This window comes from Kribbella sp. NPDC049174, from assembly GCF_043197365.1.
Classification (GTDB): Bacteria; Actinomycetota; Actinomycetes; order Propionibacteriales; family Kribbellaceae; genus Kribbella.
On the sequence record NZ_JBICSZ010000006.1, the window covers coordinates 1 to 115,343 of the forward strand.

Annotated in this window: 96 protein-coding genes and 1 pseudogene (1 of these 97 running past the window's edge); 58 read left to right on the forward strand and 39 right to left on the reverse strand. The window is 69.0% G+C overall.

All coding sequences use genetic code 11. From position 1 onward, the window contains the following. Positions 1 to 50: 50 nt before the first annotated feature. The gene (locus ACGFIF_RS27560; RefSeq protein WP_393158385.1) at positions 51 to 1,130 is read right to left on the reverse strand and encodes an RNA-guided endonuclease InsQ/TnpB family protein; all 1,080 of its coding nucleotides are present in this window, start codon (positions 1,128 to 1,130) and stop codon (positions 51 to 53) included. 104 nt (positions 1,131 to 1,234) lie between these two features. Between ACGFIF_RS27560 and ACGFIF_RS27565 the strand changes: the two genes are divergently transcribed. Together ACGFIF_RS27565 and ACGFIF_RS27570 are read left to right on the forward strand one after the other, a co-directional pair. Further along, positions 1,235 to 1,990 (forward strand): amidohydrolase family protein, encoded by a 756-nt coding sequence (locus ACGFIF_RS27565; protein WP_393158386.1) that lies wholly within the window; start codon positions 1,235 to 1,237, stop codon positions 1,988 to 1,990. Further along, positions 1,987 to 3,135 carry a DegT/DnrJ/EryC1/StrS family aminotransferase gene (locus ACGFIF_RS27570; protein ID WP_393158387.1) on the forward strand — a complete coding sequence of 383 codons (1,149 nt, stop codon included), beginning with the start codon at positions 1,987 to 1,989 and terminating at the stop codon, positions 3,133 to 3,135. The genes ACGFIF_RS27565 and ACGFIF_RS27570 overlap by 4 nt, the downstream gene beginning before the upstream one ends. On the opposite strand, the gene ACGFIF_RS27575 is transcribed toward ACGFIF_RS27570, so the two are convergent. Both ACGFIF_RS27575 and ACGFIF_RS27580 read right to left on the reverse strand, forming a co-directional pair. Beyond that, on the reverse strand, positions 3,104 to 4,681 hold the full coding sequence (locus ACGFIF_RS27575) for an FAD-dependent monooxygenase (RefSeq protein ID WP_393158388.1): 1,578 nt from the start codon (positions 4,679 to 4,681) through the stop codon (positions 3,104 to 3,106). The genes ACGFIF_RS27570 and ACGFIF_RS27575 overlap by 32 nt on opposite strands. Beyond that, a complete protein-coding gene (locus ACGFIF_RS27580) occupies positions 4,650 to 5,603 on the reverse strand; it encodes an MBL fold metallo-hydrolase (protein WP_393158389.1) in 954 nt (317 codons plus the stop codon). Before ACGFIF_RS27580 ends, ACGFIF_RS27575 begins: the two co-directional genes overlap by 32 nt. A 70-nt stretch (positions 5,604 to 5,673) precedes the next feature. Here ACGFIF_RS27580 and ACGFIF_RS27585 point away from each other — a divergent pair, with 70 nt between their 5' ends. Beyond that, positions 5,674 to 7,017 carry a sulfatase-like hydrolase/transferase gene (locus ACGFIF_RS27585; protein WP_393158390.1) on the forward strand — a complete coding sequence of 448 codons (1,344 nt, stop codon included), beginning with the start codon at positions 5,674 to 5,676 and terminating at the stop codon, positions 7,015 to 7,017. Here ACGFIF_RS27585 and ACGFIF_RS27590 read toward each other — a convergent pair. Beyond that, positions 7,014 to 8,171, reverse strand: coding sequence for a pyridoxal phosphate-dependent aminotransferase (locus ACGFIF_RS27590; protein WP_393158391.1), 1,158 nt, complete (start codon positions 8,169 to 8,171; stop codon positions 7,014 to 7,016). The genes ACGFIF_RS27585 and ACGFIF_RS27590 overlap by 4 nt on opposite strands. 91 nt (positions 8,172 to 8,262) lie before the next feature. Here ACGFIF_RS27590 and ACGFIF_RS27595 point away from each other — a divergent pair, with 91 nt between their 5' ends. Next, entirely contained in the window at positions 8,263 to 9,111 is an 849-nt protein-coding gene (locus tag ACGFIF_RS27595; protein ID WP_393158392.1) for an NAD-dependent epimerase/dehydratase family protein, read from the forward strand. Here the strand turns inward: ACGFIF_RS27595 and ACGFIF_RS27600 are convergent. Together ACGFIF_RS27600 and ACGFIF_RS27605 are read right to left on the reverse strand one after the other, a co-directional pair. Further along, a complete protein-coding gene (locus tag ACGFIF_RS27600) occupies positions 9,108 to 10,463 on the reverse strand; it encodes an FAD-binding oxidoreductase (protein ID WP_393158393.1) in 1,356 nt (451 codons plus the stop codon). The genes ACGFIF_RS27595 and ACGFIF_RS27600 overlap by 4 nt on opposite strands. 43 nt (positions 10,464 to 10,506) lie before the next feature. After that, positions 10,507 to 11,235, reverse strand: a complete 729-nt coding sequence (locus ACGFIF_RS27605; protein WP_393158394.1) for an alanyl-tRNA editing protein — start codon at positions 11,233 to 11,235, stop codon at positions 10,507 to 10,509. A gap of 72 nt (positions 11,236 to 11,307) precedes the next feature. Here ACGFIF_RS27605 and ACGFIF_RS27610 point away from each other — a divergent pair, with 72 nt between their 5' ends. The 6 genes from ACGFIF_RS27610 (at position 11,308) to ACGFIF_RS27635 (ending at position 21,787) form a co-directional block, all read left to right on the forward strand. Next, entirely contained in the window at positions 11,308 to 11,979 is a 672-nt protein-coding gene (locus tag ACGFIF_RS27610; RefSeq protein ID WP_393158395.1) for a hypothetical protein, read from the forward strand. A gap of 8 nt (positions 11,980 to 11,987) precedes the next feature. Next, the gene (locus ACGFIF_RS27615) at positions 11,988 to 12,539 is read left to right on the forward strand and encodes a DUF6529 family protein (RefSeq protein WP_393158396.1); all 552 of its coding nucleotides are present in this window, start codon (positions 11,988 to 11,990) and stop codon (positions 12,537 to 12,539) included. An 11-nt stretch (positions 12,540 to 12,550) separates the two neighbouring features. Next, entirely contained in the window at positions 12,551 to 12,955 is a 405-nt protein-coding gene (locus tag ACGFIF_RS27620) for a Rieske (2Fe-2S) protein (RefSeq protein ID WP_393158397.1), read from the forward strand. A 33-nt stretch (positions 12,956 to 12,988) separates the two neighbouring features. Next, positions 12,989 to 13,870 (forward strand): LLM class flavin-dependent oxidoreductase, encoded by an 882-nt coding sequence (locus ACGFIF_RS27625; protein WP_393158398.1) that lies wholly within the window; start codon positions 12,989 to 12,991, stop codon positions 13,868 to 13,870. 123 nt (positions 13,871 to 13,993) lie between these two features. Beyond that, positions 13,994 to 19,495, forward strand: a complete 5,502-nt coding sequence (locus ACGFIF_RS27630) for a carboxyl transferase domain-containing protein (protein WP_393158399.1) — start codon at positions 13,994 to 13,996, stop codon at positions 19,493 to 19,495. 21 nt (positions 19,496 to 19,516) lie between these two features. Beyond that, on the forward strand, positions 19,517 to 21,787 hold the full coding sequence (locus tag ACGFIF_RS27635; protein WP_393158400.1) for a transglycosylase domain-containing protein: 2,271 nt from the start codon (positions 19,517 to 19,519) through the stop codon (positions 21,785 to 21,787). 9 nt (positions 21,788 to 21,796) lie between these two features. Here ACGFIF_RS27635 and ACGFIF_RS27640 read toward each other — a convergent pair. Then, positions 21,797 to 23,713 (reverse strand): annotated as a pseudogene (locus ACGFIF_RS27640) (primary-amine oxidase); the annotation flags it as partial. A gap of 71 nt (positions 23,714 to 23,784) precedes the next feature. On the opposite strand from ACGFIF_RS27640, the gene ACGFIF_RS27645 reads away from it, so the two are divergent. After that, positions 23,785 to 25,230 (forward strand): gamma-aminobutyraldehyde dehydrogenase, encoded by a 1,446-nt coding sequence (locus ACGFIF_RS27645; protein WP_393158402.1) that lies wholly within the window; start codon positions 23,785 to 23,787, stop codon positions 25,228 to 25,230. Here ACGFIF_RS27645 and lysA read toward each other — a convergent pair whose 3' ends face one another. The 6 genes from lysA to ACGFIF_RS27675 all read right to left on the reverse strand — a co-directional run bounded on the left by lysA (position 25,231) and on the right by ACGFIF_RS27675 (position 32,608). Then, positions 25,231 to 26,490 (reverse strand): diaminopimelate decarboxylase, encoded by a 1,260-nt coding sequence (gene lysA / locus ACGFIF_RS27650; RefSeq protein WP_393158403.1) that lies wholly within the window; start codon positions 26,488 to 26,490, stop codon positions 25,231 to 25,233. Continuing rightward, entirely contained in the window at positions 26,487 to 27,842 is a 1,356-nt protein-coding gene (locus tag ACGFIF_RS27655; protein ID WP_393158405.1) for a pyridoxal phosphate-dependent decarboxylase family protein, read from the reverse strand. Before ACGFIF_RS27655 ends, lysA begins: the two co-directional genes overlap by 4 nt. A gap of 22 nt (positions 27,843 to 27,864) precedes the next feature. Next, the gene (locus ACGFIF_RS27660; protein ID WP_393158406.1) at positions 27,865 to 28,785 is read right to left on the reverse strand and encodes a universal stress protein; all 921 of its coding nucleotides are present in this window, start codon (positions 28,783 to 28,785) and stop codon (positions 27,865 to 27,867) included. Next, positions 28,785 to 30,236: an amino acid permease gene (locus ACGFIF_RS27665; RefSeq protein WP_393158408.1), complete on the reverse strand. Its 1,452-nt coding sequence runs from the start codon at positions 30,234 to 30,236 to the stop codon at positions 28,785 to 28,787. The genes ACGFIF_RS27660 and ACGFIF_RS27665 overlap by 1 nt, the downstream gene beginning before the upstream one ends. Before the next feature lie 95 nt (positions 30,237 to 30,331). Next, the gene (speB, locus tag ACGFIF_RS27670; protein ID WP_393158410.1) at positions 30,332 to 31,372 is read right to left on the reverse strand and encodes an agmatinase; all 1,041 of its coding nucleotides are present in this window, start codon (positions 31,370 to 31,372) and stop codon (positions 30,332 to 30,334) included. Between the two features lie 30 nt (positions 31,373 to 31,402). Beyond that, positions 31,403 to 32,608 carry a serine hydrolase domain-containing protein gene (locus ACGFIF_RS27675; protein ID WP_393158411.1) on the reverse strand — a complete coding sequence of 402 codons (1,206 nt, stop codon included), beginning with the start codon at positions 32,606 to 32,608 and terminating at the stop codon, positions 31,403 to 31,405. 32 nt (positions 32,609 to 32,640) lie between these two features. Here ACGFIF_RS27675 and ACGFIF_RS27680 point away from each other — a divergent pair, with 32 nt between their 5' ends. Together ACGFIF_RS27680 and ACGFIF_RS27685 are read left to right on the forward strand one after the other, a co-directional pair. Further along, on the forward strand, positions 32,641 to 33,735 hold the full coding sequence (locus ACGFIF_RS27680) for a serine hydrolase domain-containing protein (protein WP_393158412.1): 1,095 nt from the start codon (positions 32,641 to 32,643) through the stop codon (positions 33,733 to 33,735). 51 nt (positions 33,736 to 33,786) lie between these two features. Continuing rightward, positions 33,787 to 35,226, forward strand: a complete 1,440-nt coding sequence (locus ACGFIF_RS27685) for a biotin carboxylase (protein ID WP_393158413.1) — start codon at positions 33,787 to 33,789, stop codon at positions 35,224 to 35,226. Positions 35,227 to 35,310: 84 nt separating this feature from the next. Here the strand turns inward: ACGFIF_RS27685 and ACGFIF_RS27690 are convergent, their stop codons facing one another. Beyond that, positions 35,311 to 35,646, reverse strand: a complete 336-nt coding sequence (locus tag ACGFIF_RS27690; RefSeq protein ID WP_132209225.1) for a hypothetical protein — start codon at positions 35,644 to 35,646, stop codon at positions 35,311 to 35,313. Positions 35,647 to 35,710: 64 nt separating this feature from the next. On the opposite strand from ACGFIF_RS27690, the gene ACGFIF_RS27695 reads away from it, so the two are divergent. Together ACGFIF_RS27695 and ACGFIF_RS27700 are read left to right on the forward strand one after the other, a co-directional pair. After that, positions 35,711 to 39,136: an error-prone DNA polymerase gene (locus ACGFIF_RS27695; RefSeq protein WP_393158415.1), complete on the forward strand. Its 3,426-nt coding sequence runs from the start codon at positions 35,711 to 35,713 to the stop codon at positions 39,134 to 39,136. Between the two features lie 75 nt (positions 39,137 to 39,211). Continuing rightward, on the forward strand, positions 39,212 to 40,141 hold the full coding sequence (locus ACGFIF_RS27700) for a hypothetical protein (RefSeq protein ID WP_393158416.1): 930 nt from the start codon (positions 39,212 to 39,214) through the stop codon (positions 40,139 to 40,141). A 270-nt stretch (positions 40,142 to 40,411) separates the two neighbouring features. Here ACGFIF_RS27700 and ACGFIF_RS27705 read toward each other — a convergent pair whose 3' ends face one another. From ACGFIF_RS27705 to ACGFIF_RS27715, 3 genes are read right to left on the reverse strand one after another with little or no spacing between them, the layout of a single operon-like run. Further along, positions 40,412 to 41,632 (reverse strand): HEAT repeat domain-containing protein, encoded by a 1,221-nt coding sequence (locus ACGFIF_RS27705; RefSeq protein WP_393158417.1) that lies wholly within the window; start codon positions 41,630 to 41,632, stop codon positions 40,412 to 40,414. A gap of 46 nt (positions 41,633 to 41,678) precedes the next feature. Continuing rightward, positions 41,679 to 42,074 (reverse strand): hypothetical protein, encoded by a 396-nt coding sequence (locus tag ACGFIF_RS27710; RefSeq protein ID WP_393158419.1) that lies wholly within the window; start codon positions 42,072 to 42,074, stop codon positions 41,679 to 41,681. 46 nt (positions 42,075 to 42,120) lie between these two features. After that, positions 42,121 to 42,894, reverse strand: coding sequence for an inositol monophosphatase family protein (locus tag ACGFIF_RS27715; protein ID WP_393158421.1), 774 nt, complete (start codon positions 42,892 to 42,894; stop codon positions 42,121 to 42,123). An 88-nt stretch (positions 42,895 to 42,982) separates the two neighbouring features. Between ACGFIF_RS27715 and ACGFIF_RS27720 the strand changes: the two genes are divergently transcribed. From ACGFIF_RS27720 to ACGFIF_RS27730, 3 genes are all read left to right on the forward strand, one after another. Beyond that, complete coding sequence (locus ACGFIF_RS27720; RefSeq protein ID WP_393158423.1) at positions 42,983 to 43,882, forward strand: TIGR03619 family F420-dependent LLM class oxidoreductase; 900 nt, start codon at positions 42,983 to 42,985, stop codon at positions 43,880 to 43,882. A 75-nt stretch (positions 43,883 to 43,957) separates the two neighbouring features. Next, complete coding sequence (locus tag ACGFIF_RS27725; RefSeq protein ID WP_393158425.1) at positions 43,958 to 44,962, forward strand: DUF2278 family protein; 1,005 nt, start codon at positions 43,958 to 43,960, stop codon at positions 44,960 to 44,962. Between the two features lie 71 nt (positions 44,963 to 45,033). Next, a complete protein-coding gene (locus ACGFIF_RS27730; protein ID WP_393158427.1) occupies positions 45,034 to 45,738 on the forward strand; it encodes a DUF4386 domain-containing protein in 705 nt (234 codons plus the stop codon). Here ACGFIF_RS27730 and ACGFIF_RS27735 read toward each other — a convergent pair. Next, the gene (locus ACGFIF_RS27735; protein WP_393158428.1) at positions 45,662 to 46,486 is read right to left on the reverse strand and encodes an IclR family transcriptional regulator C-terminal domain-containing protein; all 825 of its coding nucleotides are present in this window, start codon (positions 46,484 to 46,486) and stop codon (positions 45,662 to 45,664) included. The two genes, ACGFIF_RS27730 and ACGFIF_RS27735, sit on opposite strands and share 77 nt — an antisense overlap. A gap of 61 nt (positions 46,487 to 46,547) precedes the next feature. After that, complete coding sequence (locus ACGFIF_RS27740; protein WP_393158430.1) at positions 46,548 to 48,020, reverse strand: amidohydrolase family protein; 1,473 nt, start codon at positions 48,018 to 48,020, stop codon at positions 46,548 to 46,550. Positions 48,021 to 48,202: 182 nt separating this feature from the next. Between ACGFIF_RS27740 and ACGFIF_RS27745 the strand changes: the two genes are divergently transcribed. The 6 genes from ACGFIF_RS27745 (at position 48,203) to ACGFIF_RS27770 (ending at position 53,604) form a co-directional block, all read left to right on the forward strand. Further along, on the forward strand, positions 48,203 to 49,369 hold the full coding sequence (locus ACGFIF_RS27745) for a CaiB/BaiF CoA transferase family protein (RefSeq protein WP_393158432.1): 1,167 nt from the start codon (positions 48,203 to 48,205) through the stop codon (positions 49,367 to 49,369). Between the two features lie 76 nt (positions 49,370 to 49,445). Then, the gene (locus ACGFIF_RS27750) at positions 49,446 to 50,225 is read left to right on the forward strand and encodes a citryl-CoA lyase (RefSeq protein ID WP_393158434.1); all 780 of its coding nucleotides are present in this window, start codon (positions 49,446 to 49,448) and stop codon (positions 50,223 to 50,225) included. 23 nt (positions 50,226 to 50,248) lie between these two features. Next, the gene (locus ACGFIF_RS27755; protein ID WP_393158436.1) at positions 50,249 to 51,112 is read left to right on the forward strand and encodes a hypothetical protein; all 864 of its coding nucleotides are present in this window, start codon (positions 50,249 to 50,251) and stop codon (positions 51,110 to 51,112) included. After that, positions 51,109 to 51,468, forward strand: a complete 360-nt coding sequence (locus ACGFIF_RS27760; protein WP_393158437.1) for a hypothetical protein — start codon at positions 51,109 to 51,111, stop codon at positions 51,466 to 51,468. Before ACGFIF_RS27755 ends, ACGFIF_RS27760 begins: the two co-directional genes overlap by 4 nt. A gap of 8 nt (positions 51,469 to 51,476) precedes the next feature. Then, positions 51,477 to 52,442 (forward strand): zinc-binding alcohol dehydrogenase family protein, encoded by a 966-nt coding sequence (locus ACGFIF_RS27765; protein WP_393158439.1) that lies wholly within the window; start codon positions 51,477 to 51,479, stop codon positions 52,440 to 52,442. Positions 52,443 to 52,470: 28 nt separating this feature from the next. Next, positions 52,471 to 53,604, forward strand: a complete 1,134-nt coding sequence (locus tag ACGFIF_RS27770) for an MFS transporter (protein ID WP_393158441.1) — start codon at positions 52,471 to 52,473, stop codon at positions 53,602 to 53,604. Here the strand turns inward: ACGFIF_RS27770 and ACGFIF_RS27775 are convergent. Continuing rightward, positions 53,573 to 54,154: a TetR/AcrR family transcriptional regulator gene (locus ACGFIF_RS27775; protein WP_393158443.1), complete on the reverse strand. Its 582-nt coding sequence runs from the start codon at positions 54,152 to 54,154 to the stop codon at positions 53,573 to 53,575. The two genes, ACGFIF_RS27770 and ACGFIF_RS27775, sit on opposite strands and share 32 nt — an antisense overlap. 81 nt (positions 54,155 to 54,235) lie before the next feature. Here ACGFIF_RS27775 and ACGFIF_RS27780 point away from each other — a divergent pair, with 81 nt between their 5' ends. Next, a complete protein-coding gene (locus ACGFIF_RS27780) occupies positions 54,236 to 55,324 on the forward strand; it encodes a serine hydrolase domain-containing protein (RefSeq protein ID WP_393158444.1) in 1,089 nt (362 codons plus the stop codon). A gap of 57 nt (positions 55,325 to 55,381) precedes the next feature. After that, positions 55,382 to 56,674: a BNR-4 repeat-containing protein gene (locus tag ACGFIF_RS27785; protein WP_393158445.1), complete on the forward strand. Its 1,293-nt coding sequence runs from the start codon at positions 55,382 to 55,384 to the stop codon at positions 56,672 to 56,674. A 3-nt stretch (positions 56,675 to 56,677) separates the two neighbouring features. Here the strand turns inward: ACGFIF_RS27785 and ACGFIF_RS27790 are convergent, their stop codons facing one another. The 3 genes from ACGFIF_RS27790 to ACGFIF_RS27800 form a co-directional block, all read right to left on the reverse strand. After that, complete coding sequence (locus ACGFIF_RS27790; protein WP_393158446.1) at positions 56,678 to 57,454, reverse strand: ABC transporter permease; 777 nt, start codon at positions 57,452 to 57,454, stop codon at positions 56,678 to 56,680. Further along, a complete protein-coding gene (locus tag ACGFIF_RS27795) occupies positions 57,451 to 58,422 on the reverse strand; it encodes an ATP-binding cassette domain-containing protein (protein WP_393158447.1) in 972 nt (323 codons plus the stop codon). Before ACGFIF_RS27795 ends, ACGFIF_RS27790 begins: the two co-directional genes overlap by 4 nt. Before the next feature lie 65 nt (positions 58,423 to 58,487). Next, the gene (locus ACGFIF_RS27800; protein ID WP_393158449.1) at positions 58,488 to 60,143 is read right to left on the reverse strand and encodes a phosphoenolpyruvate--protein phosphotransferase; all 1,656 of its coding nucleotides are present in this window, start codon (positions 60,141 to 60,143) and stop codon (positions 58,488 to 58,490) included. 128 nt (positions 60,144 to 60,271) lie between these two features. Here ACGFIF_RS27800 and ACGFIF_RS27805 point away from each other — a divergent pair, with 128 nt between their 5' ends. The 4 genes from ACGFIF_RS27805 to ACGFIF_RS27820 are packed head-to-tail and all read left to right on the forward strand — an operon-like array spanning position 60,272 to position 64,339. Continuing rightward, positions 60,272 to 61,039, forward strand: coding sequence for a DeoR/GlpR family DNA-binding transcription regulator (locus ACGFIF_RS27805; RefSeq protein WP_393158451.1), 768 nt, complete (start codon positions 60,272 to 60,274; stop codon positions 61,037 to 61,039). Beyond that, the gene (locus ACGFIF_RS27810; RefSeq protein WP_393158452.1) at positions 61,036 to 62,004 is read left to right on the forward strand and encodes a 1-phosphofructokinase family hexose kinase; all 969 of its coding nucleotides are present in this window, start codon (positions 61,036 to 61,038) and stop codon (positions 62,002 to 62,004) included. Before ACGFIF_RS27805 ends, ACGFIF_RS27810 begins: the two co-directional genes overlap by 4 nt. 22 nt (positions 62,005 to 62,026) lie before the next feature. Then, a complete protein-coding gene (locus ACGFIF_RS27815; protein ID WP_393158454.1) occupies positions 62,027 to 64,069 on the forward strand; it encodes a fructose-specific PTS transporter subunit EIIC in 2,043 nt (680 codons plus the stop codon). Positions 64,070 to 64,081: 12 nt separating this feature from the next. After that, positions 64,082 to 64,339, forward strand: a complete 258-nt coding sequence (locus ACGFIF_RS27820) for an HPr family phosphocarrier protein (RefSeq protein WP_393158455.1) — start codon at positions 64,082 to 64,084, stop codon at positions 64,337 to 64,339. Between the two features lie 15 nt (positions 64,340 to 64,354). Here ACGFIF_RS27820 and ACGFIF_RS27825 read toward each other — a convergent pair whose 3' ends face one another. Continuing rightward, positions 64,355 to 65,869 (reverse strand): hypothetical protein, encoded by a 1,515-nt coding sequence (locus ACGFIF_RS27825; protein WP_393158456.1) that lies wholly within the window; start codon positions 65,867 to 65,869, stop codon positions 64,355 to 64,357. A 134-nt stretch (positions 65,870 to 66,003) separates the two neighbouring features. Here ACGFIF_RS27825 and ACGFIF_RS27830 point away from each other — a divergent pair, with 134 nt between their 5' ends. Next, positions 66,004 to 66,351, forward strand: a complete 348-nt coding sequence (locus ACGFIF_RS27830; protein ID WP_393158458.1) for a hypothetical protein — start codon at positions 66,004 to 66,006, stop codon at positions 66,349 to 66,351. A gap of 13 nt (positions 66,352 to 66,364) precedes the next feature. Next, positions 66,365 to 67,459: a mandelate racemase/muconate lactonizing enzyme family protein gene (locus ACGFIF_RS27835; protein WP_393158459.1), complete on the forward strand. Its 1,095-nt coding sequence runs from the start codon at positions 66,365 to 66,367 to the stop codon at positions 67,457 to 67,459. Here the strand turns inward: ACGFIF_RS27835 and ACGFIF_RS27840 are convergent. Together ACGFIF_RS27840 and ACGFIF_RS27845 are read right to left on the reverse strand one after the other, a co-directional pair. After that, positions 67,434 to 68,309: a hypothetical protein gene (locus ACGFIF_RS27840; RefSeq protein ID WP_393158461.1), complete on the reverse strand. Its 876-nt coding sequence runs from the start codon at positions 68,307 to 68,309 to the stop codon at positions 67,434 to 67,436. The genes ACGFIF_RS27835 and ACGFIF_RS27840 overlap by 26 nt on opposite strands. Then, entirely contained in the window at positions 68,306 to 68,914 is a 609-nt protein-coding gene (locus ACGFIF_RS27845; RefSeq protein WP_393158462.1) for an RNA polymerase sigma factor, read from the reverse strand. The genes ACGFIF_RS27840 and ACGFIF_RS27845 overlap by 4 nt, the downstream gene beginning before the upstream one ends. A 134-nt stretch (positions 68,915 to 69,048) precedes the next feature. On the opposite strand from ACGFIF_RS27845, the gene ACGFIF_RS27850 reads away from it, so the two are divergent. Continuing rightward, positions 69,049 to 69,708, forward strand: a complete 660-nt coding sequence (locus ACGFIF_RS27850) for a lysoplasmalogenase family protein (RefSeq protein ID WP_393158463.1) — start codon at positions 69,049 to 69,051, stop codon at positions 69,706 to 69,708. Here ACGFIF_RS27850 and ACGFIF_RS27855 read toward each other — a convergent pair. After that, positions 69,696 to 71,135, reverse strand: coding sequence for an alkaline phosphatase PhoX (locus tag ACGFIF_RS27855; RefSeq protein ID WP_393158464.1), 1,440 nt, complete (start codon positions 71,133 to 71,135; stop codon positions 69,696 to 69,698). The genes ACGFIF_RS27850 and ACGFIF_RS27855 overlap by 13 nt on opposite strands. A gap of 230 nt (positions 71,136 to 71,365) precedes the next feature. Here ACGFIF_RS27855 and ACGFIF_RS27860 point away from each other — a divergent pair, with 230 nt between their 5' ends. Further along, positions 71,366 to 71,656, forward strand: coding sequence for a hypothetical protein (locus ACGFIF_RS27860; protein ID WP_393158466.1), 291 nt, complete (start codon positions 71,366 to 71,368; stop codon positions 71,654 to 71,656). Position 71,657: 1 nt separating this feature from the next. On the opposite strand, the gene ACGFIF_RS27865 is transcribed toward ACGFIF_RS27860, so the two are convergent. The 3 genes from ACGFIF_RS27865 to ACGFIF_RS27875 all read right to left on the reverse strand — a co-directional run bounded on the left by ACGFIF_RS27865 (position 71,658) and on the right by ACGFIF_RS27875 (position 76,531). Then, a complete protein-coding gene (locus tag ACGFIF_RS27865; protein ID WP_393158468.1) occupies positions 71,658 to 72,995 on the reverse strand; it encodes an NAD(P)/FAD-dependent oxidoreductase in 1,338 nt (445 codons plus the stop codon). Positions 72,996 to 73,061: 66 nt separating this feature from the next. After that, positions 73,062 to 75,800 carry an AAA family ATPase gene (locus tag ACGFIF_RS27870; protein WP_393158469.1) on the reverse strand — a complete coding sequence of 913 codons (2,739 nt, stop codon included), beginning with the start codon at positions 75,798 to 75,800 and terminating at the stop codon, positions 73,062 to 73,064. A gap of 110 nt (positions 75,801 to 75,910) precedes the next feature. Next, a complete protein-coding gene (locus ACGFIF_RS27875) occupies positions 75,911 to 76,531 on the reverse strand; it encodes a sigma-70 family RNA polymerase sigma factor (RefSeq protein WP_393158471.1) in 621 nt (206 codons plus the stop codon). 176 nt (positions 76,532 to 76,707) lie between these two features. Here ACGFIF_RS27875 and ACGFIF_RS27880 point away from each other — a divergent pair, with 176 nt between their 5' ends. The 3 genes from ACGFIF_RS27880 to ACGFIF_RS27890 all read left to right on the forward strand — a co-directional run bounded on the left by ACGFIF_RS27880 (position 76,708) and on the right by ACGFIF_RS27890 (position 81,609). Beyond that, positions 76,708 to 77,265, forward strand: coding sequence for a GNAT family N-acetyltransferase (locus tag ACGFIF_RS27880; protein ID WP_393158472.1), 558 nt, complete (start codon positions 76,708 to 76,710; stop codon positions 77,263 to 77,265). Between the two features lie 94 nt (positions 77,266 to 77,359). Next, the gene (locus ACGFIF_RS27885) at positions 77,360 to 79,093 is read left to right on the forward strand and encodes an L-aspartate oxidase (RefSeq protein WP_393158474.1); all 1,734 of its coding nucleotides are present in this window, start codon (positions 77,360 to 77,362) and stop codon (positions 79,091 to 79,093) included. A gap of 98 nt (positions 79,094 to 79,191) precedes the next feature. Further along, on the forward strand, positions 79,192 to 81,609 hold the full coding sequence (locus tag ACGFIF_RS27890) for a glycosyl hydrolase (RefSeq protein ID WP_393158475.1): 2,418 nt from the start codon (positions 79,192 to 79,194) through the stop codon (positions 81,607 to 81,609). On the opposite strand, the gene ACGFIF_RS27895 is transcribed toward ACGFIF_RS27890, so the two are convergent. The 3 genes from ACGFIF_RS27895 to ACGFIF_RS27905 are packed head-to-tail and all read right to left on the reverse strand — an operon-like array spanning position 81,585 to position 85,330. After that, positions 81,585 to 82,235, reverse strand: coding sequence for a hypothetical protein (locus tag ACGFIF_RS27895; RefSeq protein ID WP_393158476.1), 651 nt, complete (start codon positions 82,233 to 82,235; stop codon positions 81,585 to 81,587). The two genes, ACGFIF_RS27890 and ACGFIF_RS27895, sit on opposite strands and share 25 nt — an antisense overlap. A 39-nt stretch (positions 82,236 to 82,274) precedes the next feature. Next, the gene (locus tag ACGFIF_RS27900; RefSeq protein WP_393158477.1) at positions 82,275 to 83,576 is read right to left on the reverse strand and encodes a hypothetical protein; all 1,302 of its coding nucleotides are present in this window, start codon (positions 83,574 to 83,576) and stop codon (positions 82,275 to 82,277) included. Continuing rightward, positions 83,576 to 85,330: a hypothetical protein gene (locus tag ACGFIF_RS27905; RefSeq protein WP_393158478.1), complete on the reverse strand. Its 1,755-nt coding sequence runs from the start codon at positions 85,328 to 85,330 to the stop codon at positions 83,576 to 83,578. The genes ACGFIF_RS27900 and ACGFIF_RS27905 overlap by 1 nt, the downstream gene beginning before the upstream one ends. Positions 85,331 to 85,680: 350 nt before the next feature. Between ACGFIF_RS27905 and ACGFIF_RS27910 the strand changes: the two genes are divergently transcribed. The 5 genes from ACGFIF_RS27910 (at position 85,681) to ACGFIF_RS27930 (ending at position 89,957) form a co-directional block, all read left to right on the forward strand. After that, the gene (locus ACGFIF_RS27910) at positions 85,681 to 86,601 is read left to right on the forward strand and encodes an ABC transporter ATP-binding protein (protein ID WP_393158479.1); all 921 of its coding nucleotides are present in this window, start codon (positions 85,681 to 85,683) and stop codon (positions 86,599 to 86,601) included. Then, positions 86,598 to 87,365, forward strand: coding sequence for a hypothetical protein (locus tag ACGFIF_RS27915; RefSeq protein ID WP_393158481.1), 768 nt, complete (start codon positions 86,598 to 86,600; stop codon positions 87,363 to 87,365). The genes ACGFIF_RS27910 and ACGFIF_RS27915 overlap by 4 nt, the downstream gene beginning before the upstream one ends. Next, entirely contained in the window at positions 87,362 to 88,468 is a 1,107-nt protein-coding gene (locus ACGFIF_RS27920; protein WP_393158482.1) for an NAD(P)/FAD-dependent oxidoreductase, read from the forward strand. Before ACGFIF_RS27915 ends, ACGFIF_RS27920 begins: the two co-directional genes overlap by 4 nt. A gap of 76 nt (positions 88,469 to 88,544) precedes the next feature. Next, positions 88,545 to 89,519 (forward strand): DNA glycosylase AlkZ-like family protein, encoded by a 975-nt coding sequence (locus ACGFIF_RS27925; RefSeq protein ID WP_393158483.1) that lies wholly within the window; start codon positions 88,545 to 88,547, stop codon positions 89,517 to 89,519. Positions 89,520 to 89,528: 9 nt separating this feature from the next. Further along, complete coding sequence (locus tag ACGFIF_RS27930) at positions 89,529 to 89,957, forward strand: hypothetical protein (RefSeq protein ID WP_393158485.1); 429 nt, start codon at positions 89,529 to 89,531, stop codon at positions 89,955 to 89,957. Positions 89,958 to 90,018: 61 nt separating this feature from the next. Here the strand turns inward: ACGFIF_RS27930 and ACGFIF_RS27935 are convergent, their stop codons facing one another. The 3 genes from ACGFIF_RS27935 to ACGFIF_RS27945 all read right to left on the reverse strand — a co-directional run bounded on the left by ACGFIF_RS27935 (position 90,019) and on the right by ACGFIF_RS27945 (position 94,251). Next, positions 90,019 to 90,180 carry a hypothetical protein gene (locus ACGFIF_RS27935; protein ID WP_393158486.1) on the reverse strand — a complete coding sequence of 54 codons (162 nt, stop codon included), beginning with the start codon at positions 90,178 to 90,180 and terminating at the stop codon, positions 90,019 to 90,021. A 43-nt stretch (positions 90,181 to 90,223) separates the two neighbouring features. Beyond that, positions 90,224 to 92,182 (reverse strand): heparinase II/III family protein, encoded by a 1,959-nt coding sequence (locus tag ACGFIF_RS27940; RefSeq protein WP_393158488.1) that lies wholly within the window; start codon positions 92,180 to 92,182, stop codon positions 90,224 to 90,226. Positions 92,183 to 92,286: 104 nt separating this feature from the next. After that, entirely contained in the window at positions 92,287 to 94,251 is a 1,965-nt protein-coding gene (locus ACGFIF_RS27945) for a LamG-like jellyroll fold domain-containing protein (protein WP_393158490.1), read from the reverse strand. A 91-nt stretch (positions 94,252 to 94,342) separates the two neighbouring features. On the opposite strand from ACGFIF_RS27945, the gene ACGFIF_RS27950 reads away from it, so the two are divergent. Then, on the forward strand, positions 94,343 to 94,744 hold the full coding sequence (locus ACGFIF_RS27950; protein ID WP_393158492.1) for an HNH endonuclease: 402 nt from the start codon (positions 94,343 to 94,345) through the stop codon (positions 94,742 to 94,744). On the opposite strand, the gene ACGFIF_RS27955 is transcribed toward ACGFIF_RS27950, so the two are convergent. Beyond that, positions 94,662 to 95,054, reverse strand: coding sequence for a hypothetical protein (locus ACGFIF_RS27955; RefSeq protein WP_393158494.1), 393 nt, complete (start codon positions 95,052 to 95,054; stop codon positions 94,662 to 94,664). The genes ACGFIF_RS27950 and ACGFIF_RS27955 overlap by 83 nt on opposite strands. Positions 95,055 to 95,237: 183 nt before the next feature. Here ACGFIF_RS27955 and ACGFIF_RS27960 point away from each other — a divergent pair, with 183 nt between their 5' ends. Further along, the gene (locus tag ACGFIF_RS27960) at positions 95,238 to 97,193 is read left to right on the forward strand and encodes an acyl-CoA dehydrogenase family protein (protein WP_393158495.1); all 1,956 of its coding nucleotides are present in this window, start codon (positions 95,238 to 95,240) and stop codon (positions 97,191 to 97,193) included. A 36-nt stretch (positions 97,194 to 97,229) separates the two neighbouring features. Here ACGFIF_RS27960 and ACGFIF_RS27965 read toward each other — a convergent pair whose 3' ends face one another. Beyond that, positions 97,230 to 98,918, reverse strand: a complete 1,689-nt coding sequence (locus ACGFIF_RS27965) for a sigma-54-dependent Fis family transcriptional regulator (protein ID WP_393158497.1) — start codon at positions 98,916 to 98,918, stop codon at positions 97,230 to 97,232. Between the two features lie 187 nt (positions 98,919 to 99,105). Here ACGFIF_RS27965 and ACGFIF_RS27970 point away from each other — a divergent pair, with 187 nt between their 5' ends. From ACGFIF_RS27970 to groL, 8 genes are all read left to right on the forward strand, one after another. Next, positions 99,106 to 100,752 (forward strand): hypothetical protein, encoded by a 1,647-nt coding sequence (locus tag ACGFIF_RS27970; protein WP_393158499.1) that lies wholly within the window; start codon positions 99,106 to 99,108, stop codon positions 100,750 to 100,752. Positions 100,753 to 100,829: 77 nt separating this feature from the next. Then, complete coding sequence (locus ACGFIF_RS27975; protein WP_393158501.1) at positions 100,830 to 101,870, forward strand: FAD-binding oxidoreductase; 1,041 nt, start codon at positions 100,830 to 100,832, stop codon at positions 101,868 to 101,870. A gap of 1 nt (position 101,871) precedes the next feature. Next, positions 101,872 to 102,969, forward strand: coding sequence for an aromatic/alkene monooxygenase hydroxylase subunit beta (locus tag ACGFIF_RS27980; protein WP_393158503.1), 1,098 nt, complete (start codon positions 101,872 to 101,874; stop codon positions 102,967 to 102,969). A gap of 2 nt (positions 102,970 to 102,971) precedes the next feature. Next, on the forward strand, positions 102,972 to 103,307 hold the full coding sequence (gene mimD, locus ACGFIF_RS27985; RefSeq protein ID WP_393159016.1) for a propane 2-monooxygenase effector subunit MimD: 336 nt from the start codon (positions 102,972 to 102,974) through the stop codon (positions 103,305 to 103,307). Positions 103,308 to 103,404: 97 nt separating this feature from the next. Then, entirely contained in the window at positions 103,405 to 104,436 is a 1,032-nt protein-coding gene (locus ACGFIF_RS27990) for an amidohydrolase family protein (RefSeq protein ID WP_393158505.1), read from the forward strand. A 238-nt stretch (positions 104,437 to 104,674) separates the two neighbouring features. Then, positions 104,675 to 105,424 carry an iron-sulfur cluster assembly protein gene (locus tag ACGFIF_RS27995; protein WP_393158506.1) on the forward strand — a complete coding sequence of 250 codons (750 nt, stop codon included), beginning with the start codon at positions 104,675 to 104,677 and terminating at the stop codon, positions 105,422 to 105,424. Beyond that, complete coding sequence (locus ACGFIF_RS28000; protein WP_393158508.1) at positions 105,421 to 106,446, forward strand: NAD(P)-dependent alcohol dehydrogenase; 1,026 nt, start codon at positions 105,421 to 105,423, stop codon at positions 106,444 to 106,446. Before ACGFIF_RS27995 ends, ACGFIF_RS28000 begins: the two co-directional genes overlap by 4 nt. A gap of 19 nt (positions 106,447 to 106,465) precedes the next feature. Continuing rightward, positions 106,466 to 108,115: a chaperonin GroEL gene (gene groL, locus ACGFIF_RS28005; RefSeq protein WP_393158510.1), complete on the forward strand. Its 1,650-nt coding sequence runs from the start codon at positions 106,466 to 106,468 to the stop codon at positions 108,113 to 108,115. Positions 108,116 to 108,158: 43 nt separating this feature from the next. Here groL and ACGFIF_RS28010 read toward each other — a convergent pair whose 3' ends face one another. Next, positions 108,159 to 109,355 (reverse strand): RNA-guided endonuclease InsQ/TnpB family protein, encoded by a 1,197-nt coding sequence (locus tag ACGFIF_RS28010; RefSeq protein WP_393158512.1) that lies wholly within the window; start codon positions 109,353 to 109,355, stop codon positions 108,159 to 108,161. A gap of 95 nt (positions 109,356 to 109,450) precedes the next feature. Here ACGFIF_RS28010 and ACGFIF_RS28015 point away from each other — a divergent pair, with 95 nt between their 5' ends. From ACGFIF_RS28015 to ACGFIF_RS28040, 6 genes are all read left to right on the forward strand, one after another. Beyond that, positions 109,451 to 109,681, forward strand: coding sequence for a ferrous iron transport protein A (locus ACGFIF_RS28015; RefSeq protein ID WP_393158513.1), 231 nt, complete (start codon positions 109,451 to 109,453; stop codon positions 109,679 to 109,681). After that, positions 109,678 to 111,606: a ferrous iron transporter B gene (locus ACGFIF_RS28020; RefSeq protein WP_393158514.1), complete on the forward strand. Its 1,929-nt coding sequence runs from the start codon at positions 109,678 to 109,680 to the stop codon at positions 111,604 to 111,606. The genes ACGFIF_RS28015 and ACGFIF_RS28020 overlap by 4 nt, the downstream gene beginning before the upstream one ends. Then, positions 111,603 to 111,926, forward strand: a complete 324-nt coding sequence (locus ACGFIF_RS28025; protein WP_393158515.1) for an ArsR/SmtB family transcription factor — start codon at positions 111,603 to 111,605, stop codon at positions 111,924 to 111,926. Before ACGFIF_RS28020 ends, ACGFIF_RS28025 begins: the two co-directional genes overlap by 4 nt. 58 nt (positions 111,927 to 111,984) lie before the next feature. Then, positions 111,985 to 113,265: a hypothetical protein gene (locus ACGFIF_RS28030; protein ID WP_393158517.1), complete on the forward strand. Its 1,281-nt coding sequence runs from the start codon at positions 111,985 to 111,987 to the stop codon at positions 113,263 to 113,265. Between the two features lie 123 nt (positions 113,266 to 113,388). Beyond that, a complete protein-coding gene (locus ACGFIF_RS28035; RefSeq protein WP_393158518.1) occupies positions 113,389 to 114,804 on the forward strand; it encodes a purine-cytosine permease family protein in 1,416 nt (471 codons plus the stop codon). Then, positions 114,801 to 115,343 carry the 5' portion of an asparaginase gene (locus ACGFIF_RS28040; RefSeq protein WP_393158520.1) on the forward strand. It continues 426 nt past the right edge of the window, so only the first 543 of its 969 coding nucleotides appear in the window; its start codon is at positions 114,801 to 114,803; its stop codon lies beyond the right edge, outside the window. Before ACGFIF_RS28035 ends, ACGFIF_RS28040 begins: the two co-directional genes overlap by 4 nt.

The window sequence follows — 115,343 nt, forward strand, 5'->3', positions numbered from 1 at the left end:
CAACGGTCGACAGATCCAAGCCAGGACACGCCGGTCTGCTCTCACGCGAGTCAAACCGCGGTTCGGGACAGCACGCCATCATCCTCACAACTCTCGCGGTTGTCCGATGCGCGGTGCCCGCAGATGCTGCAGGTTTGCGACGTGTAGGCAGGATTCACTCTCTCGATCCGTCCCGGCGCCTTGTCCTCCAGACGCTGGACAAGCAGCCCCCACCCGTTGGCCAGAATGCCCCGGTTCAGTCCGGCCTTGGCACGGCGACGGTTCGGCAGGTACACCGCCTGTCGTTCCGGATCGGGCTTGGCCTTCGGCCGCCTGGTCATCTGTGCTACCTGCAGATCCTCCACGCGGATGACATCGAACCGCCGGGCGAGGTCGGTACTGGTTTTCTCGATCCAGTCCTTGCGCCGGTCGCCGGCACGCGCGTGCAGCTTGGCGATCGCGGCCTTCATCCGGTGGCGCCGGTTGGAGCCGCGACGGCACCGGGCCAGGCGACGCTGAAGGTGCTTGAGCCGTTCCTGTTCACGTTCCGACAATCCGGGACACGACAGGAGTTCGCCGGTGGACAAGGCGGCCGAGACGGTGACGCCGCGGTCGACGCCGACGACCTCCCCCGTACCCGGTGCGGGGATCGGCTCCGGGATCGCTGCGAAGGCGAGGTGCCAGCGGCCCGCGCGGTCTCGGGTTACCCGGTACGACTTCGCCTCGGGTATCGCACGGGAGAGCCGGAACCGGACCCAGCCGATCTTGGGCACCAGCACCCGCGCCCACTTGCGGTTCACCCTAATGATCCGGGATGCCTGGGGTCCGACGATACGGAACCCCTCGTGCAACCCGGCTTTGCGCCACGTTGGCCGCCGGTGGGAGCCTGCGTAGAAGTTCTTGACGGCTTGGTCGAAGTCCCGCAAGGCCTGCTGTTGCACGGTCTGCGACGCGGCCCGCAGCCAGTCGAACGCGATGCGTGCTTCGGTGAGTTGCCGTGCCTGCTCGACGTACCCGGGCGTCGCGGCTTTGTCGGGGGTCCACATCGACCACTGCTCGAGCGCCAGGTTCCACACGTACCGGGCATGGCTGCACTGCTGCAGCAATGCTGCTTGCTGCGCGGGCGTCGGGTACAGCCGGAACCGGGACACGCTACCTACCCAATCAGCCGGCACCGACAGTCGCCGACCCCCGAAGGGAGGCAGTCGCGGTTCATCCCCGGCCTGAAGGACAGGCTTTCCCCGCGACCTAACAAATGAGTGGGATCATCGACGCGCACGGGCATCTCGGCGCGTGGTTCGCGTTCGCGATCGCGGACAGTTCGACCGAGAGCCTGGTCCGGGTGATGGACAGCTGCGGCGTCGCGACCATGTGCGTCTCCCACCTGCTCGCGATCGGACCCGACTCCCGGGCCGGCAACGCGTTGCTGCTGGACGAGATCCAGAAGCATCCGGGCCGCTTCCTCGGGTACGCCGTCTACGACCCACACGACCCGGAGGCGCCACAGCGAACGGCCGACCTGCTCGCGACGCCTGGCGTGATCGGGCTGAAGCTGCACCCCGACACACATCAGCACCCGCTGGACGGACCTGGGTACGCACCGGCGTTCGAGCTTGTCACCGAGCACGGTGGAATCGTCCTGTCGCACGGGATGTACGGCTCGCCCTGGTGCGATCCGGCGCGGTTCGCTGAAGTCGCCCCGCGCTACCCGTCGGTCGAGTTGCTGATGGGCCACGCCGGGCTGTTCCCGGCCGGACTGCCCGCGGCCGCTGAGGTCGCCACGCGGTACCCGAATGTCACGCTCGAGATCTGCAGTTCCCGGCTGACCGCGCGGCACGTGGCCTGGCTCGTGGCGACTGTCGGCGCGGATCGGATGGTGTTCGGATCCGACGCGCTGTTCCTCGACCTGCGCGTCGGGTTGGGGCGGGTGATGCTCGCGCCGATCGAGCCGGCCGACCGCGACCAACTGCTGTTCGGCACCATGACGAGGCTCCTGGAGGCATCGCGATGACGCTCGCAGTAGACGGCGGTACGCCGGTACGACGTGCCGCCTGGCCGAGCTGGCCACCACCGGCGACGCAGGAACAGCGCGAACTGCTCCTGGAGGTGCTCGACAGCGGCGCGTGGGGCGCCACGTCGGGGACGAAGGTCAACGAGTTCACCGAGGCGTTCACGCGTTCGGTCGGGGCGTCGTACGGCGTGAGTGTCGTCAACGGCACCGTCGCACTCTTCCTCGCTCTGCGAGCACTGGGCGTCGGCCGGGACGACGAGGTGATCGTGCCCGCGTACACGTTCGTGGCCAGTGCGACCTCGGTCGTTCTCGCGGGCGCGCGTCCGGTGATCGCAGACGTCACGCCTGACACGCTGCACCTCGACCCGGCCGCGGTCGAACGGCTGATCGGTCCGCGGACGAAGGCGATCATGCCCGTTCACCTCGCCGGTGCACCGGCGGATATCGAGGCGCTCAGGCAGTACGGCGTACCGATCGTCGAGGACGCGGCGCAGGCGCACGGTGCGACGTGGCACGGCCGGCCGGTGGGCACGTTGGGCGATGCCGCGTGCTTCAGCTTCCAGTCCAGCAAGGCGATGACGGCCGGCGAGGGTGGGCTGATCGTCACGGACGACGAGGACGTGTACCGGCGGCTGTGGGCGTTCCACAACGTCGGACGCAATATCGAGGGCGGCTGGTACGAGCACCCCGATGTCGGCTGGAACCTGCGGATGACGGAGTTCCAGGCCGCCGTTCTGATCCCGCAGCTCGGCACCCTCGACGAGCAGGTCGCGACCAGGGAACGCTCGGTCGGATTCCTCCGCAAACAAGGTCTGGACATCCTGCCCGAGCCGGCCGGTACGACCAGGAGCAGCCATCACCTCGCGCTGTTGCGCTACGACCCGCATCAGTACGGCGGACGCAGCAAGGCGGACTTCATCGCGGCGATGACGGCCGAGGGGATCCCGCTGGATTCCGGCTATCGCTCGCTGTCGCGCGAGGACGCACTCCGCCCGTACACAGACCTGAAGCCTTGCCCGGTGGGGGAGGCGGCCGAGGATTCCGTCGTGTGGATCCGGCAGAGTCTGTTGATGGCCGCCGAGGAGGATCTCGCCGACATCGTCACCGCGATGGTCAAAGTTCAGCAGGCATTCTCCCGGCGCTGAGGGTACGCCGGACAGCCTCGCGAACCGACTGTGGTGACAGGTCGGTCAGCACGGCGGAGACATGACCGTCCGGACGGATCAGCCACGCCTCGCCGGGGCGAGCGCCAAGCACGGTGTGGTCAACGCCGAGGTCGGCGAGGCTGAGGACGCGATGTGGTGCCGTGGTGAACGCTGCGAGCCGAACCGGCTCAGTTGTCAGGAGCAACAATCCGTCGCGGACCAGCTCGCGGAGCCGGCCACCTCCGGTCACGGGTGCATCCGGAATCAGGATGCCGGGACCGGCCGATGGCAGTTGGCCGCGTGGTGGCCGGCCCGCGAACGGGCGGGTCGGATCAACGGTGGTCAGCGGCGAGTCGACGTACCAGAAGGGCTCGGCGAAGCGGCCCGAGTCCACGTTCGCCACCTCGGCCGGGTCGGCCGCGGCAGCTTCGAGCAATGCACGTCGTCGTGACCAACCAGCCTCGTCCGGCGGGACCAGGAAGCGCATGGTGGCGCTGGTGATGGCGAGATTCTCGAGTGCGGCCGCGTGCCGTTCGAGGTGGTAGGTCTCGAGGAGTTCCTCCGGCGCCCAGCCGTGCAGGACGAAGGCGAGCTTCCAGGCCGCGTTCTCGGCGTCCGGGACCCCGGAGTTCAGGCCGCGGGCACCGAACGGGGCGTACAGATGCGCACAGTCCCCGGCGAGCAGCACCCGGCCGACCCGCATCCGGTTCGCACACCGGGACTGGAACCGGTACACCGACTGCCACACGAGCTCGTACGGTCGTTCACCCACGATCTGCCGGATCCGCGCGTCCAGCCGACCGTCGGCAAGCTCGGCCTCCGCGTCGAAGTCCTCCGGCACCTGCCAGTCGATCCGGTAGGTCGAATCCGGGCACGGATGGATGAGGACCTGGCGGTCCGGGTTCCAGACCGGGTCGAAGTAGAACCGCCGCTCGTTCTCCCACCCCGCCAGGTCCGCGCGGATGTCGCAGATCAGGAACCGATCGTCGAAGCTCTCGCCCTCGAACGTGATCCCGAGTCGCTGCCGCAGCGTCTCGGCCCGCGCACCGGCGCACAGGACGGCGTACGAAACCCGCAGGATGCCGGAGTCAAAGGTCAGCGTGACACCGGTGTTGTCCTGTGAGATGCCGGTGACCTCCAAGCCCCAGCGGACCTCGATCAGCGGTTGAGCGGCGATGCAGTCGTCGAGGATCGCCTCGGTGCGGCTCTGGGAGATGTTCACGCACGGCGGCAAGGCCGAGCGGCCGGGGTCCGCGAACGACCAGGAGAACAGCTCGCGGTCGCGGTAGAACGTGCGCGCCGTCGTCCACGCCAGACCTTCGCGGGCGATCCGGTCCGCGCCGACCGAGGCCCAGATGTCGAGTACGTCCCGCTGCTGGCAGATCGACTTCGAACCGACGACATCCCGGGCCGGTCGCTGGTCGAGCAGGATCACCGGTAGGCCCCAGCGGGCCAGCAGTAACGCGGTCGTCTGCCCGACCGGTCCGTTGCCGATCACCGCGACCGGCGTGCCGTCATACAAGGCTGTCCCAGACCTCGCGGTCACGTTCGGCGGTCCAGATCCGCGGCCAGTCGATGCCGTCCAGTTCGTCCCACAGACGCTGGACGTCGAACGGCAGGCAGTGCTCGAAGATCGGCCAGCGACCGTACTGCGGAGCCAGCGCCTCATGCGCAGCCCGGAACGCTTGGGCCACCGTCCCACCGCGCGAGTGCACCGCCCCGACCTGCTCCCGCAGTACGAGCAGGAAGTGCCGGGTCTGCTCGATCGCGGCGTCGACCGCGTCCCGCCCACGCGGTACGGCGCCACGGCCGCCGACGAGCACCTCGGCCTCGAACGCCTTCACCCGATCCAGCGTTCCGGTCGACCAATCGGTGTGGAAGGCGTCTCCGGTGTAAAGCGCGGCCTGCGCCTCGACCAGATCACCGGCGAACAGGACACGCTGGCGGGGGAGCCACGCGACGATGTCCCCGGCGGTGTGGCCGCGGCCGCAGTACTGAAGGACCAGCTCACCGCGTTGCCCGCCGAGGTCGATGGTGAGCCGATCGGAGAAGATCAAGGTAGGCCAGGTGAGCCCGGGGATCGAGTCTGGCTCCTTGAACAGCCGCGGCATCCGGCCGAACTCACTGTCCCAGTCCTGCCGGCCGCGTTCCTCGATCAGTGTGCGGGTGTTGTCGTGCGTGATGATCACATCGGCGCCGAACGCGGACGCGCCCAGCACCCGCACCGCGTGGTAATGGCTGAGCACCAGATAACGCACCGGTTTCGTGGTGTGCTCCCGGAGCTTGTCCAGCCACTCCTGGGCCGCGACGGGCGTGGCCCTGGCCTCGAAGGCGACCAGGAAGTCCTCGGCCTCGATCGCCCCGACGTTCGGGTCGCCCTCCGCAGTCAGCGCGTACACCCCGTCGGCAAGGACCTCGAGCGTCTCGGTCTTCGCGGCCAGATCACCCGAAGAAGCGAACGGTTTCACGCGACCTCCCATGTCCGTTTCCTGCCACTCACCGTGACATCCGACGGTCCATCGGTAAAGGATCGAAGCCATGAGTCCCAACGTTGTTGTCGTTCTCACCGACCAGCAGCGGTGGGACACCACCGGGCTGCATGGGAATCCGGTGGGGCTGACGCCGAACTTGGATCGGGTCGGCCGGGCGGGGACGCATTTCGCCAACTCGTTCACCTGTCAGCCGCTCTGTACGCCGGCCCGGGCGACCCTGCAGACGGGGCTCTACCCGACGACCGCGGGCCCGTTCCGCAACGGCGTTCCGCTGCCCGAGGACGCCCGGACCCTCGCGCACCATTTCGGTGCCGCGGGCTACGAAACGGCGTACGTCGGGAAATGGCATCTCGGCGACTCCGCCTCCCGCGGCCCGGTCGCACCGGAGCAGCGCGGTGGCTACGAGTACTGGCTGGCCGCGAACGCGCTCGAACACACCTCGGACTCCTACAACACGATCGTGTACGACGACAGCGGCGCGCAGGTGAAGCTGCCCGGCTACCGCGTGGACGCGCTGACCGACGCCGCCATCCGGTACGTCGCCCAACCGAAAGAGCGGCCGTTCTTCCTGTTCCTGTCGCTGCTCGAACCACATCACCAGAACCGACGCGACGACTACCCGGCTCCCGAGGGCTACGAAGAGGCCTATCGCGGTGCGTGGACGCCGCCGGACCTGGCGACGCTCGGCGGCACGTCGTACCGGCAACTGCCCGGGTACTACGGGATGGTCAAGCGGATCGACGAGGCGTACGGGCGACTGCTCGACGCGCTGACGAGCCTCCGGCTGCGGGACGACACGATCGTCTTGTTCACCTCCGACCACGGGAACCACTTCAAGACGCGCAACTCCGAGTACAAGCGCTCCGTTCACGACGCCTCGATCCGGGTCCCGACCGTGGCCACCGGCGGCGTCTTCACCGGAGGCGGTCAGGTCAACCAACTGCTCAGCCATGTCGACCTCGCACCGACCCTGCTCGACGCCGCCGGACTCCCGGTGCCGAAGGAGATGCAGGGCAGGTCGGCCGTGCCGCTGCTGCACGATCGCAAGGCCGAGTGGGGTGACGACGTCTTCGTCCAGGTCAGCGAGTCCGAGACGGCCCGCGCGGTGCGGACGCAGCGATGGAAGTACGGCGTCGTCGCACCGGACTGCGATCCGAGCGCAGCCGGCTCGGACCACTACGTCGAGACCTATCTGTACGACCTGATGGCCGACCCGTACGAGCTGGACAACCTCGTCGGCTACCGCTCACACACCCACGTCGCCGCGCGGTTGCGGGAGCGACTGATCAACCGGATGACCGACGCCGGTGAAGCACCGCCGACGATTGCCGTCAGCCCTGAGCGCGACTCAGCTCAACTGCACATCGAGCCTGCCGAGGCCGACCTCTAGGACGTGAGGTCCTTGAAGGCAGCCAGTGCGCGCTGGATGTTCTCGACCGAGTTCGCGTACGAGAAGCGCAGGTGACCCTCGCCGTACGCACCGAACGACGTGCCCGGCAGGCAGGCGACACCGGCTTCCTCGAGCAGGCGGTCGGCCAGGGTCGCGGCGGACATGCCGAGCTCGGTGATGTTCGGGAACGCGTAGAACGCGCCACCCGGCTCGACACACGACACACCTGGTACGGCGTTCAGGCCCGAGACGATCACCTCGCGCCGTTCCCGGAACGCGTCGAGCATGGTGTCGACGTCGTCCCAGGGACCTTCGAGCGCGGCGATCGCGGCGTGCTGGCTGAAGGCCGACGTACAGGAGACCGAGTTGATCACCAGGCGGGTGATCGGCTCGACCAGCGCCGACGGGAACACGCCGAAGCCCAGTCGCCAGCCGGTCATCGCGAACGTCTTGGACCAGCCGTCGAGCAGGATCGTCCGCTCGGCCATCCCGTCGATGTCGAGCACGCTGTGGTGGTCGCCGTCGTACCGCAGCGCCCAGTAGACCTCGTCGCTGAGAACGACCAGGTCGTGCCGGATGGCGATCTCGGCGATCGCCTCGAGCTGCTCGGGGGTCGAGGCGCTGCCGCACGGGTTGTGCGGAGAGTTGAGGATCAGCAGCTTGGTCCGCGGGGTGACCAGCGACGCCAGCTCCTCGGGGTCGATGACGAAGCCGTTCTCCTCGCGCAGCGGCACCGGGACCGGCGTCGCGCCGGCGAAGGCGGCGATCGAGGCGTACATCGGGAAGCCCGGGTCCGGGTAGAGGACCTCGTCGCCCTCCTCGCACAGCGCCATGATCGTGAAGAACATGATCGGCTTGGCGCCCGGTGTGATCAGCACCCGGTCCGGTGAGGTGTGGAGCCGGCCGGTGCGCTCGAGGAAGTCCGTCACCGCCGTCCGCAACTCGGGGATGCCGGGAGCCGGCACGTAGTGCGTGTGACCCTTGTCCAGCGCCTGCTGCGCGGCGGCCGCGACATGGGCCGGGGTGTCGAAGTCCGGCTCGCCGATCTCGAGGTGCACGATCTCCCGGCCGCTCGCTTCCAAGGCCTTGGCCTTGGCCAGCACCTCGAACGCCGACTCGGTCCCGAGACGTTCCATCCGCCCAGCTAGTTTCACAACGCCGAGCCTAGTCCACTGGTTGGTTACCCGCTGAGAGCGCTTGCCGTGCGTGAAATCATCGGCGATGACAGCTGGAGAAGGAGTGAGGATGGCACGGGTTGCGGTCACCGGGAGCAGCGGCAAGCTCGGCCGGGCGGTAGTCGATCACCTGCTGGACAACGGGTGGGACGTGGTCGCCCTCGACCAGGCGCCGCCGGCCCGGACCGGCGTCACCTCGTCGCGGGTCGATCTGACCGATTTCGGCCAGACCTATGAGGCACTGGCCGGTATCGACGACCGGCACGACGGTGTGGACGCGGTCGTCCACCTGGCCGCGATCCCGGCGCCGGGGCTGCGGCCGAACGCGGCGACGTTCGAGAACAACATGGTCGCGACGTACAACGTGTTCTCCGCGGCATTGCGGGCCGGCGTGCGCAACATCGTCTGGGCGTCGAGCGAGACCGTCCTGGGTCTGCCGTTCGACGACTTCCCGCCGTACGTGCCGGTGGACGAGGAGTATCCGCCGCAGCCGAACAGCACCTACTCGCTGGTGAAGACGCTGGAGGAGGAGCTGGCCCGGCAGCTGGTCCGGTGGCATCCGGACCTCAAGCTGATCGGCCTGCGGTTCTCCAACGTGATGTACCCCGAGGACTACGTGAAGTTCCCGTCGTTCGACGCGGACGCCCGGCTGCGCAAGTGGAACCTGTGGGGCTACATCGACGCCCGCGACGGCGCCCAGGCGGTCCGCAAGGCGCTCGAGTACGACGTCACCGGCACCGACGTGTTCATCATCGCGAACGCGGACACGGTGATGACCCGGCCGAACGAAGAGCTCCTGGCCGAGGTCTTCCCCGGCGTACCGGTGAAACGGCCCTTCGGTCCGAACGAGACCCTGCTGTCCATCGACAAGGCCCGCAAGCTCCTCGGCTACGACCCGCAGCACTCCTGGCGCGACTAGCTCACCGGTCCGAACGGGAACACCCGGTCCGGGTCGTACGCCGCGCGCACCTCGGCCAGCCGGGCGAACGTGTCCGCCGGCCAGCACGCCTCGTACGAACCGGGGACGGAGAACCCGCCGGCGAAGTTGACCGTGTGCTCGGGCGAGATCCAGCCGGCCAGCGGCGCGGTGACACCATCGGCCGTGGCGGGCAGAACCTTCTCGAACAGGCTCGGATCGGGTACGCCGATCATCACCAGGCTGTACGCGCCGCCACGTCCACCGACCGCGCTGCCCTCCGGTACGTCGCGGTGCATCGCGCCACCCAGCAGCCGGATCTCGATCGCGACCAGCGGCAACTGCTGGTCCGGCCCGGCGACGTCGAGGAACGCGGCGGCGAAGTCCGCGTCCAGGTCGGTCAGCAGCATGCCGCGGTCCCACGCCGTGACCGGATCTTTCGGGTCGTTGTGGATCAGCGCGATGTTGCTCGCCGGCATCTCGCCGACGCCGTCGATGAACGCCGTACCGGCGTCCCGGATCGGCTGGAGCAGGCGCTCGCCCTCGGCCGGGTCCCCGGCGAAGGCGTAGCGGACGGTCAGCGACGTCTTGCCCCGGAGCGGTTCCGGGATCGCCTCGATCGGGGGCAGGCGGAGGATCGCGACCGACGAGTTCACCGTCTCCGGGGCCGTCTTGGTCCACTCGACCCAGGTGCTGAACACGGTGCTGATGTCGTCCGCGGCGAAGAAGAGCGAACCGCCGTACAGGGTGCTGAGCTCGACGAGCTCGAAGTCCATCGACACGACCAGGCCGAGTCCGCCCTTGCCGCCGCGCAGTGCCCAGAACAGGTCGGAGTTCTCCTCGGCGTTCGCGGTGACGACCTCGCCGGCGCCGGTGACGACGCGGAACCCGCGGGCGAAGTCGGACGAGACGCCGTACGTCCTGGTCAGCGGTCCGAGCCCGCCGCCGAGGGTGTAGCCGATGCAGCCGACCGCGTCGGAGGCTCCGGTGATCGGTGCGAGTCCGTGCTCGGCCGCGGCCGCGACCACCTCGGCCCACCGGCAGCCGGCCTCGATGTGCGCGATCCGGCCGTCGATCGTGACCGTCGAGAGCCGTGAGGTGTTGACCAGCACACCGTCGGTGATCGGTGTCGGCGATCCGTGTCCCGTCGCGAGGACGCGGACCGGCGCACCGCTGGACGCCGCCGCGCGCACCACCGCGACCGCGTCGGCCTCCGACGTGATCCCGACGGCCACCTCGGGCCGGTGCTGTGCGGACAGGTTGAACCCCGCCACCTCACCCGCGAATCCCTCGTCCTCGGGCCCGAACACCGGCCCTGCCACCGCACCCCGAAGCTGATCCATCAATTCGGACATGAAGCCTCCCCTCTCCAGCCACGCAGTCTTCCTCGCGAAAGGGTCAGCTGATGCGGACGCGGAGGCGGCGGAAGCCGCGGCCCTTGCTCTCCATCTTCACGACCTCCATCCGGCCGATCATCGCGGTGGAGGCGACGTGGGTGCCGCCGTCGGCCTGGGTGTCGAGGCCGGCGATGTCGACGATCCGGACGATCTCGATGCCGGGTGGCAGCAGGTTGGTGGCGGTGCGGATGATGTCGGGGATCGCGAACGCTTCCTCGCGCGGCAGGTTGGCCACCGTGATCCGGCGGTCGCTGCGGATCTCCGCGTTGACCGCCTCCGCCACCCGGTCCTTGAAGTCGGGCGGGACCTCGGCCAGGTCGAAGTCCATCCGGGCCGTGAGCGGCTCCATGTTCCCGCCGGTGACGAGGGCGCCGAAGTCCCGGAAGACCACGCCGGTCAGGACGTGCAGACCGGAGTGCGTCCGCATCAGATCGGTCCGGCGCTGATCGTCGAGCGCACCGCGGACCGCGGTCCCCACCGGCGGCACCGGGTCGTCCTCGTGCGGCATCAGGTAGAGGTCGTCACCCTTGGCCGTGCCGAGGATGCGGGTCCGGACGCCGCCCCAGAGCAGGACGCCCTCGTCCGGCGGCTGGCCGCCTCCGCCGGGGTAGAACGCGGACCGGTCGAGGACGATGCCGCGCTCGGGATCGACGCCGATGACGACCGCGTCCCACTCCCGCAGCGTGGCGTCCTCGAGGTCCAGTCGATGGGTGTGTCCGTGCTGACTCACCTTGCCGAATCTAGCAACCAGCCGTTGACCCCGGGCGCGGTGCCGGGGATTCTCGATGCGGGGGTGGGGGAGATGGGACAACGCAGCCCGCTGGTGACGCTCGCGGCGACAGCCGTCGGTCTGGTGGCCCTGCTTGTCGTGAACAGCACCCAGACCGGCACATCCAGCCCCGGCGCCGCTGCGCCCGCCGCGCCTGCCACAACGAGTCCGCCGCCCTCACCGGACGCGACAGCGACTGCTACCCCCACTCCTGCTCCGACGACCCCGGCTGCCACCACGACGCAGCAGATCATCGCGGTCTACACAGGTCGTACGACGGGACGCGAGGCGACCCTCGCGGTCGCCGTGAAGGGCGGCCGGGCGGTGGCGTACGTCTGCGACGGCCGGCGCGTCGAGGCCTGGCTGACCGGAACGCACACGGCCGGTCGGCTCGCGCTGCGCTCCAAGGCCGGTGACCAGTTGGCCGGCACCCTGGCCGCAGAGGGCGTCACCGGAACAGTCACGGTCCGCGGTCGCCAGTGGTCCTTCACGATCGACAAGGCAGACCCACCGGCCGGCCTGTACCGAGCAAAGACGTCGAGCAACACGATCGGCTGGATCATCCTCCCCGACGGCAGTCAGGTCGGTATCGACAACGACGGCACCCCGGCTCCCGCGCCTCGGCTCGATCCGGCCAGCGGCACGGCGACAGTCGGCGACGCAGCGGTCACGGCCGCGTCGATCACCGGCGACGAGACGTTCTGAGGAGAGCAATGACGACGACTGTCCCGGTCCGCGCCGCGAGCAGGGCCGTGCTCCCGTTGTCCGTCGGTGCCGCGGTCGCCATCGCACTCGGGGTCTACGGCCGGCTGCACGAGCCGACCGGCGTCGCGGTGAACGTGGCCGGGTTCTCCAGTCCACAGTCGGTGAAGGCCTGGCTGACCACGGTCGCCGTGGTGCTGGCCGTCGTACAACTGGTGTCGGCGCTGGCTCTGTTCGGGCACCTGAAAGGGTTGGCGGGGCGGCGCTGGGTCGGGCCGGTGCATCGGTGGTCGGGACGAGCCGCCGTCCTGGTCACGCTCCCGGTGGTCGCGCATTGCCTTTACGCGTTGGGATTCCGGTACGACGAGCCTCGCGTCCTCCTGCACTCCCTCCTCGGCTGCTTCTTCTTCGGCGCGTTCGCGGCCAAGATGCTGACGCTGAGCCGGTCCGACCTGCCGCGCTGGCTGCTGCCGGCGGTCGGCGGGGCTGTCTTCACCGGCCTGGTCGGACTGTGGCTGACCTCGTCGCTGTGGTTCTTCACCACCTTCGGCATCATTCGTTGAGAGGACCCACTGTGGACGAAGCGAGTCGCCGTTCTGTCCTCGCCGCGGGCGCTGCCGCCGTCGCCGCGGTCGCCGGCTGCAGCACGTATGGCGAACCCAAGAACGCGCCGGCCCCGTCGGCTCCGGCCGACGCGGTGCTCGCGAAGACCGGTGACATCCCGGTCGGCGGCGGCGTGATCATCGGGGCCAGTCAGGTCGTCATCACCCAGCCCACGGCGGGCACGTTCAAAGCGTTCACGTCGGTTTGCACGCATGAGCAGTGTCAGGTCGCCACCGTCGAAGGCGGCACGATCAACTGCACCTGCCACGGCAGCAAGTTCGACATCAACGACGGGTCGGTCGTCAAGGACCCGGCGCCGCAACCGCTGGCGGCCAAGCAGATCACCGTCACCGGGGATTCCATCCAGCTCGCTTGAGTTCAAGCGCCCTTCAACTGGGATCCTGGCGGCATGGCCGAATTCGGAGTGCAGGTGACGCCGACCGCGGAGGTCGGGTTGCATCGGGAGCTGGTCGCGGCGGCGGAGGAGGGCGGGCTCGACCTGGTCGCGGTACAGGACCATCCGTACGCACCCAGCCAGATCGACGCGATGACGTTGATCGGGGATCTGCTGGCCAGGACCGAGCGGCTGCGGTTCTTCCCGGACGTCTCGCCGCTGCCGCTGCGGCCGCCGGGACTGCTGGCCCAGTCGGCCGCGGCGCTCGACGTACTGTCGGGCGGGCGGTTCGAGCTCGGGCTGGGCGCCGGCGGATTCCAGCGCGGTATCACCGGCATCGGCGGCCCGAGCCGTACGCCGGCCGAGGCCCTCGAGGCACTCGCCGAGGGGATCGGCCTGCTCCGGCGGCTGTGGACCGAGCCCGACCGAGTGGTTGCTGATGGCAAGTACTACCCGCTGAACGTGCGGACCGGGCCGCTGCCGCCGCACGACATCGCCATCTGGGTCGGTTCGGTCGGACCGCGGTCGATGCAGCTTACCGGCCGGCTGGCCGACGGCTGGGCCGCGCCGATCCCGCGCTACCTCCCGTACGACGAGTGGGCCGGTGCGAACGCGATCATCGACAAGGCGGCCACGGCGGCCGGCCGGGACCCGGCGGACGTGGTCCGGATCGCACAGATCGTCGGGACCATCACCGACGGACCCGGCGCCACCGATACCACCCAGGGCGACGTCCCGTTGCGCGGTACGCCGGACCAGTGGGCCGCGTTCTTCGCCCGGCTGGCCACCGAGCAGCCGTTCCGGACGTTCATCTTCTGGCCGGAGCAGCACGATCTGACCCAGATCACCCGGTTCACGGCGGACGTCGTACCGGCGACGAAGGCGCTCCTGGGCTGATTACCACGGGTGACGACGCTCCCGAAGAGGGGGCCGACTCGACGGTAGGGCTTCCGGACTGAAAACCTGTGCCAGCGACGGCGATCCTGTCGCGAAACGCAAGGTGAGACACGGAGGCGGTCGATGTACAAGCGTATCGCAGTGGTGAACCGGGGCGAGGCCGCGATGCGGCTGATCAACGCGGTGCGTGAGCTCAACGCCGAGGGCGGTGAGCCCATCGAGACGATCGCGCTGTACACGGAGGGTGAGCGGACCGCTACCTTCGTCCGCGAGGCCGACATCGCCTACCCACTGGGTCCGGCGTCGGCGCGGCCGTACCTCGACCTGCAGGTGCTGGAGCGCGCCCTGCGCGAGACCGAGGCCGACGCCGCCTGGGTCGGCTGGGGGTTCGTTGCCGAGGATCCCGCCTTCGCGGAGTTGTGCGAGCGGCTCGGCGTGACGTTCATCGGGCCGCCGCCAGAGGCGATGCGCAAGCTGGGCGACAAGATCGGGTCCAAGCTGATCGCCGAGGAGGTCGGCGTACCGGTCGCGCCGTGGAGCCGTGGCGCGGTCGAGTCGCTGGATGCCGCGTTGGAGGCGGCCGCGTCGATCGGCTACCCGCTGATGCTGAAGGCGACCGCCGGCGGTGGCGGCCGGGGGATCCGCGTGGTCCGGTCGGCCGAGGAACTCGAGGACGCGTACGCGCGGACCAGTGACGAGGCGGCCCGGGCGTTCGGCAGCGGTGTGGTGTTCCTGGAGCGCCTGGTCACCGGCGCCCGCCACGTCGAGGTGCAGGTCATCGCCGACGGTCAGGGCACCGCCTGGGCGCTCGGCGTCCGCGACTGCTCGGTGCAGCGCCGCAACCAGAAGGTGATCGAGGAGTCCGCCTCCCCGCTGCTGTCCGCGGCCCAGGTCGAGGACCTGAAGGCATCGGCGGAGCGGCTGGCGCTCGCGGTCGGCTACCGCGGTGCCGCGACGGTCGAGTTCCTGTACCACCCGGGGGATAAGGTCTTCGCGTTCCTCGAGGTGAACACCCGGCTGCAGGTCGAGCACCCGATCACCGAGCTGACCACCGACTTCGACCTGGTGAAGGCCCAGTTGCACGTCGCCGCCGGCGGTCGGCTGGAAGGTGCCAAGCCGGCCGAGACCGGGCACGCCGTCGAGGCCCGGCTGAACGCCGAGGACCCGGACCGCGACTTCGCACCGTCGCCTGGGCGCATCGCCGTCCTCGACCTGCCCGCCGGGCCCGGGGTACGAGTGGACACCGGGGTCAGCGCGGGGGACAGCATCCCGGCCGACTTCGACTCGATGATCGCGAAGATCATCGCCTACGGCCGGACCCGCGAGGAGGCGCTCGCGCGACTGCGCCGGGCGGTGGCCGCGACCACCGTGCTGATCGACGGCGGCACCACCAACAAGAGCTTCATCCTCGAGCTGCTGGACCAGCCTGAGGTGATCGACGGCAGCGCCGACACCGGCTGGATCGACCGGGTCCGCGGCGAGGGACGGCTGGTCTCGCACCGGCACTCCGGCGTCGCGCTGGTCGCGGCGGCGATCGAGGGATACGAGGAGGCCGAGCAGGTCGAGCGGGCCCGGTTGCTGGAAACCGCGCACGGCGGCCGGCCGCAGGTGCAGCACGAGGTGGGCCGGGCGATCGACCTGAAGCTCCGCGGGGTCGTGTACCGGGTGACCGTCGCACGGATCGGGCCGGACCGGTTCCGGGTCGGTGTCGGCAGTGGCACCGAGTTCAAGGTGGTCGACGCCGAACTGGAGCGGCTGGACTCCTACAGCAGCCGGCTCGTCGTCGGCGGGCAGCGATTCCGGCTGGTCACCGCGACGCACGGACCTGTCCACCTGGTCGAGGTCGACGGTGTCACGCACCGGGTCAGCCGCGACGAAGGCGGCGTACTGCGTTCGCCTGCTCCGGCACTCGTGGTCGCGACGCCGGTCCAAAGCGGCAGCGTGGTCGAGGCCGGCGCCCCAGTACTGGTGCTGGAGAGCATGAAGATGGAGACGGTGCTGAACGCGCCGTTCAAGGCCACCGTGAAGGAGTTGCTGGTCTCGACCGGTAGCCAGGTGGAGACGGGTGCGCCGCTGCTCCGGCTGGAGCCTGTTGACGACGAGGCCGCGGAGGAGGCGGCGCCGGTGGAGAACGGCGTCAAGCTGGATCTGCCGAACGGGTCGGGGGAGAAGTCCGCGGCCGAGCGGGCCGAGCGGGGTCTGGACGACCTGCGCAGCATGCTGCTCGGCTTCGACATCGACCCGCGCGACGAGGGCGGCATGCTGGCCGACTACCTCGCCGCGCGCTCGGAGCTGCCGGAGCCGCCGGTGCGCGCCGAGATCGCCCTGCTGCAGGTGTTCGCCGACTTCGCCGAGCTGAGCCGCAACCGGCCGGCCGGCGAGGAGATCAGCACCGAGAACCGGGTGCACAGTCCGCGGGAGCACTTCCACACCTACCTGCAGAGCCTGGACCCCGAGCGCGGCGGCCTGCCGCCCGAGTTCGAGGCCCGGCTCGGCCGGGTGCTCGGCCACTACGGTGTGACCGACTCCGAGCGCAGTACCGAGCTGGAGGAAGCCGTCTTCCGGATCTTCCTCGCCCAGCAGCGGTCCACCCCGGACGTGCTGCTGGTGACGGCGGTGCTGCAGCGCTGGATCGCCGAACCGCGGCCGGCCGCCACGCTGGACGAGGGCGCGCACGAGCTGCTGGACCGGCTGGTACTGGCCACCCAGCTGCGCTTCCCGGTGATCGGCGACCTGGCCCGGAGTGTGCGGTTCCGCTGGTACGACCAGCCACTGGTGGACGCGGAGCGGGCCTCGGTGCTGGCAGGTGTCAGTGACGAGGTCGCGTCGCTCGCCGCGGACGACCCGGCCGCGCCGAACCGCAAGGAGCGGATCGACGCGCTGGCGAGCATCCCGGAGCCGATCGTCCGCTTCCTGGCCCAGCGCCTCGAGCAGGGCTGGGGTGAGCGGGAGCCGATGCTCGAGGTGCTCATCCGCCGGCACTACCGCGAGTACGAGCTGCACGACCTGCGGGAGTTCGCTGTCGACGGACGGCCGTTCGCGACCGCCGACTACTCGATCGACGACAGGCTGAGCCACCTGGTCACCACGGTCGGCACGGTGGCCGAGTTGGCCGACCCGGACAGTGGCCTGGTCCAGGCACTGACCGCGCAGGTGGACACCCGCCCAGCCGGACACGAGGCCGTGACGGAGCTCTACCTGCATGGCCCAGACGTGCCGGAGGCCCAGCAGGAGGCGTCCGACCTCCTCCGCGACCTGGTGGCCGCTCTGCCGGTCTCCCAGCAGGTGCGGCGCTTCTCCGTCGCGATCGCACCGGGTCAGGACCGGCCGGTCTGGTACTTCACCTACCGCCCGGCCGCCGGCTCGGTGATCGAGGACGACAATGTCCGTGGCGTGCACCCGATGGTCGGCCGGCGACTGACCCTGTGGCGGCTGCACGACTTCCGGATCACCCGGTTGGACGCGCCCGAGGATGTGCTGCTCTACCACTGCGTGGCCCGTGACAACGAGGCCGACCAGCGGCTCGTCGCGCTGGCCCAGGTCCGCCAGTTCGCGGTGGTCCGGGACGAGGACGGGCAGGTGACCTCGCTGCCGCACGCGGAGCGGGCGATCGCGAACTGCCTGGAGGCGATCCGGCGGGCCCGCACCGAGCGCGGTGCAGCCGGGGCCAAGCTCGACATGAACCACGTCTGGGTGCACATCTGGCCCCAGGTCGACGCGCAGGTCGACGAGCTCACCGCGCTGCGGCGCAACATCGCGCCGATGACCGCCGGTGCCGGGATCGAGGAGGTCCTCGTCCAGGGCCGGGTGGCGACGCCGGACGGCTCGGTCAACCTGCTGGCCGCGCGGTTCTATTACCAGCACGGTGCGGGCGTCGTCACGTCGGTGGAGCAGCCGCCGACCGAGCGACTCAAGCCACTCGACGACTACGCGCAGAAGGTCCAGCGCTCCCGCCGTCGCAACACGGTCTACCCCTACGAGGTCGCCGGCATGGTGGCCGGGCCGGGCGGCACCTGGACGGAGTACGACCTGGACGACGCGGGCGCGCTGGTCCCGGCGTCGCGGCCGCGCGGACTGAACAAAGCCGGCCTGATCGCCGGTGTGGTCACCACGCCGACCTCCCGGCACCCGGAGGGTGTCACCCGCGTCGTGCTGAGCGGCGACCCGACCAAGGCGCTCGGCGCGGTGGCCGAGGCGGAATGCTCGCGGATCATCGCAGCGCTCGACCTGGCCGAGCGGATGCGGGTCCCGGTCGAGTGGTACTCGCTGTCCGCCGGTGCCCGGATCTCGATGGACTCCGGCACCGAGAACATGGACTGGGTGGCGAAGGCGCTGAAGCGGATCGTCGAGTTCACCCAGGACGGCGGCGAGATCAACATCGTGGTGGCCGGGATCAACGTCGGCGCGCAGCCGTACTGGAACGCCGAGGCGACGATGCTGATGCACACCAAGGGCATCCTGGTGATGACGCCGGACAGCGCGATGGTGCTGACCGGCAAGCAGTCGCTGGACTTCTCCGGCGGTGTCTCCGCGGAGGACAACTTCGGCATCGGCGGCTACGACCGGGTGATGGGCCCGAACGGCCAGGCGCAGTACTGGGCGCCCGACCTCAAGGGTGCCCGGGACGTGCTGATGGCGCACTACGACCACACGTACGTCGTGCCGGGGGAGGCCGGTCCGCGCCGGGCCGAGACGTCCGACCCGGTGGACCGCGACGTGACGACGTACCCGCACAACGTCGCGGGCAGCGACTTCCGGACCGTCGGCGAGATCTTCTCGGCGGTGACGAACCCGGAACGCAAGAAAGCCTTCGACATCCGCACGCTGATGCGGTCCGTCACCGACCAGGACCACCCGGTCCTGGAGCGCTGGGCCGGGATGGCCGACGCGGACACCGCGGTGGTGCAGGACGCGCGGCTCGGCGGGTACCCGGTCTGTCTGCTCGGGATCGAGTCCCGGTCGGTGCCGCGCCGGGGCTTCCCGCCCACCGACGGCCCGGACACCTACACCGCAGGCACGCTGTTCCCGCGCTCGTCGAAGAAGGCGGCCCGGGCGATCAACGCGGCCAGCGGGAACCGGCCGCTGGTGGTGCTGGCCAACCTGTCCGGCTTCGACGGCTCCCCGGACTCGATGCGGAACCTGCAGCTCGAGTACGGCGCCGAGATCGGCCGCGCGATCGTGAACTTCGACGGCCCGATCGTGTTCTGCGTGGTGTCGCGCTACCACGGCGGTGCGTTCGTGGTGTTCTCCAAGGCGCTGAACCCGTCGATGACGGTGCTCGCGGTGGAGGGCTCGTTCGCCTCGGTCATCGGCGGCGCGCCGGCGGCCGCGGTCGTGTTCGCCGGCGAGGTGGACGCCCGGACCGCGTCCGACCCACGGGTGGCGGCGCTGGCCGAGCGGGTCCGCGAGGCGACCGGAGCCGAGCGGGCCGCGCTGGCGACCGAGCTGGCCGAGGTGCGAACCGCCGTACGGGCCGAGAAGCTGGGCGAGGTCGCGACCGGGTTCGATCGGGTGCACAGTATCCAGCGCGCCGTCGAGGTCGGCTCGGTCGATGCGGTGATCAGCGCCAACGAGTTGCGCCCACAGTTGATCGGGGCAATCGCCGCCGGCCTGGCCGGTAGTTAACTGCGGGCTTAACCTGGAGGCATGCGCACCGACAGGGGCGGTGGCAACAAACTTCGCGCACTGGTGACATTTCTCATCGTGAGCGTGATGTCGGGCGCGCTGGCCGCCGGCCTGGCGATCCCGTTCGCCGGCCTGGCCGGTGTCGGCAGCGAGAAGGTCGTCGAGACGGTCCAGACGCTGCCGCGGGAGCTGGAGATCGACCCGGTCGCCGTCCGCAGCAGGATCCTCGCCGCGGACGGCACTCTGATCGCCACGTTGTACGAGCAGAACCGCGTCCCGGTGTCGCTGAGCTACATCAGCCCGATCATGCGCAAGGCGATCGTCGCGATCGAGGACTCGCGCTTCTACGAGCACGGCGCCCTCGACCTGAAGGGCACGCTGCGGGCGATGCTGCGCAACCAGACCGAGGGCGAGGTGCAGCAGGGCGGGTCGACCATCACCCAGCAGTACGTGAAGCTCAGCCTGGTCGAGAAGGCCAAGACCGCCGAGGAACGGCACAAGGCCACCGCGGTCACCTACGAGCGCAAACTGACAGAGCTGCGGTACGCGATCGCGGTCGAGACCCAGTACTCCAAGGACCAGATCCTGGAGCGGTACCTGAACGTGGTGAACTTCGGCGACGGCACGTACGGCGTTCAGGCCGCCGCGCAGCACTACTTCCGGACCAGCGCCAAGAACCTCACCCTCCCGCAGGCCGCCCTGCTGGCCGGACTGGTGAAGAACCCGACCGGCTACGACCCGACCAACAACATGGCCCGGGCCAAGGCCCGCCGCGACGTGGTGCTGCGCCGGATGCTCGAACTGAAGGTCATCTCGCTGCACCAGGCGAACACCGCACTCAAGGCCCCGGTGATCGACCCGGACAAGGTCCTGAAGGTCCCGAACGGCTGCGCCAGCTCCCGCTACCCCTTCTACTGCGAGTACGTCGTCTCGAAGCTGCTGCAGAACCCGGCCCTCGGCCGAACCCAGAAGGACCGCGACCACTACCTCAAGACCGGCGGCCTGACCGTGGTGACGTCGCTCGACCGGCGGATGCAGAAGGCCGCCCAGGCGTCGATCAACGAGCACAGCAAGCGGACCGACAGTGCGATCGCGGCGATCACGATCGTCGAACCCGGGACCGGCCTGGTGAAGGCGATGGTGCAGAGCAAGCCGTACGGCAAGGGTTCCTACCAGACCGCCTACAACTACAACGTGGAGAAGTCCTATCCCGGCGGCTTCGGCGGGTTCCAGAACGGCTCGACGATGAAGGCGTTCACCATCGCCGCCGCGATCTCCAAGGGCATCCCGCTGGACTACCGGATCAACTCGCCGCAGCAGATCAATCTCAGCGGGAAGCGGTTCCGGACCTGCTCGGGCTGGACCAGGGACCCGGACTACACGCCGCAGAACTCGACCAGGGGCGGCAACATCACACTGGTCGAGGCGGCCAGGTACTCGACGAACACGTACTTCCTGCAACTGTCGCAGCGCGTCGGCCTGTGCCCGATCGCCAAGATCGCCCAGTCCCTGGGGATGTACAACGGGCAGACCCTGGAGCCGCTGGACCAGGTGATCTCCTACACGCTGGGCGTCGGCTACGTGACGCCGCTGATGCTCTCCAACGCGTACGCGACCTTCGCGGCCCGCGGCAAGTACTGCCGGCCGCTGCTCGTCACCGCCGTCCAGGACAAGGGCCGCCGGCCGATCGACACACCGGGCATCGACTGCAAGCAGGTGCTCAAACCCGAGGTGGCCGACGGGGTGAACCGGGTGCTCAGCGCCGTGATGGAGCCGGGCGGCACCGGCGGCCGGCTGAACTTCGGCAACTGGGACCTGGCCGGCAAGACCGGAACGATCCAGGAGAACAAGGCGGTCTGGTACGCCGGTTACGCGCCGAACCTGGCCGCGGCCGCCGTGGTGGCCGACGCGAACCTGCCGTACACGAACCTGATGTACCGCCACACCCTGGACGGCCGCGACATCTCCGACCCGACCGGCTCCGGCACCGCCGGCCCGCTTTGGCAGACCGCGATGGAGGGCGCCCTGGACGGGATGTCGCTGCGCCGCTTCACCGCTCCGACCGCTACCGTGTCCACCGGCGACCGCACGAACCTGCCGCCGGTCAACGGTATGAACCCCGATGAGGCCGAGGACGTCCTGCGCCAGGCCGGCTACGACGTCGTCATCTCCGACGACCGGGTCGACTCACCGGAGAACGAGGGCACCGTCGCCTACACCGATCCCCGAAGTCGCGAGGGTGCCCCGGAGGGCTCCCTGGTCACGATCTATCTCTCCAACGGCCAGAGCTGAACGCGGTGCTCAGCCGGTGTGGCAGTGCTCGCCGTCCGCCGTGGTCGTGGACGGCACATCGATCGACGGATTCTGGTCGAAGAAGCCGAACGGCTTGAGCCAGAAGGCGATCGTGTCGGCCGGCATCACCGGCCAGTCCTCGACCCGGGTGATGTGGTGGATGCCGAAGACGTACCAGAGCACGACATCGGCGTTCTCGAGTGGCTCGTCGTCGGCGATCCAGCGGGTCATCCCGTCGTCGATCGTCGACTGGGTCGGGTAGGCGCCGCACGGCCAGCGTTCGTCCTCGTGCTGCCGGGTCACCCAGACGGTGTGCCCGATCACCGGGGCGCGCAGGTACTGCGGCGTGCCGGGGTCCATCAGGGGTGGGATCGACGCGCTCGGGACCAGCTTGTACGCCGGGTTGGTGCCGTGGGCGTTCGTGCGATTCGGGTTCACCACCTTCCACGATCGTTGGGTCGCCCAGTTGAAGTCACGGGCCGACTCGGACTCGGAGCGCACCGGGGTCGCCTCGGTGACCACCGCCAGGCCGTACGGGTTGTCGGCCGAGACCGGTAGGGCTCGGGAGTCGACCTCCTGCACGGTGTTGCCGGCACCGTCCACGTCGAGGTCGAGCCGGGCGACCAGGAAATGCTGGTGGAACGGCGCGTACGTCTGATTGTCGACAACGGTGCCCGTCGGTGGCGGAGCGCCGTCGGCCGCGAACGGCGTCGTCACCATCAGCCCGGTCGCGCGCACCTCGCACTCGATGTTGCCGTCCTGGTAGAAGCGCCAGTAGATCAGGTACTCGTAGTTCGCCACCGTCGCGTGGCAGGACACGACCATCCGGCGCATCCGCCGGACCTCGGCACCGGTGGTGTGGTCGACGTGCTTCCAGAGAACGGCGTTGTCCTCCTCGTGCAGGCAGATCGCGTTCTTGATCGGGTACGGCTCACCGTGCGAGTCGTGCAGTACGGCGTCCAGATACACGATCTCGCCGAGACAGTCGCAGCCGAGCTCGAGTGACGTGGTCATGAACCCCAGACCCCACTCGCCGATGTCGAACGCCGTCCGCCGGTAGTGGTCGAACGACGCGTCGCGGTACGGCACCACCATCTCCGTGAACGACATCCGGTAGGCGATGTCCCGGACCGTGCCGTGGTCGTCGTACCTGACCTGATAGATGACCGGGCCCTCGCGATAGTTGAAGCCGAGCCGCATGGTCCAGTTCTGCCAGGTCAGCTCGGTGCCGTCGACGGTGAACGACGTACCTTCGGGCTGGGTGATGTGCAGCGGCTTGAGATCGGTGCGTTGCGCGCCGGTCCAGGGGCCGGGCGCGTACTCGCCGTTGACGTCCGGCTGGCCGTGGTTGTGGTCGTTCTCGAGCTCGAGGAGCTCCAGCGTGTTCATGTCCACGACCACCTTGAGCCCCGAGACCGGGTGCGCGTACGGGTTGCCGTCGGGGGTCTCGCGGTACCAGATGTCGCACCAGCCGAGCCGGCGATCGCGGTACTTCTCCGGCATCAGCGCCTTGCCGTACGTCCACACCTCGATCAGCACCAGCGACAGGTCCGTGATGCCGCGATCGGCCAGCGCGGCGATCACCTCCGGATGGGCACGCATCGCCTCGTCGACCTCGTGGTACTCGTCGACGGTGAAGTTGGGCGTGACATCGGGGACATGCGTCCAGGACAGGACCCGGTCACCGGTCAGGTCGACGACACCCTCCCAGGTCTGGTTGTCGGCCCGGTTCCACAGCACGGCGTACGACGTCCGCGGAACCGCGTCACCGCGACGCCACGCTCCGACGTCGGCCTTCGCCGGTTCGCGCAGCTCGATCGCCGCGAACCGCCAGGAGCCGCCCAGCTGCTCGTCCCGGCGCAGGATCGCCACCGTCTGCCGGATCTCGTCGGCATCCAGGGGCTCGAGCGGATGCGTCGCCATGGGCTTCTCCTCCTCAGTGGGTGGGCCTAGATTGAGGGAACGGGGGACGGATCGTCGGCCGCGGAGGGGGCACCATGCCGGAGAAGAAAGTCTTCCACAACGTCATCGACGGCACGGTCCAGGCCGCCGCGTCCGGGGCGATGATGGACATCGTCAACCCGTCCACCGGCGAGGCGTACGCGTCCGCGCCGAACTCCGACGAGCACGACGTCGACCTGGCCTTCCGGGCCGCCGCGACCGCGTTCGAGAAGTGGCGCTGGTCGACCCCGTCGGAGCGGCAGCGGGCCCTGCTCAAGCTGGCCGACGTGATCGAGGACGGCGCCGAGGAACTGATCGCGATCGAGAGCGAGAACACCGGGAAGCCTGTCGCCCTGACCCGGTCGGAGGAGATCCCGCCGATGGTCGACCAGATCCGCTTCTTCGCCGGCGCCGCGCGGGTGCTGGAGGGGAAGTCGTCCGGCGAGTACATGCGCGGGTTCACCTCGTCGACCCGGCGCGAACCGGTCGGTCCGGTCGCCCAGGTGGCGCCCTGGAACTACCCGATGATGATGGCGGTCTGGAAGTTCGCGCCGGCGCTGGCCGCCGGGAACACCGTGGTCCTGAAACCGTCCGACACGACGCCGGCTTCGTCGTACTGGATGGTCGAGAAGATGCAGGAGATCTTCCCGCCTGGGGTGTGCAACCTGATCTGTGGCGACCGCGACACCGGTGCCGCGCTGACCAGGCACAAGGTGCCGCAGCTGGTCTCGATCACCGGATCCACCCGGGCCGGGATGGCCGTCGCGATGGCCGCCGCGGCCGACGTCAAACGGGTCCATCTCGAGCTCGGCGGCAAGGCGCCGGTCGTGGTGTTCGACGACGCCGACATCCCGGCGGCGATCGAGGGCATCTCGGTGGCGGGTCTCTTCAACGGCGGCCAGGACTGTACGGCGGCCACCCGGGTGATCGTGCAGCAAGGCATCTACGACGAGTTCGTTGCCGCGCTCACCGAAGCGGCCCGGCAGACCAGGACTGGTTACGACCCCGCCGACGAGGACATCCTGTACGGGCCGATCAACAACGCCAACCAGCTCGGTCACGTCTCCGGTCTGGTCGAGCGTGTGCCCGGGCACGCCCGGGTGACGACCGGCGGGAACAAGGTCGGCGACCGCGGCTACTTCTACGAGCCGACGATCATCGCCGACCTGCGCCAGGACGACGAACTGATCCGGACCGAGATCTTCGGCCCGGTGCTGACCGTGCAGAAGTTCGCGGACGAGGACGAGGCGCTGCGGCTGGCGAACGACAGCGAGTACGGCCTGGCGTCGTCGGTGTGGACCACGAACGTGAACACCGCGGCCAGGATGTCCGCTCGGCTCGACTTCGGCTGTGTCTGGGTGAACACCCACATCCCGTTGATCGCGGAGATGCCGCACGGCGGGTTCAAGCACTCCGGCTACGGCAAGGACCTGTCGCTGTACGGGCTCGAGGACTACACGCGGATCAAGCATGTGATGCTCCATCACGGCTTCGAAGGCTGATCAGTCCACGTCCCGCGCGACCAGGTCGTTCCAGGTCTCCCGGCGGACCACGAAACGCGCCCGGCCGTCGGTGGCGAAGACGACCGGGATCCGCCGGTTGCCGTTGTAGTTGTTCGCCATCGTGTAGCAGTACGCGCCCGTGGCCGGTACGGCGAGCAGGTCGCCGACGTGCGGATCGGCCAGCGGCACACCGTCCACCAGTACGTCGCCACTTTCGCAATGCCGGCCGACGACGGTGACGTTCTCCAGACCGGGTCCTTCGAACCGGCCGACGATGCCCGCCTCGAATCGTTGCTGGAACAACGCGACCTCCAGGTTGTCGCCCATCCCGCCGTCCACCGCGACGAAGGTGACCGCCCCGCGCTTGACCGTGGTGACCCGGTAGATCGTCGTCGCCGCCGTCGCGACCATGCTTCGGCCCGGCTCGATGATCAGCTGCGCCTGGGCCGGGAGATGCTGCCTCGCCGCGCCGATCAGGGTGTCGAGGTAGGCGGCCACCGTCGGTGGTTCGTCGGCCCAGGTGTAGCGGGCACCGAGGCCGCCGCCCAGGTCGTACACCTCGAACTCGCCGAGCCGGGAGACCGGTGCCACCGACGCGGCGAACGGCTCGACATCGAGGATCTGCGAGCCGACATGGACATGCAGGCCGCGCATCCGCAGCCGCGGACTGTGCTCGATGCGCTGGATCAACCGGGCCGCGTCGGGTGGTGCGAGACCGAACTTGGAGCCTTCGTGACCGGTCAGCACGTGGCTGTGCGTGTCCGCGGTGACGCCGGGGATGATGCGCACGAGTACGTCCTGGGTCCGGCCGGAGGGCACGGTCGCCTCCAGCCGGTCCACGTCGTCGGAGTTGTCCACGGCAACTATTCCGACACCGTGCTCGACCGCCAGCGCGATCTCCTCGTCGGTCTTCGCGTTGCCGTGCAGGACGATCAGGGCCGGGTCGATCCCGGCCTTCACCGCGGTCAGGATCTCGCCACCGCCGGCGACATCCAGGCCGAGTCCTTCCTCGACCATCACCCGCTGGACCGCCGTACACGGGAAGGCCTTCGAGGCGAAGACGACGCGGGATTTCGGCCAGCGGGCGGTGAGCTCGTCGCGGTACTCACGGGCCCGGGACCGCAGTGCTGCCTCGGCGACGACCAGGACCGGCGTACCGAAGTCGGCGGCGAGGTCGTCGGCGCGACAGCCGCCGACGACCAGCATGCCGTCGTCGTCGAGGCTGCTGCCGGCCGGGAAGAGCGAGAGCAGGTCGCTCATGGTTCGGTCCGGGCCAGCACCTCGCGGACCAGGTCGAGACTGGTACCGGGATGGAGGAACGCGAACCGGCCGACGGTCTCGTCGTCCCATTTGCTGGGCGGAATGAAGGCGACCTCGTCCTCGTGCAACTGCTGCGCCCACTTGTCGTAGTCCTCGGCCGACCAGCCCAGCCGGCGGAACAGCACCACCCCGAGCTCCGGCTCGCGGATCAGCTCGAGCTGCGGCGCGGCCTCGATCAGCGCGGCCGTCTCCCGGGCCAGTCGCGCGGCGACCTCGATCGCCTCCCGATAGGCGTCGACACCGTAGACGGCGAGGGAGAACCACAGCGGTAGGCCGCGGGCCCGCCGGGTCAGGTGGTAGGCGTAGTCGGTCGGGTTCCACTCGCCGTCGGACCCGTGGATGACATCGAGGTACGACGCGTCCTGGGTGTGCGTCGACCGGGCGAGCTCCGGATCGCGGTAGAGCAGTGCGCAACAGTCGAACGGGGTGAACAGCCACTTGTGCGGGTCGAGGATGAACGAGTCGGCCTGCTCGATCCCGTCGTACCTGGGCCGCAGCGACCGCGCGAAGATCCCGGAACCGCCGTACGCGCCGTCGACGTGGAACCACCAGTCGCGCTCCCGGGCCAGCGCCCCGGCACCGGCCAGGTCGTCGATGATGCCGGCGTTGGTGGTGCCCGACGTACACACGAGTGCGGCGATGTCGGAGGGATCGGGGTCGGCCTCGACCGCGGCCCGAATGCTCGCGCCGGTGAGCCGGTGGTCCCGCGTCTCGACGACGAACGCGTCCATTTCGAGCAAGCGCAGCGTGTTCACGATGGAGGAGTGGGCGTCGGTGCCGACGACGACGCGGAGCCGGCGGCCGGTGCCGAGGCGCTGCTTCGCGGTCTCCCGGGCGACGGCCAGAGCGGACAGGTTGCCCGCGGAACCGCCGGAGACGAAGCAGCCGCCCGCACTCGCCGGCAGCCCGGCCTCGTCGGCGATCAGCCGCAGGACGGTGTTCTCGGCCGCGATCGCGCCGGACGCCTCGAGCCAGGAGATGCCCTGGATCGACGCGCAGGACACCACCATGTCGAACAGCAGGCTCGCCTTGGTCGGCGCGGCCGGGATGAACCCGAGGAAGCGCGGGCTGTCGGCGGAGATGACGCTGGGCGCGATGACGGAGGAGTAGATCCCGAGCACCTCGTCCGGCTGCCGCGGGGTGTCCCGGATCAGCCCGTCGAGGCGTTCGTAGAGCTCACCGGCCGAGAGCATGTTCCGGTCCAGCGGCACGGGATCCATCCGCAGCCGGTTCTCGGCGTAGGCCAGGACGCTCCGCACCAGCTGCTCAGTCGTCTGGTCGACCTCGTGCATGGGAACCTCGGCTCAGTCGGTGTCAGTCCTCGGTCGCGCGGTCGGCCAGTTCCTCGGCCCGGCTCCGCGGCACGACCACGACCGGGACGGGAGAGTGCCGCAGGATCTTCGTCGCCCGCGAGCCGAGGAACACCCGCGCGACCGGCCCGAGCTCACTCGACCCGACCACCAGGACGTCGCCGGCCTCCCAGCCGACGTCGTCGATCGCCTCGTCCCAGCTCACACCGGCACCGATCACCGTCTCGACACTGCGCGGCCCCTCGCGAAGTTTCTTCACCTGCGCCAGCGTGGCGTTGACGGTCTTGTCCAGCTCGGCCCGCCACTCCTGCATCACCAGGTCCTCGGGATCCGTGCCCAGCCTGGTGGTGAACGCCGGCCGGGACCACACCGCGAAGGTGGCGATCCGCAGCGAGGCGCCGACGTCGGCGCTCACCGTGGCCGCGGCCAAGACCAGGTCCTCCGCGCTCTCGCTCCCACCGAAGGCCGCCGTCACCCGCTTCACCCGGGCATCCGGCGGGCACCGGAATCCCCGGGGGGCAAGGGCGATCGAGACATGCGAGCTGTGCAGCAGCCGGTCCGTCACGCTGCCGAGGGCGATGTGGCCGAACATCCCGGCCGACGACGACCCGAGCACGATCAGCCTGGCCTTGTGCTGCTCGGCGACTTCGAGCAGACCCGCCGGGGCCGAGCGGGCGCTGTACCTGATGTACGTCGCCGGAACGTCGGCCGGCAGGAACGACCGGGCCCGTTCGAGCGCCTGATCGGCTCCCTGGTTGAGGTACTCGCGGTACTCGGCGTCCACCCGGGCCATGCCAGGCATCCACGGCGCCGGTACGACAGTGCAGACGATCAGACCGTCGTGTGCGGACCGGGTGAGCATCGCCGCGAGCTGGAGCGCCGCCTTCCCGCGCTCGTCCGGGGCGTAGCCGACGACCATCGTCATCAGTTCGGCCCGCCCTCGTCGTCGATCAGCCCGACGTGTTCGTGCCGGCCCAGATGCGAGTGCCGGAAGCCGTACACGAAGTACCAGATCAGCGCCACCGCGACCCAGATCAGGAACACCCAGATCGTCACCGCGCGCAGATCCTGGATGATCCACAGACAGCCGGCGATCGACAGGATCGGCGTCAGCGGGAACAGCGGCACCCTGAAGCCACGCGGCAGTTCGGGATGGGTACGGCGCAGCACGATCACGCCGATCGACACGACGAGGAACGCGACCAGCGTGCCGATACTGGTCATCTCGGCCAGGAAGTTGATCGGGATCAGCCCGGCCAGCAGGCCGATGACGACCGCGACGATGATGGTGTTCGGCACCGGGGTGTGGGTGCGCGGGTTCACCTTGTGGAACAGCTCGGGGATCATCCCGTCGCGGGCCATCGCGAACAGGATCCGGGTCTGGCCGTAGATCACGATCAGCGTGACGCTGAAGATCGAGATGACCGCACCGGCTGCCAGCACGGTGCCGGGCCAGGTCGCCCCGGTGACGTTCTCCAGGATCGCCGACAGTCCGGCCTCCTGGTCCTCGAACTCCGCGGCCGGCTGGGCGGCCACCGCGACCACACTGACCAGGATGTACAGCGTGGTGACGACGACGAGCGCGATCAGGATGGCCATCGGCAGCGTCCGCCGTGGGTTCTTCACTTCCTCACCCGCGGTCGAGACGGCATCCAGACCGATGTAGGAGAAGAAGATGATGCCGGCCGCCGAGGTGATGCCGGTGATCCCGAACGGGGTGAAGTCGGACAGGTTGTCGGAGTTCCACCCTTGCAACCCGAGCACGATGAACAGCACCAGGACGCCGATCTTGATCAGCACCATCACCGCGTTGGTCTTGGCCGACTCGCTCGCACCGCGGATCAGCAGCAGGGTGCAGAGCAGGACCAGGATCATCGCGGGCAGGTTGAACAGCCCACCCTGTTCCGGTGCCTGCGACAGGCTGTCGGGGATGGTGAACCCGAAGAGGTTGTCGAACAACTCGTTCAGGTACTGCGACCAGCCGACAGCGACCGCGGCGGCCGACACGCCGTACTCCAGCAGCAGGCAGGCGGCGACGCCGATGGCCGGCAGCTCGCCGAGGGTCGCATAGGCGTAGGAGTACGACGATCCCGCGACCGGGACCGCACTGGCCAGCTCCGCGTAACAGATCGCGGTCAGTCCGGCGACCACACCGGCGATGACGAACGACCAGATCACCGCCGGTCCGGCGACCGGCACCGCCTGGGCCAGCACGAAGAAGATCCCGGTGCCGATGGTGGCGCCGATCCCGAACATCGAGAGCTGGAACAGACCGATCGAACGGACCAGCTCACTCTTGCCGGTGTCGGTGCCGGTCTCCAGCGACATCTCCGGGACAGGCTTGCGGCGGAACAACTGTTGCGCCGTGGGCGCCATGGGTTCCCCTCCCCGGCGACGTCCTCCACCCAGCCCCCGCTCCCGCCGCCGTCCTTCTTCGGAGTGTGGCACTCGCACAGAGTGCTGGGAACACGTCAGGCCGGGTCGTTGCCGCCAGTCAACGGACGGTCGCTCAGCAACGGCCGGGCCGGATCCCAGTGGGTGCCGTCGCGTTCGTCGCGACGCTTGCGCGCGATGGCCGACAACGCCTCGAGCACAACGCGGTTCGCCAGTGCGGCGGTGATGTCCGAGTGATCGTACGGCGGGCTCACCTCGACCACGTCCATCCCGACCACCGGCAGTTCGAGGCCGATCCGCCGTACCGCGTCCAGGAGTTGGCGCGCGGTCAGGCCGCCCGGCTCGGGTGTCCCGGTGCCGGGTGCGTGACCGGGGTCGCAGACGTCGATGTCGACGGACAGGAAGACGCCGTCGCACTCGTCGGTGGCGATCGCGAACGCGTCGGTGAGGCACTCGTCCAGACCGCGGTGAACGATCTCGGTCATCTCGAACGAGCGCATCCGCTGCTCGGCCATCCAGTCCAGCGTGTCCGGCGGCGGCCAGTACCCGCGCAGGCCGATCTGCAGGAAGCGATCGCCGCGCAGCGCGCCGGACTCGATCAGCCGGCGCATCGGCTGGCCGTGCCCCCACAGCGAACCGAACTCGATGTCACCGGTGTCGGCGTGGGCGTCGAAGTGCAGCATCGACACCCGGCCGTGGCCGAGCACGTTGGCGACTCCCTTTGCGTCCGGGAAGGCGATCGAGTGGTCGCCGCCGAGTACGACCGGGATGGCGCCGGACCGGGTCACCTTCTCGACCGCAGCCTCGAGCGTGGGCAGGGCGGTCTCGATGTCGCCGGAGTACATCTCGACGTCACCCGCGTCGACGACGTGCAGATCGACCAGCCCGTCGGTCCGCAGCGCCAGGCTCGGCCGGGATCCGTCATGCCCGAGGTAGTCGCGCATCCGGATCGCCATCGGGCCGAACCGGGCCCCCGGGCGGTGCGACGTCCCGCCGTCGAACGGCGCTCCCAGGATGACCACCTGTGCGTCGGCGTACGACGCCGGATCGTCCAGGTCGCAGGCCGGGACCCCGAGGAAGGTGAAGTCCGGGCCGAACTGCTGGCCGTAGCGGGTCATTCTCGGAGTCTGGCAGCCCGGTAACGCATGTCAAGCGTCCGGCGAGCTGAGCCGCGCGCCGATCGCGGCGAACGCTCGCAAGGTGTCGATCAGGTACGACGTGTTCTGCGGGTCCGGCCAGGACGAGAGCTTGACGCCGACGGTCCCGGTGACGTGGTTGACGTAGAGCATCTGGCCGTGAATCCCCAAGCAGACAAGGGCTGTGCCGCGTTGGTTGGGCACGAACCAGAACTGGTTGCGATACCAGCCGCCGGGCAGGACGGCTTCGTTGTCGGTGCCCGCGAACGCCGCGCGGACGTCGGCACCCGGTCGCGAGGACTCGGCCAGCCACCGGGCCGGCACGACCTGGCGACCGTCGATCGCGCCGTCGTCGAGCAACAGTTGCCCGAAGCGCGCCAGGTCGCGGGCGATCGCGGAGACGCCACCGTCGTGGATCGCCGAACCGACCGGGTCGCAGGTGATGTCCGCGTCCTGTTCCGCACCGAGGGGAATCCACAGCAGGGTCGAGATCAGATCGGCCATCCGGGTCCCGGCCGCACGCTCGCAGACCCAGCCGAGCATGTCGGTGTCGGCGGACCGGTACGTGAACGCTCTGCCGTGTGCGGTCGCCGTACCAAGGGTGGTCAGGTAGTCGTACATGCCGATCGGGTCGCCGTCGGCGCGCGGCCGCCAGCCCATCGACCGTTCCATCACCCTGACCTCGGAATCAGCCTCTTGGTAGATCTCGCTGAATGCCACACCGGTTCGCATGTCTAGCAAGTGACGCACGGTCGCATCGCCGTACCCCGAGCCGGCCACCTCGGGGACGTATGTCGTCACCGGCGCCTCGGGGTCGAGCAGGCCACGGTCGGCGAGGATGCCGGCGACACAGCCGACGATCGACTTGGACACCGACATCAGCAGATGCGGCGTCCGGTCCGTCATACCGGCCAGGTACTGCTCCTCGACCACCACACCGTCGTGCAGCACGAGCAGGGCATCGGTCCAGGTGTCCGCGAATACGCCGTCGGCCCTCGTGATCGCCCCGTCCAGCCGAGTGACTGGAGTCGCGCCGACGGTCGGGTCGATGGCGGTCCGGAGCGGGCGGACGTGGTTGGAGTCGGCCGGAATGGCGTGGGTCGGGATGAGCTCACGCATGTGCCGGAAAGCCCAGCGCACATTGGGTCCGTCCTGCCAGCCGGCCAGATCGACGCGGTTCTCCGCCGCCGGTGGGAAGCCGGTCATCCGGTCTGCCATGCGGTCCAAGTTACAGCGACTACGATCGCAGCATGCTTCTGCCGGGCACCCTGCCGACGCAGCGCGTGTCGCGCGGCGACGGCCCGGTCCGGCAGCTCCCGGAACGCGCGGCCGACATTCTGTCCGTCCCGCTGACCAGGTACGACGGCACGCCCGCGACCGTGGCCGACGTACTGGCCGACACCCACACCGACGCCTATGCGGTGGCACACGACGGTGCTGTGGTCGCGTGTGAAGGGTCGGCTGAGCCGCAGGCGCTGTTGTCGATCACCAAGTCGATCGTCGGTTGCGTCGCGGGGATTCTCGTCGATCGAGGGCAGCTCGACCTCGGCGTACCGGTGACGAAGTACGTGCCGGAGCTCGCCGACAGCGGCTATGCCGCGGCGACGGTCGAGCACGTGCTTGATATGCGCAGTGGGGTGCGGTTTCGGGAGGACTACGCCGATCCGGAGTCGGAGATACGGCGGCTGGACAGCTGGCTCGCGGAGCGGCATGGGCTGTACGAGTTCCTCAAGGGTTTGCAGGCCGAGGCGCCGCACGGCAGTCGCTTCCTGTATCGGTCGGCGGAGAGCGACGTACTCGGCTGGGTGTGTGAGCGTGCGGCCGGTGCGCCGATGGCCGAGCTGGTGTCGTCGTTGGTGTGGGCACCGCTCGGTGCCGAGCGGGATGCGGAGTTCCTGACCGATGCGCACGGGACCGCAGTTCACGACGGCGGTCTCGTGATGACGGCGCGGGACCTGCTGCGGTTCGGCAACCTGCTGCTGGCCGGCGGAGCGGTTCCCGATGGCACCCAGGTGATCCCGCCGCTGTGGTTGCGCCGGGCCTGGGCTGTGGATGCGGACGCACGCAACGCCTTCCTCACTTCTCCGGCCGAAGCCGCCTTCCCCGGCGGCTGGTACCGCAGCCAGTTCTGGTTCCGTCCCGGTCCGTCCGGCGACGTCCTGCTCTGCCTGGGGATCCACGGCCAGATGCTGCACGTCTGTCGTCGTACCCGGACCGTGTGTGTGAAGTTCTCCAGCTGGCCGGACGCGCAGCACCCGGCATACCTCCAGGACACCTTGCGCGCGTTCGACGCGATCGGCGCAACCTACGCGCCGCGGCGGGGCTCGACCATCTTCACGCGATGACAGGATGTCGCTGCGGCCTTACTGTGAAGGGATTCGAGGGGGAGAGGCGCGATGAGTCAGAGGCTGGACGGTATCGCCGAGATCCGCACGTTCTTCCGCACCAACACCCAGCCGATCTACTTCTTCGGCCCGACCGCCTTCAACCTGCTCGGCATCGACCGCTGGGTGCGCAACTTCCAGTACGTCGTCTACTACGACTCCTGGGACGGTGCCCACCCGCGGGTGTTCGCGCCGAAGAACCAGCCGTACGTCGAGTTCGAGTCGAGCGAGCAGATCAACAACTACCTGCTCCGCGACCCCGAGGTCCAGGCCCACCTGCGCAAACGCGGCGGTACCCCGATGATCGTGATGGTGTTCTTCGACGCCGAGACCGAGGAGATCTGCCAGGAGCTCGGCTACCGCCTCATCATGCCGTCCGACGAGCTGCGCCGCCGGCTCGACTCGAAGATCGTCACCACCCAGCTCGGCAACGAGGCCGGTGCGCCGTCGGTCCCGAACGTGCTCGGCACCGCCTCGTCGTGGAAACAGCTCAAGGAACTCGCCGCGAGCAGCGATCTCGGTCGCGACCTGGTCGTCCAGACGCCGTACGGCGACTCGGGCAAGACCACCTTCTTCATCGCGGCGAAGAAGGACTGGGAGAAGTACGCCGACGACATCGTCGGTGAGCAGCTCAAGGTGATGAAGCGGATCGACAACAAGGCCGCCGCGGTCGAGGCCTGTATCACCCGGCACGGGACCATCGTCGGGCCGTTCATGACCGACCTGACCGGCTATCCCGAACTCACGCCGTACAAGGGCGGCTGGTGCGGGAACGACCTGTTCCCGGAGGCGCTCACGGCCGAGCAGCGCGGTACCGCGATCGACCATGTACGCAGGCTCGGCGACCGGCTCGCGGCCGAGGGGTACAAGGGGTTCCTGGAGATCGACGTACTGGTGGACCTGGCCACCGACGAGGTCTATCTCGGCGAGCTGAATCCGCGGATCTCCGGTGCCTCGTCGATGACGAACGTGACCGCCGGCGCGTATGCCGACGTACCGCTGTTCCTGTTCCATCTGCTCGAGTTCATGGAGGCCGATTACGTCGTCGACGTCGCCGAGATCAACGAGCGCTGGCGTGAACTGGCCGCTGTGGACGTGTGGGCGCAGCTGATCATGAAGGAGCCGACCGACCGGGTCGAGCGCATCCTCGCGGCACCCCGGACCGGGACCTGGCAGCTCGACGAGGACGGCGGGCTGGCGTTCGCCGGGGTCAGCAACGACTGGCACGACGTCACCCACGAGGACGAGGCGTTCTTCCTCCGCGTCTACGCCCCGGGCGACTTCCGCTTCAAGGGCGCCGACCTCGGCATCCTGGTCACCAAGGGCCGGATGCAGACCGCGGACGGCCTGACCAGACGCAGCCGCCGCTACATCGACGGCATCCGCGCCCACTACGTCTCCGAGCCGCTGCCCGAACCACCCTCCCTGATGCCGATCGCCTACGTGAAGTAGCGGCCGGCCGGGCTAGAGTGCGCGGTCGAGGCCAGAGCACGCGGTCGGGGCCAGGCGGGCGTCGGGGCTAGGCGGGCGTCGGGGCTAGAGCGGGCGGAGGTCGGTGCCGGGGATCCAGGTGACGCGGCCGTCCTTGTCCCGGACGCGGCCTAGCCATTCGCCGTTGTCGCGGATCCAGACGTCGAGCTCGCCGTTCTGCCACTGAGCCCGCTGGACCGGCTGGGCCGGATCCACCTTCCGGATCGCGTCGGCCGGTCGCGGCCCGTGCGCGTCGTACTGGACGTCGAGATCGCTGGCTATCCGGTGCGCCTCCGTCTCGTCGTCGATGTCTGTTGCCCGCCACCCGTTGACCGCGCCGTCCCAGACGCCGAATCTGTTCGATCCGTCGTCGGCAGGTCGCACCGTGAACCGCCCAAGCATGTCCTCAGATTAGCGCTACTTCGAACACATGTTCTAGTCTTGTGGTCATCGGGAGGTGTGTGCGATGGGCTACAACAATCCGCCGATCAAGTGGTCGGAGCTGGAGCGCAAGCTGTCGGACCGCTCGCGCCCGGGCAGCCACGGCGATCGCCCGGTGACGGCCGACGGCGGCGACAGCCCGGCGTGGTCGCAACATCGCGGTCCGTATGTGCCGCTTCCCGCCCGCCGGCCGGAGCACGCGGTGCCCTACGCGGAGCTGCACGTCCACTCGAACTTCTCCTTCCTCGACGGTGCGTCGCAGCCGGAGGACCTGGTCGAGGCCGCGGTCCGGCAGGGTCTGCACGCGCTGGCGCTGACCGATCACGACGGGTTCTACGGCGCGGCCCGGTTCGCCGAGGCCGCCACGGCGTACGAGCTGCCCACAGTGTTCGGGGCGGAGCTCTCCCTCGGCCTGACCGGCCCGCAGAACGGTGTGGCCGATCCCGAGGGCAGTCACCTGCTGGTGCTGGCGGAGGGACAGGAGGGGTATCACCGGTTGGCCGGTGCGATCACCGAGGCGCAGTTGGCCGGTGGTGAGAAGGGCCGCCCGGTCTACGACCTGGAGGATCTCGCCGAGCGGGGCCGGGACAGCTGGCTGATCCTGACCGGGTGCCGGAAGGGGCTGGTCCGGCAGGCCCTGGAGCTCGGTGGGTACGCCGATGGTCCGGCTGCCGCCGGGCGGGAGCTGGACCGGCTGGTGAGTCTGTTCGGCAAGGACCGGGTGGTGGTCGAGCTGATCGACCACCACCTACCGGCCGACTCGCCCCGAAACAGGGTGCTCGCCGGCCTGGCCGCCGACCACGGACTCCCGATAGTTGCCACCAACAACGTTCACTACGCCACCCCCGCGCAGCACAAGCTGGCCGCCGCGGTGGCCGCGGTCCGGGCCCGGCGGGACCTTGACTCGATGGACGGCTGGCTGCCGCCGGCCGGGATGGCGTTCTTGCGGTCGGGGGCCGAGATGACCACCCGGTTCCAGCGGTTCCCGGGGGCGGTGCAGCGGTCGGTGACGATCGCGGACCAGATCGCCTTCGATCTGCGCCGGGCGAAACCCAAGCTGCCGTTGCGGGACGTGCCGGCCGGGGAGACGCCGATGTCGTGGCTGCGCCACCTGACCTGGCAGGGCGCAGCCCTGCGGTACGGCACCAGGGCGGAGCGCCCGGACGCGTACGAGCGGCTGCAGCGTGAGCTGGACGTCATCGACGAGAAGGGCTTCCCGGGGTACTTCCTGATCGTCCAGGACATCGTCAAGTTCGCGCACGACCACGGGATCCTCTGCCAGGGCCGGGGTTCCGCGGCGAACTCGGCGGTCTGCTACGCGCTCGGGATCACCGCGGTCGACAGCATCCTCTACAACCTGCCGTTCGAGCGGTTCCTCGCCTCGACCCGGACCGAGGAGCCGGATATCGACGTCGACTTCGACTCCGACCGCCGCGAGGAGGTGATCCAGTACGTCTACGGCAAGTACGGCCGCCGGAACGCCGCCCAGGTCGCGAACGTGATCAGCTACCGGCCGAAGTCCGCCGTCCGGGACATGGCCAAGGCGTTCGGGTACTCGGTCGGTCAGCAGGACGCGTGGTCGAAACAGGTGGACGGGTGGAGTCCGGAGATCACCTCGACCGAGCACGACATCCCGCCGCGGGTGGTGGAGATGGCGACCGGGTTGCTGAAGTTCCCGCGGCACCTGGGGATCCACTCCGGCGGGATGGTGCTGACCGAGCGGCCGGTGGGGGAGGTGGTGCCGATCGAGCACGCCCGGATGGAGAACCGCACGGTGCTGCAGTGGGACAAGGACGACTGCGCGTGGATGGGGCTGGTGAAGTTCGACCTGCTCGGGCTCGGGATGCTGGCCGCGCTGCAGTACTGCATGGAGATGGCCCGCGAGCGGATCGGGGAGTCGTGGCTGCTGCACACGATCCCGAAGGAGGAGGCCGGCGTCTACGACCAGTTGTGCCGGGCGGACTCGGTCGGGGTGTTCCAGGTGGAGTCGCGGGCCCAGATGGCGACGCTGCCGCGACTGAAGCCGCGGAAGTTCTACGACCTGGTCACCGAGATCGCGCTGATCCGGCCCGGCCCGATCCAGGGCGGTGCGGTCCATCCGTACATCCGGCGCCGGACCGGGGAGGAGCCGGTCACCTACCTGCACCCGAAGCTGCGGCCGGTGCTGGAGCGGACCATGGGCGTGCCGCTGTTCCAGGAGCAGTTGATGCAGATGGCGATGGCGGTCGGCGAGATCGACGGCGACGAGGCCGACCTGCTCCGGCGCGCGATGGGGTCGAAGCGCGGCATCGAGAAGATCTCGTCACTGAAGGAGAAGTTGTACGCCGGGATGGCCCGCAACGGGATCACCGGGGACCTGGCCGACGAGATCTACGACAAGATCGAGGCGTTCGCGAACTTCGGGTTCGCCGAGTCCCACTCGATCAGCTTCGCCCTGCTGGTCTACTCCAGCACGTGGCTGCGGCTGCACTACCCGGCCGCGTTCCTGGCCGCGCTGTTGCGGGCCCAGCCGATGGGGTTCTACTCACCCCAGTCCCTGGTCGCCGACGCCCGTCGCCACGGCGTGGAGGTGCGACGGCCGGACCTGCACCTCTCGGGTGTCGACGCCGGGCTCGAGCAACTGGTCGACGGGCAGGAGCTCACCGGGCCGACCGGTTCGCCGGACTGTCTGGTGGATCCGCAGCCGTTGGTCGGTCCGTTCGATCCGAAGGCGCCGTTCGACACCACTCGCCATCGCCGCGACGGCGCGTTCGCGGTCCGGCTGGGGTTGTCGGAGGTGCGGACAATCGGCGACAAGGGCGCGAAGCTGATCATCGAGGAACGCGATCGCGGTGGGCCGTACGCCGAGATGGCCGACCTCGTCCGTCGGACCGGGATCACTGCCGCGCAGGTGGAGGCGCTGGCCACCGCCGGGGCCTTCGACTGCTTCGGCCTCGATCGCCGGCAGGCGTTGTGGGAAGCCGGCCGGGCCGCCGAGGAACGCCCCGGCCAGCTCGCCGGGATCACTGCCGCCGGGCCGCCGCCCACGCTGCCCGGGATGACCGATATCGAGTCCGACATGGCCGACCTGTGGTCGACCTCGATCACCACCACCAGTCACCCGATCCAGCGCATCCGCGACCAACTACGGGCCGAAGGCATCCTTTCCGCCGCCCAACTGCGCGAGGCCCCGGACGGCGCCCGGGTCCGCGTCGCCGGTGTGGTCACCCATCGCCAGCGCCCGGCCACCGCCTCCGGGGTCACCTTCATGAACCTCGAGGACGAGACCGGTATGGCCAACATCGTCATCACCGTCGGCTGCTGGCACCGCCACGCCACCGTCGCCCGCACCTCCGGCGCCCTCATCATCCGCGGCCGCGTCGAACGCGCCGGCGAAGTCACCAACCTCTCCGCCGACCACCTCCAACGCCTCCCCCTCGCCGCCAAAACCACCTCCCGAGACTTCCGCTGACGCCTTTGGTCGGCTGGGCCCAAGCCGGTGCGAAACCCTGGTGACAGAACCTGTCGGAGTGGTGAAGCTGTGCCAGTGGAGATCAAGACGCTAGACCTGCTCCAGCAGGCCGACGACCGCTCGCTGGCCTTCACTCCCATGGGTCTGGGGCATATGCCGGCCGCTGACGCGGCCGAGTACCAGCAGTCGGTCGTTGCGCGCATCGAGCTCGCGGACACCATCGCCGCCGGCACCCGGCAGTCGTTCGACCGGCTGCGGACGGTCTATGCCTACGGGGTGTTGTGTTACGAGGCCTACACCCTCGTCTACGACCAGGCGCTCCTGACCGCGGAGCAGGCACTCCGGGACCGGTTCATCTCGCAGTACCAGCCGGCGGTGACCTTCGCGGACAAACACGGTAACCACAAGACGGTCACCGCAACCAGCTACAGCAAGGTGATCGAGTTCCTGAAGGCGAACCGCGGATTCCACTTCCTCGTCGTTGGTGACGGTGGACCGGTGCTGGAGTTCCGCGGTGGCATGCTCAAGGACCTGACGATCTGGGCTCGCCGGCTCGGATTGCTGTGTGGTCAGCGCAACCGGCATCACGAATGGATCCATGCCCAACTCCGCAACTACGCCGCCCACCCCAGCGATCACCTCACCAGTCCGGTCGAGGCGGCCCGAGAACTGCATGCGGTGGCCGAGCTGATCAACCAACTCTGGGGTCGGCGGACGGTCGGCGGGAAGTACTATCCAGCGCCGAAGCGGCGGGACATCCTTGCGCTCGGCTGGGGTGACGGACTGGCGATCCAGGTTGTGACCGAGGTCGATGCGCTGCGGAACGGGGCGAACCTTCACCACGACTGGAACTACGTGATCGTCCGTGCGGTCGCCGATGATCCTGACCTGATCGAGTTCCACTCCCAGTACGAACTGACCGCCTACCCAACCGAGCTGCTGTGGGGCCCTGGGACAGCGGCCGCCGGAGAACCTTCCTGGTCGCTGGTTCATTGTGCGAGCTGACTTCCCCGGCGACGCTTGCAACCACGTCCGAACCCGTCTGACGACCCCGGAGTACTGTCAGGCGCTCGGTCCGTGCCGCAGCTGCAACGCGGATCTGCTCGCTGTCGGCACCTATGACGAGATCAAGCACCTACTGGAGGAACACAGCCATGGCAGGCCGGTCTCACTCCCCGCAGTAGGTACGCCGTACACGCGGGCAGTCGCCATCAAGATCCCGATCGCTCTGCCGGCCACCTAGAAGCTCTTCTCCTGCCGCGGGGTCAGGCGAGGTCAGGCTCTCCAGGTACGGAGGACACGATCGAGGTTGCTGCGGACCACGGGGTCGGTCTCGGTGGTCAGCAGGTGTTTCAGGTCCGGTAACACGGATCGCTGATCGCGGTGCTCCGCCGACTGCACGGCCTGGCGGCGTACGTCGGCAGCTGGGTCCTGGAGTGCGGTGCGGAGCAGATCGGTGGCGTTGCCGTTTGCCTTGATCGCGTAGTAGAGGGCCGACACGCGGTCCCGGGCGGCGGGTCGTTCCAGCAGTGGCTCGAGGTCGGTGACCTGGCAGTCGCCGCTGTCCGCGAGCGCCCACACCGCCGCCCACAGCACCCCGGAATCCGCGTCGGTCAGCAACGCACGGGCGCGCTCGGCGAGGTCGGCGGTGGCAAGGACGCGGAGCACGTGGATCGCCGCGGCGCGCACCGGTGCAACTGCATCCGTCAACGCCGCCCGCGCGGCATTCTCGACCTGAGGCACCTTGGATCTCCACGCGACGCCGAGCATCGTCTCTCGCACTCCGGGATCAGGGTCGCTGACGGCGGCCGCGAGGCTGTTCGCAGCGACAGCGGTGATCTCCGGCAGGAGGCTCAGCGACCAGCCCGCTCGGCCGCGCCGGTCAGGGTCCGAATCGTCGGCAAGGATGGCGAGGAGCGCGGCCTCGTCACCCGGCAACTTCAGACCGAAGCCACCAACGGAGTATCCGGCGAGGAGTTCGTCGAGCCACCGCTCGTACCAGGCCAGGAAGTTCGCGTCCTCGGCCACGTACGGCTGCACGACCCAATCGGCGTTGACGTTGACGAGCCTGCCCCGGCCCGGTCCGGTGACGACGAGTTGGGTGTAGTCCGAGCAACCGTGGTGAACGATCGCAAGGCTGCCCTTTTGCGGTTCGGGAAAGTCGTCCCAGTCTGAATCGGTGTACTCGGCACCGGTCGCGAAATAGCTCGGGGCCGCGAGGAAGCCGTCCGGGTCCTCGTACGAATCCACCGCCGACCGCAACGGCACCAGGCCGTAGCTCGGGCCTGCGCCGCCGTCTCCGGCCTCGAGCAGGAACAGGCGGTACTCCTCAGGCAGCCGGACCACGTGCTCGGCCTCGAATGCCGCGACGTCAGCTTCGGACAGCGGCGGGTTCAGCCGGTACGAATGTGCCTTGGCGCCGAAAGACTCCAGGAGCGCAGGGGATGCGGCTGCCTGTGCGAGTTTCGCGCGGATGCGGAGGATGCGGTCGTCCACCCGGAGAGACTACAGAGCCACCGGCACCTGCCTGCGAGCTCTGCTGTCAGGGCTGGGGGAGTTTGGTGTTCCAGTGGTGGAGTTGGTCGGTGAGCCAGGGGATGAGGGGGTCGCCGAGGGCGGTGTCGATGCCTAGGTAGCGGACGCCGATGACGGCGAGGGCGAGGAGACCCAGCAGGAGACCGAGGACGTTGAGGGCGCTGCCGGCGACGTCCGGGCGGTGGGTGCTGATGAGGCCGATCAGGCCGGTGAGCACCGCCAGCCCGCCGAGGACCAGCGAGACGCCGAAGAGGATCGAGAAGGTTGCCGTGAGCACCGCTCCGAGGCCGCACACCAGTGCGGTCTCGGCGGCGGCGGACATCCGTGCCCGCGGCGCCGGCGACGCGTCGATCAGTTCCTGCAGCCCCACTTCGCCTCGAGGGCTGTGCCCGTACGTGGCCATACCTCAAGGCTAATCCGCAAACGACCCGCTGATGGTCAACCAATGGTTACGAAACGTGCGGCGCGATCAGGTCGATGAGTTGCTGGTGGGTGGCGGGGTTGGCGGCGGCAACCAAACCAGGGCCGGTGTGCAGTGGCCGGCCGCGGAAGTCGGTGACGATGCAGCCGGCCGACTGGCAGAGCGTCGTACCGGCGGTGAAGTGGACGCTGTTGAGGAGGGTGCCGTCGGTGATGTAGCCGGCGCGGCGGCCGATGGCGACCCAGGCGAGGGTGAGGGTGGTCGAGGAGACGCGGCCGGCGAAGGCGGCGCGGAACTTCTCGTCGGTCAGGAACTGGGCGCCGAGGAAGTCGGCGCCGGGTGGTGCGTCGATGTCGACGTCGACCAGCTGGGAGGTCGCGGATGGCTGGGCGGGGGAGTCGGTGCCGTTCCGGCGGACTTGAGCCGTGGTGCCGTCGGTCCAGAACACCTCGCCGGTCAGGGGTTGAGCGACCGCGGCCACGTCCACGCCTGGCAGTGCGACGTTCACCGAGAACAGCGGGGTCTCGGCCGCGAAGTTGAGTGTCCCGCACAGCGGGTCCACCAACCAGGTGCGTGCCGCCTGACCGGTCGCGCCGTACTCCTCGCCGATCACCGCGTCGTCCGGCCGGGCCGCGCGGATGACCTCGAGGATCGCCCGCTCCGCTTCCAGGTCCGCCTCGGTCGCGAAGTCGGTCGGCGACTTGTCGTACCGGGCCATGGCGGCGCCGTACATCCGCCGTACGACGGCCGCACCCGCCTCGGCCGCGTTGATCGCCACCTCGACATCACTCAACTGGTTCATACCCGCATCCAACACCAGGTCGTGAAAGCGGTTTGAAAGGCGGCCGGAGTTGGGTGGAGGTCCAGATCACCCAGGGAGGGACCAGCGCATGAAGCTCGGACTGTCACTGCCCACCGCCGGTACGGGCGTGAGCCCGGAGAGCATCGCCAAGGTGGCCGAGGAGGCCGAGCGGATCGGGCTGGCGTCGGTGTGGACGTTCGAGCGGCTGATGAACCCGGTCGGCGGTGCGATCCCGATCGGCGGTAGCGACGCCGTACCGCTGCCGGACGGCTACGGCAGCGTGTGGGACCCGATCGAGACTCTCGCGTACCTCGCCGCACGGACCAGAACGATCACGCTCGGGACTTGTGTGGTCGACGCCCTCCTGCACAGCCCGATCGTGCTGGCCCGACGGCTCGCGACACTCGACCGGCTGAGTGGTGGACGAGTCCTCGCAGGGGTCGGGGTGGGCTGGATGTCGGCCGAGTACGAGGCGGCCGGCGTACCGGAGCAGCAGCGCGGGCCGCGGCTCGGCGAGCACATCACCGCGATGCGCAAGGCCTGGGGACCGGACCCGGTCGAACACGACGGCCGCTTCTACCGGATCGCGCCGTCGCACGTCGGGCCGAAGCCGGTCCGGCCCGACGGCGTGAGGTTGCTGGCCGGGTCGATGGCACCGGCCGCGATCGAGCGGGCCGGCCGCCTGGGCGTGGGTCTGCTCCCGATCATGATGACGTGGGAGATGTTCGACACCGCGGTCTCGATCTTCCGGGCCGCCGCGGACAAGGCGGGCCACGAGTCGCTGCCGATCGTCGTCAAGGTGAACGGGACGGTCACGGCGAAAGCCACCGATGTCCGCGATCCGCTGACCGGTGGGGTCGAGCAGGTCCTGGAGGACCTCGACCGCGTGCGCGGCGCCGGCGTCGATCACGTCAGTTGGACGATGGACAGCGACCCGGACGAGCAGCTCGCCGTGATGGCGGACCTGCTGCGAGGGGCAAACGCTTGATCGGATGACCACGGCGGAACCCCTTGTATTCCTTGGGGTTCCCTGCTCTCCATTAGATGTGGAGGGGGGCAGGTCATGCCGTTGAAGTCGTATGGGGTACTCGTCGGCCGGGCGGTCGACGCACGTCGTGAAGGTGGTACGGACACTCCGCACTATCAGGTCCAGTTGCGCGACGAGGCCGGGGTGGACTACCGGATCGCGGTGAATGTGATGTCGAAGGAGTTCCCGTCGGAGCTGCTGTTCCGGGTCGACGAGGACTTCCGCCATCCGGTCACCGCACAGCTCGGCGACCTCACCTCGGGCTGGCACCGGCTCGACACCGGTCCGCGCGGTGTGAACCTGGACTACGTCCGGCAGACCCTGTTCGATCGTGAACTGCTGCGGCCGCTCCCCGCCAATGTCGAGGGGCCGAGCAACGATCTCGCCGATCTGCTGGACGACCAGGTACGACGGGCGATGCGCGAACCGGCCGCGGTGGTCTACGCGTTCGGGGAACGGTGGGGGCCGGAGAGCGGCGTACCCGACAAGATCTTCGGCTTCCGGCCCGGCAACGGGGTGCACGACATCCACATGAACCAGGGGAACGTCGGCGCGTTCCGCAAGGACGACGGGGTCTGGCAGGACGGCGCGATGATGATCGAGCTGCCGGACCAGCAGCGGTGGGTGGGCATCTTCCTGGCGTTCCAGAGCCAGTCGTGGCACACCGACGACGTGACCGGTCATGCTCTCGTCGACGGTCCGATCGAGGAGTTCGGTGCGGAGCCGGTCCGCATCGTCGCGGCGCTGGTGAATCCGGTCGGTCCCGCGCCCGAGGCCGAAACGGTCACTCTGCTCAACGCCTCGCCCGATCCCGTCGACCTCACCGGCTGGCATCTCGTCGATCGCGCGCTCCACGTCGGCCCGGTCACCGGCGGCATCGTCGCCGCCGGCGCCACCCTCGTCGTACCACTGCCGCCGACCGTGCAACTTGGCAACAAGGGCGGCGAGATCACCCTGCTCGACCCGAAGGGCCTCAAGGTCCACGGCGTGTCCTACACCGCGGCGCAGGCCGAACGCTCCGGCTGGACCGTCGTCTTCTGACCCACCTCTCGCGCTTTCGTACTTAGTACGCTACCTTGGCCGTACTAAGTACGAAAATGCGAGGGGGAACTTTGAGTTCGATACGTACGTGGGCTGTCGCCGGGGGAGTGGCGCTCCTGCTGATGGCCGCGCTGGCCGGTTTCGGCAACTTCGCCGCCATCGAGGGTCTGGTGACGTGGGGCGATGCCGAGAAGACCGCGCGAGACATCGCCGGATCGGAGGGTCTGTTCCGGGCGGGAGTGGCGAGCCTGTTCCTGGTCATCGTTCTCGACGTGGTCGTCGCCTGCGCGCTCTACCGCGTCTTCGCCCCGGTCGACCGAACCGTGTCACTCCTGGCAGCCGCCTTCAGGCTCGTCTACACAGCCGTCTTCATGGTCGCGTTGGGCAGCCTGCTCGACGCCCTCCGCCACGTGGATCAAGCGCTCCTGCACCTCGAAGCGTTCGACGACCTCTGGAAGGCCGGCCTCGGTCTCTTCGGCGTGCACCTGCTGCTGCTCGGCTACCTGACGTTCCGCTCGAGCCAGTTCCCTGGTTGGTTAGGCATCCTGCTGGCCATCGCCGGCCTGGGTTACCTCATCGACAGCCTCGGCGTCTTCTTCGGCTACGACCTCGCCGTCTCCATCTACACCTTCCTCGGCGAACTCCTGCTCGCCATCTGGCTCCTGATCCGCGCCCGCCACCTGGAGGTGAACCCCAGGTTCAGGCCGATGACTGGGACGACGGCTGAGCCAGCTCGTGGTGGGGACGCGACTGCCACAGGGCCCATTCGGCGCTGACGTCGCCGGCGGTGCGGAGGAGGAGGGGGAGGTAGTCGTGCAGGAGTTTCTCGGTGGTGGTTTCGGCGGCGTGGACGGTGACGTTCATGGCGGCGCGGACCGTTCCGGTGCCGTCGCGGACCGGGGCGGCCACCGAGCGGACGCCGGGTGCGAGTTCCTCGTCGGCCAGGGCCCAGCCGCGGGCGCGGATCTCGGTCAGCTCGTCGCGGAGCTGCTCCGCGGTCCGTCCGATGTACGGCGGGAGCCCGGCGCGACTCGGTTGGGCGAGGGTCTCGACCAGCTCGTCGGGGGAGAGGGCGGCGAGCAGGACCTTGCCCTGCGAGGTCTGCGCGGCCGGGAAACGAGTACCGATGTCGACCCGCAGCGCGATGATCTTCGGCACCGAGACCCGGGCGACGTACACGATGTCGGAGCCGTCGAGTTGCGCCATCGACGACGACTCGCCGGTCCGGCTCACGAGGACTTCGAGGTGCGGCCGGGCGATGTCCCACAGCCCGAGCGCGCCGACGTACGCCATCCCGAGGGTCAGCACCTTCGGGGTCAGCTGGAAGGTACCGTCGGTCGACCGGACGAACCCGAGCTCCTCCAGCGTCAGCAGCAGCCGGCGCGCGGTCGGGCGGGCGAGCCCGGCTGCGGTCGCCACCTCGGACAGCGACATGGTGCGGTGATCCGCGTCGAAGCAGGCGAGCACGTCCAGCCCGCGAGCCAGTGACTCGACGAAATCCGGGCCCGCGCCTCGTCCTGCCATCAGTTCCTGCCTCCCGCCGTCCGACGTCCTGTCGCGCCCGAGCATAGGGCGTGGGCCGGTGTCACGAGCCGGGTTCGCCGAAGATCGAGCCGCGTGCCTCCCGAGTCGACTCGGACTTGTACTCGGTGTACTGGTAGGGGTTGTCGAACACCTCGTCCTTGGGCAGATCCGGGTTCATCCCACCGGCCCAGGCCTCGTCGCCCAACGCCCCGCGGAGGAAGTCGACGGTCGCCTCGACGGCACGTCGTACGGCGGGAAGGTCGACGCCGACCAGTTGGTTCGCGTACTTCACCACCTTGCCGTCGACAAGGACGGTGTGGACGTCGCCCCGCTGCGCCTGGAACGCCACGTGACCGTAGGGATTGACCAACGGGAACGACACCGGCGAGGAGTCGTTCTTGATCAGTACGACGTCCGCCTTCTTCCCGGGCTCGAGACTGCCGAGGTCGTCCCGGCCCAGTGCGCGAGCGCCGCCACGGGTGGCCCAGTCGACCACGTGCTCGGCGCGCAGGTGGCTGTGGGTCACCGTGTCGCCCTTCATGTGGGCCTCGAGGTGTTCACGGGCCCGGTCCGCGCCGAGCGTCGTACGCATCGCGCTGAACAGGTCGCCGCTCCACCAGACGCTGGTGTCCATCGACAGCGACACCGGGATGCCGTACTTGCGGACCTGCCAGGTGGGTGGGTAGCCCTGCCCGGCGCTCTGCTCGGACTCCGTCGAGACGGAGACCGACCCGCCGGTCGCGGCGATGCGTTGGTAGGAGTCCTCGGTCAGTGTGGCCGCGTGCACGTAGATGTTCTGCGGCGTCATGAAGCCGTTCTCGTGGGTCAGCCGGATGCCGTCGTCGTTGGTCGCGCCCCACACTCCGGCATGCGTGGTCACGCCCACTCCGAGCTCACGGGCCACTTCGAAGGCGGCTCGCTCGGGGAACGACGGGTCGCCGGTGACGTCGAAGGCGAGCTGGAGACCGATCTGGTCGTCGTCGCGGAGCCGCTCTAGAAACGCGCGGACAGCCGGATCCGCGGTCCACTCCCAGGGCCCGGCCTGAATGTTGCCGTAGGCAAGAACGAACCGGCCGGGAACGGCGCGCAGCGCGTCCACCGCCGCCTCGGCGTGGTCGACGGACTGCAACCCGTGCGACCAGTCGACCGTGGTGGTGACACCGGCCTCGAGCGACTCCCATGCCGAGGTCAGGTTGCCGGCGTGGATGTCCTCGGGCCGGAAGGTCTTGCCGTGCTCGAGGTAGTACCAGACGAAGTACTGCGTCAGCGTCCAGTCGGCGCCGTAGGCGCGCATCGCGGTCTGCCACATGTGCCGGTGCGTGTCGATCATCCCCGGCATCACGATCCCGCCGCGGGCGTCGATCTCCTGGGTTCCCTCGGGAACGTCGACCGCCGCGCCGACGGCCGCGATGCGGTCGTCCACGACCAGGACGTCGCCCTCGGTCAGCACCGTGTGGTTGGCGTCCATGGTCAGCACAGTGCCCCCGCGCAGCAGTACCGGCCGGCCCGCCACCGGCGTCTCGGCAGTGGTCATGATCCCCTCCAGAGTCGGGCCGGACATACGTCCGTATGCCGGTCACCACGGCGATAGCGCCACTATCGAAGCGCTCGCTCACGGTGTCAAGGGCTCGCTCCGGTGTGCTTGACACGATGGCGGGCCGATCTCAGACTGAGGCGACGGAGCGTTTGCGGACAAGTGTCCGGAGGAGGCTGGCTGTGCCCGATGCAGTACCGGAGGTGAGGGGGCCGCTCGCGGGGCTGCTGGTGGCCGACTTCTCCCGGATCCTGGCCGGCCCGTACGCGACCATGCTGCTGGCCGACCTCGGCGCCGAGGTGGTCAAGGTCGAGGCCCCCGGCGGTGACGACACCCGGTCCTGGCAGCCGCCGGTCCGCGACGGCATCTCGACGTACTACCTCGCGGTGAACCGGAACAAGCGGTCGATCGCGCTCGACCTGAAGGACCCGAAGGATCTGGCCGCGGCCCAGGAACTGGCCCGGCGGGCCGACGTGGTGCTGGAGAACTTCAAGCCGGGCGGGCTGGCGCGCTTCGGCCTGGACTACGACTCGGTCGCGGCGGCCAACCCCCGGGTGGTCTACGCCTCGATCAGCGGGTTCGGCAGTGGGCCGAAGGGAGCGGCGTTGCCTGGGTACGACCTGATCGTTCAGGCGATCTCCGGGCTGATGAGCCTCACCGGTGATCCGGACGGCGAACCCTTCCGGGCCGGCATCTCGGTGTTCGACGTGATGGCCGGGCTGCACGCGACGATCGGCGTACTGTCCGCGCTGAACGCCAGGCACGAGACCGGTCGCGGCCAGCACGTCGAGGTGAATCTGCTGTCGTCGGCGCTGTCCGGGCTGGTCAACCAGTCGAGCGCGTACGTCGCCGGCGGCGTCGTACCGCTGCGGATGGGCAACAGTCACCCGAGCCTGTTCCCGTACGAGCCGTTGCCGTGCTCAGACGGCGAGCTGATCATCACGGCCGGGAACAACGGCCAGTTCCGCAAATTGACCGAGGTGCTCGGCGTACCGGAGTTGGCCGACGATCCGCGGTTCGACCAGAACGAGAAGCGGACGGCGAACCGGGAGGCGCTGCGGCCGCTGCTGGTCGAGCGCCTCCGCACCAAGACACGGATGGAGTGGTTCCGCGACATCATCGCCGCGGGCGTGCCGTGCGGGCCGATCAACACCGTCGACGCCGGCGTCGCCTTCGCCGAGGACATCGGACTGGACCCGGTGGTGACGATCGGAGCCATCCCGACCGTGCGGAACCCGATCACCTTCTCCGAAACGCCGGCCGAGTACCGCCTGCCGCCGCCGGAGCTGGACGAGCACGGCGTCGAACTCCGCCGCTGGCTGACCAACAAGGAGCGTTCGGCATTATGAACGAGCGGAGCGAGTTCATCATCAAGCACAGCCCGTCTCGCGCCTCATCCGCGCCCGGAGCGAAGCGAGGACGTGGATGAGCTTCCCGACGTCGCTCGGTACGTCGACCGAGGACGAGATCCGCCTGCTCGGCCAGGACCTCACGGCCGACCTGATGGGCAAGGTCGGCTTCGGTGAACTCGCCTTCTGGCTGGTCGCCCTGCGCCGGCCGACACCGTCCGAGACGCGAGTCTTCGAGGCCGTGCTGGTCGCGCTGGCCGACCACGGGTTCACGCCGACGGCGATCGCGGCGCGGCTGACCTATCTGTCCGCGCCGGACTCGCTGCAGGGTGCGCTCGCAGCCGGCCTGCTCGGCGGTGGGTCGCGCTTCCTCGGAGTGACCGAGGACTGCGGGATGTACCTGCACGAGACCCTGCTGGGACATGAACTGCCGGCGGACGATGCCGGGTGGGATGCTTTGGCGCTCGAGGTGGTCACCGAGACGCGTGCGGCCGGTAAGTATGTCCCCGGGCTCGGGCATCCGGTACACAAGGTTCAGGACCCGCGAACGCCGGTGCTGATCGGCATCGCTGCGGAAGAGGGCCTGCTGGGGCCGCATCTGCAGTTGTTCCAGGCCATCGGGCGGGTGCATGAGCAGGTCCTCGGCCGGAAGCTCCCGCTCAACGGTGCCGGAGTCTGTGGCGCGGCTCTCGCCGATCTCGGACTGCCGGTTGAGCTGTTGCGTGGTTTCGCCTTGCTGGCCAGGGCTGCCGGCCTCCTCGGCCAACTCGCTGAGGAGCGCCGCCGCCCGATCGGCATGGATGCCTATCTCACTGTCGACCGCAACGCGGTCTACGTCGACCCGACCCAGACCTGAACCAGAGCGAAGAGGAGCACCACATGGCCACTGTCGTCGCGGTCATCGCCTCCACGCACCATCCGTTCTACTACCGGGCGAGTACGTCGACCGGTGCCGACCGGCCGCCGTTCGCCGACGAGTGGGTGGCCAAGATCGAGGCGTTCCGGGAGACCCTCACCAAGGCCCGGCCGGACATCCTGGTGATGGTCGGCAGCGACCACTTCCACCAGCTCTGGCTGGACAACATGCCCCAGTTCCTGGTCGGCAAGGCGCCGTACTTCGATGCGAACTGGTACAACGAGGAGCGCGAGTTCGGGCTGCCGCGGATGACGCTGCCGGGGGAGGAGCAGCTGGCCGCGTACATCCTGCGCAACGGGCTGGACGCCGGCTTCGATCTTGCCTTCAGCAACGAACTGCGGATCGACCACAGCATCACCTGCCCGATCATCACGCTCCGGCCGGAGGCGGACCTGCCGATCGTGCCGATCTACACCAACATCTTCGCGCCGCCACTGCCACAGCCGAAGCGGTTCGTCGAGCTGGGCCGGACGATCCGGCAGTTGGTCGAGTCGTGGCCGGACGACCGGCGGGTGGCGATCATCGGCACCGGGCACCTGTCCCTCGAGCTCGGCGGCCCGCGGCAGTTCGGTGCCCACGGCCCCGATCCGGAGTTCGACCGGAAGGCGGTCGACTGGATCGCCAGCGGAGACCTCGACGGCTGCCTGGCCGACGTGACGCTGGACAGCCTGCACCTGCCCGGCAACGCGACCCACGGGTTCATGGACTTCATGCTGATGATGGGTGTCGCCGGTGCCGGCGCGAAGGCGGACCACGTCGACTCGCTCGACCTGTTCCACACCATGGAGGCCTACTTCACCTGGTATCCGAACGGGGTGCCGGCATGAGCAAGTACTTGCTGGACAAGTTCCTCTTCACGGTCGACCGGGACCCGGCGCTGGTCGAGCGGTATCGCGAGGACGCCGCCGGGACGGTGACGTGGTGGGAAGCGGAGGTGGCGAACCAGATCCTCAACTGCAAGACGGGTGAGAAGTCCACCTGGCTCGCGTTCACCGACGAGGAGCGGCAGGCGCTCGTCGACCAGGATCACGTGGCGCTGTTCCGGATGGGTGCGCATCCGTTCCTCACGTTGACGTTGTTCATCGCGATGTTCGAGCGCGACCACGGACCGCTGGAGTACCAGAAGGCGTACGGCAAGGCACTCCAGCACCTGTCCCCGCCGTATCCGGATATATCCACCTAGGAGATCGCGTGCGAGCAGCCGTCCTGCGCATCCACGGTGAGGCGCCATCACACGGTGAACACCCGGACCCGGTCCCGTCGGAGGGTCGGTCGATCGTCCGCGTCACCGCGGCGCCGGTCGTACCTCTCGATCTGTTGTGTGCTTCTGGTACGTCGTACTTCGGTGCACCCGAGTTGCCGTACGTACCGGGGGTGCAAGGGGTCGGTGTGGTCGAGCAGTCGGCTGTCGTGGCTGCGGGGACCAAGGTGTTCTTCGCGACGTCGGCCGGGATGTCTCCGGGCGACGGGAGTTTCGCCGAGCGCTGCGCCGTACCTGATGCCGACCTCATCGTTCTCGACACACCGGTGCCCGACGCCGAGGTGGCCGCGCTCGGTTTGTCTGCGGTGGCAGCATGGATGGTGCTGACTTGGCGTGCCAAGTTGCAGCCGGGTGAGCGGGTGCTCGTGCTCGGCGGTGGTGGCGCGGTGGGACAAGCCGCGATCGGATCGGCGCGAGTGCTCGAAGCCGGCCGGGTGGTTGCGGTGTGCCGGTCCGACGATGCCGGCCGGCGCGCCCTGGACGCTGGGGCCGACGAAGTGGTCGCCCTGACCGACGATCTGGCCGGGCGGCTGGCCGACGCGACGGGTGGAGCCGTCGACGTGGTGGTCGACCCCGTCTTCGGTCCGGTGGCGACCGCGGCCGCGCGACTCCTCGCTCCCGGTGGTCGGCTGGTGAACCTCGGTGGTGCTTCGGGTGACGAGGCAACCTTCTCCTCGGCGATCCTCCGCAGCCGCACCGCGAGCATCCTCGGCTACACCAACAACGCCATCACCACCGACCAGCGCCGCGACGCCCTCACCGCAGTCCTCCGCCACGCGGCCGCCGGAGCTGTCACTGTCGCGCACGAGACGGTTCCGCTGCCAGACATCACCGCCGCCTGGCAGCGCCAATCCGCCGGTCGCACGGCAGGGCGTCTGGTGCTCACGCTGGACTAGATAAGACCGATCGGTATTATCTAGTCCCATGGCTGTTCCGGTCCGGCGGTTGTGGGTGGCGGTGCTGTGCGGGTATCTCGCGTTCGGCGCCGCGTTGCAGGCGTTGCCGTCGTACGTGCCGGAGAAGTTCGGCGGCGGTGCGCTGGCCAGCGGAACCGCGGTGGGGATCGCCTTCCTGGCCACGGCGTGCGGGCGGCCGTTCGCGGGATGGCTGGCGGACGGCGGCTGGTCGCGTCCCGTCGTACTGGTCGGGGGAGTGCTGACCGCAGCCGGTGGTCTCGGGCAGTTGGTCGCGCCGAATCTCACGGTCCTGCTGGTGGCGCGGCTGGTGATGGGCGCGGGGGAGGCGGCGTTGTTCTCGGCTGCGTTGCCGTGGGTGCTGGCCGGGACGCGGGTGGCGCAGCGCGGTCGGGTCGCGGGCTGGTTCGGGTTGTCGATGTGGGGTGGGCTGGCCGGCGGGCCGGTGATCGCGTCGCTGGTCGGCGAGTGGGTCTGGTGGACGATCGTCGGTCTCGCCGGCGCGTCGATGGTGCTGGTGCTGACGACTCGCGCGGATCCGGGCCGGGTCGAGCCGTTGGTCCGGATCCGTCGCGTCCGCGATCTGGTCCCGGCCGGCGTACCGTTGCCAGGAGCAACCATAGGTCTGGCGGCGTACTGCTACGGAACCATCGCGGCCCTGCTGGTCCTACGGTTGCGCGATGACGGCATCGGCGTCGACGGCTACGCGCTCGCGGTGTTCGCAGCCGCGTTCCTGATCGTGCGGTTCGCGGGCAGTCCCTTGGTCGATCGGTACGGCGGACGCACAGTGGCGGCTGTGACGGTCGCGGTCGAGGTTCTCGCGCTGGTCGGGATCGCCTTGGCTGCTGGACCGGTGAGCGCGCTCGTGTTCACGGCGTTGGCAGGGCTCGGGCTGGCGCTGATCTACCCGGCCTGTGTGTCGATGACGCTCGATCGGGTCCGCGGTTTGCGGCCTGGCGTGTCGATGGGCGTGATGACGTCGTTCTGGGACCTCGGCGTGCTGGCGGCGGGTCCGCTCGGTGGACTCGTGGCTGAGCGGCTCGGGTTCCCGATCGCCTTCTTCGTTGCCGCGGGCACCGCTGCGACGTGTGTCTTCGTGTGCCTGGCGTTCCTCAGGCCGCGTCGAGCAGTGTCTCCACGATGACGCGCGCCTCCGCACCGAGCCCGGGATCCCGATCGACCGCACTGATGATGGTCGCGCCCTCCAGTACGACGACCAGTTGGCGTGCCGTGGTCTCGGGGTCGCGCACGCCGGCCTCGGTCAGGAGCCCGCGGAACAGCTCGCGGTAGAAGGTCAGGTGGTCCTGGGCGAGTCGCCGGGGTGCGCCGTCATGGCCGCGGTCCTCGGTGGCCGCGTTCATCATCGCGCAGCCGCGGAACCCCGCCTCGGCGTACCAGGTCGCGACCAGGTCGAAGACGGCCAGGATCCGGTCGCGACCGGTCTCGGCCTGCTCGACCGCCTGCTCGTGCCAGGCGCGGACCCGGCGGGTGCGATCGGTCAGCACCGCCTCGACCAGGCCGTCCTTGGAGCCGAAGTTCTTGTAGATGGTGAGCTTCGACGCGCCGGCCGCCTCCGCGACCTCGTTGATGCCGACGGCATGGATCCCGCGGCGCAGGAACACGTCCGAAGCAGCGGCCAGGATGCGTGCCCTGGTCCCCTCGGGGTCCAGTCGTTCGCCAGCTTTGACCGGCATCGTGCACCACCTCCGCCACTCATAGTACCGATCGGTCTCATCTACTGGCGCAAGATAAGACCGATCGGTACTATCTCCGCCATGACCAACGGATGGACGGCAGCGGGATTCGAGGGTGTGGCCGAGGCGTTCGCGCGGAACTTCGCCGAGCGAGGTGAGCTGGGTGCGGCCTTCGCGGCGTACCGGGACGGCGACCTGGTGGTCGACCTGTGGGGCGGTACTGCGGACCGGGACACCGGGCGGGCGTGGGAGCGGGACACGGTCCAGTTGATGTTCTCCGGCACCAAGGGACTCGCGTCGGCGTGTCTGCTGCTGTTGGTCCAGCGCGGACAGGTGTCGCTCGACGATCCGCTCGGCCGCTACTGGCCAGAGTTCAGGGCCGGCGAGACCACGGTCGCCGAGGTGTTGTCCCATCAGGCCCGCCTGGCCTGGGTCGAGGCCGGGTACGCCGACCTGCTCGATCACGACGTGATGGCTGCCCATCTGGCTGCCCAGGCTCCGGCGACGGACCCGCGGGCCGCGTTCATGTATCACGCGATCACCTGGGGCTGGCTGGTCGACGAACTCATCCGGCGCATCGACGGGCGAACTGCCGGCCAGTTCTTCGCCGACGAGTTCGCGGCTCCGCTCGACCTCGAGGTCTGGATCGGTCTCCCGGATGAGCTGCACTGGCGCGCGACGACGATGGTTGCGCCCGACGGTGTGCTCGTGGACGAACCGCAGACCGATCCGCTGCTGCAGCTCAACCGCAATCCGCTCTGGGTGCCGGGCGCGGAGAAGATCTGGAACAGCTCTGAGTACCGCAGCGCCGGCCTGGCCGCGGTGGGCGGCTTCGCGACCGCCCGCGGTATGGCGCGCTTCTACGCCTCGCTCCTGGGTGACGGTGTCCTGACCCCGGAGACCGTCGAGCTCGGCCGGCAAGAACTCCGCCGCGGCATCGAGCCGACCTGGGGGAGCGAGATGGTGTACGGCGCCGGCTTCGAACTCGCCGGGTCCGGCAACTTCGGCCGCCCCGCCGATGCCTTCGGTCACGGGGGCGCCGGCGGCTCCCGTCACGGCGCCTGGCCGGCGCACCGGGTCGCCTTCTCCTACTTGATGAACGAGGTCCGCGGTCACCCCGACGACCGGCCGCTCAGCCTGCTGGCAGCCCTGGAGGACGCCGTCAGGTAGTGGTCACCACGCCGGGACAGATGCGTTGGTAAGCGCTTGCTGGCAGACTGTTGGTCCATGCGTGAGCCTCTGGTGATCAATGACAACGGTGCTTGGTGCTGGTTTCAGGACGAGCGTGCGGTGGTGGATCCGGACAGCCAGACGTTGGTGGTCGGGTCGATCGCGGCGCCGGAGGGTCCTGGCGGTGACGAGCGGTCCGGGAACGTCGAGTTGACGGTGGTCGATCTGCGCTCGGGCTCGAGTGAGGTCGTCGTACTGCATGAGAAGTTCGAGGCCGACGATCATGATGTGCCGGCGTTGTGGCGGCGGGCCGACGGCCGGTGGCTCGCGGTCTACACGAAGCACAAGACCGATGATCTGACCCGGTGGCGGGTGAGCGAGCCGGGGGATCCGCGGACGTGGGGTCCGGAGCGGACGTTCGACTGGAACGAGTTCACCGAGGGACGCGGGGTCACGTACTCGAACCTGCATGTGCTCGACGGGCGGCTGTACTGCTTCGCTCGCGCGGTCAACGACGACCAGTGTGCGCTGGTCTCCGACGACGACGGTGACACCTGGACGTACGCCGGCAAGCTGTTCACCCGGCCCAAGGTCGGCTATGTCAACGGCTACACGCGGTACGTCTCGACGCCGACGCGGATCGACCTGATCACGACCGATCACCATCCGCGCGACTACAACAACTCGATCTACCACGGCTACCTCGAGGCCGGGGCGCTGCACCGGACCGATGGAACCGTGGTGGACCCGGTCGCGCTCAACGGTGAGGCGCCGTCGCAGGTGGAGCTGACCACGGTGCTCGAAGCCGGGTCGCTGTGGGACGGCGAGCCGATGACGCACTGCTGGACGATCGACATCCGCCGTTCCGGCGACGGCACGCTCGCGGCTGTTCTCCTCGCGCGCCAGGACACTCCGGAGAACCCGGAGGATGCGTTCGCGCGGCGGTACGACGTACGGGATCACCGCTTCTTCTACGCGCGTCTCGCACCGGGCGGGAAGTGGCAGGTACGGCAACTGGCCAAGGCCGGTCCCGGGCTCCTGCCGCACGAGAACGACTACACCGGCCTGGTCGCCATCGATCCGTACGACGTGGACTCGCTGTACGTCTCGACACCGATCGATCCCCGCGACGGCACCGAGCTGGCGCACCACGAGATCTTCCACGCCCGCATCGCCGACGCCGGTACGACGTGGACGCCGGTGACCGAGAACTCCGAGGTCGACAACCTCCGCCCGATCGTCGCCCCGGGCGACCCGAGCCGAGTCCCACTGCTCTGGTTCCGCGGCCTGATGACGGCCTCCCAGCACTACAACTGCGAGGTCGTCCTGCTCGACCGGCCCCGAGGCTGACGGTCAGACCTTGCGTCGCAGCGCCAGGACGGAGATCGGGGCGAAGACGAGCATGATGCCGGCGGCCCAGACCAAGGTCCAGGCGACCGGTTCGGCGACCGGGCCGCCGACCAGGAGACCGCGGGCAGCGTCGGACAGGATCGTCACCGGGTTCGCCTCGACGACCGGCTGCAGCCAGCCCGGCATCGTCTCGGTGGGAACGAAGACGTTGCTGACGAACGTCACCGGGAACAGCACCGTGAAGCCGAAGATCTGAACCTGTTCGGGATCCCGCGCGAGCACGCCGACCAGGACCGACACCCAGGAGAACGCCAGCGCGAACAGCAGCACCAGGCCGACCATGGCGAGCAGGCTCAGCACCGAGGTCTCCACCCGGAAGCCCATCACGTAGCCGACGGCGAGCAGCAGGAACACCGACCACGCGTGTTTGACCAGGTCGGCCGTGATCCGTCCGCTCAATGGCGCCCAGCGGGCGATCGGCAACGACCGCAGTCGATCGAAGACCCCCTTGGTGAGGTCCGCGTTCAGCCCGGTGCCGACGTACATCGTCACGAAGAACATGTTCATCACGATGATGCCGGGCAGGGTGACCTGGAGATAGTCGGCGGTGCTGCCGGCGATGGCACCGCCGAAGATGTAGGTGAACAGGACGAGGAACAGGATCGGCTGGAAGCTGTAGTCGCCGAGCTCCCACGGGTTGTGCCTGATCTGGACGATCGTGCGCCACGCCAGCGTGGTCGTCTGCTGCAGACCTTGCAGCGGGCTCACCCTGGTGTTCATGCCCGCACCCTTTCGGTCGTCGTCTGATCGGATTCCTCGTCGGCCGAGTGTCCGGTGAGCGAGAGGAACACCTCGTTCAGGCTCGCGCCGCGCAACGTGAGCGTGCTGATCACGACGCCGGCGTCGTCCAGCCGGCGTACGACGGCCGGCAGGACCGCCGGGTCCGTGACCGGAGCGGTCACCACCTCACGGTCGATCTCGGGCTCGGTCTGCGCCAGCTCGCCGACGACCGCCACCACGGTCGGCAGGTCCGAGGGATCGGCCGGGCGGACGGCGAGGGACTGCGCGCCGGCCGTCGTCTTGAGCTCGTCCGGTGTACCGGTCGCGATCAGCTTTCCGTGGTCGATGACGGCGATGTTGTCGGCCAGCGCGTCGGCCTCGTCGAGGTACTGCGTGGTCAGCAGCACCGTGGATCCGCCGCGCACCAGCTCGCGGACGGTGGTCCAGAGCTCCTGCCGGGCGCGGGGGTCGAGTCCGGTCGTCGGTTCGTCGAGGAACAGGATGCGCGGGCGCCCGACCAGGCTCGCGGCCAGATCGAGCCGGCGCCGCATGCCGCCCGAGTACGTCTTGGTGGCGCGGTCGGCGGCGGCGGACAGGCCGAAGTCCTCGAGCAGTTCAGCGGCTCGCCGACGGGCGTCGCGACGGGATTGGCCGAGCAGACGTCCGATCAGCAACAGGTTCTCGGTGCCGGTCAGGTTCTCGTCGACTGCGGCGTACTGTCCGGTCAGCCCGATCAGCTGCCGGACCTGGTGGGCTTCCCGCAGTACGTCGTACCCGCCGACTGTGGCCCGGCCCGCGTCCGGCCGGAGCAGCGTCGCCAGCGCGCGGACCGCGGTCGTCTTCCCCGCGCCGTTCGGGCCGAGTAGGCCGAGGACGGTTCCGGTCGGTACCGCCAGGTCGACTCCGGCCAGCGCCTGCGTCTCGCCGAACCGCTTGGTCAGTCCTTCCGCCCAGATCGAGTGGTCCATCCCGTGCCCTCCCAGCTCGGTATGACCTCTCAGTCGACTACTCGATCAGGAATGCGTCAACAGGGTTAGGAGTCGAGTGCGGCGCGGGCGGCTTCGCGGGCTGCGGCAGGATCTTCGGCGGCGAGCGCTGCGCTTGCGGCGCGGCGGCACTGGTCGAGGGTCACTGTGGCCAGGCGGGCGCCGACGGCGGGCAGTGCTGCGGTTGCCGCCGACAACGAGGTGATGCCGAGGCCGACAAGGACGCAGGCCAGCAGAGGATCCGCGGCTGCCTCACCGCAGACTCCGACGGGTTTGCCGGCCGCTTCACCGGCGCGGGCCACCTGAGCGACCAGGGCGAGATGCGCGGGCTGCCAGGGATCGGTCAGGTTGGCCAGCTCGGGTGACAGCCGGTCGGCGGCCATCGTGTACTGCGTCAGGTCGTTGGTGCCGATCGACAGGAAGTCCACGTGCTCGAGCACTCGATCGGCGAGGAGCGCGACCGCAGGTACTTCGACCATCACGCCGGCGACCAGGCCGTGGCTGCGAGCCCAGTCGGCGAAGAACCGTGCGTCGGCGACAGTGGCGACCATCGGCGCCATCACCCAGGGCTGCTCACCGGTCTGCTCCGCGGCCTGCGCGATCGCGTCCAGCTGGCGGTCCAGGATCCCCGGATCCGCGAAGGCCAGGCGCAGGCCACGGACTCCGAGTGCTGGGTTCGGTTCGTCGGTCGCGCCGGTGAAGGCGAGCGGTTTGTCCGAGCCCGCGTCGAGCGTCCGTACGACGACCTTCCGGCCGGCGAAGGCACGGAGTACCTCGGAGTAGAGGTCGGCCTGCTCGGCCACGGCCGGTTCGGTCTCGCGGTTCAGGAAGGCCAGTTCGGTCCGGAAGAGGCCGACGCCTTCGGCTTGGCTGCTCGCGGCCTGCTGGGCGGATTGTCCGTCCTGAACATTCGCGAGGATGCCGACCGGATGACCGTCGGCTGTCCGGCCGGGGCCTTGCCAGGATGCCGTCGCGGCACGCTGCTCGGCAGCGTCCTGGACCGCTGCCCGCGCGATGGTCTCGTCGGGCCGGACCAGGATCTCGCCGGTGTCGCCGTTCACCAGAACCGGCGTACCTGCAGGGATCTCGGGAAGGTCGGTGACCGCGACGACGCAGGGGATGCCGAGTTGCCGGGCGATGATCGCGGTGTGGCTGGTCGGGCCGCCGAGCCGGGTCGCGAGGGCGACGGTCAGCTCGTCGAGGCCGGCCGTGTCGGCGGGGGAGAGGTCGTCGGCGAGCAGCACGGACGGTTCGGTCGGATGCGGGACGCCGGGCTCCGGCTGGCCGGTGAGTTCGGCGACGATCCGGTCGCGGATGTCGTGCAGATCGGTGACGCGTTCGGCCATCAGACCGCCGAGCTGGGTGAACAGCGCGGCGAACTGATCGGTGGCGGCGGCGCACGCGTGGACCGCGTCGGAGCCGGACTGGATCCGTTGGGCCGCGGCCGAGCTCAGCCCGCGGTCACGGGCCAGGTCCGCGGTCGCACTGAGCAGCTCCGCGGCCACGCCGGATGCGTGTCCGGCGCGCTCTGAGAGCCGTGCGGCGACGGTTGCCACGGCGGCGTCGTACCGGGTGATCTCGGCCGGCCGATCGGCCTCGGCGACGGTGGTCGGGGCCGGGATCGACGGCCGCGGCTCGGGGCGGATCACCGGGCCGTAGCCGACGCCCGGTACGACGGGAACGCCCTTCGAAAGGTGGGTCATGACGAGGTCCTCTACGTCCGGTGGATTGCCAGGACGTTACGAACAGAGGTCTTGACATGTCAATAGATCGGGCGTAAAACCAATTAAAACCACAGAAAATCCCAACGAAACACAGATCTGGAGTCGATATGTACGCGGAGGAGCGGCAGGCGGCGATCGTCGGCAAGGTCCGTGAACTGGGCCGGGTCACGGTCAGCGGGATCGCGGCCGACCTCAGCGTCACCACCGAGACCGTGCGCCGCGACCTCGCCCAGCTCGAGCGGGCCGGCCTGCTCCGCCGCGTCCACGGCGGCGCCGTCTCCACCACCGCGCTGACCGTGATCGAGCCCGGCGTCGCCGAGCGCGACGCGACCCAGGCGGACCAGAAGGACCGGATCGCGAAGGCCGCCGTCGACCTGCTGCCCGGCAGCGGCGGCAGCGTCCTGCTCGACGCCGGTACGACGACAGCCCGGATCGCGTCGCTGCTCCCGGCGGACCGCCGGCTCGTGGTGGTCACGAACGCGGTGCCGATCGCGGCCCGGCTCGGTGGTTCGGACAACGTCCGGCTGCATCTGCTCGGTGGTCGGGTCCGGGGTGAGACCCAGGCGGCGGTCGGCGATCAGACTGTCCGATCGTTGACCGACCTGCGGGTCGACCTCGCCTTCATCGGCACGAACGCGCTCACGGTCGACCACGGTCTGACCACCCCGGACCCGGACGAGGCCGCGGTGAAGCGGGCCATGGTCGCCGCCGCGCACCAGGTCGTCGTGGTCGCCGACTCCTCGAAGATCGGCCGCGAGCACCTGGTCCGCTTCGCGTCACTCGACGAGGTCGACGTCCTGATCACCGATGACGCGATCGACCCGGAGATGGTCCGCGAGCTCGAACGGCACGAGGTCGAGGTGGTGCTCGCATGATCGTCACGCTGACCGCGAACCCGAGTGTCGACCGGACGATCGAGCTCGCCGGCGAGTTGCGGCGTGGCGAGGTCCAGCGGGCGATCAGCGTCCGCAACGAGCCGGGCGGCAAGGGCGTGAACGTCGCCCGGGCCCTCACCGCCGCCGGTGCACCCGCGATCGCGGTGCTGCCCGCGGGAGCCGACGACGGCATGCTGGCCGCGCTGCGCGACCAGGCCGTCGCCTACCGGGCGGTCGACGTACCGCATCCGGTCCGGGTCAATGTCACGGTCGTCGAGCCCGACGGTACGACGACCAAGCTGAACGAGGCCGGGATGTCGCCGACCGCCGAGGTGCTCGACGCGCTGGTTGCCGCCGTACTGCGGGAAGCCGTGGACGCTCGGTGGGCGGTCCTGTCGGGCTCACTGCCGCCAGAGGTGCCATCCGATTGGTACGTCGCTCTGGTCGCAGCCCTGCGTGAGCAGGGATGTGCGGTCGCTGTCGACACCTCCGGCGAGCCGTTGCGGGCGGTCGCATCGGCCGCTGTGCAACCGGATCTGCTCAAGCCGAACGCCGAGGAACTGGCCGAGCTGACCGGGTACGACGTGGCGCGGCTAGAGGCCGATCCGTCGTTCGTCGCCGAGGCCGGCCGGGCGCTGATCGCGCGTGGGGTCGGCGCCGTGCTCGCCACGCTCGGGCGGCATGGCGCGGTCCTGGTCGACAGCTCGGGTACGGCGTTGCTCGCGAAGGCCGAGGCCGTCGTACCGATCAACACCGTCGGTGCCGGCGACGCCACCCTGGCCGGCTACTTGCTTGCCGATCTGGCCGGAGCGGGGCCGGCCGATCGGTTGCGTCAGGCGGTGGCGTTCGGCGCCGCCGCGGTCCAACTCGCCGGGTCCGCGATGCCGCGGCCCGACGATCTCCGTCCTGCGGGCGTCAGCGTTGTCGCCCTGGCTCCCCGGTCCGTCGCGTCACCGCGCGGCTGACCGGCGGCTGAGAGGAACTTCCATGTCCCAGATCATCAAGGCCGAGCTCGTCGTCCTCGACGAGAACCTCGGCAGCACCTCGCCGGACGTGATCCGCCAGCTCGCGACGCGCGTCGTGGCCGCCGGCCGCGCGACCGACGTCGAGGGTTTGTACGGCGACGCAATGGCCCGCGAGGGTCAGGCCGCGACCGGGCTGCCGGGCGGGATCGGTATCCCGCATTGCCGGTCGTCCTTCGTCACCGAGGCGACGTTGGCCTTCGCCCGGTTGGCGCCGGGGGTGGACTTCGGTGCGCCGGACGGGCCGGCGGATCTGGTCTTCCTGATCGCCGCGCCCGCGGAGGGGGATGCCGATCATCTGACCTTGCTGACGGCCCTGGCTCGGTCGCTGGTGAAGCCGGACTTCGTGGCTTCGTTGCGGGAGGCAACTTCTGCGGATGACGTGGTCGCGTTGGTGCAGTCGGCGGTTGCGCCGGCAGCTGAGCCTGCTGCGACGCCATCCGCTGCGAGCGCCCCTGCAGCGACCGCGCCAGCAGCGACCGCCCCTGCAGCGACCGCCCCTGCCGCGGCTGAGCCCGCTCCGGCTGCTCAGCGGCACGTCGTTGCCGTGACGGCCTGCCCGACCGGTATCGCGCACACCTACATGGCGGCGGACTCCCTGGTGGCCGCCGGCGACCGGGCCGGCGTGAAGGTACTGGTGGAGACGCAAGGCTCGGGCGCCTCGACACCGCTCGCCGCGGACGAGATCGAGTCGGCGGAGGCGGTCATCTTCGCGACCGACGTCGGCGTCAAGGATCGGGGCCGGTTCGCCGGCAAGCCGGTGGTCGCGTCCGGTGTGAAGCGGGCGATCAACGAGCCGGACGCGATGGTCGCGGACGCGCTGGCGGCCGCGGCCGACCCGGATGCTCCCCGGGTCGAGGGCGCCGCGTCAGGCCAGCCGCGGAAGGACGTCCGCTCCGGTGATGTGTCCTGGCCGGTGCGGCTGCGGCAGATCCTGCTCACCGGGGTGAGCTACATGATTCCGTTCGTCGCGGCCGGCGGACTGCTGATCGCGCTCGGGTTCCTGTTCGGCGGCTACAAGATCAACGCCACCGCGACCGACATCGTGGCGAACAACTCGCTGGCCAACCTGCCGTCCGGCGGCCTGAGTCAGTATCTCGGCGCAGTGCTCTTCAGTCTCGGCGCCCTCGCCTTCGGCTTCCTCGTCCCGGCGCTGTCCGGTTACATCGCGTTCGCCATCGCCGACCGGCCCGGCATCGCGCCCGGCTTCACCGTCGGCGTGGTCGCGACGACCGTTGGTGCCGGCTTCATCGGCGGCATCGTCGGTGGTCTGCTGGCCGGCTTCGCCGCACTGTGGATCAGCCGGCTGAAGATTCCTGCCTGGGGTCGCGGACTGATGCCCGTGGTGGTGATCCCGCTCGGCGCGACGCTGATCGCGGGCGGCCTGATGTTCTTGGTCCTCGGCCGGCCGCTGGCCGCGATCACCTCTGGTCTCGAGAGCTGGCTGAACGGCCTGTCCGGCTCGTCCGTGATCGTGCTCGGCATCGTCCTCGGCCTGATGATGGCCTTCGACATGGGTGGTCCGGTGAACAAGGCGGCGTACGCGTTCGCCACCGCCGGTCTGGCCGTCGACAACCCGGCCTCGCTCAAGGTGATGGCCGCGGTGATGGCGGCCGGGATGGTCCCGCCGCTGGCGATGGCGCTGGCGACCGCCGTCCGGCCGAAGCTGTTCAGCACCGCGGAGCGGGAGAACGGCAAGGCCGCATGGTTGCTCGGGGCATCGTTCATCACCGAGGGCGCGATCCCGTTCGCGGCCGCCGACCCGCTCCGGGTGATCCCGTCGATCATGTTCGGCTCGGCCTTCACCGGCGCCATCGTGATGGCGGGCGGCGTGACACTGTCCGCACCGCACGGCGGCATCTTCGTCTTCTTCGCCATCGGCCACCTCGCGTTGTTCGTGCTCGCACTGCTGGCCGGGGCGGTGGTCGCCGCGGTCGCGGTGGTGGTCGCGAAACAGGTCGGCCGCAAACCCGCCACAGCTCAAACTCGTACTGCCGTCACCGTCTGAAGGGAACTGTTCATGTCCAGCACCACCATCTCCGTCGGCTCGGCCGTCGGCCTGCACGCCCGTCCCGCTGCCGTCATCGCAGCCGCTGTCACCGAGGCCGGCGTACCGGTCACGCTCGCGACGACCGAGGGCGTACCGGTGGACGCCGGCTCGGCATTGCTGATCATGACGCTGGGCGCCAAGCGCGGCGACGACGTCACCGTGACCTGTGACGACGACGCGGTACTGCGCAAGGTCGCCGACCTGGTCGCCACCGACCTCGACGCCTGAGGTCAGCTGCTGGGGTCAGGCGCTGGTCAGATGTTTGCGGATCGCCTCGAGGTCGGCGGTGATCGAGGCCTCGCGGTCGCGGGCGCTCGCCTTGTACGACGCCAGCTCCGCGGCCGCCTCGGTCGCCTTCTCCTTCAGCCGCAAGATCTGGTCCGCCGCCTCGGCCTTGGCCTGGGCAGCCTGGGTCCGGGCTCGCCAGTAGCGGTACGCCGCGACGCCGAGGATCGCCACGCCGATGACGATCCAGAACGAGTGCAGCAGGCCCAGGCCGACGGCAACCACCAGACCGGTCGCGGCGATCGCGATCGGTCCGGTCAGAGCCCGTGCGGTGAGCGGCGGCGCCTCGGCGTTGATCTGGGCAACAGCAGCCGCCATCGACTGCGCGTCGGCGCCATCGGGAAGCACGGTGAGCCGGCGCCGGCCGAACGTGCAGACGACCTGGGTCGGCGGGAGGGCATTGGCGGTCTTGGCGAGTTCCTCGGCCTCGGTCAGTACGCCGTCCGACACCACGCGCAGCGCGGTCGCGGACAGATGCGGCTCGTCGTCGCGCCGCAGATTGGCCCGGAGCAGGTTCTCGATCGTGTCGACCGGGTCGGTGATCGCGCCGGGAGCGGCCGCGATGTCGGTGATCCGGGTGCGCAGCTCGGCGACGCGGGCCAGCGGCTCGCGTTCGGGCTCACTGCCTTCGGAGATCAGCATCCGCAGCACGGCCGAGGCGCTGTCCGGGTCTGGCTCGCCGTACGCGAGCTCACGATCGGGCTCCCGGACGGCGGCGTCGCCGGCGATCGCCTCGACGGCCGGGCGGAGCTGGCTGAGCCGAGCGCGCGCGTTCCGCGCGGTGGTGACCTCGTCGAAGGCCGGGCCGGCGAGCTTCACCGACTTCGCCCGGCTCTCGACGGTCTCAAGCCAGCTCAGGCCCTTGATGTGCTCCTGCAGCCGCTCGACGATCAGGGTCAGGCCTTCCGCACCCAGGCCGCCGCGAGCACCGGTGGACCACAGTGCGCGCTGCAACCGGGTGACCTTGCCGTCGGCCGACGTACCGAAGGCTGTCTCCAGCCAGGTCGTCTGGACCAGATCGCGGCGTCCGAGCGCGGCCAGGGCCAGACAGAGGAAGATCGACGTACGGCGCTGGTCGAGAGTCATTGCCTCGGACAACGGGCCGTCCGGCAACTCCGTCGTCTCGGTCGACAGACCGTGGATTGCCGCGACTGCCGGCTGCAACCAGTAGTCGGGGAACGCGGGCCCGGCCGGCGGCGGCTCCTTGGCCGAGGCCAGCGCGGTCAGCACCTGACCGGCATGCCGCCGTACCTCCGCCGCGGCGGCGAACCCGATCAGCTCGTACCGGATGTCGGACAGCTCGACAAAGGCATCGAACGCGTCCGTCAGCCGCTGCAGCCGCGAATCCAGGCTGCCCTGCAACTGCGAAACCCGCGACCGCAGGTTCGACGCCTCCGACAAGGCCAGCGACATCTCACTCCGAAGGTCCTCGAGCTCCTCGTTCTGCCGCCGCTCCTGATACCAGTCCGACATCCACCACTCCTGTCCACCCGACTCAGCCCGCCAAGCATCCCGCGCCACAGGGTCGTCAGCTCACCAACCAGCCGGCGATTGAGCTGGGCAGCAGGGGGCACCAGGCGATCGGGGCCTTCTGGAAGGAGAAGCAGATGAGCGTGAAGTTGAACGAGCGCGCGTTCGAGCATGCCAAGGCACTGGTGAAGGACGGCAAGTTCGTGGCCGACGAGCGGGACGACTGGAGTGAGGATCAGCCGTCGACGGATGAGGAGAACGAGTACCTGGACAAGCAGGGCTGGAAGGACTACGGGCTCTGGTATCTGGGCGTCGACGACGAGATGGGGGACGACACCAAGGGGCATTACAAGTTTCCGTACGGCGACTTCGGGAAGGTACATCGGTGTGGATTGCTGGCCGCAGAGTCGCGGGCGGCACAGCAGGGGTACGACGACATCGACCGGGCGGTCGCCCACTTGCACGGGATGATCGACCGCGGTTGAGCACGGAGGACTTGTGAGCCTTTCCCGGCATGTGGTGACTGGGGTCGGTACGGCGCAGGTTGGAGCCGAGTATGTGCGGGAGGTGGGGCGGAACTCGTTTCGGGGGCATCACGGGCGGGGCGGGGTCGAGACGGCGTACGTCGTGGAGACCGATCGGGGTGCGACCGGGTGGGGACTGCCACTCGGACCGGGGGATCCGGCGGCGCTGATCGGCAGGAACGTGGCCGAGCTGATCGATCCGGACGCGGGGGTGATCGAGCCGGGAGCGGAGTTCCTGGACTATGCGTTGCACGATCTGGCCGCGCGGATCCTCGACGTACCGGTGTACGCGATGCTCGGGGCGGCCGGGTCGGCGCAGGTGCGGTGCTACAGCGGCGGGATCTATCTCGACGACCTAGATCCGGAGGAGGCGCCGGCGGGGCTGACCGCGATCAAACAGAACCTCGCGCAGGACCACGAGCTCGGGTTCCGTGACTTCAAGCTGAAGCTCGGCCGCGGGTACCGCTGGATGCCGTACCAGGCCGGCCTCGATCGCGACATCGAGGTGACCCGGCTCGCCCGCGAGCTCTATCCCGAGGCGGAGATCCTGGTCGACCCGAACGACGGCTTCAGCGTGAACGCCCTCGTCGAGTACCTGGCCGCCGTCTCGGACTGCCGGCTGTACTGGCTTGAGGAGTCGTTCGCCGAGCGGGACGAGGACATGAAGTTCCTGCGCAGCCATCTCGGCACGCTGCCGTGGCAGCCGAAGATCGCCGACGGCGAGTTCGACCCGGACGCCGACTACATCCTGCGGCTCGCCGAGGCGGGTCTGGTCGACGTCGCGCTGATGGACGGCGTCGGCTACGGCCTGACCGCGTGGCGGCGGTTCATGCCGCGACTGCGGGCCACCGGAGCAGAGGCCTCACCGCACACCTGGGGCGCGCCGCTGAAGACCCTGTACGCCGCCCACATCGCCGCCGGCCTCGGGAATGTCCCGATCATCGAGGGCGTCCCGGGCCACGTCCTCGGCACCGACGGCGACGGCTACCACCTCACCGACGGCTACCTCACTTTCTCCGGCCGGCCAGGTTTCGGTCTGGAGCTCACCGCGGCCGGTAGTTCCAGATGAAGCTGCGGTGACAGGTCTTCGGGTCGGGGTGCGGGTTGTCGCTCATCCAGGCGACCAGCTTGCCGTTCGGGTCGATGTAGCAGGCGTTCCGCCGGGCGCGCCATTCCCCGTCGTTCTTCGGGCTGCTGTACACGAGCTTGCCGGCGGCGTCGTACCCGCGGACCGTGTACGGCAGCGGCGTCGCGTCGGTGTGCGGGCCGCGGACGCGCACGTATGGGACCGGGGCGTAGAAGAAGCCGTGCCGCTGGACCGCGTCCACCGGCTCCTGGTTGCCGATGGCAATGGTGATCCGGGTGACGTGGGCGGCGTAGGCGCCGGCGCCGATCAGGCGGTCCTCGACGGCGCGGTACAGCACCTGGTCCCGCCCGCCGGGGAGCACTTGCGTGATCTTGCCGTCGGAGTTCACCCCGCAGGCGATCCACTCGCCGAAGACGGTGTTGTCGAGGACCACCCAGGTCGTCGAGAACGCGTTGCCCGGGGCGTTCACGAACCTGAAGGCGTCGGCCACCTGGTACGGCGGCTTCGGCGGTTTGACCCGGGAGATCCGGGGCCGCCGCTCGGAACACAGCTTCGCGTAGTGGGCCTTGTCCGCCTCGTTCAGTGGCTCGACCGTGAGGGACTGGGACTTGTTGGTGCCGCTCACCGGCGGCTGGCCGTGGTCGCTGCGCAGCGTCGGCAGGCCGATCGCAAGGCCGGCGGTGATGGCGACGACGGCAGCCGCGGCCAGCAGCGGGACCAGGCGGCGTCGCGGTGTGGTCGCCGCCTCCTGCGAGACGATGGCGACGAGTTCGGCGCGCTGGCGGGCGCGGGTCTCGGGGCGGAGCTCGTACTCCGGCGGGGACATGGTCATGATGGCGTCTCCACGGGGGACAGAGGATTCAGCTCGCGCAGGTGCTTGCGGGCGCGGGAGAGCCGGGACTTCACCGTGCCGAGCGGGACGTTCAGTGCGACGGCCGCCGCCTGCTGATCGAGGCCGGCCCAGATGCAGAGTTCGACGATCTCGCGTTCCTGCTTGGGCAGGCGCCTCAGCGTGGCGCGGGCCTGCTGGATCCGCTGGTCGTCGTCGAGTCGGCCGGCGACGTCGTCGGCGTGGTCGCGAACGTGGTCGACCAGCTGCTGCGCCGCGGCGAGGGCCTTGCGGTAACGCAGCTTGGCGCGCCACTCGTTCCGGACGGTGTAGTCGGCGGTCCGCAACAGCCAGGGCAGCGCCGAGTCGCGGTCGAGGACGACCTCGGTACGACGACGCCACGCGTGCAGGAACACCGTCGAGGTGAGGTCCTCCGCATCACTCCAGGACCCGGTCCGCCGGTACAGGAAGTTGTAGATCGCCTGAGCGTGCCGGTCGTACAACTGGCCGAACGCCTCGGAGTCGCCGTCGGTGGCACGCTCCCACAGGATCCGGTCCGTGATTGTCGACATGATGAGGACATCGTGCACGGCCTGGAGGCTGCTCACGAGCTATTTCCACTGCTACTGCCGCGCATCCGCGCTCCCGTCCGCTCTGATCAAGGCTGCCTTGCACCTGTCTTGTGTCGGCTCGACGCGGAAGGTTCCCGCTGTGTTCACCGGGATCGGGGAGACTCGCCGCCATGAGACTGGGGCAGCTCGTACGGGGGCGGCGGCGGTTGGCGGCGTACTGGGGTGCGACGGTGGTTCAGGTGGTTGCCGTCGCGTGTGACGTCAAGGTGCTGAAACAGGTGAGCAAGGTCTCACTGATGCCGTTGCTGCTGGCCTGGTCGCGGACCGAGCAGGCTCCGCCCTTGCTCCAGGCCGCGTTACTGGCTTCGGCAGCCGGTGACCTGCTGCTGGAGACGGATCTGCAACTGGCTGGGATTGCTGCCTTCGCCGCGGCGCACGCGTGCTACCTGGCCGTCTTCCTGGCCGAGCCCGGGCAGCGCTCGTGGCGGGTGGTGGCGGCGTACGGCGCGCTGTGGGCCGCGCTGGTCGCGGTGCTGTCACCGGGATTGGGCGGTCAGCGAGTGCCTGTCGCCGCCTACGCGCTGTTGCTGACCGCAACCGCGATCGTGTCCCGCTGGCACAGTCCCCGGAGCGGCCTGGGCGGCACGCTCTTCCTCGTCTCCGACGCCCTGATCGCCCTGCGCCTGTCCGGCCGCGAGTTCCCGGGCCGCGGCGCGCTGGTGATGTCGACGTACGCCGTCGGCCAGTACCTCCTGGCCTCCGGCGCCGTACAGAAGAAAGAGGGCCGCCCGGTGGACGGCCCTCTCGATGGAACGGGTCAGCCCAGGTAGTCGCGCCACGGGCCGGTGATGGCGAACGTGATGCCGGGGGTCTGCAGGTTGACGAAGAGCACCTTGCCGTCGTCGGAGAACGCCGGGCCGGTGAACTCGGAGTCGTTGAGCATGTTGCGGACGATCGCGTACGTCGGTCCGCCCGGTGTCGAGCTCAGCACGTGGCTGCTGGCGTTGCCGTCCTCGGCCAGGACGAGCGAACCCCACGGGGTGACGGTGACGTTGTCCGGGCTGTCGAAGTTGTAGTCGTCGTACCGCGCCTCGGAGCCCTTGTCGGCCGCGGCGTTGTCCGGGAAGTAGGTGACCAGCTGGATGGTCCTGGCCCGGTAGTTGTAGAACCAGACCATGCCGTCGTGCGGGACGGCATCGGCCGGCAGGTCGGCGGTGCCGGCCTCGGCGTAGGAGTTGACGACGTACACGCCCTCGTCGGTGCCGAACACCCCTTCGAACTTCTTGCCGCGGGTGACCTTGTCGTCGGTGAACTGCTTGCGGCAGGAGACCGAGACCGCGTCCCGGTCGGGGACCGGGACCCAGGCGACCCGGAACGGCCGGAGCAGCTGGGCGGACGTCAGGTACGCGACGTCCGGGATCGGCTTGCCGTCGTCACCGAGGATGGCCATCGCCTCGAGGGTGCCGAAGCCGGCGTCGGCCAGCTGCCGCCAGCTGGTCGGCCCGAGCTTGTAACCGTGCGGGGCACTCCAGCGGTAGAAGAGGCCGTTCGGGCCGGACGCGTCCTCGGACAGGTAGATGTGGTTGCGGTCCTTGTCGACCGCGAGGGCCTCGTGGGCGTAGCGTCCGAGCGCCTTGAGCGGGACCGGGTGGGCGGTCTTGCCGTCACCCCAGACCTCGAAGACGTAGCCGTGGTCCTTCAGGCGGGTGGTGCCGTTCGCCTTGGACTCGGTCTCCTCGCAGGTCAGCCAGGTGCCCCACGGCGTGTGTCCGCCGGCGCAGTTGGTGAGCGTGCCGGAGATGCCGACCCACTCGCCGAGGTTCTTGCCGTCCCGGTCGACGGAGATGACGGTGCAGCCGCCGGCCGCGCCGACGCCGGCGTCGTACACGGTGCCCTCGATCGGCGGTACGCCGAGTGCGTTGGCGCTGCCGACCTCGTGGTTCTGGATCAGCAGGTACTTGTTCCGGCCGGCGTCGAAGACCGCCGTACCGTCGTGCAGGGACGGGGTCGGCTGCCCGGTCGTGAGCTTGGTCTCACCGGCCCGGGTGACGATCCGGTACTTGAAGCCCGGCGGCAGGGCGAGGATGCCGTCGGGGTCGTCCAGCAGCGGCGGGAACGGCCGGTGCGCCGGGAACGGCGAGTGCCGCGGACCGGGCGTGGCCTGGGCGAGCGACGGGACGGTGCCGACGGTGGCGAAACCGACCCCCGCGGCGCCGGCGGCAGCACCCCGGAGGACGGAACGGCGGGCAACAGACATGACGGTGCTCCTTGGTACGTTGGCGGGCGGGCGGCCCCAGGCGATCCTGCCCCCGGCCGGCTGACACCGGGGAAACAGCACCTGAACAACTGACCCCGCAACGAACCCGGCGCGCCGGGCGTCCCTAGTGGGAGGTGATCGGGATGCGAAGGTTCGGTGTGGTCGCCGTCGTCGCGGCGGCGCTCTTGGTTGCGTGTGGCAATGAGTCTGGAGCGGAAGGACAACCGACGGTGAGTAGCACACCCACTTCCGAGACGCCTGCGCCGGCGTCCGGTCCGGTCGAGCAGGCGAAGGCCGACCTGGCCAAGCGGCTGGGCGTCGAGGCGGCACAGGTGACCGTGGTCAGCTCAAGCGAGGTCACCTGGCCGGACGGCAGCCTCGGTTGCCCAGAGCCTGGGATGAACTACACCCAGGCCCTGGTCCCCGGCTCCCGCATCATCCTCGAGTCAGCCGGCAAGCAGTACCACTACCACTCCGGCGGCTCGCGTCCGCCGTTCCTGTGCACCAACCCGCAGCGCTGACTCAGGCGGAGCGGGAGTTGAGCACCGGTACGTCGGCCTCGGTCACGAAAGCTTCCCGGGGTCGCTGCACCGAAGCCAGCGAGACGATGTCGCGGCCGTAGAAGGCGGCGGCCAGCCAGACGGCGAGCACCCGGACCTTCCGGTCCCAGGTCGGGACCGCCAGCACGTGGTAGCCGCGGTGCATGAGCCACGCGAGGAAGCCCTTCACCACGATCCGCTTGTACTGGAAGATGCCCCGGCCCAACCCGAGGGTCGCGACCGCCCCGAGGGTGTGGTGGACGTAGTTCTTCGGCTGGCGCCCACGCAGTGTCTGCAGCAGGTTCTTCGCCAGCAGCTTCCCCTGCCGGACGGCGTTCTGCGCGTTCGGCACCGTGAACGCGCCCTGCACGGGCGACGCGAGGTCGGGAACCGCCGCGTCGTCCCCGGCCGCCCACGCGTCCGGCACCGGATCGGTCTCGGTGCCGACCCGCAGGTCGGCCCGGGCCTGGATCAGGCCGCGCGGGGTGACGGGAAGGTCGGTGTGGTTGCGGACCAGCCGGGTCGCGGCGTTGCCCGTCGTCCAGACGATCAGGTCAGACTCGAACGTCGTACCGTCGGACAAGACGACATGTCCGTCCGCGGCCGACTCCACGGTCGTGTCCAGGTGGACCTGCGCTCCGCGATTCTCGAGCTTCGAGATCACCCACTGCGAGGGCTTGTCGCCGACCTCCGGCAGGATGCGGTGGCTCGCCTCGACCAGGTGGAAGGCGAAGTCGCGCTGCGAGAGCTCCGGGTACGACTTGAGCAGACCGTTGGCCAGCGACAGCAGCTCGGCGAAGCCTTCGACACCGGCGAAGCCGCCGCCGACGAAGGTGACCGTCAGCAGGCGCTGCCGCTCCGGGCCGGGCGGAAGGACGGACGCCTGGTCGAAGGCCGTCAGCAGCTGGTCGCGGATCGCGACGGCTTCCTCGACGTGCTTCATGCCGATCGCGCGCTCGGCCACGCCGGGCACCGCGAACGTCTTGGTCACGGCACCGGCCGTCACCACGATGATGTCGTACGTCAGGTCGAAATCGGCGCCTTCGATCGGGTGGACCGTGACCGTCTTCCGGGCGTGCTCGATCGAGGTGACCGCGCCGGCGATGATCCTCGTCCGGCGTAGGTTCCGCCGCAGCGAGATCGCCGCGTGCCGGGCCTCGATGGAACCGGACACCACCTCGGGCAGGAACGGTTGATAGGTCATGTACGGCCGCGGATCGATCACCACGACCTCGGCTTCACCCTTGCGAAGCTTCTTCTCCAGTTTCCATGCCGCGTAGAAGCCGGCATACCCGCCGCCAACTACCAGGATCCTGCGCACTGGTCCTCCATCTCGTCTGAACTATCTACAGGTAAGACAAGACAGCAGGCCCATTTGTGACACGGCCTAACCGGTCTGCGGACGGAGCTGCCGGCGGGAGGTGATGCCGAGCTTGGCGAAGACCTTGCGCAGGTGCCACTCGACCGTGTGCTGGCTGAGGAACATCTGGGCGCCGATCTGGGCATTGGTCAGCCCGGAACCGGCGAGCTCGGCGATGTGCGCCTCCTGCGCGGTGAGCGTGTCGGTGGCCCGGCTCGCCCGCTCGTCGACGGCCTCGCCGGTTGCCGCGAGTTCGTGGCGGGCGCGATCTGCGAAGGCGTCGGCACCGGCCGCTGCGAGCAGGTCGTACGCCGTCCGCAGGTGGGTCCGGGCGTCCTGCCGCCGACCCGCTCGCCGGAGCCACTCGCCGTACAGGAGATGCGACCGGGCGAGCTCCATCCGGACCCGGGTCCGGCCGAGACGCTCGATGGCCTCCTGGTAGCCGGACTCCGCCTCCGGGCCGGTCGTCAGCAGGGCGGTCGAGCGAGCAAGCACGCCGAGGGCCCAATCCGTACCGGTGGCCTGGGTCAGCTCGGTCAGCCGGTCGAAGCCCTCGGCCGCCAGCTCGCGCTGGCCGGTCCGGACCGCCGCCTCGACAAGCTCTGGCAAGGCCCAGCTGCCGACGCCGAGATCGTTCGGATCCGCGCTCGCCGCCTGAGCCGAAGCGAGCGCCTCCGGATACCTGGCGAGGCTGTTCATCAGCACGGAGTCGGCCCAGCGGGTGAACGACAGGCCACCGCCTTCTCCCCGCGCCACGACCTCGTCCGTCGTCGTGGCGATCAACGGAGTGGCCTCGTCCACGCGACCACGCAGGACGGCCAGGCCGATCGCGCCGTACGGCGCCAGCCCGAGCCCGGTCGCCTCGGAGATGGTCCGGATCTCGCTGAGCAGTGAGGCGGCCGCCGGGAACTCGCCGGCGAACAGATGCATGGTGAGCCGGGAGTTCAGCACGAGCGGGAGCTCGGCCAGATCGCCCAGCTCACGAGCCAGTTGCACGTGCCTGGCGGTGAGGACATCCCAGTGCTCGAAGTCCCAGAGGTCGACGGCGGTCCGCGACGCGAGCCACAGCCAGCGCGAATCGCTCGGAGCTGCCTGGGCCGGATCCGCGAACGCCTCGATCGCCTTCCTGGCCAGCGGCACCGCGGCCGGGTATCCGTCGGTGAACGAGACCGCATAGGTCTCGAGCAGGAGATCGTGCTTGCGGGGTTTCTCCGGCTGCGCCGCCGCCCGGGCGGCGCGCGCCACCTCGGTCTGCGGGGAACCGGGGGCCAGCACCCCGGCGAACATCGCGGCCATGATGGCATCGAGGTAGGTGTCGCGGGCGACCTCGAGGTCGAGCGGTTCGAGCCGGCGGGCGGCCTCCAGGAGCAGTCGGGCGCCGCTCGCGCCGTGACCGGTGGCGAACGCGACCTGTGCCCGGAAGAGGTTCACCATGGCCTGGTGCAACTCGTCCGCCGTCCACTCGTCGGCGGTGACGAGCAGCTTCGACGCGGTCTCGAAAGCGCCGGCCCGGAGGGTGGCCTGGGCGGCGGCCAGGGCGCGGCCGGCCCGCGTCGCCGGGTCTGGGGTCAGCTCGGTCGCCCGTTGCAGGAAGGCGGCCGTCGCCGCGACGCCGCCGCGGCGCTGCGCCCGGTCGGCGGAGGCGATCAGTTCGGCGGCCACGTCCTCATCGGGCTCGTCGGCCGCCTGCGCGCGGTGCCAGGCGCGGCGGTCCGGATCGAGGTCCGGGTCGATCGCTTCGGCGAGGGCCTGATGCACCGCCCGGCGGTCGGCCGCGGCGGCTGACCGGTACGTCGCCGACCGGACCAGCGGATGCCGGAACCGGACGCGTGCACCGAGCTCGACCAGACCGGCTGCCTCGGCGGGCGCGGCCGCACTCACCGGGAGATCCAGGTTGCGCAGCGCGCGGAGCAGCAGCGGTACGTCGCCGACCGGGTCGGCCGCGGCGGTCAGCAGCAACCGCTGTGTCTGCGGCGGCAGCAACTGGACCCGCTGGCTGAAGTTCTGCTCGATCTGGCTCGCCAACGGGCGCGCATCCGGCCGTTCGAACCCACCGGCGAGCTCGGCCGCGGACAACCCTCGCGGGAGCTCGAGCAGCGCCAGCGGATTGCCCCGGGTCTCCGCCACGATCCGGTCCCGGATGTGTTCGTCGAGCCGCCCGGGCAGCACGGAATCCAGCAGGGCCCCGGCGTCCTCGTCCGCCAGGCCGCCGACCACCAACTCGGGGAAGCCTCGCCACTCGGGCGCGGTGACCGGATCCCGGACGCCGAACACCACCCCGATCTGGTCGGCGAACAGCCGCCGCCCGACGAACGTCAGCGCCTGTGCCGAGGCCTGATCCAGCCATTGGGCATCGTCGACGACGCACAGCAGCGGCTGCTGGTCGGCCACCTCCGCGAGCAGGCTCAGGACGGCGGCGCCGACCAGGAACCGGTCCGGCGGCCCGCCGAACTCCAGGCCGAACGCGACCCGCAGCGCGTCGCGCTGCGGCGGCGGCAGATTCCCGGCGAGATCCAGCATCGGAGCGCACAACTGGTGCAGACCGGCGAACGGGAGCTCCATCTCGGACTCGACTCCGGCCGCCCGGGCGACCCGGCATCCGTCGGCATGTCCGGCCAGGTAATCGAGCAGAACGGACTTCCCGATCCCTGCCTCACCGCGGACGATCAGGACCCGGCCCTGACGGGAGCGCACGTCGGCCACCAGCCGGTCCAGGTGTGCACATTCCGACCGCCGGCCGCGAAGCCGATCCGTCGCACCCGTCATGGCTCCACATCCTCTCATCAGAGGCTGGAGCCGGCGCGTGCTCCCGACAGCTGGGACGGGCAGGCACGACGTAAGTGCGATCAGCTTCTTCGTCAGCTCGAGGTGATGCGTCAGGCGGCCTGTTCGGCGAGACCTGCGGTGAGGCACTCCTCGAGGTCGGACAGTTCGCCGGTCCGGGAGGCTGCGACCAGGGCGCGCACGAGCCGGCTGTGCGCGTCAGGGCTGTACGGACGAGAGCGGTCGGAGGACAGCCGGTCACGGGCTCGCTTCACGAGTTGCCGTGCGTTGGGCGCGCCGATCCGCAGCGTCTCCGCGATCCGCCGATACGGGTACTCGAAGCCCTCCCGCAGTACATAGGTGGCCCGTTCGGCCGGGGACAGCCGTTCCAGCAGCATCCGGGCGGCGAGGTCGATGGCCTCGTCCCGTTCGGCCTGGGTCTGCGGGTCGGTACCGCCGGCGGTCTGCTCGGGCAGCCAGGAGGCGACGTACGTCTCGTGCCGGCGCCGGGCGCAGCGGACCAGATTGATGGACAGCCGGGTGGTCGTGGTCGCGAGGAAGGCGGCGGGGTCGATGACCGCGCTCCGGTCGGTGCGCTGCCAGCGAAGCCAGACATCCTGGACGATGTCCTCGGCCTCGGGTGCGTTGCCGACGATCCGGTAGGCGATCCCGAACAGCCGCGGCCGCACGACGACGAAGACCGATGCGGCTTGATCCAAGGTGTGCGCGCTCATGGTCCGGCTCCTCTGATCAGTCCCCGAAGTGACACCTCCCACCGTGGCCGCCGGACCGTGGTCGTCGCGCCCTGGAAGTCCGTGGTCGAGTCCGTGGTCCCCCGTGGGGGCCGGTGTCACAGGAGCCGGGGCTACGTGGTCATAGCCAGTGCCAGCACCCAGCCGCGGAGGATGAGATGAAGCCGACGATCGAGACCGAACGATTGGTGATCAGGCCCTGGCAGGACACTGACGCGTCGGACGCGTTGGTGATCTACGGCGACGAGCAGGTGACCCGGTGGCTGACGCCGGCCATGAGCTGGGTGCCGAACGTGCTGACCATGCGCGACGTCCTGCACCGCTGGAAGGCGCAGGACGTGGCGCCGGCGAGTCACTGGGCGGTCGAACTGCGCGACACCCGCCGGGTGATCGGCGGCGTGGCCGTACTCCGGCTGGAGCCCTGGGAAGACCTGGAGATCGGCTGGCAGCTCGCCCGGACCGCGTGGGGCCACGGCTACGCAGCGGAGGCAGGAGCGGCGCTGGCCGACTGGACGATGCACCACACCGACGTCGAGGAACTGTTCGCCCTGGTCGGCCCGACGAACGCCCGCGCGGCCGGTACGGCCAAGCGGATCGGGATGGAGCTGATCGGCGAGACGGAGCAGTACCACGGCCAGCACCTGAACCTCTACCGGCTCCGCCACTACGACTTGGCGTACCACGCCGACACCCCGGAGCACGCGAGTGAGACGTGACAGACAGGCGGGTTGTGACCGGGATGACAGTCACAGACCGCAGTGCTGCGCTGTCCTAACTGGTGAGACCACGTGACGAGTCGAAGGAGACCCGATGAAGACCACCGAACAGCAGATCGCCACCTCCGTCCTGGTGATCGGAACCGGTGGTGCCGGCCTGCGGGCCGCGATCGAGCTGGCCGAGCAGGGGGTCGAGGTGCTTGCCCTGGGCAAGCGTCCCCGCTCGGACGCGCACACCTCGCTGGCCGCCGGCGGGATCAACGCCGCACTGGCCACGATGGACCCCGACGACAGCTGGCAGCAGCACGCCGCCGACACCCTGCAGGAGAGCTACCTGCTGGCGAACCCGACCACGGTCCAGATCGTCACCGAGGGAGCGGCCCAGGGCATCGCCGACCTGGAGCGCTACGGGATGCCGTTCGCCCGGGAGGCGGACGGCCGGATCTCACAGCGATTCTTCGGCGCGCACACCTATCGGCGGACGGCGTTCGCGGGTGACTACACCGGTCTGGAGATCCAGCGGACGCTGATCAACCGCGCGGTTCAGCTGGGTGTGCCGATCCTGGACACGGTCTACGTGACCCGCATCCTGGTCCGGGACAACGCCGTGTTCGGCGCGTACGGTTTCGACCTGACCACTGGCCGGCGCTATGTGATCCACGCCGACGCGGTGATCCTGGCCGCGGGCGGCCATACCCGGATCTGGCGCCGTACGTCGTCCCGGCGGGACGAGAACACCGGTGACTCGTTCCGGCTGGCGGTCATGGCCGGCGGCAAGATCCGCGACCCCGAGCTGGTCCAGTTCCACCCGTCCGGCCTGATCGAACCCGAGAACGCCGCCGGGACCCTGGTCTCCGAAGCGGCCCGCGGTGAAGGCGGTCAGCTGCGGAACGCGCTGGGGGAGCGGTTCATGGCGCGGTACGACGCGGAGCGGATGGAGTTGTCGACCCGGGACCGGATCGCGCTGGCGGCGTACACGGAGATCATGGAAGGCCGCGGTACGCCGAACGGCGGGGTCTGGCTGGACGTGTCGCACCTCCCGCGGGAGACGATCATGCGCCGGCTGCCCCGGGTCTACCAGACGCTGCTCGAGCTCCAGATGCTCGACATCACCAAGCAGCCGATCGAGATCGCGCCGACGGCGCACTACTCGATGGGTGGAGTCTGGGTGCGTCCTGAGGACCACGGGACCGGTGTCGACGGGCTGTACGCGGTCGGTGAGGCGGCCAGTGGTTTGCACGGTGCGAACCGGCTGGGCGGGAACTCGCTGATCGAGTTGCTGGTGTTCGGCCGGATCGTGGCCGAGGAGGCGGCGAAGTACTCGATCGGCCGGCAGTCGCAGGAGCGATCTGTGGAAGCGGTCGCCGAGGCACGGGCCGAGGTGGACGCGCTGCTGGCGAGTGACGGCGAGGAGAACGTCCGGGCCCTGCAGCGGGCGCTGCGCGACACGATGACGAACCGGGCCGGCGTGGTCCGCGACGAGGCCGGACTGCTGGCCGGCATCGCCGAGCTGGCGGAGATCGAGGAGCGGATGACGAAGATGGGCGTCCACCCGGATATCGCCGGGTTCCAGGATCTGGCCCACGCGTTCGATCTGAAGTCCTCGGCGCTGGCCGCCCGGGCCACCCTCGACGCAGCCCTCGAACGCCGCGAGACCCGCGGCTGCCACAACCGCGCCGACTTCCCCGACCTCGACGAGTCCCTGCAGGTCAACATGGTGTGGTCCGGCCCGGGCTCGGTGGGACGTGAGTCGATCCCACCGATCCCGGAGGAGTTCCGCAAACTCATGCGCGACGACATCTCCACCGAAGGAAAGCTGGTCGAGTGACGCCTACCGGCTGGTGACCGGTAGTGGTCATGGGCGTTGACGTGGGGCTCGGGCCCGGGTTGGGGTGATGGGACCGAGACTTGCGGAGGTCGAGCCCTGTGGCGACGGTGGACGACGTACGACGGCAGTTCCGGACACCGCCCGTGGAGGGGCGGCCGATGATGCGGTGGTGGTGGTTCGGGCCGTCGGTCGACCGGCGTGAGCTCGACCGCCAGCTGAAGGCGATGGCCGCCGCCGGACTGGGTGGGGTCGAAGTCGCGTTCGTCTACCCGATGAGCTCGGTCGACGCGCCGTTCGGTTCGGACAAGTTCCTGCAGGACGTCGGGTTCGCGGCCCGCACCGCACGGGACCTCGGGCTGCGGTTCGATCTGACGTTGGGCAGCGGCTGGTCCTTCGGCGGCGGACACATCGGACCCGAGCTGGCGGCCCGTCGACTGAGCTGGGATCGACGCGAGATCGGCGCCGAGGCGTACGACGTCCCGGTGGTCGAGGCCTGGCCCGGGGACGAGGTGATCGCCGCGTTCGTGGGTGAGGGATCGGCCGGCGTGCCCACGTCGTACGCCGAAGTTGCCGTGAGCAACGGGATGATCCGGGTGCCGGCCGGTAGCGGGCCGCGTGAGGTGCTGATCGCGTCCTCGCGGTTGACCGGGCAGAACGTGAAGCGGGCCGCGGCGGGTGCCGAAGGGCCAGTGCTCGATCACTATTCGGTGGCGGCGGCGGAGGAGCACATCAGGCGTGTGGCAGAGCCGCTGCTGAAGGCCGCCACGCCCGAGCTGGTCGGCTCGGTCTTCTGCGACAGCCTGGAGGTGTACCAGGCCGACTGGACGCCGGCCCTCCTCTCGGAGTTCGCGAGCCGGCGCGGGTACGAGTTGCGGCCGCGGTTGTGGGAGTTGCTCAAGGGGTCGCCTCAGGTCCGCATCGACTTCCACCGGACGTTGTCGGAGTTGTACGAGGAGAACTTCGTCGCCGTCTTCCAGCGCTGGGCGGCCTCGCACGACGTACCGTTCCGGATCCAGTCGTACGGCGAGCCGCCGGCAACGATGAGCAGCTACCGGTCCGCCGACCTGTTCGAGGGCGAGGGCTGGGGATGGACCCGGCTGCCGGAGACTCGGTGGGCGTCGTCGGCCGCGAGCATCTACGGCCGATCGGTCGTGTCGGCCGAGGTGTGGACCTGGGTGCATTCGCCGTCGTTCCGTGCGACTCCGCTCGACCTGAAGGGTGAGGCGCACGAGCACTTCCTGTCCGGTGTGAACCAGCTGATCGGTCACGGCTGGCCGTACTCGCCCGCCGGCGAACCCGGGCTCGGCTGGATCTTCTACGCCGCGGGAGCGCTCGACGACCGGAACCCGTGGTGGCCGGTCGCGCCGGATCTCTTCGCCTATCTCCACCGACTCTCCTGGCTGCTCCAGCAGGGCACGCCGGTCCGTCCGGTGAAGGTCTACGTGCCGGCTTCCGACGCCTACGCGAGCGGATCGCTGAACCTCTATCGGACCGTACGGCGGCTGATCGGTGAAGACATCCCGCGCACCATCCGCGAGACCGGGCTCGACTTCGACCTGATCGACGATGACGCTCTCAGCGTGGTCGATCCGGCGTCGGTGCCGCTGGTCGTCGTACCCGCGGAATCTGTGCCGGTGGAGACGGCTCGGTGGCTGGATGCTGTCGTCGCGGCCGGGGGAGTGGTGGTCAGGGACGTCTCCGCCCTTACGGACCATTTGCCCGAGCGGTTGCAGGACGACATCGGTGTGGTGCATCGGCGGCTCGATGACGGTGACGTGTACTTCGTCGCGAACACGGGGAACCAGACGCGGACCTTCAGCTTGGACGTGCCAACGACGTACTTCGAACGGTGGGATCCGGGCACTGGGACGACGACGGTGGTTCCGGCGTCGGGGTTGACGCTGCATCCGTACGAGGCGGTGGTGCTCGTGCCGGTGTCGTCAGGCGATGAGAGCTCTGTGGTGGACATCCCGCTGGGAGCAGTGGACGGGTCGTGGCGGGTGGACTTCGCCGGCGCCGTCACGCTGCCGCACCGGTGGGAGGACGATCCCGAGCGATCGGCGTTCTCGGGCTCGGCGGCCTACGAGATCGAGATCGACCTGCCGGAGACCGACGCTCGAGTGCTCCTTGACTTCGGTGACGGCTCGCCCGCGCTAGGCGGGGACTACCTACCAGAGCACTCCTACCAGGCGCTGCTCGCGCCGCCGATCGGTGTCGCCGCCGAGGTCTGGCTCAACGACACCCGCTGCGGCACGTTGTGGGCGCCGCCGTACCGCATCGACATCACGGACGCCGCGAAGCCCGGCGCCAACGCTCTGCGCATCGTCGTCCACAACACCGGAGCCAACGCGTTGGCTGCTGACCAGCACCTCAAGCCGCTGGTCGAGTCCGTCACCGCTCGCTACGGTCACCGCTTCGACCTGCAGGACATCGACCACGCTGCCGACACCGTCAGCTCCGGTCTCTTCAACGCACCGACTGCCGTCCTTCGTCAGCTGGGGAACCGTGGCCGATAGTTCCGCCTGAACTCGTGGATCTTCCGGAGGCCGAGCATTGCGAGCACGACCGCGGTCACGAAGGCAGTGGCGACACCGACCATCGTGCGCACCATGTCACCGCTGCCGGCGGCGTCGCAGATCACCGCGGCCAGTACGCCGGTGACCATCGAGTTGATGATGCCGACGACGACGGGTGATCCGGACAGCCAGTGGGTCATGCCGACGCGGCTGCGGAAGCTGTAGGTCTCCATCACCCCTGGTACGTCGTCGTGGTGGCTGGCGACGAGGTACGGCTCGAGCTCCGGTGCGAGCTCGACGTACGCGTGTCGCAGCCGGTTCATGCCGATGATCAGCCAGGCATCCTCGATGTCGGCCTCGATCAGCCGGAAGTAGGTCCCGTACCCGACCAGGAGAACCACCGGAAGCACCAGCAGCGCGAACGTCCGGAAGCCCGGCCCGAACCCGGCCGCGTTGGCCACCAGCGAGAGCGCGACAACGCTGGCCGAGAGGACCGTCAGGTACGTCCCGGTCCGGCTGAAGATCTCCTGCCACGTCATGCCCCGCGTCGCCAGCAGACTCCAGTGCTCGGTTGTCAGGAACTGCGCATGCACCTTCCCCGCATCAACACCCTCAAGTTCACCCATTCCCAGAGTGTGACCGCCCTCACACCGCAGAGGTAGTGTTCACACGGGCTCGAAGGGGCCACCGGTTGTGTCGGCGGTGAGCTCGAGGAAGAGCGTGCCACGCGGGAAGTCGTCGGTTGAATGGAGGGTGGAGACCTCCTTCAGCGCGGTAACAAGGGTTTCGCGGGGGACTGCGGTCTTGGCCGACTCCCCGTGGACGCCGGGCCGGGTGGACATCAGGGTGGTCATCGGTGGTGCGCCGGCTGGTCGCTGCGCCCACAGAGCATGCAGTGATCGTGGGGTGGCGTTGCGGCTGCCGTGGTGGCCGACTTTGTAGAGGTCGAGACCGGTGAGCTTCGCAGTGAGCTCGTGATCGTTCGCGAGTTTGCCGAGGGTGTATTCCCAGTTCTCGATCTGCGCGTCGCCGGAGAACAGCATCTTCAGCCGGCCTACTTCGAGCAGCAGAATGAGGCTGGTGTTGTTCATCGCGGTGTCGAGGGCTCGCACCAGCCGGGCTGTCGAGTGCGTTCGGTGCTTGGCGAGGTGCTCGACGAGCCAGCGCACAGGGCCGGGTGGTATCGAGCCTTCGGCACCCGGCGGCTCGGGCGGTGCCGTGGAGTCTTCGCGGGGAGCCGCCGCCGTGAGCGAGCGCTGCAGACGCAACATCCAGTACTCCGGATCGCTGGTCGCCTGGCCGGCAACGCGTGGATGCTGTTCGACGGTCGGAGGGCCGAGCACGGTGATCCGAAGCCCAGGGACGACGTTGCCCAGCAGGCACGGCTTGTCCGCGTGCAGGTAGCGGCCCCTCGGATCCGCTGCGAGCTGGTCGAGGGTGCTGATCGCCTCTTGGTCGGGCACCTCGTCGGCAGCCGCTGCTCGCAGGTCGTGCAGAGCGCCCCTGGGTGGGGCGGGGCGGGCCGCTATCCGTTTCACGGCCGCCTGGGCCTCGGTCAACTGTGCGACGAACCGGCGTGCGACGAGCCCGGCTCCGTCGGTCGGCCCGGTTGCGTCTGCCTGCAGGTCCGGATCCTCGGTCCATGGCCGCAGTACCAGCTTGGGCGGGAGTCTGCGCATCACCTCGGCGCTGGCGGTGGTACCGAATGCCCGGAGATGGTCGCGGTGCCGGTGAGTGATGACCAGCACATCCAGCTTGCCCTTCGTGTGCTCCTCTATCAGGTCAGCGATGACGGCCATCTTGACCGGTCCGCTGCGCGGTCCGTGGGTCGTGCCGAAGTCGAACAGGATGTTCCGCTCCGTGCGCTTGTTCCCGTCCGCGGCGTACTCGACGGTCATCAGGAAGCAGTCGCCGAATCCGACCTGGTACATCCGGACACGGACTCTGATCGGGAGCAACGGGGCCATTACCAACTCTCCCCAGCGTCGGGGACCGCGGAGTGCAGTTCGGCGAACAGCTGACCTGCTGCCCCTTGATACGAGAAGCCGAGGCGGCCGAAACGGTCGTAGTAGCCGCCGTCGTGGAGGTACTTCACGCGCTCGACCTGCCGATTCCAATCGCCCAGACGCTTGAAGATGTGGAACTTCGCGCGACCGAACTGGTCGAACACCAACGTGCCGCCACCGAACAGCTGGAGCTTCGTGGCGAGGTCCAGGCCGGCAGGCAACTCGTGCCCGGACCGGGTGGCGAGCTCGGCCGCGGTCAGCTGGAGCATCTGCACATAGTTCGCGACGGACTCTCTGACCACGAGTCCATCGGGGCCGACCCGCTCACTGGGCAATACCGATTCGACATAGGTGTAGTGGTCGGTCTCGATGTCCAGTACGTCGGCGTTCTCCCAGATGAACCGGAACACTTCGTCACCTGCGGTCCGCAGGGCGGTGAAGTTCATGTTGTTGTAGCGCGCGGCGAAGTCACCGGACAGCAGATCGCGCGTGGTGCCGGCCGGGCGTACGATGCCGAACTCCTCGAACTGGGTCAGCAAGCCGGCCCGGTAGTTGAGTTTGTCTTCCGGCACGACTTCCTCGTCGGCAAGGATCACGGCGTCCAGCAGGTCCCCGAACTCGAACTCGACCGGAGGCAGATAGTCCAGGCCACGGATGAGCATGGTGAGCAGATGCTTCGCAGCCTTGGCGCCTTCCTCGGCCGCCCGAGCCCTGTCGACGGTCCGTTCGGCGCGGCCGTCGCCGGGGGAGAGGTACGCCGCCATCCGCCGGGTCCAGATGTCGATCAGAACCTCGAGCACGACCGCGACCAGAACCTCTCCGCGACGGTGTGGCTCCCGGTACTCCGGCCGCTCGCGCCAATCGGTGGGCGGCTTCCGGAGTGCGGACTGCCGGAGCGCGCCACGTCCCTGGGTGAGGACGTCGCCCAATTGCTCCGCCACCCCGGTCAGCACACTGTTCCGCAGCGCATCAGGATCGATCTGCTCGCGGCGCAGGGAGCCGATGGACTCGCGATCGAGGCAGACCTCGACGACTTTCTCCAAGGAGAAGACGGACAGCAGCGCCGCGATATCGGCAAATCCCTCGTGAAAGCCCGCCTGATCAGCCAGACCCGGCTCGAGGAATCGGCGCCGAAGGCCGTCCAGCACCGCGTGGGTGGTCTCGTGGACGACGACGTCGTGGGACAGACAGGTGTAGATGTCCGCGTCGCCGCCGCCCGGGACGTAGCCGAACAGCAGAGCCCGATCCTCGAAGGAGTAGTAGGCGTTCGCCTCGCTGAAGGCATGCGGGACGAGGTAGAGCTGGTGTCCGGCGAAGCCCCACGGCAGTCGGCGGCCGAGAGCGAACTCGAAGGTGGCGAGGGTGCGGGCCGCTACGGCGTAGACCTGCTGGGCGTGGAACGCAAGGTCCGTGCACAGAGTCTCGTCGCTCGCTTCGGCGAAGCGGTCGCGACCGGACGGCAGCGTCGCGGCTGCGACGAGGGTCGCGGTGGAGACGTCGTAGTCGACAACGGAGAACCTGGCACTTCGCGGGCCGTTCTCGAGCCGTGCGGCGGGTACCTTCGCGTTCGCGGTGACGATGCGGCCGTCCGGTCCTTTGACCGACGGGTCCTGTGCGATGATCCTGAGCTCGACCTCGTGACGCGGCGGGCGTGCGTCGACACCTCGGACGCGGTCCTCGGCCCTGGGTCCCTCGACGAAGGCTTCGGCGGTCATGGGCTCACCTCGATCAGTCGGTGGATCGCCACACGCCGCCGGAATTGGGACAGCCCGGCATCCGGATCGACTCTGTCATCTCGGTTCCCCCTTCGCGTGCGAGCACCGCGCGCGAAACTCGTGCACAGCACACCGGCAGTCCACGTTCGCAAGCCTTTCGCGCCCCCACGAAACCCCTCAGCTCAGTCAGACACACCGGCCGACCGGTGTCAATTCGCTGCCGGACGCGGATCAATGGAAGCGCTCGCTTGCTGAACGGTCGCCGCCTGCGACGCGTGGGATCACTTGAAAGTCGTTGATTGCGTGTTGACAGTCGATAGGTGGTCATCGATTATCGATAGGTGATCAGTGTGCAGGGACTCAGTAAGCAGTACGGCGCGGTGCGGGCCGTGGATGACTTGAGCTTCGACGTGCCGGCCGGGAAGGTGACCGGGTTCCTCGGGCCGAACGGGGCGGGGAAGTCGACGACCATGCGGATCGTGATGGGGCTGGATCGGCCGACGGCGGGGACGGCGTTGGTGAACGGGCAGCGGTACGTCGACCTCGCGGAGCCGCTAAATCAGGTCGGGGCTCTGCTCGACGCCGGCGCGATGCACCCGGGCCGGACCGGCCGCGGGCAGCTCCGGATCGGCGCCCGGACCAACGGCATTCCGCTCGAGCGGGTCGAGGAAGTCATCGAGCAGGTGGGGCTTGGTACTGCCGCGCGGCGACGGATCAAGGGCTACTCGTTGGGAATGCGGCAGCGGCTCGGGATCGCGGCTGCGTTGCTGGGCGACCCGCAGGTGCTGCTGTTCGACGAGCCGGTGAACGGTCTCGACCTCGACGGGGTCCGGTGGATCCGGGCGTTGCTGCGAGGTTTCGCCGACGAGGGACGGACGGTCCTGGTCTCCAGCCACCTGATGAGCGAGATGCAGTTGATTGCCGACCGCATCGTCATCATCGGCCGCGGCCGGCTGATCGCGGACGCCCCGGTCGACGAGATTCTGCGCGGCCTGGGCGGCCAGCGGGTCCGCATCCGGACCCCGCAGGTGGACGACCTCCAGCGTGCTCTGGCCGACCGGGCCGCGGTGCAGCGCACCGCACCGGAAGAACTCGAGATCACCGGTCTGTCCGCCACCGAGATCGGCGATCTCGCCCACGCGCTGGGGATTCCGGTGCACCACTTGGCCGAGATCGAGCAGTCGCTCGAGCATGCCTATCTGGCCCTGACCGAGGAGAGCGTCGACTACCACGGCCGTACCCCGGCGTACGCGAACGGAGCGAACCGATGAGCACCACGACCCTCCTCGCCCGCACCGGCAATGCCGAGTGGAGCCGGCTTTGGAGCGTCCGCTCGACCTGGATCTTCGCTGTGGCGACCGCGGTCGTGGTGCTCGGCTTCGGCACGATCATCGGGTACGACGTCTCCGACGATCCGACCGGTCCCGGTCCGGACGCGAGTGCCTGGGACGGCGGCCGGTTCACCGCGATGTTCGCGCTGTTCGGCGTACTCGCGATGTCGGTGGTGACCAGCACCGCCGACCACGGCACCGGCGGCATCGTGCCGACCTTGCAATGGACACCGCGGCGGGGAGTTCTGCTTGCTGCCCGGGCCTGTGTCATCGTCGCGACGATGGCGATGCTGGGCGTGCTGTTGGTGGCAGCGGCGAGCGTTGTGGTGTGGGCGTTCCGGCCCTCACTCGGGTTGCCGATCGGCGAAGGCGTCGAGGGCCTCGCCGAGCTTGGCTTCGTGTACGCCGCCGGCGCGCTGCTCGGGGTCGGTTTGGGTCTGGTCACCCGCAGTACGGCGGCCGCGCTGGTGAGCGTGATTGCGTTGATGCTCGTGCTGCCCCTGCTCTTGGCGCAGTTGCCGTACGAGTGGTCAGTCAGCCTGTCTGCTCGGATGCCCGGCTCGGGCGCCCTCTTCCTGATCTTCGGTGAGGGCCCACACGACGACATGACCACGGCATCCGCCCGGCTCACCCTCGGGCTGTGGGCGGTCGCCTTACTGGTGGCCGGCGGGTTGCGGCTGATGCGCACCGATGCGGACCGATGAGCAGCGACGTGCTGGTGGTCGAGGCCGGCTTGGCTGGGCTTCACACGGCGACGTTGCTTGCTGAGCAGGGGCATGACGTGTTGCTGGTCGAACGTCGTACCAACCTGGGCAGCGCGATTCGCACGACGGGGATCTTCGTTCGGAAGACGCTCGACGACTTCCCCTTGCCTGCACAGTGTCTCGGGCCACCGATTCGCCGCGTGGCGCTCTACCCGCCTGACCTGCGTCGCCCGGTGCTGTTGGTCAGCGGTCGCGACGAGTACCGGGTGGGGGATATGGGGCCGCTCTATGTGGCCGCGGCGAAGCGTGCGAGCGAGTCCGGCGTACGGATCGAGCTGGGCACGCGGTACGCCGGCCGTGTCGGAGATGCCTTCGTCTTGGTCGGTCGCGACGGGCCGACTCAGATCCGGGCGCGGTACGTCGTCGGCGGGGACGGAGCCCGGTCACGGGTCGCGCGTGACCTCGCGCTGGATCGCAACCGCCGCCTGCTGATCGGGGCCGAGGAGGTCTTCGCCATTCCCGGGAGCGACGAGCCACCGACGTTTCACTGCGTGCTCGACCCCTCGCTCGCGCCGGGGTATCTGGCCTGGGTGGTCAACGACGGACGGCACGCTCACGTGGGGGTTGCCGGTTATGCCGATCGATTCCCGGCCGGGATGCGCAAAGCGTTGGAGCGGTTCGGCAAGGAGGCGCCGGGGCTGTCCCGCGCGGATCGTCCGGTCGACGTGGAACGGCGTGGCGGTCCGATTCCGGTCGGTGGTCTGTTGCGACGAATCAGCTGTGTGGACGGGCTGCTTGTCGGTGACGCAGCCGGCGCGGTCTCTCCGCTCACCGCCGGCGGCCTCGATCCGTGTCTGCGGTTGTCTACGCTCGCGGCCGACGTACTCGATCAGGCGCTGCGAGGTGGGCCGGATGCGTTGACGCAGTACGACGGAGCCGCTCTGCGGGCGCACTTCCGTGGCCGGCTCATGCTGCGCAGAGGACTGGCTCGGGTGCGCACACCTGCAGTGGCATCGGCGGCGTTCAAGCTCCTACGCACCCCGCTCGGTCAGGCCGCGGCCCGCCGGATCCTCTTCGGCGACAGGTCGTTCCCGACCAGCTAGCGCAAACGTTGGTCGCTGCATCTTCGGCGAGTAAACAAGCCATCGGATGGCGTCTTTGCTGGCTACGGTCGGACTGATGGTAGTCACTCGCGAGCAGGCCCGGTCCTACCGGCTTCACGTCAATCATCTGACCGAGCGGTTGCCCGCCGGCTCGCACGAGGAAGCGGCGTACGTCGGCTTGCAGGACACCGCACCCCGGGACGCTCTGCTGGGTCTGCACGCTCGAGTCACCGGCTGCGAGCCGTCTGACTGGGAGCACCCGAGCCTGATCCAGACCTACAGTCCACGCGCGGCCGTGTATGTCCTGCCCCGCAAGGACTTCGGCGTCTTCACGCTCGGCCGGCTCCCGCTCGCCACCGAGGCCATCCGGCGTATCGACCGGCTCGCGGACCGCGTGTGCCGGATGCTGGACGGACGTGAGTTGCGCGGTGGGCTCCCGGATCTGCGGGAGGCCTGTGCGAGTGGCCGGATCGCCTTGCGGTGGACGACCAGTTCCTTGTGGGTGCGTGAGGTTCCGCGACCGGAGCTCGACCTCGGTGCGGCGCGCAAAGAGTTGTGCCGGCGTCATGTGCACCGGTTCGCGCCGACCAATCCGCGAACCTTTGCCTGGTGGGCCGGTCTCGCGGCCGGTGACGCTCGGGAGGTCTGGAACTCGGTGTCGGACGAACTGCTCGAAGTGGACTTCGACGGCACCCCCGGCTGGATCCTGCGGGCTGACGAACCGCGTGTCCGGGACTCGCCGCCGCACCGCGGAGTACGGCTGCTCGTCGACCCGGATCTCCGGCTCCTCGGCCGCGACCGGGACGGCCGCTTCATTGCCCCGGGCAAGCGAATCCTGACCCCGGCGGCGGACACGTTTCATCCCAACGGCGTCCTCGTCGACGGCAGGATCGCCGGCGCCTGGGGCCGGAAGGGCGGCAAGGTCGACGTCGTGCTGACCGAGCAACTCCCACCGAGCCAGTACGACGCGCTCGCCGCCGAGGCAGTCGCATTCCCGATCCGCGGCGCCCGGCTGGCAGCACCGATCGGCGGTGCGGCTGGGGTGATCTAGGGTGGGAGCGTGGACGGCGAGTTGAGTTGGCAGGAGAAGCGGCGGGAGGCGTCGGCTGCGCACGCGGCCGCCCTCGAGCAGCGCAAGGCCGCCGAGACCGCGCAGGCCCGTGCGCTCCTGGCCGACTTCGTCCAGGAGCTGAAAACGCGAGGGGTCGCCCCTGAGCCGCTGCGTGCCACCGTTGCCGGATCAGGCACCAGCTACCGCACCAACATCACCGGCTGGTACCTCCGCCGCAACCGCTCACTCGGTGTCGATCCAGACGGCAACTTCTACATCCTTGCCACCCCGACCAGCGTGAAATCCCGTCTCGCCGGTGTTCGGCTGGTGCCGTCCGACCCACCGCTGACCGTCGGCCTCGGCGCCCGCGACGGCGAGTCCATGCCGCTGCGGCAGCTGCTGGCCATGCGCCTCGAGGACAGCGACAACCCGACCTGACATGCTGCTGGGCCGTACTGATCCGCGATCGGTCAGATCCCGGTCCGGGTTGAGACGGCGATCAGGTCGCGCAGGGCCGGCTCTTGATTGGCATCAGGTTGGCGAACTGCTCGGTGAACTCCTTTGGGCCGATGCCCCAGCCGACCGAGCCCTGCTTCTTCCAGACCACCTCGATGGTCCCGGGCAGGACGTCGTACACGAGCTCGCGGACGGCGCGCGCCAACGCCTGCACCTGCTCGCTCGACGACGCCGGCGGTTCGCGATGGTCAGCGGATGCGGGTCAGGCGGCCGGATTGGGTGATCCGGATGGTTGTTTTCTGGGTGCCGACGGTCAGGTCCACGAAGAACATGTCGGCCTGTGTCCGGGTGGTAAAGGCGACGGTCTCGGTGGGCGCGCTGGGGACGATCGCGGAGAGGATCGTGGCAGTGGACCCGGTGCGGTTGAACTTGACGACCGGGGCCGACTGGCGGTCGAAGATCGTGGGGAAGTACCAGCCCTGGACCGGATCCGCCTTCCCCTGCTCGAGGGTGGTGGCGTCGGCGGGCAGCTGTTGCCCGTAAGGGATCTGCAGCAGGTGGGTCTTGCTGCTGTCGCCGGGTTTGGCGGCGACAGCGTGAGTTGCCGACTGCATGGTCACCTTCTGGTCCGCCGGTAGATGCCACAGCGTCTCGTACCGTTGCTCGGTGGCCGACTGGCCGCGGTCCAAGGTGATGATGAGGTCGGGATCCTTCAGGACCAGGACGTCCCGGGTCCGCTCCACGCCTTCGACCGGATTGTCGGCGAGAGAGTAGTACTCGGAGGTCGGCGCGATGGCTGCGCTGACCAGCCGGGTTTCCGCCCCGGTGGCCTTGCCCGCCGGGATGGTCATCACGTTGTGCGCCGCTTGGCTCTTGGTCCAGTCCTGCCACTTGTCCAGCTGGTACCCGGAGTGGCCCGGGTCGATCAGGATGTCCCGGCCATGGGACGTGTAGGTGATCGAGGTGTGGTCCTCGTGGCCGTGGTACCGGCGTCCCGGACCGAAGCGGATGGTGTACGACGATTCGCGGGTGAACGGCCGGTCCTCGCCCCAGCCGGTCCGGCCGAAGATGTAGCCGGCGTCGAACACGGCGGTCCGTCGGCTCGGCACTGTCCCCTTCTTGCCGAGTGAGGCGGCGTACTCCAGCGAGGTTCCGGCGGCGGCGTCGGGCTTCTGGCGGATCGCGTCGCCGACCTGGGGGAGGTAGCCGGTGGGCGTGGTGGCGAGGGCGAGCCACTCCGCCAGGACGCGGCGGCGCTGCTCGATGACGGGACCTGGATCCGCGCCGCAACGCTGCAGCGCAGTGGTCGCTCGGCCCCACAGCTGGTAGTTGAACATCGCGTACCCGATCGACTGCTCGTTCGTCGAGCCCTGCGGGTCGATCGCGGTGGTGATGGCCTCGGTCAGTCGCTGGACGGCGAGAGTCTTCAGCTCTGGCCGGCCGAGCGTGCAGCCGACGCCGAACATCGCGATGCTCTCGTCCGTGCCGTGGTTCGACGGTCCACCCCAGTTCTGTTCCATGAACTTGGCGTGATCGAGCAATGCCTGGTCCAGCCAGGTGTACTGCGGCGGCAGTTGGCGGACCCGCAGACCCGACAGCACGGCCTGACGTGCACAGATCAGGACGTTGGTCCGGTGCATCGTCGACTCCCAGGCGCCGACGTCGCCTTTCCACGAGTACGGGTTGTCGCGGACCCAGTCCTGGATGATGGCCATCACGTGTGTCATGGCCGGGCGGTTGCCCTTCCTGGCGGCCTCGATGCCCTGCCCGAGCCAGCGCAGCGAATGCAGCCACATGTACCAACTCGGCTTGTTGTAGGGATCGGACCGCCACCGGATGTCGCCCGAGCCGTCGCCGACCCGGTACGGCGGATCGTCGCCCCAGGCAAACGTGTCCTTCATCAGCAGCGGCAACGGGACCTTCGCATCGATCCCGCTGAACCCGGAACACTGATAGGTCCCGGTCCGGGTCACCGGTTTCGACGGCGACCGCGTCGGGCTGGGAGTCGCAGCCGATGGCGGCGTCACCACGCTCGGACTCGGCGACCCGGGCACGGTGGCGGCGACACTCCGCTCCCGCTGGCCCGGCATCAGCACCGTGACCGCGCCGGCGAACGCGACAGCGCACACGACCAGGCAGACCACTGCCAGCCCGATCGTGTTCCGCATCCGCGTGCTCGGCCGCGACAACACCCCACCCCACCCCACCATGCAAGCTTAACGGTGTATACCAGAATCACCTCGGTCGATCCAGCACGAGAAAGACGCGATGGGACCCTGGATACGTTGCATGGCGGGCGCGGAGCGTGGAGCTACAGCGGTACGCCCCAGGCGGCGAAGGTGGTGGGCGCGGTGTCGTAGTACTGGCCGGTGTTCTGGTAGAGCCACTCGACGTTGGCCGCGCTGATCGGGCTGTCGAACAGGCGCAGGTCGTCGACGTCGGCCACCGACGAGTCCGGGTTGTCGCCGCCGACGTTCAACTCGGTCGGCTGCAGCAGCGCACCCGTCGCATAGGGCTCGATGGTGAACCTCTTCCCGTCCAGGAAGAACTGGATCGCCTTCTGATCGCACGATGCCGCCACGTGCGTCCAGGTCTCGGCGGGGAGCGGTCCTCTGGACGAACTGAGGATGCCGGTCGTTCCGCCCGCGCCGAACAGCCGGACCCAGAACAATCCGTCCAGCCGGCCCGCGTGGGCCACCTCGTCGCTGGCGTTCCGCAGTACCAGGAATCGGGCACCGCTACTGCTGGCGCGACACTTGACCCACGCTGAGAACGCCCAGCCGGGCGGCGACGCCGGCCACGTGAATGAGGTCCGCGACGCGCCTGGACCAGTGCCGTTCGCCCCGAGCGCCGATCCCTGGATGCCGGTCACCCACGCCCCGGCTCCCGTGAGGGTGAGGTCGTTGCCGGACGGCGACTTGTCGTCGACCACCGTCCCGGTGTTCTCGTTGAAGTGGTACACGCCGCGCGCCACGTTGGCCGGCCGGTACGGCGTGACGACCGGCGCACCACTCCAGTAACCCGAGGTCACCTCGGCGAGGAAGTTCTTGGTGAAGGTCACGTAGTCGTACGAGATCTGGCCGCCGGCGCTCGCGTCGCCGCCGACGTACAGCCGGTCCAGCCCGGCGATGGCCGGCGTCACGTGCGGCACACCGTCGCCGATGTTCTCCGTCGCCTGGCTGCCGTCGAGCCGGACTTGCACGTACGTCGGGTTGATCGCGAACTGGAACCGAGTCCACTGGCCCACGGTCAGAGTCGCCGTACTGGTCACCGAGACAGTGCCGTCGTCGATCGTGGTCCAGGTGGCGGTGACGGTTCGGTCGGTGTTCACCACGACGCGGACTCGCGCGCTGCCTGCGGTCTCGTTGATGGCCAGGATCGGCGCGGCTGACCCGACGGGTGCGGTGTCGAGGCGAAGCCAGCCACAGATCGCGAGCCGGTCACAGTCGGGGAAGTCGACCACCCCACTCGCGCCGGCCGCCGCCGTGCCGGAGACCAGCGCCCGACCGTACAGACCCGTCGTGAAACTGGCGGACGGAGCGACGGCAAGGTCACGCCCGTAGCTGCCGAAGTCGTCCGCGGTGTCGTGGTCGAACGGGTAGATCGCCAACTGGAAGTCGATCTGTTCGGCGGCGACGAGGGTCGACCAGTACGCCGCCTCGACCGGGTCGTTCCACCAGCGCAGGTCGTCGATGATCCCGTTGAGCGCCTCGGTGCCGGTGAGCGTGTTCCGCCCGGCCTCCATCGTGACCTCGGTGCCCGAGTAGGCCATCGTGGCCGAGGAGTTGACCGACAGCACCTGGACCCCGTCGACGGCGATCTTCACGGTGTCGGTCGACGGCGTCGCGTCGTAGGTGACGAGGACGTGATGCTGCTGGCCGTCTCGGATGCTCGTGCTGGTGCTGTACGTCGCCCCGGCGATCTTCGCCTCCACGTTGCCGCTGGCGTTGGACGCGTACACGGCCCAGTTGAGCGTGCTGCCACTGGCCGCGGACGCGATACACCGCGCCGCGGACGTGTTGTCGTTCAGCTTGACCCAGGCCGCGACCGACAGCCCGCCGTCGGTGCTGAGTGGATAGAAGGAGTCGCCTGCCTTCGGTGGCCGTACGACGACATGCATCGCGCCACCGGTGCAGTTCAGGCCGTTGCCGTACTTCCCGGCGACGAGCGCTGCCGATCCGACGATCGTGCCGTGCAGGAAATACCCCGCGACGTCCCGAACCGTCGTACCGTCGACCGTGTCCGCATTGAACGTGTACCCCGCTGATTGCGCCATTCCAGCCTCACTCTTGGCTGAGCCGGGCGGTCATCATGAGATCCGCACCGGCGATCGTAGAAGTGTCGGAGGCAGGTCGTACCGTCCACGCATGAAGCAGTGCTCCATCGACGGCTGCGAGCGACCGCATTACGGGCGAGGTTGGTGCAACACCGAGCATGTGGCGAAACTGAGCGGAGAGAACCACTACAGGTGGAAGGGGGGTAGCGCCAGGAAGTTGAGCGCCCGCGAGTGGCGGGCCACCCGCGAAGTCGTTCTGGAGAGAGACGGGTATGCCTGTGTTGCGTGCGGCAAAGACAACCGTCGATCGCTGATCGTCCATCACCTGATCAAGTTCGATCAGGGGGGCCCGGACGAGACGTGGAACCTCGTTACCGCATGTCGGGCTTGCCATGCACGCCACCATTCCCTCATGCAGTCCTGCGGAGTCGGACTGTCACCGTTAAGTCCGAACCTGGAGCAGTGGATCCGATTTGATCTACATCGACCGTGAGGTAGTCACCGGCGGCCAGGGTGGTGGTGACGGCCGGATCGTTGCCGGTGGCACTGTTCGTCCCGGCCGCGATACTCGGCCGGTCCGACTGATCGGTGTAGATCGTCGTCCCGTTCTTGTTCACATCGACCACGAGCGCGGCGCCGGTCGGCGCGGTGTTCACCGCGGCCCGGACCGTCTCCACGACGTAGGCACCTTCGAGATAGATCCGCGACTTCCCGGTCGCCACGGCGACGGCTCCGGTGATCGAGAACGTGTACGCCTCGACCGGCACAACCAGCACACCGTCGATCGACAAACTGACCTGCATCAGCAAGTACCTCCCCCTGTACCGCGACGAATCCCCCCGGGCGCCCCCACGACGCCGGTAGCGGTCGAGCGTACGTGCAGAACCCGACCGTCGGGAAGTACCGGCGACCAGCGGTTCCCCGCGAGCTACTTCCGGGTAAGACTGGTGAGTAGTGCGCGCGCCCCAGCCAGGAAGGGAAGTGGCATGACCACGGATCGGGTAGCGACGGAGCAGCAGCCGGGTACGGCGCGGAACGTCAGCGAGCGGGAGTCCCGGGAAGTCGCCGAAGCGGCACGCCAGGCCGAGTGGACCCGGCCGAGTTTCGCCAAGAAGCTGTACCTCGGCGACTTCGACCTGTCGCTCATCCACCCGCATCCACGGGCCGCCGCGGCCGACAGCGCTCGCGGTGAGGAGTTCCTCGCCCGGCTCGCGGCGTACTGCGAGACCCTCGACGGCCTGCTGATCGAGCGGGAGGACCGGATCCCGGACGAGTACCTGCGGGGATTCGCCGAGCTGGGCGTGTTCGGGATCAAGATCCCGACCGAGTACGGCGGCCTGGGCCTGTCGATGCTGGACTACGGCCGGGCCCTGATGCTGGTCGCGTCGGTGCATCCCAGCGTCAGCGCACTGGTCTCCGCGCACCAGTCGATCGGCGTACCGGAGCCGGTGAAGATGTTCGGCACCGACGACCAGAAGCAGAGGTTCCTGCCGCGGTGCGCGGCCGGTGCGGTGACCGCGTTCCTGCTCACCGAGCCCGATGTCGGTTCCGATCCGGCGCGGATGGCATCGACCGCGACGCCGACCGAGGACGGCACGGCGTACCTGCTCGACGGCGTGAAACTGTGGACCACCAACGGGGTGATCGCCGAACTGGTCGTGGTGATGGCGCGAGTGCCGGAGCACGAAGGCGGGCGGGGCGGCATCAGCGCGTTCGTGGTGGAGGCCGACTCACCGGGTGTCACGGTGGAGAACCGCAACTCCTTCATGGGGTTGCGCGGGATCGAGAACGGTGTCACCCGTTTCCACCAGGTCCGGGTGCCGGTCGAGAACCGGCTGGGCCGTGAGGGCGACGGTCTGCGGATCGCGCTCACCACGCTGAACACCGGCCGGCTGTCCCTCCCGGCGATCTGTACCGCGGCCGCCAAGTGGTGCCTGAAGATCGCCCGGGAATGGTCCGCGGAACGGGTTCAGTGGGGGCGGCCGGTCGGCAAGCACGCGGCCGTGGCCGAGAAGATCTCGTTCATCGCGGCGACCACGTTCGCGCTCGAGGCGGTGTTCGACCTGTCGGCCCGGCTGGCCGACGCGGGCAGCAAGGACATCCGGATCGAGGCGGCGCTGGCCAAGCTGTGGGCCAGCGAGATGGCCTGGCGGATCGCCGACGAGTTGGTGCAGATCCGCGGCGGACGCGGGTACGAGACCGCGGATTCGGCGGCCGCCCGGGGTGAACGCGCCGTACCGGCGGAGCAGCTTCTGCGCGACCTGCGGATCAACCGGATCTTCGAGGGCTCGACCGAGATCATGCACCTGCTGATCGCCCGGGAGGCGGTCGACGCGCACCTGTCCGCGGCCGGCGATCTTGCCTCGGCCGACGCCGGCCTGCAGGCCAAGGCGAGAGCCGCCGTGAGCGCGAGCGGCTTCTACGCCAAGTGGTTGCCCCAACTTGCCGTCGGCAAAGGAACGGTGCCCAGGTCGTACGGCGAGTTCGGGCCGCTCGCCAAGCACCTGCGCTATGTGGAGCGGTCGTCGCGCAAGCTCGCGCGGCAGACGTTCTACGGCATGGGCCGGTGGCAGGCGAAGCTCGAGTACCGGCAGGGCTTCCTGGCCAGGATCGTGGACATCGGCGCGGAACTGTTCGCGATGGCGGCATCCTGCTCCCAGGCCGAGACGTTGCGCGTGAGCGATTCGGCTCGGGGTGAAACGGCGTACCAGCTGGCGGAGGTGTTCTGCGAGCAGGCCCGGCTACGGGTGGATCACCTGTTCGAGCAGTTGTGGAGCAACACCGACGACAGCGACCGGCGGCTCGCGCAGCAGGTGCTCGACGGCGACTACAGCTGGCTCGAGGACGGCATCGTCGACCAGTCCGAGGGAACCGGGCCGTGGATCGCCCAGTGGCAGCCCGGCGCATCGGCGGCGGAGGACGTCTCTCGCCGCTACCGCTGACGACCCGGGCTCCACCGACGCCACGGAGGCGTCGGGTCAGCTGACGATGGCGTAGTCGCGGATCTTGCGGTAGATGGTGGCGCGGGACATGCCGAGGGCACCGGCCGCCGCGGTCTTGTCGCCGTTGTGGGCGGCCAAGGCGCCGACGATGGCGTCGCGTTCGAGGGCTTCCATCCTGGTCAGCTGCCGGCGGGTCGTCGCGTGGCACTCGGCCGGCAGGTCCTCCAGCTCCACGACCCCGGACCGGCGCCGCCGGGCGACGTCGGTCAGAACCGTCCGCAGATGGGTGACATTGCCGGACCAGGGGAGTCGCATCAGCTGATTGAGCGCCGCGGTCGACAGCGTCACCCCGGTGACACCGGCCCGGCCCAGCAGATGCCGGACGAGAGCCGGCACGTCCTCGAGGTGATGCCGCAGCGGCGGTACGGCGACCGTTCGCGGGAAGAAGCTGAGCAGTTGGGTCCGGAGCGCGTCGTCGTCGGGCTGTCCCGGGACCATCGTGAGCGCGACCCAGGCATCCTGGCCGATCGAGCCGTCCCGGGCTTCCTGGAGAAGGTCCGCCAAGCCGTGGATGACCTCGCCGGACAGCAGGTGTGCATGCCGGATGACCAGGTCGGCACCGGATTCCAGCTCACTGGCGGCGGTGGTGAGCAGGTCGTGGTCGCCGGCATCGATGATCGCCAGCCGCTCCGTCGGCGAACTGTAGTCGTGGACGGCGCGGAGCAGGGTCAGCTTGCCGACACCCGGCTCACCTTCGGCGACGAGCCACTCCGCCCGGCCGCAGGCATCCAGCACCTCTTGCGTCGTGTGCCGCCACAGCGCACTGCTTCCGGTCATCCCCGGCACGGCCGGCACGCGCGTCCCACTCCGCGGCGCTGACCGCTGTTCCCTGATCTGCACGATCCCGCCCGCCAGGGTGTCGCCGAGGAAGGTCGGCTGGTAGGCCAGCCGGGCGCTGATCCCGCTGGGCAGATCGGCGAGGAAGGTGAGCGGCCTGGTGCCGCCCCGGGCGTCCCGGGTCCGGTCGATCAGCGCGGCCTGGTCGGCGGAGTCGAAGTGCTGCTGGGCGTGCGCGTTGATCATGAACACCTCGTCGCCGAGGGCGATCACCGAGCCGCCGGTGTGCCGGCAGACCGCGTAGTACTCGCTCAGCAAGGCCTGGTCCAGCGCGTTCGCCTCTTCGATGACCCGCTCCTGGATGCGTCGTGCCGCGAGCTTGGCGACGGAGAGCAGTACGGCGTTCGAGTTCCGGGCCTGGGTGGTGATGTCCAGGACGCCGAGCAGACCGCCGGTCACCGGATGGGTGATCGGCGCACCGGCACAGGCGAAGCTGCGCAGGACACCGGTGTAATGCTCGTTGCCGAGCACAAGAATGGGTCCGCCCACCTCCAGCGCCGTACCGATGCCGTTGGTGCCGACCTCGGACTCGGCGTACCGGAAACCCGGCGCGAGATCGACCTTGTCCAGGCGCCGGATCAGGGACCGGTCGCCGCCGCGGCGGTCCAGCACGATCCCCTTGGCGTCGGTCAGGATGATGCACACCGGTTCGTCGGTGAGCTCCGACGACAACGCGTCGATGACCGGCCGGGCGGCCCTGGTCAGGGTGGTGTCGAAATCGATCCCGGCGAAGTACGCCGGAGCCGGTTGGTCGGTGTCGACCGACGACGCCTGAGAGCGCTGCCACGACATCCGGATCGAGTTCCGGACGGGCAGGTCGGTGGCCATGGTCAGCTCCCTCCGCTCGGCACACGTAGTCGACAGCGGAACACGATCCAAGGTACTTCGCAAGACTGTGACCGCCGTCTCACATTGAGACAGGAACCTCCCGCCGGTACGGCTTTCATCTCTCCAACGCAGCCCCGCCGTACCGCTGGAGCCGGCAGTCACCGGCTCCCGACCCTGGAGGCAGACATTGAGCAGGCAGAGTCTCACCAAGGCGCATGCCAAGATCACCGAACTCTCGTGGGAGCCCACCTTCGCGACGCCGGCGACCCGGTTCGGCACCGACTACACCTTTGAGAAGGCGCCGAAGAAGGACCCGCTGAAGCAGATCATGCGGTCGTACTTCCCGATGGAGGAGGAGAAGGACAACCGGGTGTACGGCGCCATGGACGGCGCCATCCGCGGGAACATGTTCCGCCAGGTCCAGCAGCGCTGGCTGGAGTGGCAGAAGCTGTTCCTGTCGATCATCCCGTTCCCGGAGATCTCGGCGGCCCGGGCGATGCCGATGGCGATCGACGCCGTTCCGAACCCGGAGATCCACAACGGGCTCGCGGTGCAGATGATCGACGAGGTCCGGCACTCGACGATCCAGATGAACCTCAAGCGGCTGTACATGAACAACTACATCGACCCGGCCGGTTTCGACATGACCGAGAAGGCGTTCGCGAACAACTACGCGGGCACCATCGGCCGGCAGTTCGGCGAGGGGTTCATCACCGGTGACGCGATCACCGCGGCGAACATCTACCTGACCGTGGTGGCCGAGACCGCCTTCACCAACACGCTGTTCGTGGCGATGCCGGACGAGGCCGCGGCCAACGGCGACTACCTGCTGCCGACGGTCTTCCACTCGGTGCAGTCCGACGAGTCGCGGCACATCAGCAACGGTTACTCGATCCTGCTGATGGCACTGGCCGACGAACGCAACCGGCCGCTGCTCGAGCGCGACCTGCGCTACGCGTGGTGGAACAACCACTGTGTCGTGGACGCCGCCATCGGCACGTTCATCGAGTACGGCACGAAGGACCGCCGTAAGGACCGTGAGAGCTATGCGGAGATGTGGCGCCGCTGGATCTACGACGACTACTACCGCAGCTACCTGCTGCCGCTGGAGAAGTACGGCCTCACCATCCCGCACGACCTGGTCGAGGAGGCCTGGAAGCGGATCGTGGACAAGGGCTACGTGCACGAGGTCGCGCGCTTCTTCGCCACCGGATGGCCGGTCAACTACTGGCGGATCGACGCCATGACCGACAAGGACTTCGAGTGGTTCGAGGAGAAGTACCCCGGCTGGTACTCGAAGTACGGCAAGTGGTGGGAGAACTACAACCGGCTGGCCTACCCGGGCCGGAACAAGCCGATCGCCTTCGAGGACGTCGGCTACCAGTACCCGCACCGCTGCTGGACCTGCATGGTGCCGGCCCTGATCCACGAGGACATGGTGGTCGAGAAGGTCGACGACCAGTGGCGGACGTACTGCTCGGAGACCTGCTACTGGACCGACGCCGTCGCCTTCCGCGGCGAGTACGACGGACGCCCGACCCCGAACATGGGCCGGCTGACCGGGTTCCGCGAGTGGGAGACCCTGCACCACGGCAAGGATCTGGCCGACATCGTCTCCGACCTCGGGTACGTCCGCGACGACGGCAAGACCCTGATCGGTCAGCCGCACCTCGACCTCGACGACCCGAAGAAGATGTGGACCCTCGACGACGTCCGCGGCAACACGTTCAACAGCCCGAACGTGCTGCTGAACGAGATGTCCGACGCCGAGCGCGAGGCACACGTCGCGGCGTACCGGGCGAACGGCACTGCTGCCGGTCACTCGGCCGCCTGACCCCACCGAACCGGCTGGTGGCGCCGCGGGGATGAGCGTCGCCACCAGCCGCTCCACCCATCGTGAGGAGGGCCGACGTGGCCGACATCCACCGGATCCGGTTCGAACCGGTCGACATCGAGATGGACGTCACCGAGGACGACAAGATCCTCGACGCGGCGTTCCGGCAGGGCATCCACCTGATGCACGGGTGCAAGGAGGGGCAGTGCTCCGCCTGCAAGTCGTATGTGCTGGAGGGTGACCTGCAGATGGAGCGCTACTCCACCTTCGCGTGCAACGACGCCGAGGTGGCCGAGGGCTACGTCCTGCTGTGCCGGGCCCACGCCTTCAGTGACTGCACGATCGAGCTGCTCAACTTCGACGAGGAGGAACTGCTCGGCGGCGTCCCGATCCAGACCGTGAACTCGCGGGTCGAGGCGATCGAACCGGTCACCCGGGACATCGTCGCGCTCCGGCTGCGGACCGAGCGGGCGTTCGAGTTCAGGCCGGGCCAGTACGCCGACATCACCATCCCCGGCACCGACGAGCACCGGTCGTTCTCGATGGCGACCACCCAGTCGACGCCGGACCAGCTCGAGTTCCTGATCAAGAAGTACCCGGGAGGCCGGTTCTCCGCCCTGCTCGACGGCGAGCTCGCGGTGGGCGACGAGCTGTCGCTGACCGGGCCGTACGGCTCGTCCACGCTGAAGGACGGTCACGTGCTGCCGGTCGTCTGCGTGGCCGGTGGGGCCGGGATGGCTCCCATCCTGTCCATCCTCAGGCACCTGCGGGAGACCGGCAGCACTCGTCCGGTCCGGTTCTACTACGGGGCCCGGACCGCGGCCGACCTGTTCTACCTCGACGCGATCCAGGAGCTCGGTGCGGAGCTCACCGGCTTCGAGTTCGTCGCCTGCCTGTCCGAGTCGGCCGACGGCGCCGGCGAACTGCAGGTCGAGCAGGGCAACGTCACCGACATCGTCGAGCGGCGGGAGGCGGAGCTGCACCGCAGCGAGGTCTACCTGTGTGGTCCGCCCCCGATGGTCGACGCGGCCTTGGCGTTGCTGGAGGCAAGCAGCGTACCGAAGGACCAGGTCTTCTACGACAAGTTCACCAGCCCAGCGACTACCGATGGAGTCTGAGATGGCGCACACCAAACAACGCAGTTTCCCGAGGATCGAGTTCACCGACTCCGAGGCCGGGGCGCTGGAGTTCCCCAGCTCGAAGAGCCGGACCTATAACTACTACCGGCCGGCCAGGCTGCGGGCGACGATGTACGAGGACGTCACCGTCGACGTGCAGCCGGATCCCGAGCGGCATCTGAGCCAGGGCTGGATCTACGGCTTCGGCGACGGCCCCGGCGGCTATCCGAAGGAGTGGACGGCGGCGAAGTCGTCCAACTGGCACGCGTTCCTCGACCCGAACGAGGAATGGGACCAGACCATCTACCGGAACAACTCGGCGGTCGTCCGCCAGGTCGACCTGTGCCTGCAGAACGCCAAGCGGGCCCGGGCCTACGACGGCTGGAACGCCGCCTGGCTGAAGTTCATCGAGCGCAACCTCGGCGCCTGGATGCACGCCGAGAACGGCCTCGGCCTGCACGTGTTCACCGCGGTCCAGCGCTCCGGCCCGACGAACATGATCAACACCGCGGTCGCGGTGAACGCGGCGCACAAGCTGCGGTTCGCCCAGGACCTGGCGCTGTTCAACCTCGATCTGTCCGAGGCCGCCGAACAGTTCGACGGCGCGGCCCACAAGGAGGTCTGGAAGGACGCGCCCGAGTGGCAGCCGACCCGCGAGGTGGTCGAGCGGCTGACCGCCGTCGGTGACTGGTGCGAGCTGCTGTTCGCCACCAACGTCGTGTTCGAGCAGCTCGTCGGTTCGCTGTTCCGCAGCGAACTGGTGATGCAGATCGCCGCCCGCAACGGGGATTACATCACGCCGACCATCGTCGGAACCGGCGAGCACGACTACGACCGCGATCTGTCCTACACCCGCAATCTGTTCCGGCTGCTGACCCGGGACGAGCAGTACGGCGAGACCAACAAGGTGCTGTTCGGCGAGTGGCTCGCGACCTGGGTGCCGCGCAGTCTCGCCGCCGCGCAGGCACTGCAGCCGATCTGGTCGCAGCCGGCCGACAAGGCCGTCACGTTCGCGGACAGCTTCGAGGCGGCCAAGCAGAAGTTCCGTTCGCTGCTCGACGAGCTCGGGCTAGACATTCCGAAGGAGCTGGACCAGTGACGATGCAGTTCGGATCCGAGACCGCGTTCTCGAACAAGTGCGGCGTGACCCTGATGAACACGCCGATCGGCCGGGTGGTCGCGGACGTGATGGGCGCCAAGGACGGCGTCGAGCTGACCGAGTACCCGTCGATGATCCGGGTCGACGGCATCGGCCTGCTCGACTTCGACTACGAGGAGCTGACCGACGCGCTCGGCTCGGAGTTCGACGGCTCGGTGTTCGAGGAGATCAGCTCCACCCACTACGGCCGGATGGTCCACCTCGACGACAAGACGATCCTGTTCGCCAGCCCGGAGGACGCCGCCGAATACATCGGCTTCGACCTGACGGTGCACTGACACGCACCAGTTCCACCCACGCCGCCCCGGTCCGGTGGCACGGCGGCTCCCGGACCGGGGCTCATCCCGAACAGCCTGAAGACGAAGCGAGGACGTCATGTACGAGAAGAACGGTGAGAAGTACTACGTGGTCGACGCCCACGTGCACATCTGGGACGGCCGTGCGTCGAACCTGAAGAACGTGCACGGCAAGCAGTTCATCGACTGCTTCTACGACTACCACAAGAACCTCAGCCCGGAAGAGGTCGTCTGGGACTACGACACCTACACGTACTACGGCGGCCAGCGGCTGATGAAGGACCTCTTCGAGGAGGGGTACGTCGACCACGCGATCTTCCAGGCGACACTGCTGAGCGACTTCTACAAGAACGGGTTCGGCCAGACCGAGGAGGCGTTCGGGCTGGCGACCGAGTACCCGGACAAGCTGACCTACAACCACGCCTACGACCCGCGCCACGGCGAGGCCGGCCTGGAACAGCTGCGCCGGGACGCCGAGCGGATGCACCTCAAGGGCGTCAAGCTCTACACCGCCGAGTGGCACGGTGACTCGCGCGGCTACAAGCTCGACGACCCGTGGTCGCGCCGCTATCTCGAGGAGTGCCTGAAGCTCGGCATCAAGAACATCCACGTGCACAAGGGCCCCACGATCCGCCCGCTGGACCGGGACGCGTTCGACGTCGCGGACATCGACAAGGTCGCTACCGACTACCTCGACCTGAACTTCATCGTCGAGCACGTCGGCCTGCCCCGGCTCGAGGACTTCTGCTGGATCGCCACCCAGGAGTCCAACGTGTACGGCGGTCTGGCGGTGGCGATGCCGTTCATCCACACCCGGCCGAAGTACTTCGGTCAGATCATCGGCGAGCTGCTGTACTGGCTCGGCGAGGACAAGATCTTCTTCGCCAGCGACTACGCGCTCTGGACGCCGAAGTGGCTGATCGAGCAGTTCGTCGACTTCCAGATCCCGGCCGAGCTGACCGAGTACGCGCCGATCACGATCGAGCAGAAGAAGAAGATCCTCGGCCTCAACGCGGCCGCCATGTACGACCTCGACGTACCGGCCGACCTGCGGCTGCCGACCGAAGCGGGCGACACCTCCGTCGAGGTGGCCGCCGGCGCACAGTCATGACTGTGCTTTTGGCCGGGCCTTCGGCGCCGGCAGGGTCATGGGGCTTGAACTCCCGGCCCTCCCTCGTCGCTCCAGTCGCTGTGCACATTGCCACGCCTCCGGCGCGGCGGGTCATGGGGCTGGAACTCCCGGCCTTCCCTCGTCGCTCCAGTCGCTTCGCTCCCTGCGCTCCTCAGTCCAGGCCGGGAGGCCCCATGACCGGGCTCCCTGCGCTCCTCAGTCCAGGCGGGGAGGCGCCATGACCACCACAGCCACGCCACTGGTGGACGAGGTGCTGGCTGCCCTGGCGACGGTGATGGACCCCGAGCTGGACGAGCCGATCACCATGCTCGGCTTCGTCCGGTCGGTCCGGATCGACAACGTCGGCGTGACGGTGCACCTGCGGCTGCCGACGTCGTTCTGCTCGCCGAACTTCGCCTACCTGATGGCGTCCGACGCCCAGGACGCGTTGCGCCGGGTGGAAGGCCTCGGACGGATCGTGGTTCAGCTCGACGACCACCACGACTCGGACAAGATCAACGCCGGGCTGGCCGCGGACGCCGGCTACGTGGGCACGTTCGGCTCGGAGGCGGAGACGAGCCTCGAGGAACTGCGCTCGATCTTCCTCCGTAAGGCGCACACCGCGGCGATGGAACGTTGTGCAGCGGCACTTGTCAGGCAAACCGACATGCCTGTCGAGGATCTCTGTCTGATCACTCTCGCTGACATACCGGAAGGGCCGCAGAAGGAGGCGCTGCTGCGCCGCCGGGTCGCGATCGGGCTCGGGGTCCGGCCAGGTGATCCGGTGGTGGTCGACGAGGACGGCGGGCCGCTCGCCGCCGAGGCGGTCCCGCTCCGGCTGCGCTTCGCGAAGTCTGTGCGGATCTCGATCGAGGGCAACTCGCACTTCTGTCGCGGCCTGCTCGCCACCCGGTACGCCGATTCCGAGCCGGACCAAGGGCCTACCGGCATGTCCACCCGTGTCACGAATCTGAGGAGCAAGCCATGAGGGCGGTCCAGGTGGTCGGCTACCACACGAAGCTGCAGCTCACCGACGTACCAGAGCCAACTGTTCAGGGTCCGCTGGACGTGATCGTCAGGATCGGTGGTGCCGGGGTCTGTCGCACGGACCTCCACATCCTCGAAGGACAGTGGGCGGAGAAGACCGGCGTCGCGCTGCCGTACACGATCGGCCACGAGAACGCCGGGTGGGTGCACGCCATCGGCGATGCGGTCACCAACGTGAAGGTCGGCGACAAGGTCATCCTGCATCCACTCATCACCTGCGGACTGTGCCGTGCCTGCCGCTTCGGTGACGACGTGCACTGCGAGAACAGCCAGTTCCCGGGGATCGACACCAACGGCGGGTACGCCGAGTACCTGCGGACCACCGCCCGCAGCGTGGTCCGGATCGACGACACCCTCGAACCCGCCGATGTCGCGGCGTTGGCCGACGCCGGACTCACGGCGTACCACGCGGCCGCGAAAGCAGCCCGGGCCACCCGGCCGGGGGATGTCTGCGTGATGATCGGGGCCGGCGGCCTCGGTCACATCGGCATCCAGGTGCTGAAGGCCATCTCGGCCGCGACCGTGGTCGTGGTCGACCGCAACCCGGCCGCGGTCCGGCTCGCCGTCGAGATCGGCGCCGATCACGGCATCGTTGCCGACGGCACCCAGGTCCAGGCTGTCCTGGACCTGACCGGCGGCAAGGGCGCCGAGGCGGTGATCGACTTCGTCGGCGAGGGCGGTGCCACCGCCGAGGGCGTGGCGATGCTGCGCCGGGCCGGCAACTACTACGTCGTCGGGTACGGCGAGAACATCGACGTACCGACGATCGACATCATCTCCACCGAGATCAACTTCATCGGCAATCTCGTCGGTTCCTACAACGATCTGCAGGAGCTGATGGTGCTCGCCGCGCAGGGCAAGGTCTCCCTGCACACCTCCAAGTACCCGCTCGCTGACTTCCAGCAGGCGATCGATGACCTCGACGCGGGCAGGGTCCGCGGCCGGGCGATTCTCATCCCGTGACCCGAAAGGCGGTCTCATCATGGCCAAGGAACTGAGGTTCAACGAGGAAGCACGACGGTTGCTCGAGTCCGGGGTGAACGCCCTGGCCGACGCGATCAAGGTGACACTGGGGCCGAAGGGGCGCAACGCCGTCCTGGAGAAGCTGACCGGTCCGCCGACGATCACCAACGACGGGGTCACGATCGCGCGGGAGATCCAGTTGCGCGAGCCGTTCGCCAACATGGGCGCCCAGCTGGTCAAGGAAGTCGCGATGAAGACCAACGGCGTCGTCGGCGACGGGACCACGACGGCCACGGTGCTCGCCCAGGCGATGGTCCGCGAAGGACTGCGCGCGGTGGACGCCGGTGCCAACCCGATGCGGGTCCGGCGCGGCATCGAGCAGACCGTCCCGGTGGTGGTCGAGACCCTGCGCTCATGGGCGGCCGAGGTCGGCGGCCGGCAGGACCTGCGGCACATCGCGACCCTGGCGGCCAGCGACGACGAGACGATCGGCGACGTGATCGCCGAGGCGGTCGAGCGGGTCGGCCGCAACGGCATCGTCACGACCGAGGAGTCCGAGGTGCTGGGCCTGTCGGTCGAGGTGGTCGACGGGATCGAGTTCGACCACGGCTACATCTCGATGTACATGGTCACCGACAAGGAGCGGATGGAGGCCGTCTACGACAACCCGGTCATCCTGCTCACCAACAAGAAGATCTCGCAGGTGCAGGACATCATGCCGACCGTCGAGGTGGCCAAGCGGGCGGACCGGCCGCTGGTGGTGCTGGCCGAGGACGTGGACGGGCCGGCTCTGCAGTTGCTTGTCGGCGGCAACATGCACAACACGATGCGGTCGGTCGTCGTCCGCGCCCCGGGTTTCGGTCACCGCCGGGTGGCCGAGCTCGAGGATCTCGCGGTGGCACTCGGCGGCCACGTGATCGCCACGGACACCGGGCTCGAGCTGAACGAGGTCGCGCTGGAACACCTCGGGTCGTGTGACCGGATCACCATCACCGAGAACGCGACCACGATCGTCGGCGGCCACGGCGATCCTCGGTTGGTCGAGAGCCGGCTGGCCCAGCTGGAGACGCAGTTCGAGCGGGCCAAGATCGATGCGGACCAGGACAACCTGCAGCTCCGGATGGCACGACTGTCCGGGCGGGTGGCCGTGATCCGGGTCGGCGGCGCGACGAGTGTCGAGCTCAAGGAGCGCATGCTGCGGGTCGACGACTCGCTGGCCGCGACCCGGGCCGCGGTCGAGGAGGGCGTCGTGGCCGGCGGTGGTACGGCGCTCGTCCAGGCACAGGAGGCGGTGTCGCGGGTCGAGCTGACCGGTGACGACGCGGTCGGTCGCGAGGTGGTCCGCCGGGCTCTGCCCGAGCCGCTGCGGTGGATCGCGATCAACGCCGGGTACGACGGTGACGAGGTGGTCGCCCGAGTCGCGAGCCTGCCGCTGGGCCACGGTTTCAACGCGCTGACCGGGCACTACGCGGACATGTTCGACGAAGGGGTGATGGACCCGCTCAAGGTCACCCGCGCGGCACTGGAGAGCGCGGCGTCCATCGCGGCCTTGGTGATCACGACCGAGACCGCCGTGGTGGAGGAAGTGATCGGCCACCCCGGCGCGATCATGGCCCCGGGCTTCGGCGACCTGGCCGAGGGCATGGTTCGTCCCTCCAACATCTACTGAGCCTTGACGTCCTCCCTGCCCATCAAGGGCGGGATTCCAACTACTACGGAGATGTAGCGTGTTGAGGTTCACGCTTCGGCGAGACCGGTGGTGGCGTCTCTCGGCGTGCGCTGACGGCCCGTCCGGCCGCGATGTTGATGGCCGCGTTCACGTCCGCGTTCGCCTCATGTCCACAGGCGACGCACCGGAAGACCGCTTGGTTCTCGCGGTTCTCCGGTGCGCGATGCCCGCAGACGCTGCAGGTCTGCGACGTGTACGCAGGGTTGATCATCTCGACCCGGGCCGGCGCTTTGTGCTCCAGCCGACGTACGAGGGCGCCCCAGCCGTTGGCCAGAATGCCACGGTTCAGTCCGGCCTTGGCGCGGCGCCGGTTCGGCAGGTAGGCACCCGGCCGTTCGGGATCGGGTTTGGGCTTGGGTCGCTTGGTCATCTGCGCGACCCGCAGGTCTTCCACCCGGATGACGTCGAACCGTCGGGCGAGGTCGGTGCTGGTCTTCTCCACCCAGTCCTTGCGCCGGTCACCGGCCCGGGCGTGCAGTTTCGCGATCGCGGCCTTCACCCGCCGACGCCGCTGGGAGCCTCGCCGGCAGCGGGCCAGGCGCTGTTGCAGGTGCTTGAGTCGTGCCTGCTCGCGGTCCGACAGCCCTGGACAGGTCAGGAGTTCGCCGGTGGACAGGGCCGCCGAGACGGTGACACCGCGATCCACCCCGACGACCTCGCCGGTACCCGGTGCGGGGATCGGTGGCGGGATGACGGCAAAGGCGAGGTGCCAGCGGCCCGCCCGGTCGCGAGTCACCCGGTACGACTTCGCGGCGGGTATCGCGCGGGACAGCCGGAACCGCACCCAGCCGACCTTGGGCACGTTGACCTTGGCCCACTTCCGGTTCAGCTTCATCACGCGGGACACCTGAGGACCGACGATGCGGAGCCCTTCGTGACGCGCGGATTTGCGCCAGGTCGGCCGCTGGTGGGTTCCGGCGTGGAAGTTCTTGACGGCCTGGTGGAAGTCTCGCAATGCCTGCTGTTGCACGATTTGCGACCCGGCCCGCAGCCAATCGAACGCGGCTCGTGCTTCGGTCAGTTGCCGGGCCTGCTCGACGTACCCGGGCGTCGGGCCTCTGTCGCGGGTCCACATCGACCACTGCGCGAGCGCCAGGTTCCACACGTACCGGGCGTGCCGGCACTGCTCCAGCAGTGCGGCTTGCTGTGCGGGAGTCGGGTACAGCCGGAACCGGGACATGCCGCCTACCTAATCAGCCTGCACCGACAATTCCCGAAGGGAGGAGTCGCGGTTCTCCCCACCCTGAAGGACGGGGCTTCCCAGCGACCAATCACATGACACTCGACCAGCTCCCACGCGGCTCCGGCGCGGTCATCACGACGCTGGACAGCCGCGGCGCCGAACGAGGCCGGCTGATGGACCTCGGGCTGCTGCCCGGCAGCGAGGTCGTGGCCGACATGACCAGTCCGCTGGGCGATCCCACGGCGTACCTGGTCTGTGGCAGCCTGATCGTGCTGCGCCGCTCCCAGGCCCGCGGCGTCCATGTCGAACTGGTGACGACATGACGCACGACTGTGGGAGCTGTGCGCTGAACCCGCACCGGCCCGAGGTGGTTGCCGGCGACCACGACTTTGTCGTCGCGGTCGCCGGCAACCCGAACACCGGCAAGAGCACGGTGTTCAACGCACTCACCGGGCTGCGCCAGCGGTCTGGCAACTGGCCCGGTACGACGGTCACGCGCGCGGAAGGCCTGTTCGCGTACTACGACCACAGGTACAAGGTGGTCGACCTGCCGGGCGTCTACTCACTTCGGTCGGCCACCGGTGAGGAGGACGTCGCCCGCGACTACCTGACGCACGGGGCGCCGGATGTGACGGTTGTGGTGGTGGATGCGACGCGGCTGGAGCGCAACCTGACCCTGGTGCTCCAGATCCTCCAGGTGACCAACCGGGTGGTGGTCGCGGTCAACCTGATCGACGAGGCCGAGCGGCACGGGATCACGGTGGACACCCGCCACCTCGCGCGGGAGCTCGGCGTACCGGTGACGGCGATGGCGGCTCGACGGGGGCGTGGGGTCGCGGAGCTTCAGGAGTCGATCGACCTGGTGGCGCGGGGGAGGGTGGCGCTTCGGGGCCGTCGGCTCCGGCTGGACGGTCTGGCGGAGGACGACGCCGTCGCGGCGTTGTTCGCCGAGGCCGGCCGGATCGCACGGCTCGCCGTCGACGGTCGGTCGCGGTTGACCTTCGACCGGTTGCTCGATCGGGCGCTGACGCATCGGGTCTGGGGCTTCGCGGTGATGGGCCTGTTGTTCTTCGGGGTCTTCTGGTTCACCATCACCGGTGCCGCCGTACCCTCCGACCTGCTGTACCAGTTGCTGGTGCAGGACGGGCATGCGCTGGTGCGTGATCTGCTCGGCGGGGCGCCGTGGTGGGTGACGGGACTTGTTGCGGATGGCATCTATCTGGGGACGGCCTGGGTGATCGCGGTGATGTTGCCGCCGATGGCGATCTTCTTCCCGCTCTTCACCCTGCTGGAGGACTTCGGCTACCTGCCGAGGGTGGCGTTCAACCTGGACCGGCTGTTCGCCGCGGCCGGTGCCCATGGCAAGCAGTCGTTGTCGATGATGATGGGCTACGGCTGCAACGCCGCCGGCGTGACCGCGACCAGGATCATCGACAGCCCGCGGGAACGCATGATCGCGATCGTCACGAACAACTTCAGCATCTGCAACGGACGCTGGCCGACTCTGATCCTGATGGGCACGGTCTTCATCGGCACGCTCGTACCACCGGCCGCCGCGGGCCTCGTCGCGGCCGGCAGCGTCGTCCTGGTCGCCGTTCTGGGAATCGTCACCACCCTGATCGTCTCGTGGGGGCTGTCGAAGACTGTCCTGCGCGGTTCGACGTCGGTGTATTCGCTGGAGCTGCCGCCGTACCGGCCGCCGCAGGTGCTGCGCACGATCTACACCAGCGTCATCGACCGCACCCTCAAGGTCCTCTGGCGCGCGATCGTGATGGCGGCACCGGCAGGCGCGGTGATCTGGCTGATCGGCAACGTGACGATCGGCGATGCGTCCATTGCGGCACACCTCGCCCACGGCCTCGACCCGCTGGGCCTCGCCCTCGGCCTCAACGGCATCGTCCTGCTCGCCTATGTCGTCGCGATCCCCGCCAACGAGATCATCATCCCGACCATCCTGATGCTCACCATGACGCTCGGCCCGCTCGAGTACGGCGCCGCGAACGGCGTGATGCTGGAACTCGGCGACACCGAGGCGGGAACCGTCCTGGTCGCCGGGGGATGGACCGTGCTGACCGCCGTCAACCTGATGCTGTTCAGCATGCTGCACAACCCGTGCAGTACGACGATCCTGACGATCTGGAAGGAGACCCGAAGCCTCCGGTGGACCGCCACCGCGACGCTGCTGCCGTTGGCATTGGCCTTCCTGGTGACGTTCTCGACCACTCGCTTGGCCGGCTGGTTGCAGTGACCGAGCCGACCAGACGGCAGCTCGACGGCGCGGCCCGCACCTTTGCACTCCTGGTTGCCCCGGTGCGGTTGCACCTGCTCTGGCTGGCGATGAACGGCGAGTACGACGTCGGCACGCTGGCGGACCGGGCAGGCGTCAGCATCACGACCGCAAGCCAGCACCTGGCCAAGTTGCGCCTCGCCGGCCTCATCACGGCCCGCCGCGACGGCCGCCGTCAGATCTACACGGTCGACGACCCGCACGTGCTGACCCTGATCGACCAGATCCTCGACCACATCGCCCCCGACGGTTCACTCGCACCCGATCCCCTCAGGGTCTGACCGACCCCCAGGCGCGGTTATTGTCCGTCGTAGAGACAGCCGCGAACCGGAGGTGGACGTGGACGGACTGGCGGTCGTCGTACTGGTCGTCATACTGCTGGGCGCGGCCGGAATCGTCTGGGGCATCGTCGCGCTGGTACGGCGGCAGCAGTACATCAAGTCACTGCGGGAGCGCGGCTGGACGTTCGTGAACAGCCCGACGTTCGACGCCGTGGCCCGGCTCGGCAATCCGCCGTTCGGGCTCGGCTTCCACCGCCGGCCCGACGATCAGATCATCGGCCGGACCAGCCTCGGCAGACCGTTCCAGGTCATCGAGTACAAGTCCGAACACTGGTCGGGGTGGGTCGGGATGGTCACCGTCTCCCGCCGGCTCCCGGAGCTGTGGATCACCGGCGGCGAGACGCAGCCTCGGTTCGGAGTCGCGGCGACCGTGGTGCCGTCGCCGCCGCAGCTCGGTCCGGGCTGGCAGGTCGGTGCGCTGGACCCGGCGTTCGCGGCGGCGGCACTGACCCCGCAGGTGTGCGAGCGGCTGAACGCGATGGCGGCGGCGCAGCCCGGTGTGAACCTGAGCATCGATGCCGACCAGCTGGTCATGCTCGACCCGCCACGCAAGGACGCCGAGCTCCTCGGTCCCTGGCTGGAGCAGTTCGCGACCGTCGCCGCGGCGATCGACGCCGCGCCTCTCGATCCGTGGATCCAGCCGGAGCAGCCGCCCCGGCTGAGCTTCTATCACCACCCGGACTGGTACTGGATCGGCGTCGACGACAGCCTGCTGCAGGTCACCCCGGTGACCAAGTCCGGCCATGGTCACAGCACGAGCGAGGTGGTCCGGGGCCGGGACGGCGACGGCCCGCCGTTCGTCGCCTTCACGCACCACTGGAAGACCACCCGGACCGAGACCTACACCGACAGCGAGGGCCGGACGCAGTCCCGGACCGTGACAGAGAACCACAGCGAGCCGATCCTCGGGTTCCAGTTGCCGGCCCGGATGCCGTGGCTGCAGGTCGGCCGGCGCGGGTTCGGTCGCGGGATCAGCTTCGAGAGTGAGGCGTTCAACGACCAGTTCGCGGTCAGCGCGCACGACACCAAGTTCGCATACGACGTGATCCATCCACGGCAGATGGAGTACCTGATGGCGAACCCGCCGGCGTCGTTCCGGTTCGTCGACGACTGGGCCTGGTTCTCGGCGGGTGTGCACAACCAGCCGACGATCGCGCACTGCTCGCTGTTCCTGCGCGGCTTCCTGGCCCGGATCCCGCGGTTCGTCTGGCGCAACCTCGGCCTGGCGGACACGCCGTACCCACCATTCGACCAAACCCCGGTCCCGGGGTACCGCTAGGTCAGTCGTCGCCCGCCGGTGTGGGGTCCTCCAGGGGGAAGTATCGATCGCTGGAGATTCGCCCACTGCTCGGGGCGAGGGGCGGCTGCTTGGGTGAGGCAACTCACCCCTGCGGAGGTAGCCATGACCGTACAGCAGACCGATGCCGTTCCCTTCGACGCGCACGGGATCCAGCCGATCCCGGCGGCCGGCCGGGACTCGACACCGTGGGAGCAGTTCTGGATCTGGACCGGTGCGAACCTGGCCCCGATCAACTGGGTGCTCGGAGCGCTCGGGATCACCCTCGGCCTGAGCCTGCTCGAGACGCTGGCCGTCATTGCCCTCGGCAACTTGGTGGGCTGCGCGGCGTTCGGGTTGTTCAACGTGATCGGGCACCGGACCGCGGTGAACCAGATGGTGCTGGGCCGGGCACCGTTCGGACGCCGGGGTGCGGTGATCCCGGGGGTCGTCCAAGGGCTGCTCACGATGGCGTGGGTCGGGGTGAACACCTGGGTGGTGCTCGACCTGGCCCTCGCGGTGCTCGGCGAACTCGGCATCACCGGCGGCTCGGGACTGAAGGTCGCGGTCGCGGTGGCGATCATGGTGATCCAGCTGGGGCTGGCGCTGTACGGCTTCTACGCGATCCGCACGTTCGAGAAGTACACGGTGCCGGCCACGGCGATCGTGATGGTGGTGATGACCGTGCTGGCGCTGAGCCAGACCGAGCTGCACTGGACCACGGCGACGGCATCCGGCCCGGGCGCCAAGCTCACCGCCGCGACCCAGCTGCTCACCGCGATCGGGGTGGGCTGGGGCATCTCGTGGATCCCGTACTCGGCGGACTACAGCCGGTTCGTCCGTACCGACGTACCCGACCGCAAGGTGTTCTGGTCCACCGCACTCGGCATGTACGTGCCGACCGTGTGGCTCGCCGGGCTCGGCGCCTGCCTGGCCAGCGGCGGTGCCGGCAGTGACCCGTCCGCGCTGGTGATCGGTGCCTTCGGCATCATGGCGCTGCCGGTGCTGCTGCTGATCATGCACGGCCCGGTCGCGACGAACATTCTGAACCTGTACTCGTGCTCGCTCGCCGCCCTCTCGATCGGTCTGCGGGTCAGCCGCTGGAAGGTGACCCTGGTCGCCGGTCTGATCGCGAGCGCGGTGCTGGCGGTGTTCGTCCGCGCCGACAGTTTCGCGCACGCGTTCGACCACTGGATGGTGTCGATCCTGGTCTGGATCAGTCCGTGGGCGAGCGTCGTCCTGGTCGACTTCTTCGTGCTGCGCAAGGGCCGGATCGATGTGTCCGCGCTGTACGCCGACGATTCGCCGTACGGCGGTGTGAACGCGCGCGGGCTGGTCAGTCTGGGCCTCGGGCTGGTCGCCGCCTGGGCCTGGCAGTTCGGGCTCGTGCCCGCGATGCAAGGCCCACTGGCCACGAGCCTGAACAACACCGACTTCTCCTGGCTGTCCGGATCGGTCGTCGCCGGCGGCCTGTACTACGTCCTCAGTCGCGGGCACATCGCCGACCGCAGCCCGGCACCGGCTGGGCTGGAGCCGCGGTGATCCGGATCCTGACGACCGGCGGGACCATCGCGTCCCGCCGGCAGGGTGACGCCGTCAGCGTGGACCTCTCGGGCCGGGCGCTGGTCGAGTACGCCGGGCTCGGAGCTGACGTCGAAGTGGTCGAGGTGCTCCGCACGCACAGCTTCAACCTCACGCTGGCCGAGGTGCTGAAGCTGGCCGCCGTCGTACTGGACGAGATCCGCACCCCCGGCGTCGACGGCGTCGTCGTCACCCACGGCACGGACACCATGGAGGAGACGGCGTACCTGCTGGATCTGCTGCTCGGCGAAGACGAGACGGTCGTCCTCACCGGCGCCCAACGGCACGCCGGCGAGGCGGACTCCGACGGTCCGCGCAATCTCGCCGACGCGGTCCGGGTGGCCGGCGATCCGGGGACGCGCGGTCTCGGTGCGGTGATCGTGATGGCCGGGCGCATCCATCCGGCGCGGACGGTTCGGAAGGCACACACGGTCGCAGCGGACGCGTTCGCCTCGCCGGACGGCGGACCGGTCGGTGCGGTCGACGCGACCGGGCCGAGA

Coding starts and splice junctions, on each gene's coding strand:
- ACGFIF_RS27825 (WP_393158456.1), bottom strand. CDS start 65,869: ATGTCGGACTGGTATCAGGAGCGGCGGCAGAACGAGGAGCTCGAGGAC.
- ACGFIF_RS28000 (WP_393158508.1), top strand. CDS start 105,421: ATGAGGGCGGTCCAGGTGGTCGGCTACCACACGAAGCTGCAGCTCACC.
- ACGFIF_RS27960 (WP_393158495.1), top strand. CDS start 95,238: ATGACCACGGATCGGGTAGCGACGGAGCAGCAGCCGGGTACGGCGCGG.
- ACGFIF_RS27720 (WP_393158423.1), top strand. CDS start 42,983: ATGAAGCTCGGACTGTCACTGCCCACCGCCGGTACGGGCGTGAGCCCG.
- ACGFIF_RS27610 (WP_393158395.1), top strand. CDS start 11,308: ATGGGACAACGCAGCCCGCTGGTGACGCTCGCGGCGACAGCCGTCGGT.
- ACGFIF_RS27790 (WP_393158446.1), bottom strand. CDS start 57,454: ATGAACACCAGGGTGAGCCCGCTGCAAGGTCTGCAGCAGACGACCACG.
- ACGFIF_RS27635 (WP_393158400.1), top strand. CDS start 19,517: ATGCGCACCGACAGGGGCGGTGGCAACAAACTTCGCGCACTGGTGACA.
- ACGFIF_RS27830 (WP_393158458.1), top strand. CDS start 66,004: ATGAGCGTGAAGTTGAACGAGCGCGCGTTCGAGCATGCCAAGGCACTG.
- ACGFIF_RS28020 (WP_393158514.1), top strand. CDS start 109,678: ATGACGCACGACTGTGGGAGCTGTGCGCTGAACCCGCACCGGCCCGAG.
- ACGFIF_RS27740 (WP_393158430.1), bottom strand. CDS start 48,020: ATGACCACTGCCGAGACGCCGGTGGCGGGCCGGCCGGTACTGCTGCGC.
- lysA (WP_393158403.1), bottom strand. CDS start 26,490: ATGAGCGACCTGCTCTCGCTCTTCCCGGCCGGCAGCAGCCTCGACGAC.
- ACGFIF_RS27995 (WP_393158506.1), top strand. CDS start 104,675: ATGACCACCACAGCCACGCCACTGGTGGACGAGGTGCTGGCTGCCCTG.
- ACGFIF_RS27625 (WP_393158398.1), top strand. CDS start 12,989: ATGGCCGAATTCGGAGTGCAGGTGACGCCGACCGCGGAGGTCGGGTTG.
- ACGFIF_RS27615 (WP_393158396.1), top strand. CDS start 11,988: ATGACGACGACTGTCCCGGTCCGCGCCGCGAGCAGGGCCGTGCTCCCG.
- ACGFIF_RS27710 (WP_393158419.1), bottom strand. CDS start 42,074: ATGGCCACGTACGGGCACAGCCCTCGAGGCGAAGTGGGGCTGCAGGAA.
- ACGFIF_RS27810 (WP_393158452.1), top strand. CDS start 61,036: ATGATCGTCACGCTGACCGCGAACCCGAGTGTCGACCGGACGATCGAG.
- ACGFIF_RS27955 (WP_393158494.1), bottom strand. CDS start 95,054: ATGCAGGTCAGTTTGTCGATCGACGGTGTGCTGGTTGTGCCGGTCGAG.
- ACGFIF_RS27715 (WP_393158421.1), bottom strand. CDS start 42,894: ATGAACCAGTTGAGTGATGTCGAGGTGGCGATCAACGCGGCCGAGGCG.
- ACGFIF_RS27690 (WP_132209225.1), bottom strand. CDS start 35,646: ATGCTTGGGCGGTTCACGGTGCGACCTGCCGACGACGGATCGAACAGA.
- ACGFIF_RS27780 (WP_393158444.1), top strand. CDS start 54,236: ATGACCAACGGATGGACGGCAGCGGGATTCGAGGGTGTGGCCGAGGCG.
- ACGFIF_RS27905 (WP_393158478.1), bottom strand. CDS start 85,330: ATGACCGCCGAAGCCTTCGTCGAGGGACCCAGGGCCGAGGACCGCGTC.
- ACGFIF_RS27980 (WP_393158503.1), top strand. CDS start 101,872: ATGGCGCACACCAAACAACGCAGTTTCCCGAGGATCGAGTTCACCGAC.
- ACGFIF_RS27855 (WP_393158464.1), bottom strand. CDS start 71,135: ATGTCTGTTGCCCGCCGTTCCGTCCTCCGGGGTGCTGCCGCCGGCGCC.
- ACGFIF_RS27760 (WP_393158437.1), top strand. CDS start 51,109: ATGAGCAAGTACTTGCTGGACAAGTTCCTCTTCACGGTCGACCGGGAC.
- ACGFIF_RS27850 (WP_393158463.1), top strand. CDS start 69,049: ATGAGACTGGGGCAGCTCGTACGGGGGCGGCGGCGGTTGGCGGCGTAC.
- ACGFIF_RS27785 (WP_393158445.1), top strand. CDS start 55,382: ATGCGTGAGCCTCTGGTGATCAATGACAACGGTGCTTGGTGCTGGTTT.
- ACGFIF_RS27755 (WP_393158436.1), top strand. CDS start 50,249: ATGGCCACTGTCGTCGCGGTCATCGCCTCCACGCACCATCCGTTCTAC.
- ACGFIF_RS27895 (WP_393158476.1), bottom strand. CDS start 82,235: ATGGGTGAACTTGAGGGTGTTGATGCGGGGAAGGTGCATGCGCAGTTC.
- ACGFIF_RS27965 (WP_393158497.1), bottom strand. CDS start 98,918: ATGGCCACCGACCTGCCCGTCCGGAACTCGATCCGGATGTCGTGGCAG.
- ACGFIF_RS28010 (WP_393158512.1), bottom strand. CDS start 109,355: ATGTCCCGGTTCCGGCTGTACCCGACTCCCGCACAGCAAGCCGCACTG.
- ACGFIF_RS27885 (WP_393158474.1), top strand. CDS start 77,360: ATGAAGACCACCGAACAGCAGATCGCCACCTCCGTCCTGGTGATCGGA.
- ACGFIF_RS27870 (WP_393158469.1), bottom strand. CDS start 75,800: ATGACGGGTGCGACGGATCGGCTTCGCGGCCGGCGGTCGGAATGTGCA.
- ACGFIF_RS27565 (WP_393158386.1), top strand. CDS start 1,235: ATGAGTGGGATCATCGACGCGCACGGGCATCTCGGCGCGTGGTTCGCG.
- ACGFIF_RS27820 (WP_393158455.1), top strand. CDS start 64,082: ATGTCCAGCACCACCATCTCCGTCGGCTCGGCCGTCGGCCTGCACGCC.
- ACGFIF_RS27695 (WP_393158415.1), top strand. CDS start 35,711: ATGGGCTACAACAATCCGCCGATCAAGTGGTCGGAGCTGGAGCGCAAG.
- ACGFIF_RS27655 (WP_393158405.1), bottom strand. CDS start 27,842: ATGCACGAGGTCGACCAGACGACTGAGCAGCTGGTGCGGAGCGTCCTG.
- ACGFIF_RS27685 (WP_393158413.1), top strand. CDS start 33,787: ATGAGTCAGAGGCTGGACGGTATCGCCGAGATCCGCACGTTCTTCCGC.
- ACGFIF_RS27915 (WP_393158481.1), top strand. CDS start 86,598: ATGAGCACCACGACCCTCCTCGCCCGCACCGGCAATGCCGAGTGGAGC.
- ACGFIF_RS27875 (WP_393158471.1), bottom strand. CDS start 76,531: ATGAGCGCGCACACCTTGGATCAAGCCGCATCGGTCTTCGTCGTCGTG.
- ACGFIF_RS27735 (WP_393158428.1), bottom strand. CDS start 46,486: ATGGCAGGACGAGGCGCGGGCCCGGATTTCGTCGAGTCACTGGCTCGC.
- ACGFIF_RS27725 (WP_393158425.1), top strand. CDS start 43,958: ATGCCGTTGAAGTCGTATGGGGTACTCGTCGGCCGGGCGGTCGACGCA.
- ACGFIF_RS27600 (WP_393158393.1), bottom strand. CDS start 10,463: ATGTCCGAATTGATGGATCAGCTTCGGGGTGCGGTGGCAGGGCCGGTG.
- ACGFIF_RS27990 (WP_393158505.1), top strand. CDS start 103,405: ATGTACGAGAAGAACGGTGAGAAGTACTACGTGGTCGACGCCCACGTG.
- ACGFIF_RS27645 (WP_393158402.1), top strand. CDS start 23,785: ATGCCGGAGAAGAAAGTCTTCCACAACGTCATCGACGGCACGGTCCAG.
- ACGFIF_RS27770 (WP_393158441.1), top strand. CDS start 52,471: ATGGCTGTTCCGGTCCGGCGGTTGTGGGTGGCGGTGCTGTGCGGGTAT.
- ACGFIF_RS28015 (WP_393158513.1), top strand. CDS start 109,451: ATGACACTCGACCAGCTCCCACGCGGCTCCGGCGCGGTCATCACGACG.
- ACGFIF_RS28035 (WP_393158518.1), top strand. CDS start 113,389: ATGACCGTACAGCAGACCGATGCCGTTCCCTTCGACGCGCACGGGATC.
- ACGFIF_RS27800 (WP_393158449.1), bottom strand. CDS start 60,143: ATGACCCACCTTTCGAAGGGCGTTCCCGTCGTACCGGGCGTCGGCTAC.
- ACGFIF_RS27680 (WP_393158412.1), top strand. CDS start 32,641: ATGCTTCTGCCGGGCACCCTGCCGACGCAGCGCGTGTCGCGCGGCGAC.
- mimD (WP_393159016.1), top strand. CDS start 102,972: ATGCAGTTCGGATCCGAGACCGCGTTCTCGAACAAGTGCGGCGTGACC.
- ACGFIF_RS27665 (WP_393158408.1), bottom strand. CDS start 30,236: ATGGCGCCCACGGCGCAACAGTTGTTCCGCCGCAAGCCTGTCCCGGAG.
- ACGFIF_RS27585 (WP_393158390.1), top strand. CDS start 5,674: ATGAGTCCCAACGTTGTTGTCGTTCTCACCGACCAGCAGCGGTGGGAC.
- ACGFIF_RS27630 (WP_393158399.1), top strand. CDS start 13,994: ATGTACAAGCGTATCGCAGTGGTGAACCGGGGCGAGGCCGCGATGCGG.
- ACGFIF_RS27775 (WP_393158443.1), bottom strand. CDS start 54,154: ATGCCGGTCAAAGCTGGCGAACGACTGGACCCCGAGGGGACCAGGGCA.
- ACGFIF_RS27815 (WP_393158454.1), top strand. CDS start 62,027: ATGTCCCAGATCATCAAGGCCGAGCTCGTCGTCCTCGACGAGAACCTC.
- ACGFIF_RS27840 (WP_393158461.1), bottom strand. CDS start 68,309: ATGACCATGTCCCCGCCGGAGTACGAGCTCCGCCCCGAGACCCGCGCC.
- ACGFIF_RS27675 (WP_393158411.1), bottom strand. CDS start 32,608: ATGGCAGACCGGATGACCGGCTTCCCACCGGCGGCGGAGAACCGCGTC.
- ACGFIF_RS27805 (WP_393158451.1), top strand. CDS start 60,272: ATGTACGCGGAGGAGCGGCAGGCGGCGATCGTCGGCAAGGTCCGTGAA.
- ACGFIF_RS27925 (WP_393158483.1), top strand. CDS start 88,545: ATGGTAGTCACTCGCGAGCAGGCCCGGTCCTACCGGCTTCACGTCAAT.
- ACGFIF_RS27660 (WP_393158406.1), bottom strand. CDS start 28,785: ATGACGATGGTCGTCGGCTACGCCCCGGACGAGCGCGGGAAGGCGGCG.
- ACGFIF_RS27595 (WP_393158392.1), top strand. CDS start 8,263: ATGGCACGGGTTGCGGTCACCGGGAGCAGCGGCAAGCTCGGCCGGGCG.
- ACGFIF_RS27900 (WP_393158477.1), bottom strand. CDS start 83,576: ATGGCCCCGTTGCTCCCGATCAGAGTCCGTGTCCGGATGTACCAGGTC.
- ACGFIF_RS27795 (WP_393158447.1), bottom strand. CDS start 58,422: ATGGACCACTCGATCTGGGCGGAAGGACTGACCAAGCGGTTCGGCGAG.
- ACGFIF_RS27750 (WP_393158434.1), top strand. CDS start 49,446: ATGAGCTTCCCGACGTCGCTCGGTACGTCGACCGAGGACGAGATCCGC.
- ACGFIF_RS27920 (WP_393158482.1), top strand. CDS start 87,362: ATGAGCAGCGACGTGCTGGTGGTCGAGGCCGGCTTGGCTGGGCTTCAC.
- groL (WP_393158510.1), top strand. CDS start 106,466: ATGGCCAAGGAACTGAGGTTCAACGAGGAAGCACGACGGTTGCTCGAG.
- ACGFIF_RS27950 (WP_393158492.1), top strand. CDS start 94,343: ATGAAGCAGTGCTCCATCGACGGCTGCGAGCGACCGCATTACGGGCGA.
- ACGFIF_RS27945 (WP_393158490.1), bottom strand. CDS start 94,251: ATGGCGCAATCAGCGGGGTACACGTTCAATGCGGACACGGTCGACGGT.
- ACGFIF_RS27570 (WP_393158387.1), top strand. CDS start 1,987: ATGACGCTCGCAGTAGACGGCGGTACGCCGGTACGACGTGCCGCCTGG.
- speB (WP_393158410.1), bottom strand. CDS start 31,372: ATGACCCGCTACGGCCAGCAGTTCGGCCCGGACTTCACCTTCCTCGGG.
- ACGFIF_RS27880 (WP_393158472.1), top strand. CDS start 76,708: ATGAAGCCGACGATCGAGACCGAACGATTGGTGATCAGGCCCTGGCAG.